The sequence below is a fragment of the Bacteroides sp. MSK.18.37 genome (assembly GCF_019129155.2).
Lineage (GTDB): Bacteria > Bacteroidota > Bacteroidia > Bacteroidales > Bacteroidaceae > Bacteroides > Bacteroides ovatus.
Genome location: NZ_JAHOIB020000001.1, coordinates 7,032,933 through 7,148,275, shown reverse-complemented (window position 1 = coordinate 7,148,275; position 115,343 = coordinate 7,032,933). Strand labels below are relative to the sequence as shown.

General features: G+C 41.8%; 69 protein-coding genes and 2 pseudogenes (2 of these 71 cut by a window edge). 60 read left to right on the top strand and 11 right to left on the bottom strand.

Translation table 11 applies throughout. From position 1 onward, the window contains the following. From KSX81_RS28160 to KSX81_RS28040, 25 genes are all read left to right on the top strand, one after another. Positions 1–557: the 3' portion of a tetratricopeptide repeat protein gene (locus KSX81_RS28160; RefSeq protein WP_009039932.1), read on the top strand. Its footprint begins 1,477 nt before the window's first position; 557 of the gene's 2,034 nt are visible here — the last part of the coding sequence; its start codon lies off the left edge, out of view; its stop codon occupies positions 555–557. Between the two features lie 24 nt (positions 558–581). After that, positions 582–2,948 (top strand): hypothetical protein, encoded by a 2,367-nt coding sequence (locus tag KSX81_RS28155; RefSeq protein ID WP_217725502.1) that lies wholly within the window; start codon positions 582–584, stop codon positions 2,946–2,948. A 194-nt stretch (positions 2,949–3,142) separates the two neighbouring features. Next, positions 3,143–7,252, top strand: coding sequence for a hybrid sensor histidine kinase/response regulator transcription factor (locus KSX81_RS28150; RefSeq protein ID WP_118419240.1), 4,110 nt, complete (start codon positions 3,143–3,145; stop codon positions 7,250–7,252). A 191-nt stretch (positions 7,253–7,443) separates the two neighbouring features. After that, positions 7,444–8,856: a glycosyl hydrolase family 28 protein gene (locus KSX81_RS28145; RefSeq protein ID WP_118419239.1), complete on the top strand. Its 1,413-nt coding sequence runs from the start codon at positions 7,444–7,446 to the stop codon at positions 8,854–8,856. A gap of 409 nt (positions 8,857–9,265) precedes the next feature. After that, the gene (locus KSX81_RS28140) at positions 9,266–9,784 is read left to right on the top strand and encodes a sigma-70 family RNA polymerase sigma factor (RefSeq protein WP_022136962.1); all 519 of its coding nucleotides are present in this window, start codon (positions 9,266–9,268) and stop codon (positions 9,782–9,784) included. Positions 9,785–9,827: 43 nt separating this feature from the next. Continuing rightward, entirely contained in the window at positions 9,828–13,079 is a 3,252-nt protein-coding gene (locus KSX81_RS28135; protein ID WP_118419237.1) for a SusC/RagA family TonB-linked outer membrane protein, read from the top strand. Positions 13,080–13,107: 28 nt separating this feature from the next. Further along, a complete protein-coding gene (locus KSX81_RS28130; protein WP_118419245.1) occupies positions 13,108–14,886 on the top strand; it encodes a RagB/SusD family nutrient uptake outer membrane protein in 1,779 nt (592 codons plus the stop codon). Between the two features lie 24 nt (positions 14,887–14,910). Beyond that, positions 14,911–16,086, top strand: coding sequence for a DUF5013 domain-containing protein (locus tag KSX81_RS28125; RefSeq protein WP_181990096.1), 1,176 nt, complete (start codon positions 14,911–14,913; stop codon positions 16,084–16,086). A 25-nt stretch (positions 16,087–16,111) separates the two neighbouring features. After that, positions 16,112–17,608, top strand: coding sequence for a DUF5013 domain-containing protein (locus tag KSX81_RS28120; protein ID WP_118419235.1), 1,497 nt, complete (start codon positions 16,112–16,114; stop codon positions 17,606–17,608). Between the two features lie 24 nt (positions 17,609–17,632). Continuing rightward, positions 17,633–18,955 carry an alginate lyase family protein gene (locus KSX81_RS28115; RefSeq protein ID WP_118419234.1) on the top strand — a complete coding sequence of 441 codons (1,323 nt, stop codon included), beginning with the start codon at positions 17,633–17,635 and terminating at the stop codon, positions 18,953–18,955. 94 nt (positions 18,956–19,049) lie between these two features. Then, a complete protein-coding gene (locus KSX81_RS28110; protein ID WP_118419244.1) occupies positions 19,050–20,480 on the top strand; it encodes a glycosyl hydrolase family 28 protein in 1,431 nt (476 codons plus the stop codon). Then, on the top strand, positions 20,477–22,057 hold the full coding sequence (locus KSX81_RS28105; RefSeq protein ID WP_118419233.1) for a glycoside hydrolase family protein: 1,581 nt from the start codon (positions 20,477–20,479) through the stop codon (positions 22,055–22,057). Before KSX81_RS28110 ends, KSX81_RS28105 begins: the two co-directional genes overlap by 4 nt. Positions 22,058–22,078: 21 nt before the next feature. Next, a complete protein-coding gene (locus KSX81_RS28100) occupies positions 22,079–23,986 on the top strand; it encodes a glycoside hydrolase family 97 protein (protein WP_181990095.1) in 1,908 nt (635 codons plus the stop codon). 150 nt (positions 23,987–24,136) lie between these two features. Beyond that, on the top strand, positions 24,137–26,062 hold the full coding sequence (locus KSX81_RS28095; RefSeq protein ID WP_118419231.1) for an alginate lyase family protein: 1,926 nt from the start codon (positions 24,137–24,139) through the stop codon (positions 26,060–26,062). A 44-nt stretch (positions 26,063–26,106) separates the two neighbouring features. After that, on the top strand, positions 26,107–30,183 hold the full coding sequence (locus KSX81_RS28090; RefSeq protein WP_217725501.1) for a hybrid sensor histidine kinase/response regulator transcription factor: 4,077 nt from the start codon (positions 26,107–26,109) through the stop codon (positions 30,181–30,183). Between the two features lie 114 nt (positions 30,184–30,297). Next, a complete protein-coding gene (locus KSX81_RS28085) occupies positions 30,298–30,672 on the top strand; it encodes a hypothetical protein (RefSeq protein ID WP_004305864.1) in 375 nt (124 codons plus the stop codon). Positions 30,673–30,909: 237 nt separating this feature from the next. After that, complete coding sequence (locus KSX81_RS28080) at positions 30,910–31,440, top strand: sigma-70 family RNA polymerase sigma factor (protein ID WP_118419230.1); 531 nt, start codon at positions 30,910–30,912, stop codon at positions 31,438–31,440. A 49-nt stretch (positions 31,441–31,489) separates the two neighbouring features. Beyond that, a complete protein-coding gene (locus KSX81_RS28075; protein ID WP_004319648.1) occupies positions 31,490–34,738 on the top strand; it encodes a SusC/RagA family TonB-linked outer membrane protein in 3,249 nt (1,082 codons plus the stop codon). A gap of 33 nt (positions 34,739–34,771) precedes the next feature. Further along, positions 34,772–36,568 (top strand): RagB/SusD family nutrient uptake outer membrane protein, encoded by a 1,797-nt coding sequence (locus KSX81_RS28070; RefSeq protein ID WP_004319647.1) that lies wholly within the window; start codon positions 34,772–34,774, stop codon positions 36,566–36,568. A gap of 36 nt (positions 36,569–36,604) precedes the next feature. Then, positions 36,605–37,798: a DUF5013 domain-containing protein gene (locus tag KSX81_RS28065; protein ID WP_004319645.1), complete on the top strand. Its 1,194-nt coding sequence runs from the start codon at positions 36,605–36,607 to the stop codon at positions 37,796–37,798. Positions 37,799–37,847: 49 nt separating this feature from the next. After that, positions 37,848–39,887 carry an IPT/TIG domain-containing protein gene (locus tag KSX81_RS28060; RefSeq protein ID WP_004319643.1) on the top strand — a complete coding sequence of 680 codons (2,040 nt, stop codon included), beginning with the start codon at positions 37,848–37,850 and terminating at the stop codon, positions 39,885–39,887. A 58-nt stretch (positions 39,888–39,945) separates the two neighbouring features. Next, entirely contained in the window at positions 39,946–41,244 is a 1,299-nt protein-coding gene (locus KSX81_RS28055; RefSeq protein WP_008774957.1) for an alginate lyase family protein, read from the top strand. Between the two features lie 14 nt (positions 41,245–41,258). Continuing rightward, on the top strand, positions 41,259–42,665 hold the full coding sequence (locus KSX81_RS28050) for a glycosyl hydrolase family 28 protein (protein WP_004319640.1): 1,407 nt from the start codon (positions 41,259–41,261) through the stop codon (positions 42,663–42,665). A gap of 331 nt (positions 42,666–42,996) precedes the next feature. Beyond that, complete coding sequence (locus KSX81_RS28045) at positions 42,997–43,377, top strand: transposase (RefSeq protein WP_004322509.1); 381 nt, start codon at positions 42,997–42,999, stop codon at positions 43,375–43,377. A 35-nt stretch (positions 43,378–43,412) separates the two neighbouring features. Beyond that, on the top strand, positions 43,413–44,333 hold the full coding sequence (locus tag KSX81_RS28040) for an IS3 family transposase (RefSeq protein ID WP_149948862.1): 921 nt from the start codon (positions 43,413–43,415) through the stop codon (positions 44,331–44,333). Here the strand turns inward: KSX81_RS28040 and KSX81_RS28035 are convergent. The 3 genes from KSX81_RS28035 to KSX81_RS28025 form a co-directional block, all read right to left on the bottom strand. Beyond that, the gene (locus KSX81_RS28035) at positions 44,315–45,322 is read right to left on the bottom strand and encodes an IS110 family transposase (protein WP_004307071.1); all 1,008 of its coding nucleotides are present in this window, start codon (positions 45,320–45,322) and stop codon (positions 44,315–44,317) included. The two genes, KSX81_RS28040 and KSX81_RS28035, sit on opposite strands and share 19 nt — an antisense overlap. A gap of 628 nt (positions 45,323–45,950) precedes the next feature. Continuing rightward, positions 45,951–47,138 (bottom strand): mannonate dehydratase, encoded by a 1,188-nt coding sequence (gene uxuA, locus KSX81_RS28030; protein ID WP_004297007.1) that lies wholly within the window; start codon positions 47,136–47,138, stop codon positions 45,951–45,953. A gap of 35 nt (positions 47,139–47,173) precedes the next feature. Further along, positions 47,174–47,989 (bottom strand): SDR family oxidoreductase, encoded by an 816-nt coding sequence (locus KSX81_RS28025; RefSeq protein WP_004297005.1) that lies wholly within the window; start codon positions 47,987–47,989, stop codon positions 47,174–47,176. Positions 47,990–48,107: 118 nt separating this feature from the next. Between KSX81_RS28025 and KSX81_RS28020 the strand changes: the two genes are divergently transcribed. Together KSX81_RS28020 and KSX81_RS28015 are read left to right on the top strand one after the other, a co-directional pair. After that, positions 48,108–48,989 (top strand): AraC family transcriptional regulator, encoded by an 882-nt coding sequence (locus KSX81_RS28020; protein ID WP_004319633.1) that lies wholly within the window; start codon positions 48,108–48,110, stop codon positions 48,987–48,989. A gap of 70 nt (positions 48,990–49,059) precedes the next feature. Continuing rightward, a complete protein-coding gene (locus tag KSX81_RS28015) occupies positions 49,060–51,012 on the top strand; it encodes a glycoside hydrolase family 97 protein (protein ID WP_004297004.1) in 1,953 nt (650 codons plus the stop codon). A gap of 208 nt (positions 51,013–51,220) precedes the next feature. Here the strand turns inward: KSX81_RS28015 and KSX81_RS28010 are convergent, their stop codons facing one another. After that, positions 51,221–52,063, bottom strand: a complete 843-nt coding sequence (locus KSX81_RS28010; protein WP_004297003.1) for an aldo/keto reductase — start codon at positions 52,061–52,063, stop codon at positions 51,221–51,223. A gap of 236 nt (positions 52,064–52,299) precedes the next feature. Here KSX81_RS28010 and KSX81_RS28005 point away from each other — a divergent pair, with 236 nt between their 5' ends. Continuing rightward, a complete protein-coding gene (locus KSX81_RS28005; RefSeq protein ID WP_004297002.1) occupies positions 52,300–53,916 on the top strand; it encodes an alpha/beta fold hydrolase in 1,617 nt (538 codons plus the stop codon). A 25-nt stretch (positions 53,917–53,941) separates the two neighbouring features. Here KSX81_RS28005 and KSX81_RS28000 read toward each other — a convergent pair whose 3' ends face one another. Continuing rightward, positions 53,942–54,325 (bottom strand): DUF3037 domain-containing protein, encoded by a 384-nt coding sequence (locus KSX81_RS28000; RefSeq protein ID WP_004297000.1) that lies wholly within the window; start codon positions 54,323–54,325, stop codon positions 53,942–53,944. Then, positions 54,303–55,085 carry a HipA family kinase gene (locus KSX81_RS27995; protein WP_004296999.1) on the bottom strand — a complete coding sequence of 261 codons (783 nt, stop codon included), beginning with the start codon at positions 55,083–55,085 and terminating at the stop codon, positions 54,303–54,305. Before KSX81_RS27995 ends, KSX81_RS28000 begins: the two co-directional genes overlap by 23 nt. A gap of 181 nt (positions 55,086–55,266) precedes the next feature. Here KSX81_RS27995 and KSX81_RS27990 point away from each other — a divergent pair, with 181 nt between their 5' ends. From KSX81_RS27990 to KSX81_RS27845, 30 genes and pseudogenes are all read left to right on the top strand, one after another. After that, a complete protein-coding gene (locus KSX81_RS27990) occupies positions 55,267–58,011 on the top strand; it encodes a two-component regulator propeller domain-containing protein (protein WP_004296998.1) in 2,745 nt (914 codons plus the stop codon). A 228-nt stretch (positions 58,012–58,239) separates the two neighbouring features. Further along, positions 58,240–58,650 (top strand): hypothetical protein, encoded by a 411-nt coding sequence (locus tag KSX81_RS27985; protein ID WP_004296997.1) that lies wholly within the window; start codon positions 58,240–58,242, stop codon positions 58,648–58,650. Between the two features lies 1 nt (position 58,651). After that, complete coding sequence (locus KSX81_RS27980; RefSeq protein ID WP_004296996.1) at positions 58,652–59,182, top strand: sigma-70 family RNA polymerase sigma factor; 531 nt, start codon at positions 58,652–58,654, stop codon at positions 59,180–59,182. Between the two features lie 97 nt (positions 59,183–59,279). Then, positions 59,280–62,438 (top strand): SusC/RagA family TonB-linked outer membrane protein, encoded by a 3,159-nt coding sequence (locus tag KSX81_RS27975; RefSeq protein ID WP_004296995.1) that lies wholly within the window; start codon positions 59,280–59,282, stop codon positions 62,436–62,438. A gap of 13 nt (positions 62,439–62,451) precedes the next feature. After that, positions 62,452–64,206 carry a RagB/SusD family nutrient uptake outer membrane protein gene (locus KSX81_RS27970; protein ID WP_052587867.1) on the top strand — a complete coding sequence of 585 codons (1,755 nt, stop codon included), beginning with the start codon at positions 62,452–62,454 and terminating at the stop codon, positions 64,204–64,206. 18 nt (positions 64,207–64,224) lie between these two features. Then, entirely contained in the window at positions 64,225–65,748 is a 1,524-nt protein-coding gene (locus KSX81_RS27965; protein WP_052587861.1) for an Ig-like domain-containing protein, read from the top strand. Between the two features lie 20 nt (positions 65,749–65,768). Then, positions 65,769–67,127 (top strand): alginate lyase family protein, encoded by a 1,359-nt coding sequence (locus KSX81_RS27960; RefSeq protein ID WP_004296992.1) that lies wholly within the window; start codon positions 65,769–65,771, stop codon positions 67,125–67,127. An 84-nt stretch (positions 67,128–67,211) separates the two neighbouring features. Continuing rightward, entirely contained in the window at positions 67,212–68,639 is a 1,428-nt protein-coding gene (locus KSX81_RS27955) for a glycoside hydrolase family 30 protein (RefSeq protein WP_052587866.1), read from the top strand. Between the two features lie 173 nt (positions 68,640–68,812). After that, the gene (locus KSX81_RS27950) at positions 68,813–70,201 is read left to right on the top strand and encodes a glycosyl hydrolase family 28 protein (protein ID WP_004296989.1); all 1,389 of its coding nucleotides are present in this window, start codon (positions 68,813–68,815) and stop codon (positions 70,199–70,201) included. A 44-nt stretch (positions 70,202–70,245) separates the two neighbouring features. Beyond that, on the top strand, positions 70,246–72,177 hold the full coding sequence (locus KSX81_RS27945; protein WP_004296988.1) for a glycoside hydrolase family 127 protein: 1,932 nt from the start codon (positions 70,246–70,248) through the stop codon (positions 72,175–72,177). A 15-nt stretch (positions 72,178–72,192) separates the two neighbouring features. After that, the gene (locus tag KSX81_RS27940; RefSeq protein ID WP_004296987.1) at positions 72,193–74,118 is read left to right on the top strand and encodes an alpha/beta fold hydrolase; all 1,926 of its coding nucleotides are present in this window, start codon (positions 72,193–72,195) and stop codon (positions 74,116–74,118) included. A 21-nt stretch (positions 74,119–74,139) separates the two neighbouring features. After that, positions 74,140–76,407 carry a heparinase II/III family protein gene (locus KSX81_RS27935; protein ID WP_004296986.1) on the top strand — a complete coding sequence of 756 codons (2,268 nt, stop codon included), beginning with the start codon at positions 74,140–74,142 and terminating at the stop codon, positions 76,405–76,407. A 127-nt stretch (positions 76,408–76,534) separates the two neighbouring features. Further along, positions 76,535–79,312, top strand: a complete 2,778-nt coding sequence (locus KSX81_RS27930; protein ID WP_004325499.1) for a two-component regulator propeller domain-containing protein — start codon at positions 76,535–76,537, stop codon at positions 79,310–79,312. 231 nt (positions 79,313–79,543) lie between these two features. After that, on the top strand, positions 79,544–80,059 hold the full coding sequence (locus tag KSX81_RS27925) for a sigma-70 family RNA polymerase sigma factor (protein ID WP_004296983.1): 516 nt from the start codon (positions 79,544–79,546) through the stop codon (positions 80,057–80,059). A gap of 44 nt (positions 80,060–80,103) precedes the next feature. Then, positions 80,104–83,313: a SusC/RagA family TonB-linked outer membrane protein gene (locus KSX81_RS27920; protein ID WP_200926977.1), complete on the top strand. Its 3,210-nt coding sequence runs from the start codon at positions 80,104–80,106 to the stop codon at positions 83,311–83,313. Positions 83,314–83,340: 27 nt separating this feature from the next. Next, positions 83,341–85,062, top strand: coding sequence for a RagB/SusD family nutrient uptake outer membrane protein (locus KSX81_RS27915; RefSeq protein ID WP_004296981.1), 1,722 nt, complete (start codon positions 83,341–83,343; stop codon positions 85,060–85,062). Between the two features lie 34 nt (positions 85,063–85,096). Next, on the top strand, positions 85,097–86,560 hold the full coding sequence (locus tag KSX81_RS27910; RefSeq protein ID WP_004296980.1) for an Ig-like domain-containing protein: 1,464 nt from the start codon (positions 85,097–85,099) through the stop codon (positions 86,558–86,560). Positions 86,561–86,612: 52 nt separating this feature from the next. After that, complete coding sequence (locus tag KSX81_RS27905; protein ID WP_224440800.1) at positions 86,613–87,878, top strand: alginate lyase family protein; 1,266 nt, start codon at positions 86,613–86,615, stop codon at positions 87,876–87,878. Between the two features lie 93 nt (positions 87,879–87,971). Further along, complete coding sequence (locus tag KSX81_RS27900) at positions 87,972–91,112, top strand: glycoside hydrolase family 2 TIM barrel-domain containing protein (RefSeq protein WP_004296978.1); 3,141 nt, start codon at positions 87,972–87,974, stop codon at positions 91,110–91,112. Positions 91,113–91,334: 222 nt separating this feature from the next. After that, a pseudogene (locus KSX81_RS27895) lies at positions 91,335–91,448 on the top strand (type II toxin-antitoxin system RelE/ParE family toxin); the annotation flags it as partial. Beyond that, positions 91,420–91,722, top strand: coding sequence for a helix-turn-helix domain-containing protein (locus tag KSX81_RS27890; RefSeq protein ID WP_004296976.1), 303 nt, complete (start codon positions 91,420–91,422; stop codon positions 91,720–91,722). The pseudogene KSX81_RS27895 and the gene KSX81_RS27890, both read left to right, overlap by 29 nt. A gap of 221 nt (positions 91,723–91,943) precedes the next feature. After that, entirely contained in the window at positions 91,944–94,775 is a 2,832-nt protein-coding gene (locus KSX81_RS27885; RefSeq protein ID WP_004296975.1) for a two-component regulator propeller domain-containing protein, read from the top strand. Positions 94,776–95,478: 703 nt separating this feature from the next. Next, positions 95,479–95,994 carry an RNA polymerase sigma-70 factor gene (locus KSX81_RS27880; RefSeq protein WP_008021654.1) on the top strand — a complete coding sequence of 172 codons (516 nt, stop codon included), beginning with the start codon at positions 95,479–95,481 and terminating at the stop codon, positions 95,992–95,994. A gap of 69 nt (positions 95,995–96,063) precedes the next feature. Next, positions 96,064–99,363: pseudogene (locus KSX81_RS27875) on the top strand (SusC/RagA family TonB-linked outer membrane protein). A 3-nt stretch (positions 99,364–99,366) separates the two neighbouring features. Continuing rightward, positions 99,367–101,100: a RagB/SusD family nutrient uptake outer membrane protein gene (locus KSX81_RS27870; protein WP_410492453.1), complete on the top strand. Its 1,734-nt coding sequence runs from the start codon at positions 99,367–99,369 to the stop codon at positions 101,098–101,100. Positions 101,101–101,131: 31 nt separating this feature from the next. After that, entirely contained in the window at positions 101,132–102,658 is a 1,527-nt protein-coding gene (locus KSX81_RS27865) for an Ig-like domain-containing protein (RefSeq protein ID WP_217725643.1), read from the top strand. A 5-nt stretch (positions 102,659–102,663) separates the two neighbouring features. Beyond that, positions 102,664–104,067 (top strand): alginate lyase family protein, encoded by a 1,404-nt coding sequence (locus tag KSX81_RS27860; protein ID WP_217725642.1) that lies wholly within the window; start codon positions 102,664–102,666, stop codon positions 104,065–104,067. Between the two features lie 249 nt (positions 104,068–104,316). After that, complete coding sequence (locus KSX81_RS27855) at positions 104,317–105,966, top strand: glycoside hydrolase 43 family protein (RefSeq protein ID WP_217725641.1); 1,650 nt, start codon at positions 104,317–104,319, stop codon at positions 105,964–105,966. Positions 105,967–106,032: 66 nt separating this feature from the next. Then, a complete protein-coding gene (locus KSX81_RS27850; RefSeq protein WP_217725640.1) occupies positions 106,033–107,253 on the top strand; it encodes a glycoside hydrolase family 88 protein in 1,221 nt (406 codons plus the stop codon). Positions 107,254–107,317: 64 nt separating this feature from the next. Beyond that, positions 107,318–107,875 (top strand): TlpA family protein disulfide reductase, encoded by a 558-nt coding sequence (locus tag KSX81_RS27845; protein WP_004296965.1) that lies wholly within the window; start codon positions 107,318–107,320, stop codon positions 107,873–107,875. Between the two features lie 88 nt (positions 107,876–107,963). Here the strand turns inward: KSX81_RS27845 and KSX81_RS27840 are convergent, their stop codons facing one another. The 4 genes from KSX81_RS27840 to KSX81_RS27825 form a co-directional block, all read right to left on the bottom strand. After that, positions 107,964–108,440 carry a copper resistance protein NlpE N-terminal domain-containing protein gene (locus KSX81_RS27840; RefSeq protein ID WP_004296964.1) on the bottom strand — a complete coding sequence of 159 codons (477 nt, stop codon included), beginning with the start codon at positions 108,438–108,440 and terminating at the stop codon, positions 107,964–107,966. Between the two features lie 57 nt (positions 108,441–108,497). Next, a complete protein-coding gene (locus KSX81_RS27835) occupies positions 108,498–109,790 on the bottom strand; it encodes a hemolysin family protein (RefSeq protein ID WP_004305907.1) in 1,293 nt (430 codons plus the stop codon). Positions 109,791–109,975: 185 nt separating this feature from the next. Continuing rightward, positions 109,976–110,758 (bottom strand): M48 family metallopeptidase, encoded by a 783-nt coding sequence (locus KSX81_RS27830; protein WP_008774941.1) that lies wholly within the window; start codon positions 110,756–110,758, stop codon positions 109,976–109,978. A gap of 32 nt (positions 110,759–110,790) precedes the next feature. After that, positions 110,791–113,169: a TonB-dependent receptor gene (locus tag KSX81_RS27825; RefSeq protein WP_149939911.1), complete on the bottom strand. Its 2,379-nt coding sequence runs from the start codon at positions 113,167–113,169 to the stop codon at positions 110,791–110,793. Positions 113,170–113,284: 115 nt separating this feature from the next. Between KSX81_RS27825 and KSX81_RS27820 the strand changes: the two genes are divergently transcribed. Beyond that, a complete protein-coding gene (locus KSX81_RS27820; RefSeq protein WP_122138313.1) occupies positions 113,285–113,719 on the top strand; it encodes a DUF2007 domain-containing protein in 435 nt (144 codons plus the stop codon). A 24-nt stretch (positions 113,720–113,743) separates the two neighbouring features. Next, positions 113,744–114,562 carry an alpha/beta hydrolase gene (locus tag KSX81_RS27815; protein WP_217725639.1) on the top strand — a complete coding sequence of 273 codons (819 nt, stop codon included), beginning with the start codon at positions 113,744–113,746 and terminating at the stop codon, positions 114,560–114,562. 408 nt (positions 114,563–114,970) lie between these two features. On the opposite strand, the gene KSX81_RS27810 is transcribed toward KSX81_RS27815, so the two are convergent. Continuing rightward, on the bottom strand, positions 114,971–115,343 hold the 3' portion of the coding sequence (locus tag KSX81_RS27810; RefSeq protein WP_004305923.1) for a DUF4595 domain-containing protein. 422 nt of this gene lie beyond the right edge of the window; 373 of the gene's 795 nt are visible here — the last part of the coding sequence; the start codon falls outside the window, past its right edge — the gene reads right to left on this strand; it ends in the stop codon at positions 114,971–114,973.

The following is a 115,343-nucleotide window of genomic DNA, read 5'->3' as shown; positions in this document are numbered from 1 at the left end:
AGTATTGTAGGGAAGCTCTTGAACTTTATGATAACTTTACGTATGCAGCCAATGAACTGGCAGTGGCAACGATACAGAAAGATACTCCGGATTCACGTATTCTCGAACCGTTTGTCAGTAAATCGGCACCGGCGGAGTTATTGTCTAATCAGGCTATTGCCTTGCTACACGAAGGGAAATATACAAAAGCGGATTCAGTCTTGACATTAGTTCCCGAAGAAGCGGTTTCTGAAGATTTGCAGGCCATCGTTCAGGCATTGGCCGGTTATTATAATGATGCTTTCGAAAAGGTGGCGGCTACCAGCCCTTTCAATGAGGTGGTGATGCTGCTGGCAATGAAGAAGAATCAGGAAGCATGGGATAAGATTTCTACCATAGATGTAGAGACCGCCCGCGAATATTATATAAAAGCGATTGCCGCCAACCGCCTGGAGAAAATAGGTGATGCGATTATGAGCATTGAGAAGGCCCTTGAACTTGATCCTTCCTTATTGGAAGTAGCGAAGGTGGACGGTGATATTATTGACTTGCTGCCGGAAGAGCAGAAAATTAAATAATGATATATACAACAAGAGTAAACGATGAATATCTTCAGAATCAACAATAAATATGTAGCAGTGGCAATCTTCCTGATGCTTGCTGTTACCTTACAGGCACAGGATTATGGTGCATTGCAATATATGTTACAGAAACGGCCTGCAAATGAAAAGTTCGAGAGCAATAAATTCAATGAACATCTCTTTTTCTCTGCCGGAATAGGGCCATACAGCTTGTTAACAAGTGGAGATAGTCAGGATGGAATGGGAATGACCGCCCATCTCTTTATGGGAAAGTGGATTACTCCGGTTCATGGACTTCGGATAGGGGTGAATTTAGGTTATCTGCCGTCGAGTATCTACGATTCTAAAATAAAAATGGGTGGCGGCAGCCTGGACTATCTGTTGAATATGTCCTCCCTGGCATACGGATACAATGCAAACCGTTGTTTTGAGTTAGTAGGGATTGCAGGTATAGAAGCCGGTTATTCTAAGGTGGGCGACAATAGCGATCGTTCCGAAAAGTATCCGGATTTGAAAGGCGGCGGTCAGCTTTATTACGGCGCTCATCTCGGTTTACAGGGAAATGTACGTCTTTCTTCTACATTGGATTTGTTTGTAGAACCGCGGATCGGATGGTATAATGACGGTTTTGCGTATACGGAAAGTTGGAGAAACTATAAAATGGCTGGTTCGGTTCTGGTAGGTCTGACCTATATGCCTGCTGCTCCGATGGGAACTAAGATTCATTTCGATGATTTCGATAAAAGTTCCTTCCTGAATCATATGTTTATCTCTTTATCCGGTGGTATCAGTACACTGAAAGTTCCGGGAATCAAGAATACGATTAAAGGATTAGGTCCCCAGTTCTCTGCCGGAATCGGTAAATGGTTCAGTCCTTCTTCCGGTCTGCGTTTGTCCGGGACGGTTGGACTTTCAGACACCCCTTCGGGCAGTGCAAGCGGCTACTTTAAACATGTCGATCTGCATGCGGACTATCTGCTGAATATCAATAATGTTCTTTGGGGATATGATGAAGACAGAATATTTAGTCTGATCGGTATTGCCGGAGTTAACCTGGCAGGTACGAAAGGAGTGGATAAAACCGCCAAGTATGCTCCGGGAATAGGAGTCGGTGTGCAAGGAAGTTTCCGTATCAACCGTTCTGTGGATTTATTTATAGAACCTCGCTTCAATGTGTATAATAAGAAATATGCAGGAGGTTGCGGAGTAGGTGGCAATACGGATCAGCTCGGAGAGTTGAATTTTGGTTTGACTTATCATACGATTGACCGTGCGGCACGTCCGAAGAACGGATTCTCAAGCAATCACATCGCAGACAATCTGTTTATGACTTCGGGAATCGGTGTGCAAATGTTCCTGAATAAGACGAATCTTGAAAACCTTGGTTCTTTAGGTCCGCAGGCTTCTGTCTCTATCGGTAAGTGGTTGAGCCCTTATTCCGGTTTGCGCCTGGTGGGTACGGGTGGATTCTTTACGAACTATGTAGTTCCGGGAAGTGTTAAAGCGGGCAAACTTAGACATGTCAGTGTCAGTGGTGGTCTTGATTACTTGTGGAACATAACGTCTACCATGAGTGGATATAATCCCGATCGTATCTTTGATTTAATAGGTTCGGTAGGTGTCAACCTTGCTTATACTTCCAAATCAGACCATAAGTTCCAACCGGGTATTAATGCAGGCATACAGGGATTATGGCATGTGAATGATTTTCTCGGTTTGTACATTGAACCGCAGATTCGCTTGTGTGGAGATAAATTCATTGAAGGTAATCTGGGCTTTATGCAGAAAGACGTAATGGTAGGAGTCAATGCAGGTTTCCACTATCGCTTTGTTCCTTATTCAAAAGCAGCCAATCGTAGCGTGTTTGGTCAGGATGACAAGCGTTACTTCATCTCCGGTGCACTTGGATTGGGTAGCTTGCTCGTAGCCAACAAAGATTTGGTGAAGAATGCAGGTGTAGAAGCAAAAGGAAGCATAGGTAAATGGTACACTCCGTTATCTGCATGGCGGGTAAATGGAACAATTATGTACAAGGCCAAAACGTCGTCGAAGATGAATCTTCATTATGCCGGTTTGGGTATGGATTATATGATGAGTCTGGCCACATTGGCAAAAGGATACAGCCCCGATCATGTGATAGATGTTGTTCCTTTTGTGGGAGTTACGGCCGGACTGGTACGCCGTTACGGTAAGTTCCGAGCAGTGCCGGGAATGGATGCCGGTGTGCAGGTAAAGCTGAAAGTGGCTTCTTCTTTGTATCTGTATGCCGAACCTAAAGTCGGTATCCGTACCGATACATACGATGGCTCCGAACAGGGAAGACCTGACCGCGTAGCTTCCATGGTAGGTGGATTATTGTACAGATTCAGGATGCCTACTTTCCAATAAAAGTAGATAAAAAAATATAGGTGAGGTTGCGCAATCATTGAATCAGTATTGTGCAACCTTTTTGTATTCTATGGCTCCGGGTGGATAAGCAACTTTGTTTAAATAAAGTTAAAACAAAAAGCAGGAAGGGGTATTTTGTACTAGCTTTACGTAGATGATTAAAAAATAAGTTTGTCATCCAACTGTTTATTTGTATGAAAGCACCTCATATCCTGCTTGTTCTTCTGTTTTCTGTCTTGTGTTCGGTGAAACTGAATGCGGAACAATCTCCCTATATCTTTCGTCATATCGGAGTGACGGACGGTTTGCCCGATAATTACGTGAAAAGTGTGTTTGAAATACCCGACGGACGGTTGGGGGTAAGAACTACAGTCTTGTTAAGTTTATATGACGGCAATCAGTTTACCAGCTTTCCTTATAATTCGCGAAGCAGGTATCCGATAGCTTACCATCATGCTGTTCCCGAACAATATATTGATGTGCATAACCGCTTATGGATGAAAGAACGTGGCGGACTTCATGTTTTTGACTTAACAACCGAACGATATATTGCCAATGTCGATTCCTTGTTACAGGACTTTGGATTGACAGCCAAAGTCTCCGATATGTTTATTGATTCGGAACAACATTACTGGTTTGTTACTCCACAGTCTTCTGTCTATATGTATGACGAAAAAAAGAGAAAGTTGGAGCTGATTTGCGCTAGGGATGAGTTTATTGAATATTACGGAACATTGCAGAATGTAGAAAGTAAGGGGAACTGTGTATGGATGATTCATGAAAAAGGCGTCATACGATGTTATGATACAGAATTAGGACGATTCATCCGTCAGGAGGATTTTCTGATAGGAAAAATGAATCCGGGTGACCGTGCTGTCATAAAGATGCTGGATAATGGCGATTACTGGTTAATGTGGGACTGGGGGATAGGATATTACAGCAGTCAGGGAAAGAGATGGCAGGAAGTTTTTACCACTCCGCGGGACAATTATACCATACTGACTTCCATCTGTGTGGACAAGGAAGGCAATGCTTGTGTCGGTGGCGTTTCTCAAGGTATGTATAGGATTATGCGCCATAATCTGTCCGTTACCCGGATGAGGGACATTCCGTTGCATACAGGTGGAACGATACACAACGATATTCATAGCTTGTTCTTTGACTCCGGAAGCGGAGCTTTATGGCTGGGACTTTTCAGTCAGGGGATATGCTATTATCATCCGAGTATGGATAACTTTCCTCTTTACAACCGGACGAATACTTATGGGAAATGGAATAATGAAGATGTCTGTGCCTTTGCGGAAGATGAACAGGGAAATATTCTTTTGGGCACTCTTGGCGGGCTTCATTTATATGACCCTTCTACAAAGAGAGTGACTGTTCCCTATAGGGAATTAGACCATCAGATTTGTTGGGTGCTTTACAAGGATAGCAAACAGCGTATCTGGGTGGGAACTTATCAGGAAAATCTGTATTGCATTGACAAAGGCAAAGTAAGGCTGTATTCATATCCGAGCGGAGGCTATCAGCAAGATCCGGACTTCAGGAATATCCGCGCTATTATTGAAGATAAGAAAGGGCGCATGTGGATCAGTGTTTACGGTGGTGTGGGAAGTCTGGATGTGAATACCGGTAAAATAACCTTGCTGGTCGAAAAACATCCTGAACTGAAAGAATATAAAACGGCTGACGCACTGGCACTGGACAATAGTGGCAGACTGATAGTAGGAGCCTATAATGGTTTATATATCTATGATCAGGAGACGGATCAAGTCTGGATTCCCGAACGGGACGAACCATCCAACAAACTGTTTATCCATGACAGCAACAAATATAATTGTATCCTGAATGACAGTCGCGGCCTGCTGTGGTTCGGCACTCAATATGCGTTGAATATTGTAACTCCTGACAAGCAATTATATACACTTCAGGAAGGGGACGGACTCCCCAATGCTACCATACAAGGTATACAGGAAGACAATAACCATGATATATGGATTTCTACAATAAACTCTATCTGTAAGATAAAGGTTGATAAAAAAGGCGCGGATTATGTTTTCCACGTCGTATCATTTCCTACCGGAACAGGTTCGCAACAAGATGATTTATTTGATTTCCATTCTTTGAAAGCGAGAGACGGGAAAATCTATTTCGGCAGGACAAACGGCTTTAATGCCTTTAATCCGGAGAATGTGTTCTACGATAAATTTGTGAATCATCCGGTTTTCACCTCATTGAAGCTGTTCAATACATCCATTACTCCCGGGACGTACTATAATGGACGTGTCTTGCTCGATAAAGCGGTAAATTACGCTCGCAGTATCGAATTGGAGCATGATGAGAACTTCATAACACTGGATTTCTCAGGCGTAAATTTCTCCAATCCTTCTCATACTTTCTTCCGTTACCAATTGCAGGGATCCGATAAGGAGTGGATAGAAGTTCTTTCCGATAACGGGCAAGGACGGGCTGTTTATAACAATCTCTCTCCAGGTGAATATGTGTTTAGGGTATCAGCAGCCGGAAATGATAAACTCTGGGGGCCGGAGTCTTCATTTTCCATTGTTATCCATCCCCCTTTTTGGGAGACATTGATGGCGCGTATCATCTATTTCGTACTTTTTTGCGCCTTGTTATATGGTCTTGTCATATATATGAATAAGAGGAACCACCGGAAGTTGGTGGCTATGCAACATGAAGAAGCCCAGCGGCAAAAAGAAGAATTGAACCAGATGAAGTTCCGATTCTTTACGAATATCAGCCATGAGTTGCGTACCCCGCTGACACTGATTATTACACCTTTGGAAATCTTGAAACGCAAGATTGCGGACGAGTCGGTCAATAGGCAACTGAACACCATATACCGGAATGCACAGGAACTTCTGACGTTGGTAAATCAGTTGCTTGACTTCCGCAAACTGGAGATGAAAGGCGAGAAATTGCTCCTGATGAATGGAGATTTGGAAGAGTTTGTCACCTCTGTTTATAATAGCTTCTGTCCGGTCGCGGTAGAAAAGAAGTTGGATTTTACATGCCGGATTCCCCATCAATCACTCTATATGTATTTTGATAGGGATAAAGTACATAAGATTATTAATAATCTTCTTTCCAACGCATTTAAGTTTACCCCAGAAAACGGAAAAGTCACCTTGTCGCTTTCCGGGGAAGGGAAAGAAGGCAGACAATATGCAATGATAAGCGTATCGGATACGGGTGTCGGGATACCGGAAGCTGAATTGCCTTATATCTTTGACCGTTTTTATCAAGTGAGAAATTGGGAGGAGGAAAAGCCGGGCAGTGGTATCGGACTTCATCTTGTCAGGGAGTATGCAGTACTGCATGGCGGGAAAGTAACAGTTGAAAGTCATCCGGGACAAGGCTCTACATTTACTGTGTATCTGCCGGTAGATTTAAAACCGGAAGGGGAACAGCTTGAAACAGTGGAATCGAATCCTGCGGAAAGTGAAAGAACGGACGAGACACAGCAAGAAGCCGCTTTCCCGTCACAGGAGAACAGTGATGACCGGAAAAGGCTGTTGATTGTCGAAGACAACAAGGAATTCCGCACCTTCCTGAAAGAGCAATTGGAGGAATTCTATCAGGTGTTGGAGGCAGGTGATGGTGAAGAGGGGGAACAGTGTGCGATTGACAAGAATCCGGATTTGATAATCAGTGACATCATGATGCCTAAGGTCGATGGTATCGAACTGTGCCGGAGAGTCAAGACCAACGTGCAGACATCGCATATCCCTGTTATCCTGTTGACCGCACGAACGGCCGATGATATAAAGATTAATAGTTATGAAGTAGGGGCTGATTCTTATATGTCCAAGCCGTTCAACTTCGATATGTTGATGGTGCGCATTGAGAAACTGATAGAGCAACAGGAGAAAAGGAAGCAGGAATTCAGTAAAAACATAGAAGTCAATCCAAGCTTGATTACTATCACTTCTGTTGACGAGGAACTTATTCAGCGTGCTTTGGAATATATCGAGAAGAACATGGATAATACAGAATATGCAGTGGAAGAATTAAGCCGTGATTTAGGCATGACCCGCATGAATTTATATCGGAAGTTACAATCCATCACCGGAAACACCCCTTCCGACTTTATAAAAAGCATTCGTCTGAAACGGGCGGCGCAGCTTCTTCAGGGAAGTCGGTTGACGATGGCCGAAGTTGCAGACCGCGTCGGATTCAGCTCGGCAAGCTACTTCACAAAATGTTTCAAGGAAATGTTCGGGGTGACGCCCACCCAATATGCAGAGATGCATTCCGGAGACGAAAAGCAGGAATATAAATAGAAGACGGAAATATATTTGAGTAAATCTCCTTTATTGTTCGTAGTGGGCAATAAAGGAGATTTTTTTTGTGCATTTGTTACCAGTTTACCAGCTTCTGTTACCAGTTTACCAACCTTACAGGCATGGAAGGCGTAGCTTTGCAATTGTCTTCAATGAATAAAATAGATTAAAATATTAAATAGTTTAGTGAAATGAATATGACAGGATTTCTATCAGGTAAAAGAAAATGTTTATTGGCGATAGCTGTTGCGTTTTCAACATTTGTGAATGCCCAATTGGCGACTTATCCGGCAGGATTAAACACCGGCATGCCGCATAATGACGATTATACCGTCAAAGTGCGTCAAGTAGGTGGGGAGTGGAAAGATGTATTCGAGTATGAAGTTCATGTGGATATGGATAAAGTACAGTCTGCTTCGATGGTACAGTTTGATATGGGTGAGCCGGTGGAAGTGATGGTGAAAAAGAACAATGGCTTGATTCAGGATGTGAAAATCCGTCCGTTGGCAACAGGAATACAGCATACGGTAAACTCCAACGTTATATATTTCACACTGACAAAACCTCAATATCTCTCCATTGAATTCAACGGTGACCGTTTGCACAACCTGCATTTATTTGCCAATCCTTTGGAAACGGAAACCTACACCGAAAGTCGGGACAATGTGATGTACTTCGGCCCCGGCATTCATCTGCCTAAGGATCTGCCGAATACGGAAATACGGATTCCATCCAACACCACGGTTTATCTGGCTCCCGGAGCCGTCGTGAAAGCCAAGCTCCTGGTTGACAAAGCGGAAAATGTGCGCATCATCGGACGTGGTATTCTCTATCATTCCATTCGTGGAATAGAAGTCACTCATTCTAAAAATGTGTTGATTGATGGCATTACGGTAGTGAATCCCGACCATTATACGGTATTCGGCGGGGAGGCTACCGGACTGACCATTAAGAATCTGAAGTCTTTCAGTTGTAAAGGCTGGAGTGACGGTATAGATTTGATGTGTTGTAATGACGTATTGATAGATAATGTTTTTATGCGCAACAGTGATGACTGCATTGCTATATACGCCCATCGTTGGAATTATTATGGTGGAAGCCGCAATGTAACTTTACAGAACTCCATTCTTTGGGCGGATATCGCCCATCCAATTAATATTGGCGGGCATGGAAACCCGAATGACGCCATAGGTGAAATAGTAGAAAATATAACTGTCCGCAATGTCGATATTCTGGAACAGGATGAGGACGACCTGCCATATCAGGGGTGTATGGCAGTAGATTGTGGCGACAAGAATCTTGTTCGTAAAATCTTGTTTGAAGATATACGTGTGGAAAATATCCAGGAAGGAAGATTGTTTCATATTAATGTCCGTTTCAATCCCACGTATGACAAACAGCCCGGACGTGGCATTGAAGATGTCACTTTCCGCAATATCACCTATAATGGATTGGGTGAAAATCCTTCTTTGATAAAAGGGTTCGATAAAGAGCGTGGCGTGAAGAATGTGACTTTCGACAATGTGATAATCAATGGAGTGAAGATGAAGGATACCGACGGCTTTATCACGAATGAACATATAAAGAATATCAAAGTACGATAACCTGCTGTCTGTCATGCAGAGTATTAACAGATAAGTTCCCCGGCATTAAAGGTAAACTTCCTTTCTTCCGATACCAAACTTTCTTTTGCTTAAGTATAAACTATAAACGCAAGTTTCATTTATAAAATCAAAGCTTGCAATTATATAAATGAAACTTCCGTTTTTATAATCAAAGCTTGCATTTATAGTTTTCTCTTTGATCAGAACAACTTTAGAATTAAGGGAAAAGAAGTTTGTCATAAGGAGCTAATAACTTTTCTGTTAATAGATAAGATGATAGATAAGGGTACTCTTTAGTTTGGTTAATGCCTTATGTTACCCCTTTTACAGGTTTTGTTACTACGTTGCCATCCTAAAATACACTTCAAGCATACTTTTGTGGTATCGTGAAACGGATAAAATGAGTGCTATGAATAATACTACAATTACATTAGAAGATTTCTTCTCGGAATGTTATCTCCAATACTATGACATTATCAAGAGATACATTACTTTTCGTATTGACAACTCTTATGAAGCGGAAGATTTGGTGCAAGATGCTTTTGTACGTTTATGGGAACATAGGGCATTTGTGAATAAGGAAACAGTTCGTCCGTTGCTTTTTACTATTGCACGGAATTTGGTGACAGACAAAGTTCGCCGCTATTATAAAAAAGCGGAACTTCTCTCTTATATATATAAGGTACAAGAGGCAAGCCGGAATACGACGGAAGAAACAGTCTGTTCCAATGAGCTTCAACTATTGCATGGCCGGGCAGTGAACAGGCTTCCCGGCAAACGCCGTCAAATCTATGAACTTAGCTTTCGTGGAATGCCTTCGCCTGTTATTGCTGACAAACTTTCTTTGTCCGTCCGCACTGTTGAAGGACAGTTGCTGCTTGCCCGCAAGTCGGTACGGAATGTGTTAAAACAGCAATTGGCCGGCTGATTTTAAATGAAAATATACTAACTTCAATTATTAAATTAATATTATGAGAATTAAACCCAGTTTCTTATCTAGTAAAAGAGCCGTCATAGTTTTAGCTATGTTGGTAGGCGGTTCATCCGGTACGTTGCTTCTGGCAAATGCCGGTGTAGAAGAAAACTTGATTGTTGCTCAAACGGGGAGAACAGTCAAAGGAGTTGTTACAGACCAGAATGGTGAGCCGTTAATTGGTTGTAATGTCGTTGTCGTAGGTTCGCAAGAAGGAGTGATAACAGATCTTGATGGAAAATTCAGCTTGAAAGTGTCCGATGGGGCAAAACAGTTGAAGGTTACCTATATCGGATATGTAGATCAGGTTGTAACTATCGGCAATAGCCCGGAAATAAGGATCGTGCTGAAAGAAGACAATAATGCATTGGAAGAAGTGGTTGTTGTAGGTTACGGAACGCAGAAGAAAGCTACACTGACCGGTTCTATCGAACAGGTGAGCGGCAAGACGTTGGAAAGCCGTGCGGTGACCAATGTCGGTCTGGCCTTGCAGGGACAAACACCGGGTCTGGCGGTGACGCGTTCGTCCGCCCGTCCGGGAAATGAAGACTTGAAGTTCCAGATTCGTGGTGCCACATCCGTCAATGGGGGCGAACCGTTGGTGATTATCGACGGTGTTCCTGCTTTGAACGGCTATTCCTTTCAGAATATGAACTCGGATGATATTGAAAACATCAGTGTCCTGAAAGACGGTGCCGCCTCTATTTATGGTGCGAAAGCCGCCAATGGTGTAATCCTGGTTACCACCAAAAAAGGTAAGGGGAAAGTGAGCGTTGATTACAACTTCAATATGCGTTTCAATACGAATGGTATCACGGGATTCTCACCTTCCATGTCGGAATATGCCCAGATGTGGCTGGCTGCCAATAAGGAAGAAAAAGTTCCCGAATGGTGGGCATGGGTTTCGCAGGAAAACATGGAGCGGATGGCTCAAGGGATTGAAGGTATTTATCCTACCCAGTATTATGGGGATATATTTATCGGCAATGCCAACCGTCTGGATGAGATGTTTGCCACCCGTTTTTCCTATCAGCACAACTTGAGCATTTCCGGTGCTACGGACAAATCCGATTTCCGTATTTCGGCTGCTTATGCCGATAATCAAGGTAATCTGGCTACAGCGTACGACGGCCAGAAACAGATAAACCTGCGTCTGAACTATGGCTATCAATTAGCCAAATGGATGCGCCTGGAGACAGGAGCTAGCCTGGTAAATACAGAAACCGAGTCTCCTTCAGTGGGATTGGATAATACATTGTATGGCAATGACATGCCTTTCTTTCCCGCAAAGAACCCTTACGGACAGTGGTACGCCAATTTTGGCAATGTGGGCGACCGCCAGTCGGTTGCCGCAACGAGCGACGGCGGCCGGGATAACAAGAAGTCGTTGACGACCCGCATAGACATGAAGGCAATCGTTGATATCTGGAACGGTATCAGCTTTGAAGGTATGGCCTCTTTTCAGAACGAGGAATTTCGGCGTGAGCGTTGGGTGACCCCGGTGCAGACTTACGACTGGTTCGGGAATCCGGCGCAACAACTGGTCAACGCTACCGTAACGGGATTGAATACTACAGACCCTTCAAATCTGGCTCATAATAATCCGGGATACCTGACTGTTGCCGAGAATTATTTCTATCAATATTATTCCGCTTTGTTGAAATACAACAAAACATTTGCTGACGTACATAATATATCCGTGCTGGCGGGTATCAATGCGGAGAAGAAACAAGTGAAGAAATTGGCAGCCGGCCGCAAGGACTTTGAGAATGACGGAGTGTATGACTTGAATTTGGCAGACGGTACGCTTCAGGGAAACAGTGGCGGAAAGTTCCAGAACGGTACTTATTCGTATATTGCCAAAGTGAACTATGATTATGCGGAAAAGTATCTGATTGAACTCGTGGGGCGTCGTGACGGTAACTCCAAATTCGCCGACGGCTATCGTTTCCAGAATTATGGCTCCTTCTCTTTGGGCTGGGTGTTTACACAAGAGAACTTCATCAAACCCGTATCTTCTTTTATCGGTCTGGACTTTGGTAAGGTGCGTTTGAGTTATGGTAGTTCCGGAAATGATGCCGGACTGGGTGATTATGACTATGTGTCAACTGTTAATCAAGGAACTACGATATTGGGCTCGCCAGCCGGATCCTTAATTTCTACTTCATTGAACAATTCCGGTTTGATCAGCCTGACAAGAACATGGGAACGTGTCGAGCAGAAGAATATCGGTGTTGACCTGAATTTCCTGAATAACCGGCTGGTATTCAACTGGGACTATTTTATCAAAGAAAATAAAGGCATGTTGTCCGAGGTTTCATATCCCGCCCTCTTGGGAGGTCGGGCGCCTAAGACGAACAGCGGTCATTTGCGTGTAAGAGGATGGGAAGTATCCTTGACATGGCGTGATCGTATCAAAGATTTCTCCTATTTTGTTACGGCGAACGTAAGCGATACGCGCAGCAAATTGATGGAACTGGAAGGAGCAAATACAATCAAAGCCGGAAAGAATGAAACATTGAATGGCTATCCGCTGAATGCTTACTTCTTGTATAAGACGGACGGTTATTTCCAGTCGCAGGATGAGGTGAACGCTTATTATGCGAAATACGGTGGTACGGGAGCGTTGTCGGCTTTGCCGGCAGGCGGCAGCACGGAACTTCGCCCGGGGGATGTCAAACGTCTGGATATGAGTGGCGACCGTTCTATTTCCGCTGACGGCAGTGCTTCCAGTGACTTGATTTATATGGGAGATGGAAATGCCCATTATCTGTTCGGTATTACGCTTGGCGGTTCGTGGAAAGGTTTTGACTTTAACGCCTTGTTCCAGGGAGTTGGAAAGCAACTGATTATGAGACAGGGCTGGATGGCCTATCCGTTTGCAACCATCTATACCAATCAGAATTCAAAATTCATGGGAAAGACCTGGACGGAAGACAATCCGAATGCAGAGTTCCCGCGTCTGACTGTTTATACAGACCGTTCAAAATGGAATTATGAGAACAATGACTTCATGTTGCAGAACAACCGGTATATCCGTTTGAAATCATTGGTTGTCGGCTACACCTTGCCGCAAGTATGGACGAGAAAGGCGAAACTGGAGAAAGTCCGTGTTTATTTCTCCGGCAATGACTTGTGGGAGGCAACGAGTATCAAGGACGGGTTTGACCCGGAAATGGGAGAGATGTCACAGAACACCGGTTATCCATTCTCCAGAACATGGTCGTTCGGTATAAATGTCGGTTTCTGATTGTGTAACTTTTATAAATTTGATGGATATGAGAAAATTATATATAACAATTCTTTCCGGTTTATTGCTTGGCTTGTCAAGTTGTGCGGATACATTTCTGGATTTGGAACCACAAGACAAGCGAACCAATGTGGTCTATTTCAAAAAGCCGGCGGACTTTAAAGAATACGCCACCGGTTTTTATAACCAGCTCCTGGGGTGGCGCACACCGTATGGCAAATACTCTATTTACGAGTTTATGGATTCCTCTTCGGATCTGGCTGCCAATTTTGTGACTTCGTCCGACGTAGGTCGTGGCACTATTTCTATTTCATCTTCCGACGAACGCTGGGATCAATGTTATACTTACATACGCACGGTGAATATCTTGTTCGAGAAAGCGAAAGATTATCCGGGTAGTCAGTCGGAAATAGCGCCCTATCTGGCAGAAGCTTATTTCTTTCGCGCTTACAATTACTTTACGTTGCTGAAAGCTTTTGGCGGTGTGCCTGTGGTTACTTCCGTGATGGATACAGATTCCCCGGAACTGCGTTCTCCCCGAAACAGCCGTTATGAGGTAATCGACTTGATTCTTTCGGATCTGACGAATGCGATAGCGTCTCTTCCTATCGAACAGAATATCCCGGAAACGGAGAAAGGACGTGTCAGCAAATGGGCTGCCGAAGCCTTTAAGGCGCGTGTACTGCTTTACGAAGCTACCTGGAGAAAATACAACGGAACGTCTACCGACTTTGAAGGTTCGGCAGGCCCCGCCAGAGACCAGGTGAACGAATTTCTGGAGGAAGCTATCTCTTTGTGCGACGATGTAATGAAGAAAGGAGGATATCAAATCTGGAATTATAACAGCAATGACAAGATAAAGAATCAAAGCAACTTATATCTGTTTAACCTTGAAGATGCGGGAAGTAATCCGGCAGGACTGACAAAAAGCAGTAATAAGGAATTTATTCTCTATGGCGTTTACGATATCAATCTAAGAACAGGCGGAGTCAATTTGAGCCATACTGTGTCGCTAATGATTCCGAGCCGCAAGCTGATTGACATGTTCCTTTGCACGGACGGTAAACCTATTGACAAATCCGACCTGTTCCAGGGATATCATAAAACCGGTGACGAATTCAAGAACCGTGATTATCGTCTGATGAATTATATCAATGGCGGAGTAGACCCTGCACCGGGTTCGGTGACATTGGACAAAGGTCTGGCGGGTTATGATTGTGCAAAATTCAAGGCTTACAATTATCCTACCTACCGTAAGGCAAACGATGAATCCGCCAATTATCCGGTATTACGTCTGGCGGAAGTATATCTGAACTATGCGGAAGCCTGTTATGAACGTTACGGTAAAGTGACTGATACACAATTGGACGGAATCAATGAATTGCGTGCTCGTGCGGGTGTGGCCGCCTTGACCAACAAGCTGGTTGAAGATAATGGACTGGATATGCTGGAAGAAATCCGTCGCGAACGTGCCATCGAACTTTATATGGAGGGCGCCCGTTTCGACGATTTGAAACGTTGGGGAATTGCGGAGAATGCACTGAACACTTCGCGTTGTGGTATGGTTGTCGGTGGTGACGGTTATGAAACAGAATTTAAATCGGCGGACGGGACTCCTACAAACCGTTATGCAAAGAATTCTTTCGTCTGGGGAGAGGAAAAAGTACAGACGGGAGACGGAGTCTTGAATTGTGTGGTAATCAGTAGTGCTGCCAACCATTCTTTCATGAAGAAGCATTATTTGTGGCCTATACCCCAGAAACAGATTGATTTGAATCCGAGCTTGGAACAGAATCCGGGATATTGATAAATTATTTAAATGGATAAGATTATGAAACGTTTATTTATAAAAACCATAAGTTACTGTCTGCTGGCTTTGGGAACAGTAGTCTTTACAAATTGCGAAAAAGACAGTAATATCAAACAGTATGTATATCCTGCTCCCGAAGTGTCGGGCTATTCGCCTGCGGCAGGTTATGTGAAGTCACGTGTGGCGATATTGGGACATAATTTCGGTGACCGTACAGAAGCGGTAAAAGTCTCTTTCGGCGGAATACTGGCGGATAAGGTATTGTCCTGCAATAATAATTGTGTGGTAGTGGAAGTGCCTGAAGAGGCGATGAGTGGTGACATTACCTTGCAGGTATGGACTAATTCGGTAACAGTGGGAAGTTATGAGATATGGCCGTCGCCTATTGTTTCCGAAATGCTGACGGAGAGTGGCTCTACTATTATCAGGCCGGGAGAAACGGTGACAATCAAAGGTACAGGTTTCGGTACGGCAAAGGAAGATGTTGTTGTGAAGTTCGGTGGTGTTAATGCGGTAGTGACCAACTGGTCTGAAACAGAAGTCCATGTAGTCGCGCCGGAAGAGTTTCCTACCGGCGAGGTGGTTATCGTTGTGAATGGCTTTGAAGTAGTAGCCGGAACGGCGTTGAATCCGTTAGCCAAAGGAGATGTTTCGATTGCTTATTTGAAGAATTACAGGCAGCCGTTCAAGATTGACCCTAATATGACGGATGCGCAACTGGGTACTTCTCCCGGAACTTACCTTCCGGCTGACTGGATAGTGAACGATGCTGCACGCAGTATGCAGAATGGGGGAGCTTCAGAGAAAGTGGCCGGGTTGAACAGTGATAATCTGCTTTTGCAGGCCGGTTGGGGAGCAAACGACTTTACAAATGGTAAACTTTATCAGACAACGACATTGCCGAAGGGAAAATATCGTCTGACAGTAAACCTGAAAGAGTATGGAGTGAAGAAGAGTACGCTCTATATAACTGTTGCTGAAGGAAATGAGTTGCCTGACGTTACTGATATTAATAAGGAGAATGAAAAGGTGAAAGGTTTTTACTTGTTTAATCAGGTAGAGAACATGAGCCCTTCTTCAGTACAGTTTGAGTTTGAACTTACGGAGGAAAGTACGGATGTTGCTCTCGGATTTGTTTGTTCTATGACCGCCAACGGCTGGTTTAGAGCAACAGAATTGAAATTGGAGTTATTATAAACAGATTCTAAAAACAAAGAAACAGATGAGAAAGATATATTTAATATTACCGTTGTTGTTCTCATTGCTAGTCATTTCTTGTGATGACGATGCGGAAATAGTACAGTTGACAAATGAAGACCCTGTTCTGTCGGTTTCCAATATTTCACCCCAACGTGGCTATGCCGGAGCAGAGGTTACTATTGAAGGGACTAACTTCGGAGCCGCGAAAGAATTGGTGAAAGTATTTTTTGCCGGTATGGAAGAATCTGCGGAACTGCTTACTTGCGAGGATACCAAATTAGTAGTGAAGGTTCCTGAAAATGCAACCAGTGGTGCTTTGACTATCGAAGCGAACAAGATGAAGATTGTAACGTCGGATCAGCTTTTTACGGTTATTCCTGATCCTGAAATGACGGAGATATCTCCGGCAAGAGTAGTAGGCAATGCGGAAGTAACGATTACCGGTGAGAATTTTGGTACGGTGATAGAAGATGTGCAATTATATTGTACGATAGACGGAGAAGAAGTCTCTTTCCCTGTAACTTCATGTACGGATGAGGAAATAAAGGCTACAGCTCCCGAAACTACCGTATTTGGAGAGTTTGACCTTAAACTACGCATTCAGGGAAAAGCTGCAAAGAATACGCTGAAGATTACCTTGTTGGAGAAACCGACTATTACCTCTGTGAAGTCTGACAATGTCTTGAATGAAAGTTTTGCATTCGCTGGGGACAAAGTGACAATTTCCGGTACAGGCTTTGGCACCGAATCTAATGCTGTTACAGTGAAATTCGCAGGTATTGACGCCGCCGCTTCCATTGAATCCTGCGTGAATGATAAGATAGTCGCAATAGTTCCGGATGGTTTTACCGGTGGTACGGTTACCGTGACGAAAGACAGACTTTCTTCTACTTCTACGGATGAACTGAAAATATTGGAAGATGATACGGATATCTCAAGCTATGTTTTGAAGAACTATAAAGCTCCTTTTACTCCGAAGCCTTTTGAAGACGGACAGGGAGGTAATAATAACTCTTGGGCTGTACCTGCTGACTGGACGGTGAATGAGGCGGCGCAGAATATGTTTAACAAACAGGATGGACAGTTCTGTTCAAAGCCTGTCGGAGGATTGAATACGGATGCACAGGTATTGACTATGCAGGCAGGTTGGAATAATGACGCTGTTGAGGCTGCCAAAGTAATGACGAATGGTAAGATGTATCAGAACATTACTTTACCAAAAGGCTCTTATGAAATGGTAGTAACTTATGGGGAAGTGGTAGTGAATGGTGGACATCCTTATATGGCGGTTTGTAAGAATAAGACCGAATTACCGAATTACGGAGAATTATCAGAAGTAAATGGCGATGTGTATTGGAAATTTGAAGGTCATAACAGTAGTCTTACTACTCACACTCTCAATTTTGAATTGACGGAGACGACGGACGTTTGCCTTGGCTTTACGGCAAGTATGCCTCAAAACTCTTGCTTTAAGGTTAAAGAACTCCAACTGGTTTATAAAAGTAATGCTGTGCAATAGTTCTAATTTATAAAAAGAATAGGTATGAAAAAAATATATTATTTGATGTTCACAAGCTTGTTATCATTGTCGGCAGCTTGTGGTGATGATATTGACCCGATAGAAAGAGATTGGGTGACAGATAACGGTGAAGAGGATATTCCTCACAGCATTGTAATCAAGGATGAAAGTGAACCGATGATTCATCCGGGCGGATTGCATAGTGCGGAAGACCTTGCACGTGTGAAAGCTAAGGTAGCAAGCGGCACATCTCCCTGGATTGATGGATGGAATAAACTGTTTACTAATGACCATTTTGCGGCATCTTCTTCGCCTGTGTCGGTTGCTGACGAATCTACTCATCCTGATGTTGCGGTAACTCCCAATCCTACAGTAAAGATAGTCAGGGGAGGAAACACAATTTGGGAATCTGATGGAGATAATTATACGAATGCATCCAATCAGGCTCATGCCGCTTACCATTATTCTTTGGCCTGGAAGATTACGAACAATGTGAAATATGCGCAGGCTTCTATCAATATTCTGAATGCGTGGGCTACCACCTGCAAGTCAATCAATGGAGACTCCAACATGTCATTGGCCGCAGGACTGTATGGCTATCAGTTTGCTAATGCCGGAGAATTGATGCGCGACTATTCCGGTTGGACTTCTGATGAGTTCAAGGCATTCCAGCAGTGGATGATAGATGTCTTTTATGTGGCCAATCATGATTTCATTGTCAGGCATCATGGCACTCATACGTTGAACTATTGGGCAAACTGGCCGTTGTGTAATTTGGCGTCTATGCTGTCTATCGGTATCCTCTCGGATCGTCGGGATATTTACAACGAAGCCGTCGAGCATTTATTGAATGGCGATAGCAATGGCTGTCTGAAAAAGACGATTGTTCATGTATTTGACGGAGAAAATGCCAGTCTGGCGCAGATTCAGGAAAGTGGACGCGACCAGGGACATGCCACATTGGTCATCGGACTGTTGGGAATGATTGCCCAGATGACATACAATCAGGGAGACGATTTCTATGGTTACAATAATAATGTCATTTTAAAGGCTGCGGAATATGTAGCCAAATACAACGTGGCTATGCTGGATGTTCCTTTCGTGCAATATAACGGATATAATGTAGTACATACGGAAATCAGTGCGGATGCCCGGGGAACATCGCGTCCGATGCATGAAGTGCTCTACTGGCATTATGCAAGAGTCAAGAATCTGGAACCCCAATGGATGAAATATACATTGATGGGCGTAAATCAGATGCGTCCGGAATGGGGAGCGCAATCGAAAGATGGCGGAGGTGCGTATGACTTGTTAGGATGTGGTACATTGATGTATCCGAGAGATTAATTATTGATAAATACAGGCTGGATTCTTTGGAATATCAGCCTGTATACTTTATTTTCACAGGAATTTAATGGAATATATTATAAAATATGACATGATGAAGAGGTTACGGATTTTATTATTGGTAGTACTAAGTAGCGTATCTCTTTTCGCAAAAGAGTCTTTAATGACTTATCCCGCTCCTCAAGGAGCTGCGTTAAATGATGATTTTACCGTCCGGGTTCGTCAGAAAGGAGGGGAATGGAGAGCATTGTCCACTTATTTGGTCAAGGTTGATGAAGTGAAGAATACAAGACATCATGTAGAAAATGCTTCAATGGCGACTTTTGATTTTTCCGGTACGGTAGAAGTTGCTGTTACTTATAACAAGGGAAAGGTGAATACGGCAAGAATCCGTCCTCTTTCGCATAACATATCTTCTCAAATAGAGGATCAAACAGTTGTTTTTTCATTGAGCCGTCCTTGCAACTTGTCAATAGAAGTGAATGGGGATATTTTTCATAACCTGCATTTGTTTGCCAATCCTCTCGAAGAATCAGTGCCGGATAAGAATGACCCGGATGTACTTTATTACGCTCCGGGCATACATACTTTTGAGAACGGAGAATTGAGAGTCCCTTCAGGAAAAACTGTCTATCTGGCAGGTGGAGCTCTTTTGATGGGGCGTGTAGTGATTGAGAATGTACATGACGTCAAGCTGACTGGCAGAGGAATTATTGACCACACGGTGAAAGGAGGCATTAAGATAGCAAATTCACAGAATGTATACGTAGAAGGTATCGCTACTACGCAGTGCTCGACCGGTGGGTCGGATAATGTGACCATCCGTAATGTGAAAAGCATAAGCTATTATTCATGGGGCGACGGTATGAATGTGTTTGCCAGTAACAATGTGCTGTTCGATGGTGTGTTCTGTCGTAATTCAGACGACTGTACTACGGTTTACGGAACCCGTCTCGGTTTCGTGGGAGGATGCAAAAACATAACGATGAGGAATTCTACCCTTTGGGCTGACGTGGCTCATCCCATTTTTATAGGCATTCACGGGAATACAAAAGAACCCGAAGTACTTGAAAATTTGAATTATATCAATATTGACATATTAGACCATAAGGAAAAGCAGGTGGATTATCAAGGTTGCCTTGCTATCAATGGGGGTGATAACAACCTGATTCGTAAAGTGCGTTTTGAGAATATCCGGATTGAGAATTTCAGAGAAGGACAGATTGTCAATTTGCGTATCTTTTATAATGAGAAATATTGTACGGCTCCCGGTAGAGGAATTGAAGATGTATTATTTAAGAACGTGTCATATACGGGAGAGAATGCTGGATTGTCCATAATAGAAGGATATAATGAGGAACGTCAAGTGAAAAATATCCGTTTTGAGAATCTCTCTATTAATGGAGAGTTGATTTATGATGAAATGCCGGATAAACCGAAGTGGTATAAAACAGCGGATATGGCTTGTTTTTATATTGGGCCGCATGCAAAAGGCATAACTTTTACAAAAACAGATATAAGATGAGAAAGAATTTGTTCTTGTTGATCGGACTGTACGTTTTCATTGCCGGTATGAACGCGCAAGTCACGGAACGCGAGCGACCGAAGGAATGGCAATCTTTGATTAAAGGAGGGCGTTTTATGGACCGTTTCTTGCCAATGCAGGGGAACATTACTTCAAAAGACGTATGGGGAGCCGACAGCGTGCGTCTCCGGTACGTGGACAATGGTATCGAACTTCCGGCAACTTCTTTCTGGGGTGGAAATATAGTGCAGACGCCTGATAGTTGTTATCATTTATTCGTTTGCGGATGGCCTGAAAACTCTCCCAAGGGTCATATGTTCTGGCCGAATTCGACTGTTTATCATGCTACCGGTAAACATTTGCATGGACCATTCACTGTGCAAAACTCCATTGGCAAAGGGCACAATCCCGAAGCTTTTGTCATGAAAGACGGGCGTATTGTGGTTTACGTAATTGATGGTTATTATATTTCGGACAGCATGGATGGCCCTTGGACGTATGGCAAATTTGATTTTGATGCCCGTGACCGGAAAGTCATAGAGGGATTGTCTAATCTGACTTTTGCCCGTCGTCAGGATGATTCTTATCTGATGATCTGTCGTGGTGGTGGCGTGTGGGTTAGCCGTGACGGGCTTTCTACTTACAACCAGTTGACGGATAAAAGGATATATCCGGATGTGGACGGACGGTTTGAGGATCCTGTCGTATGGCGGGATTCCCTTCAATACCATTTAATTGTAAATGATTGGCTGGGACGAATCGCCTATTACCAACGTTCAAAAGACGGGGTACACTGGGTGACCGAGCAGGGAGAAGCATACGTGCCCGGTATATCGTTTCATGAGGATGGATATGTAGAACACTGGTTCAAATATGAACGTCCGAAAGTCTTTCAGGATAGGCAAGGGCGTGCTGTACAGATGAATTTTGCCGTTATTGATACCATCAAGTGGGAGGATCTTCCTAATGACAATCATAGTTCGAAGAATATTTGTATCCCGCTGAACAAGGGACTGTTACTTTCTGTCCTGAATCAGGAACCGATAAAGCCGACAACACGTACCATTGGAGTCAAGATAGCGGCAGAGGAGGATTTTAATCCGCAGACAGAAGTTGATATCGAGTCTTTGCGCTTTGGTTCGTATACGGAAGTGAATTTCGGACGAGGCTGTAAGCCTCTCCGGACACGGAAATCCGGTAAAGACCTGATTGTCGTTTTTAACGGGAAGGGCAGTGGCATTACAGAAGAAGAGTTTGCTCCCAAGATGATAGGAAAGGATAAGAAGGGTAATTTGATATACGGATATGCCCGTTTGCCTTATGTTTGTTATACGCCGCCATTACTTTCGGCACGTCGTCCTGTTGTGGACGATGCCGGGACAGAACTTGCAGTTGAGATACAGAACTTTGGCTTGTCCGCTTCTCAAAGGACGGGAGTAAAAGTATTCTGCGACGGCAAACTTCTGACGCAGGGGACGGTTGAACCGTTGAAACCTTATGAACAGGTGGTGTTGACCTTGAAAATAGAAAATAAGGTTGTCTCCGGACAGCCCTCTTATGAAGTAGTCTTTTTTTAATTATAAATAATAGATTGAACAATGAAAGATTTTAAGTATATAATGGCTTTGTCGGTTCTGACGCTGGCAGGCAGTGTGTCATGTTATTCAGAAGAATCCCGTGGTGTATCTTCTCCGGATGGAAAACTTCATCTGATAGTTCCGACAACCGGAGAGAATGACGGAAAGGCTTGTTTCACGGTAGAATACAATAACCGTTGCATACTTTCACAGGCACGTTTGGGAATGAATACAGACCAGCAAAGTTTTGCGGGAGATTTAAAGTTGAAGTCTGTATCGGAGGCAAAGTCGGTAAAGGATGATTATGAAATGCTGACGGGAAAAAGAAGCCATTGTACAAACGAGGCTTTTGAAAGGACTTATAATTTCGCCAATTCCCGAGGGCAGGAACTGGCGGTTACTTTCAGAGTCTACAATGACGGAATTGCTTTTAAATATGGGATAAAAGCAGTTTCTGCTGATGAACGTCTTCTTAATGAAGTTACTACTTACCCGATACCCGCAGGGAATAAGAGATGGTTTCAGCAATATAGCAAAGATTATGAAGGTTTTTATCCTTTAGCCGTGGATGGGACATCAACTGTAGAAAAGAAGAGAACATATTGTTGGGGATATCCGGCTCTTGTTGAGTTCCGGGATTCAGTATTTATGTTGATTACCGAAGCCGATATACTGCGTGGACATTGTGCTTCTTTTTTATATAATGGAATCGACCCGAATGAATATCAAGTACGTCCGGCTACCGATAATCTGCCTTTGAAAGAGACATGGGAGTCTCCCTGGCGTCTGCTTGTTATCGGTTCTTTGGCTGATATTGTAGAATCTACGTTAGTTACCGATGTGTCCGAACCTTGTAAGTTGGCAGATACGGATTGGATAAAACCGGGAGCTGTATCATGGGGGTATTGGGCGTATAATAACGGCTCCAAAGACTTTAAAATAGTGAAGGATTATATTGATTTGGCTGTGAAGATGCAATGGCCGTATAGTCTGATTGATTGGAAATGGAATGAAATGGAGAATGGCGGAGACGTGCATGATGCATTGCAATATGCCTTGAAGAAAGGAATAAAACCTCTTTTATGGTATAATTCGTGTACTGCGTGGGTTGGAAACGGAGCTCCGGGGCCTATGGACAGGTTAAACAAGAAAGAAAATAGGGAAAAAGAATATCAATGGCTTGCGGAGCAAGGGGTAACCGGTGTTAAAATCGACTTCTTTGCTGGTGACAAGGTGGAAACAATGGATTATTATCTGGATTTGCTGGAAGATGCGGCTAAATATAAATTGATGGTGAATCTCCATGGAGCCACCATTCCCCGTGGATGGCAACGGACGTATCCGCATTTGATGACGATGGAAGCAGTGTATGGGGCGGAGTGGTACAATAATACTCCGAGATTGACCCCGCTGGCGGCGAGACATAATGCCACATTGCCTTTTACGAGAAATGTGGTCGGTTCGATGGATTATACGCCCGGAACTTTTTCCGATTCCCAGCATCCTCATATTACATCGCATGGTCATGAATTGGCATTACCGGTTATCTTCGAGTCAGGATGGCAACATATGCCGGACCGGCCTTCCGTTTACGAAGCATTGCCGAAGGAAGCCGGAAAGTTACTTTCCCAATTACCGGCAGCCTGGGATGATACAAAGCTTTTGAGTGGATATCCCGGAGAATCGGTGGTTTTGGCCCGTCGTAAAGGCAACGTCTGGTATATTGGGGGCATTAACGGAACCGATGATAAACAGACATTGACTTTTACTTTGAATGCTTTGCCTGGTTTGGGAAAGAAAATAGTCATATTCAGAGACGGCAGTGAGGAAAGGCAATTAGATATAAAACGCTCCCGATTGTCAAAAGGTCGGACATCAATGAGTATAGATTGCCTTCCCAGAGGTGGTTTTGTAGTTGTGATCGAATAGCATTTTCCTTCATTTGCAAGGAAAGACAGTATATAGTAGTTCATTCTCATATAGGGAATGAACTATTTTATTATTCAGGGGTATCTTGATTTTATCTGCTAAATGCTATCTTTGCTTATTATTTGTAATCTACAGAAATTAAGTCAGACTATGATTGACAGGATTATTTGCTTTATTATTCTTGTATGGATAGGGAATGGCCATATTCCGGTGCAGGCACAAAGAAGCTTTGTTCATCCGGGCATCACTTATACCCAAGGTGATCTTGACCGGATGAAAGCAATGGTCGCAGCAAGGCAGGAACCTTATTATTCAACTTTTCTAAAATTGAAAGAATCTCCTTATTCTTCATTAACGGCTGTAGCAGCTAATCGGGGAAAACAAATCAAAGAAGGGCGTTTCAACGCTACTATCGGAATAGATGGCAGGCGTGCCCATGATTTGGCATTGCTTTGGCATTTAACCGATGATGAAGCCTATGCCCGTAAAGCTGTGGAGTATTTGAATGTTAATTCTTATTATACGAATACCAGTGCCCGTGGAACGGGACCATTGGATAATGGAAAGATTTATCTGCTGATAGATGCTGCGGAACTGATGCGTGATTATCCGGGATGGGAGGAAGCGGATCAGCAGAGATTCAAAGATATGCTGGTTTATCCGGGATACAGTTCGATGGAGGATTTCTGTGCCAAATATGCGGATTATTGGGACGATTCTAAAAATGGAATAACTTTCTATTGGAACATCTATAATTTTGATGCGGCGCGTTTTGGAAATCAGGGATTGTTTGCTGCCCGCAGTATGATGGCTATGGGGATTTATCTAGATAACGAGAAAATGTATGAACGCGCCTATCGTTATTTGTTAGGGATGGAGCATCGTGAAGATGATTTGCCTTATCCGCCTGGTCCATCGGTTGCGAGTGAAGAACCGATTCGGAAATCACCGACAATTATTGATTATAAGTTGGTGGGAAGAGAAAACAAAATTCCTGATTATGGTTATGATGAGCAACTGCAATACTATATCTATCCGAACGGGCAATGTCAGGAATCCAGTCGCGATCAGGGACATGTGTTGGCGGGAGTCCATAATTATGTAGCAATAGCGGAAATGGCATGGAATCAGGGAGATTCCTTGTATAGCTGTCTGAATAATCGTCTTTTGACCGGACTGGAATGGAACTATCGGTATAACCTGTCGAAAGTCCGTTCTTATGAAGAGCAGAAAGAACCATGGGAACCGGCAGGATATAGCAGGAATCCGGACGAGGTCACTTTTGAGAACGGGAAGTTTCTGCAAATAAGGAGTCGTAGCGGACGTTGGGAATCCATAGCCGTATCTCCTCACGGACGTGGAGACGTAGCAGGTAGTGGCGGAACCCGTGAAATGGCATTGGCGCATTATGCAGTACGTGCCGGACTGCCTGCAAACGACTATACCTGGCTGAAACGTTACCGTGATTATATGATAGAACATCACGGTTGCGAAAACTGGGGGATAGCACCCAACTGGTTTTATGAATGGACAGGATGGGGAACATTAACCAAGCGACTGACTCCCTGGATGGCAGGTGATCCCGTTTCCTTTTCTGCAGGAAAGCGCGTATCGGGAATCCATTCGTTACCTTGTGAGATATTGGCTGCCGATTATGATTATTATTGTCTTGCGGAAGATCCCGAAGGGCATACCTATCACAATGTAGGAAAGAAACGTGGCAACGAATACAGACCAGACGGAGCAGTAGAGCTACGAAAAGAAGAAGATAACTACGTCATTACCCAAATAGAAGATGGAGAATGGATGAATTATACTGTAAGTATTCCTACCGATGGAGATTATACCGTTTATCTTGTTTATCAATCAAAAGGAAATTCTTTATTGTCCGTAGCTTCTGATTCGGAAGTAAAGACAGAACCCATGCAATTACCCAGCTCCGTACAATGGACGGAAAGAGAAATAGGTAAACTCACTCTTCCCGCAGGAGCTTGTGTACTTCGTTTACAGATAGAGCAAGCCGGAGATAAACTTGAAATTCAGAAAATAATAGTAAAGCAGGATAAGGGGATTTGATTTTTCGTTCGTACTTAATAATAGTACTACAAAAAAAGATGGCCATGAAAATTCGAATATGTTTGTTAATCATACTAATGGGATTATTGTATCCGGGTTATATTAGCTCGCAAGAATCCCCTTATGTATTCCGCCAGATTGGAGTTGTCGAAGGATTACCGGATAACTATGTAAAAAGCGTTTTCCCCATTCCCGACGGACGTATCGGTGTGCGAAGTACTGTGTTATTAAGCCTGTATGATGGTGCGAACTATTCAAATTTCCCTTTCAATATTCATGGCGAATATTCGATAGCATATAACCATATTATTCCCGAACAATATATTGATGCCGACAAACGTTTGTGGATGAAAGAACGCAAGAGCCTGCGTGTCTTCGATTTGACTACCGAACAGTACATCTATAACGTAGATTCTTTATTTCAACAATTCGGCTTAAAGGATAAAGTGGCGGACCTGATTATTGATTCAGAGAAACATTGTTGGTTTCTGACGCCGGGTTCCTCTGTCTATATGTACGATGCAGAGACAAAGTTAATCGAACAGGTTTGCAGGAATGATGAGTTTATGGAATACTATGGAGGATTACTCGGAGTAGAAAGTTATGGAAAATACAGTTGGATGGTTCATCAGAAAGGGGCTATCCGTTGCTACGATTTAGAAAAGAAACGTTTCGTGCATCAACTTGATTTCCTGAAAGACCAACTGAAACCGGATGACCGTGTGGTTTTGAAGATACTCGATAATGGTGACTTTTGGTTGATGTGGGATCGTGGAGTAGGCTATTATGATGTCTATAATAAAAAATGGAACCAAATTTCAGGTATCCAACTCGGACACTATTCATGGTTTACTTCTATGGACGTGGATAAAGGCGGAAATGCATGGGTAGGAACCGTTATCGATGGATTCTATGTCATTGATATGCACAATTTCTCTGTAACCCGGACACTGGATATTCCTTTATTATCAGGTAATACAGTACGAAACGGTATTCAAAGCATCTATTGCGACCGGGAAAATAATTCCGTTTGGATAGGACTTTATAATCAGGGAATGTGTTATTATCATCCCAGCATGAATAAAATAGTGCTGTACAATAAGAAGATGATAAATGGCGACTGGAAAGGAGAGGAAATCCGCTGTATGCTCGAAACATCTAAAGGAGAAATTCTGATGGGTACTACGCAGGGTGTCTATCGCTATGAACCGGAGACTAAAAGCATGAACAGATTCTATCATGAATTCAGTCAGAAGAATTGCCGTGTACTTTATGAGGACAGCAAGAAGCGTGTTTGGGTCGGAACATACCACGATGGACTCTACTGCATAGATCATGGAAAGGTACAATCTTACGATTATCCCGATACGGATTATCAGAATGAATTGGATTTCAGTAATATCCGTGTCATGGTCGAAGATTCTTCCGGTCGATTGTGGGTAAGTATATATGGTGGTGTAGGATTATTCAATCCTGAAAACGGGCAAATAAACTTATTGTCCGAACAGTTTCCCGAACTCAAAAAATATAAAGTAGCGAATGCATTGGCCATAGATAATCAATCCCGGTTGGTCGTAGGCAGTGATAACGGACTCTACATTTACGATCCTGTAACGAATAAAATATGGATACCGGAGGAAGACGGCCAGGCTAATTCTATTTTCAATCAGGGAAGTATCAAGTATAATCAGATACTCAAAGACCATGAGGGAACTTTATGGTTTGCTACACAATATGGCTTGAGCGTTTTGACTTACAATGGGCAAAGCTACACATTAGGGAAAGAAGAAGGTCTGTCTAAAGCTATCCTGAACGTAGTGGAAGATAAGAACCATGATATATGGATTTCGACAGTCACTTCTATTTATAAGATAAAAGTAGACAGAAGAGCAGATAAATACAGCTTTCATGTAATCAGCTGTCTGTCGGAAGATGAAATCCGTCAGGATGATTTATATAGTTTCCCTTCGTTAATGACCAGGGACAATCAGCTTTTCCTGGGGCTGATGAACGGCTTTATTGCTTTCTCACCAGAAAACATGATAGATAATCAGTGCCTCAATCGTCCTCTGTTTACTTCATTCCGCTTGTTTAATGTTCCGGTTGTTTCGGGCGAAGCATATAACGGACGTGTCTTATTTGATAAAGCATTAAGTTATTCGGACGAAGTACAATTAAAATATGATGAGAACTATATCACACTTGAGTTTTCTGGTCTGAACTTCCCTAATCCTTCTCAAACCTCTTTCCGTTACCAACTGGAAGGATTTGACAAAGAATGGACGGAAACCCTTTTTGAGAATGGACAAGGACGTGTGGTCTATAATAATCTCCCTTCGGACGAATACATCTTCCGTGTGTCCGCTGCCGGAAACGACCGGATATGGGGACCGGAGTCTGCATTCAAAATTGTCATTCATCCCCCGTTCTGGGATACACTGGGCGCTCGTATTTTCTATGCAATTTTAGTTATTCTCTTAATCTTCGGGCTGATTTACGTAATAAACCGCCGCAACCGGCAGAAGATGATTCGTATGCAAGAAGAGGAAGCGTTGAAGCAGAAAGAAGAACTGGATCAGATGAAATTCCGTTTCTTCACAAATATAAGCCATGAACTCCGTACTCCGCTGACGCTGATTATCACACCATTGGATATGATGATACGTCGATTGACAGACGATGCGATGAAAAAACAACTGAATACCATCTATAAGAATGCTCAAAACCTATTGTCATTGGTGAATCAGCTACTCGATTTCCGCAAACTGGAAATGAAAGGAGAGAGGTTGCATCTGATGAACGGCGATATGGAGGAGTTTATTGTTTCGGCCTATAACAACTTCATGCCAATGGCAGTAGAGAAGCACCTTAACTTTGTGAACCAATCGGAACATAGAGCGCTTTATATGTTCTTCGACCGGGATAAGGTATATAAGATTGTGAATAATCTCTTGTCCAACGCCTTCAAATATACACCGCAGGGAGGCACAGTGAACTTACAGCTCGCGACAGAAGAGATAGAAGAAAGAAACTACGTGAGAATATCCGTATCTGATACTGGAATCGGAATATCCGAATCAGACCTTCCTTATATCTTCGACCGTTTCTATCAGGTAGGAAATGAAGGAGACGAAAAAATAGGTAGTGGCATCGGACTTCATTTGGTAAGGGAATATGTAAATATACATGGTGGCCGTATTAAAGTGGACAGCCGGATAGATCGTGGATCAGTATTCACTGTTTGGTTGCCGATGGACCTGAAACCGGAACCGGACGAACTGCCGGAAGAAATCATCGGAACGGAAGCATCAGATGTTAAAGAGAAAGAAACCACTACATCTACAGTTGATGATAACCTGAAGAAACTGTTGTTAGTGGAGGACAATCAGGAGTTCCGTACTTTCCTGAAAGAACAGTTGGAAGATTTCTATCAGATCATTGAAGCGGCAGACGGTGAGGAAGGAGAGCGAAAAGCAATAGAGGAAAATCCAAACCTGATTATCAGCGACATTATGATGCCGAAAGTTGACGGTATCGAACTTTGCCGTCGGATCAAGACGAACGTGCAGACTTCCCATATACCTGTGATATTGTTGACGGCCCGCACTGCCGATGATATCAAGATTAACAGCTATGAAGTAGGAGCAGACTCTTATATGTCGAAACCTTTCAACTTTGATATGCTGATGGTACGCATTGAAAAGCTGATAGAGCAGCAGGAAAAGAGAAAACAAGAATTCCGTAAGAACATAGAAGTAAATCCGAGCGCTATCACTATTACTTCAGTAGACGAACAACTCATACAGAAGTGTCTGGAATACATAGAGAAGAACATGGATAATCCTGAATATGGTGTAGAAGAGTTGAGTGGTGATTTGGGTATGGTGCGTATGAGTCTTTACCGTAAGTTACAATCCATCACCGGACACACACCGACGGACTTTATTCGCAGCATCCGTTTGAAACGGGCGGCACAGTTATTACAAGGAAGTCAGTTGCCGATTGTTGAAATAGCGAACCGGGTAGGATTCAGTTCACCCAGCTATTTCTCGAAGTGTTTTAGAGAAATGTTCGGGATGCTTCCCAAGCAATATGCCGAGGAATCGGGAAGAAAAGAATGACATTGTGTTTGTGTTTGTAGTTTAATTATTACATTTGCGCTCAATAAGTGAGATAATTTTAAGTTCTTGTTCACATTGGGGCAGAAGAAGTTTTATTTTATAATATATGTTGATATGAAAGTATTAGTTTTAATTTCATTGGTAGGAGGTTTGATGTTATCCTCTTGCGGAGGTAGCAGTTCAAAAAATAATGCAAATGTTAAGGAGGTAAATCCTGCAGATACCATCTATTTGGGAGACTTACGTGAAAAATTTGCAAATGATAGTGTTTTCTTTAAAATAGTGGCACCGGATTTGATGTTGATGGATTATCAGTATCTTTGGGCAGTAACAGAATCGGAAGCAGTAGAGAAAGGACTGACAAAAGAATACTATAAACGTGTGAAGAAAGAAATCACCGATACGAATGAAGCGATCAAAAGAGGTGTGATGAAAGGTGCGAACGTAAAACGTATACCGGATTTCCAGGCATCACAGGAAAATAAATAATGAATCCTTCCGGATGAAAGCTTTCATCCATGCAAATATAAGAACAGGGGAGTCGTCAAATGTAACGACATCCCCTTTTTTATTGGTGTGACGGTTAGATTTATCCCGATGAAATGGGAAGTTTTTGCAAAAATACACGCTTGTTACGATAGTTTTGTTATCTGTTACTTTTGTGATATTTGAATTTGAAACTTGTTCCTACTTTTGTATCATCGTTAAACGGATAAATTTAATGCCATGAATAAACAGCAAGCTACATTTGACGACTTCTTCTCTGAATGCTATCTTAAATATAAGGAGTATATCAAGAACTATATCGCTATCCGCATTTGCCATCCGCATGAAGCGGAAGATTTGGCACAGGATGTCTTTGTCCGCTTATGGGAACACAGGGTATTTGTGAACAAAGATACAGTCTGGTCTTTGCTTTTTACCATCGCTCGCAATATAGTAACCGATAAAATCCGTCGTTATTATAAACAGGAAGATTTCGTCGCCTACATATATAATAGGATGGAAGACGCCAGTCGGAATACCACAGAAGATACCATTCATTTTCGTGAACTAAAGAAGATGCATGACCAGGTTATGGAAGCTCTTCCTGTCAAACGCCGTCAGATTTATGAACTTAGTTTCAATCATGAACTCTCTTGTCCTGCCATTGCAGGAAAGCTGTCCTTATCTCCCCGTACAGTAGAATGTCAACTATTACTGGCTCGTAAAACGGTTCGCACCTATTTGAAAAATGAATTCTCCAAAGTCGGTTAAATACCAGATTCGGAAAAACACATATTAACTTTAACAATTTAATAGTATTATGGAAATTAAATCCAAATTCTTATGTTCAAAAGGAGTCGCATTGGCTTTCGCCATGCTACTGGGTGGTTCGCCCGGTGTATTGCTCTATGCAAATGATTCTGTAGAAGAGAGTTTGATGGTAGTCCAGACGGGCCGCACCATCAAAGGACTTGTGACAGATGCGAATGGTGAACCACTAATTGGTTGTAATGTAGTGGTCGTAGGAAGTAATGCAGGAGTAATTACCGATATTGACGGTCGGTTTACGCTGAATATTCCTGCTGATGCCAAACAGATAAAAGTTAGCTATATCGGATATGTAGATCAGATTATTAACCTTCATGACCGCTCTGATTTTAAAGTGGTATTAAAGGAAGATAATAATGCACTGGACGAGGTTGTTGTAGTGGGTTATGGCACGCAGAAAAAAGCGACGTTGACAGGGGCGGTAGAACAAATTGGTAGCCAGGTATTGGAAAGTCGTGCCATTACCAATGTCGGTGCTGCTCTGCAAGGAGCCACTCCGGGTTTGGTAGTCACTCGTTCTTCCTCACGTCCGGGTAATGAAGGTTTAAATTTCCAGATTCGTGGTCTGACATCTGTCAATGGAGGTAGTCCGTTGATTATTGTAGATGGGGTACCCGTATTGAATTCAGAGTCATTCCAAAATCTAAACTCGGATGATATTGAGAATATTAGTGTATTGAAAGACGGTTCAGCTTCCATTTATGGGGCGAAAGCAGCTAATGGCGTTATCTTGGTAACTACCAAAAAAGGTAAAGGCAAGACAACGGTTGATTATGGCTTCAATATGCGTTTCACTACCAATGGTATTATGGCTTTCTCTCCCAGTATGCAGGAATATGCTTCCATGTGGCTGGAAGCCAATAAAGAAATGCCGGAACATGACTGGTGGGGCTGGGGAGAAGAAAACCTGAAGAAGATGGCTCAAGGCATTGAAGGTATTTATGAGTCGACTGTAGCCGATTGGGGTACGATGTTCGTTGGTAATGCCAATCGCCTGGATGAATTGTTTGCCCGCCGTTATTCTTACCAGCATAACTTGAGTGTAGCAGGTTCTACGGATAAATCCGATTACCGCATCTCATTAGCTTATGCTGATAACCAGGCTAATCTGGCTACAGCCTATGACGGACAGAAACAGTTGAATTTGCGCTTGAACTACGGAATCAAATTGACTGATTGGTTCAAACTGGAGACTTCAGCCAGTATGATTAAAACAAATACCGAAACACCCACGCATGGTATCGACCGTACACTTTACGGAAACGATGCTCCGTTTTTCCCGGCAAAAAATCCCTATGGACAATGGTACGCTAACTTCGGTAATGTAGGTGATCGCAATGCGGCAGCAGCTACAACGGATGGTGGACGTGACGAGAGAGAGAAGTTGACTACTCGTGTCGATTTTAAAGCATTGGTGGATATTTGGAAAGGAATCACTTTCGAGGGTACTGCTTCATTTCAAAATGAGGAATATCGCAGAGAACGCTATTCGCTTCCGGTACAGTGTTACAATTGGTTCGGCGAGCAGACGGCGAAGTTAGTATATGAAACAACACAAACCCTTAGTACTCCACAAGATGTGATGAATTTTAAAGACTCCCATCAGCCGGGATATTTGGTACAGGCAAATAATGCCCGGTATCAGTACTATTCAGGGTTATTGAAATATAAGCGTACATTTGCCGAAGTACATAATATAGATGCTATGTTCGGCATCAATGCCGAGAAATGGGTGACTAAGAAAGTTGTTACCGCCCGTGAGAAGTTTGAGGATGCCGGAATTTACGATTTGAATTTGGCTACGGGTACACAGGGTAACGGTGGAGGAAAGACTCATAATGGTACCTATTCATATATTGCCCGTTTGAATTATAACTATGCGGAAAAATATATGGTTGAATTGATGGGGCGTCGTGACGGAAATTCCAAGTTTGCTCCCGGTTATCGTTTTAAGAGCTTCGGTTCCGTTTCTTTGGGCTGGGCGTTCTCGGAAGAACAATTTGTAGAATTTTTAAAACCTGTTCTTTCTTTTGGTAAGTTGCGTTTAAGTTACGGTAGTTCGGGTAATGATGTCGGGCTGGGTGATTACGATTATGTGTCTACTGTCTCTCTTGGAACAGCCGGTTTTGGAACTATACCTGCCAATCAGGTATCTTCAGGTTTTGGCGGTTTAATTTCTTATGACCGTACTTGGGAGAAAGTTTCACAGAAAAACTTTGGTATCGATCTTAACTTTTTCGATAATCGTTTGAAAGCTACATTCGATTATTTTATAAAAGATAATACCGGTATGTTGGTAAATGTCACATATCCGGGTGTATTAGGAGGTAAAGCTCCTAAAACGAATAGTGGTCATTTGAATGTAAAAGGTTGGGAATTCACTATTGGATGGCGCGATCAGATTAAAGACTTTTCTTACTATGCCAACTTTAATATTGGTGATACAAAGAGTCTGTTGAAAGAGATGGAAGGAGCAGATTCTTATGGGGCTGGTTGGAATGCAGCCGTGAATGGGTATCCGTTGAATTCGTACTTTCTTTATCGCACAGATGGTTACTTTAAAGATCAGGCAGAAGTAGACCGCTATTATGCACTCTATGGAGAGGGTAAAGAAGATTTGACTGGTGTAGGAGCAGGAAGTGCAAGCCGGTTGCGTCCAGGTGATACCAAACGTTTGGATTTGAATGGTGATTATAAGATTTCCGGTGCAGGGAATGAGAATAGCGATTTGCAATATCTCGGTGACTCCAATCCACATTTTGTTTTCGGTTTCACACTGGGAGGATCATGGAAAGGTATTGATGTGAACGCAATGTTCCAAGGTGTCGGCAAGCAGTATGTTATCCGTAATGACTGGATGGCTTATCCTTTTCAGACACGTACTGCCAATCAGAACCCGACATATTTGGGAAAGACATGGACAGAGAGCAATCCGAATGCTGAATTCCCTCGCTTGACTACCAATGCGAATCTCGCACGCTGGAATTATCAGAATAACGACTTTATGATGCAGAATAACCGCTATATCCGTTTGAAAACATTAATAGTCGGCTACACATTGCCGCAGATATGGACTCGCAAGGTGAAACTGGAAAAAGTACGTGTTTACTTCTCTGGTAATGATTTATGGGAAGCTACCAGTATTCGAGACGGTTTCGACCCGGAAATGGGAGCAGCCTCCAACAACAGTGGATACCCGTTTGCACGTACTTGGTCGTTCGGTCTGAACATCACTTTATAGTAGCTATGGAAAATTAAATACAGAATAGAAGATATGAAAAAGATAACGAACTATATATTAATTTGCACCTGCGCATTGGGATTTTCTTCATGCGTGAATACGTTCCTTGACTTGGAACCACTGGATGCCAAGACAGATGTGATTTATTTCAAAACTCCGGAGCATTTCCGTGAATATGCTAACGGGCTTTACGGGCAATTATTGGGATGGCAGTCTTCCTATGGAAGTATATTCGATCACATGGATGCGGCATCCGATCTTTCTACTTGTTTCAGATATTCGTATGGTGTGGGGACCGGTGTGATGGGAGTTCCTAATGACGATAGCCGTTGGGGTAATTGCTATGGTAATATTCGTGCCACTAATCACATGTTTGAAAGAGCAGTTTCTTCCTATACAGGTAATTTAGCGGATATTAAAAAAGAATTAGCCGAAGGTCATTTTTTCCGTGCCTATAACTATTTTTACTTATTGAAGTTTTTTGGTGGAGTGCCTGTCGTTACGAAAGTTCTCGACGTGACTTCACCGGAGTTATATGGAAAACGTAACAGCCGTTATGAGGTTGTCAACTTGATTCTTTCCGATTTGGATGAGGCTATCGCAGGGTTGCCGTTGGAACAGAATATAACCTCTGCCGACAAAGGTAAAATCAGCAAACAGGCTGCACAGGCATTTAAGGCTCGCGTGTTACTTTATGAAGCTACCTGGCGTAAGTACAATGGTACTTCTACTGATTTTGAAGGTTCTGCCGGTCCGGCTTCCGATCAGGTAAATGCTTTTCTGGAAGAATCCGTTCAATTATCCGAAACAGTGATGGGAGATGCTGCTTATTCCCTTTGGAATTATAACAATGTTGCAGCTATGAGAAATATGAGCAATCGTTACCTGTTTAATATTGAAGAAGAAGCCAGTAATCCTGCCGGTGCCGGAAGAGCGACGAACAAGGAATTTATCATCGCTTCTGTATATAGTCAGGAAACGCGTAAAGGACAGGTAGATTTGAATCAGGTGATTTATACGGATATGCGTCCCAGCCGGAAATTGATTGATATGTTTTTATGCACTGACGGGCTTCCGGTCAGCATGTCTGATAAGTTCCAGGGATATAAGAATCCGGGGGACGAGTTTCAGAATCGGGATTTCCGTTTGACTTCTTATATAGGTTCATATGCTACGAGCCTGACAGTTGAGAACTGTGGGTATGGTGTTTCCAAGTTTGCTATTACCGATATTCAACGCCAAAGTAAAGATGAATCGGCCAATTATCCGGTACTTCGGTTGGCAGAAGTATACTTGAACTATGCCGAAGCTGTGATGGAACGCTATGGTGAAATATCAGATGACCAGTTGAATAAGTCGATAAATAAAATCCGTGCCCGTGCGGGAATTGCTAACCTAACAAATGCATTGGCAAAGCGAATTCAGGAAGGAGTGCCGGCAAATGCGAGTAAGACAGTCAATCAGGTAATGTTGGATGAGATCCGCCGTGAACGTGCTTTGGAACTCTATATGGAAGGTTTTCGTTGTGACGACCTGAAACGTTGGGGCATTGCGGAAGAGAATCTGAATGAGTCTCGTTGCGGTGCGGTAGTAGGTAATGCCAGCTATCCGACGGCATTTATAGACGAAAACGGGAACGCTACCAGTGCTTTCAATCCGGCTATTTTTACGAAGGGGACGGAAGAAGTGGAAACAGGTAAAGGCAAATTACCTTGTGTAGTGCTTCTCAAATCATCCGACTGCGCATTTACTAAGGGAGATTATTTGTGGGCGATTCCAAGAAATCAAATCAACCTGAATTCAAATCTGGTACAAAATCCAGGATATTAATCATTCAATCGTTTAACGTATAATACCATAGATTATATGAAGTTTTTATTCAAATATACATTTCACTTGGCAATACTTGCTTGTGTTTCCGCACTTTTCTCCGGTTGTGAGCAAGACCCCAAGTATAGAGTTTATGATTATCCTGTACCAGTAGTGGAGAGCATTTATCCTACGGACGGATATGTCACTACACAGGTAGTTATTACGGGAACCAATTTTGGTGACCGTGCTGAAGCAGTGAAAGTTTTCTTCGGTGAAGCCCAATCCAATAAAGTGCTCGATTGCAAAAATAACCGTTTGGTAGTGGAAGTGCCGGAAACTGCAGTAACAGGCAATCTGTCTTTACAGATTTATAATAAAAAGGTGGAGAATATCGGTCATTATACAGTACTGCCTACACCACGTGTCATTACAGTGACTTCTGATAGTGAAGACGGTGAAGGGGTAGCCGATACGGGAGACAAGGTTACTATAACAGGTGAAAACTTTGGTACGGATCCATCCGATATTTCTGTTAGTTTCAATGGAACGCCGGCCGAATTTGAGCTGGTGGATGAGTCTACTATTGTTGCGACAACTCCTGCAGATTATAAGACAGGTAATGTGACTGTAACTATTCATGGATATACAATGACAGGTAGTGCAATGTTTAATCCTAACTCAAAGGGTGATGTGACAGTGCTTTACCTTCAAAACTACAAGCAGCCGTTTGCCAAGGCAAATGATGAAAATTGGAAGAATGGTGAATGGTGGACTCCGGCAGTGTGGAATCAAAATGCAGCATCGTTCAATGCAAAAGGCAATACGACTGTTTCCGGAATGCAATATAAATCAGAAGAAGGCTTAACGTTAGCATTCCAGAATGGATGGGATAAAGAAGCTTATACGAATGGGAAAATGTGGCAGGTTGCTACGCTCCGTCCTGGTAAATACAGACTGGAAGTCACTTATGCATATACATTGGTAGTTACTGATGCGGGGAACTTTATTTCCGTATTGATAGCTAAAGGAGATAGTGAAAGTGATATACCGAATGTCGCTGATCTTGAGCAACTAAATGGAGTTTATGTGGTCTATGATAAAATGGGAACAGCGAATGATTCGGGTACGTTGGTTACACCTTCATTTGAAGTGACGGAGACAACGGATGTTGTCATTGGATTCCTGACTTCTCTGGCTAAAGGTAATTCATACTTTAAGGTGACAGAATTGAAATTGATTCTTGAATGATGTGGAAAAAGAAAAAAGAGTAATTCATCGTGATAATATAATTAAGATTATGAAGAAAATATATAACTATCTGTTTCCCGTTTTTCTCTCGCTTTTCGCATTAGCTGCTTGTGACGAGGATAATGAAGAAATTGTTCCAATGAGTTACACTGATCCTGTGGCGACTGTAACAAAGATAGATCCCGTAGAAGGATATGTTGGGAATGAGTTTACCGTTAGTGGCAGTGATTTTGGTATCATAACAGAAGATGTGAAAGTATTTATCGGTTCCCAGGAGGCAGTAGTAGTCTCTTGCGCCGATGATGCTATCCTTGCGAAAGTGCCGGAATCGGCAACAAACGGAAAGATAACCGTTGAGGTTTTCGGGCAACGTGTGGAGACTGATCTAGTTTATCGTGTACTTGGTAAGCCGGGTGTCAGCGTAGTGAAACCTTCTTATGGTTTTCCGGGTGCCAGTATCGTTTTCGAAGGACAAGAATTTGTTTCTTCTAAAACACTGTATACTTTGACTTTCGGGACTTCCACAGACAAGGCAGAGATTGTGGGTACACCTACTGATACCGAATTTACGGCCAAAGTTCCCGAGACAGCTGTCAGTGGAGTTATGACACTTATTATGGCAGAACAAACGATTGATTTGGCTTCTTATCCTTTCACTGTGTTGAAGCATGCAACGCTTGATACTCCTAAGGAAGACGAACCGGTTCCATCAGGTTTTGCTGGCAGTAAATTTGCAATAACAGGAACCAATCTTGTGCAAGAATTGCTGGATAAGTCTGTTGAAGGGTTGGAGCCTTTGAAAGTAACTTTCTCTAAAGCTGGCGGAGAACCTGTAGAAGCTGCAATAGATACAGATAATTTGACGGATAAGAGTATTCCACTCACTGTACCTGCTTCGTTGGAAGCCGGAGATTATACAATTACTGTCATTACTCCGTTTGAAACTATCGGGACACAGTTGAAATATACGGTATTACCGATGCCGACAGTAACAGGCATTTCAACGAAAGCCGGATATATTAATGCGGAAGTAACGATCATTGGTCAGAACTTTGGTACGAAAGCTGAAAATATTCAGGTCTTTTTCGGAGAAACAGTTTGTGATAAAGTGACACTGAATGATAAAGGTAATATTGTAGTGAATGTTCCCAAAGGAGTTTCATCAGAAGCTCCGGTGAAGATTAAACTGATAATTCAGGGTAAGGAAATAGAGATGGGCGAATCGGGCACATTTGAGGTTTGGGAAACTCCGGAAATCACTTCTGTTGAAACACCGTATATTTATCCTAATGGCACATTAGTAAAAGCCGGACAGGAAATAACATTTACAGGAAAAGGTTTTGGAACGGATAAGAATTCTGTTACAGTTACTTTTGAGGGAATATCCGTACCCGTTACGGTTAAAGAGATTACTACGACTTCTATTACTGTAACGGTTCCGCAAGGTTTCAATGGTGGAAAAGTAACAATGGTGTTTGAAGGTATTGCACAACCCGTAGAGAGTGATATGTTACAACCTCTGCCGGTGGATGGAGATATTTCTCAATATGTACTCATGAACTATGAACAGCCTTTTGAATATGTAAAAGAAGGTGGGGATAAAGGATTCCATAAAAAAGGAGAGTGGGCAAAAGCTGCTTATTGGATAGTTCAGAACTCTAACTTGACTGCTGGTGAAGGAGGTGCTGCTGTTGATTTGGCATTTAAAACGAAATATGGTGATGGAAGTGATGCAGGTTTGGCTTTACAAACAGATTGGGGATTTGACAATCCTAAAAATGATGGTAAGGTATATCAGACTTCTCATCTTCAAAAAGGAAAATATAAGTTGACGGCACACGTTTATGAATATGACGGCAGAGGTTTTACCGGTTATGTTGCGGTTTGTAAAGGTAACGAGATGGCAAATACGAGTGATATACCAAGTAAGAGTCTGGCAAACGCTTCTATTTCGGGTACGGGTGATGTAGTAGTTGATATTCTTGTTGAAGAGCCTACCGATGTTGTCATTGGTTTTGTATGTACGATTACAGTAAAACAAGGACGGGCTAAGATAGATAATTTCAAATTAGAGTTAGTAGAGCAATAAACTATAATTGGGTGCACCGTAATCAATGGTAGATATGGTGTACCATTAAACCAAAAATATGATGAAAAAGATATATTATATAACCGCAGTATTTGCTACCCTGTTTTTGGTAGGATGTGGGGACGGCATTGACCTTCCGGGTGTCAATGTGGAAACTGATTTGAATAAAATTCCTCTTCCTGATAATAATGTAAATTTGGAACAGGTTGAACTTAAACCGTCAACGGAACCCATGCTGCATGAAGGGTTGCATACGGAGGAAGACTTCCAGCGTATCCGGGATAAAAAAGCTGCCGGAGAAGAGCCTTGGATAAGTGCTTATCAATTATTAGTAGAAAGTCAGTTTTCGCAGAAGACGGCAGATACTTATCCTACGGAATGGATTAAACGTGGAGTTTCCGGTGATGAAAATTATATGAATGCAGCCAGAGGGGCCACTATTGCATATCAGCAGGCGCTTCGTTGGAAGATTGAACAAGATGATGAATATGCGGCAAAAGCGGTGGAGAATCTGAATAAGTGGGTACAGACTTGTGTAGGTGTAACAGGTAATACGAATTTATCGCTTGCTGCAGGACTTTATGGTTATGAATTTGCTATTGCCGGTGAATTATTGAGGGATTATGGAGGATGGGATCGTGCGGACTTCGCAGCGTTCCAGAATTGGTTGCTTAAAGTGTTCTATCCTGCTAATGATGATTTCCTGAAACGTCATCACGATACGAATGCGTTACATTATTGGGCTAACTGGTGTCTTTGTAATATAGCGGCTAAAATGGCTATCGGCATTGTAACCGATCGTCGTGATATTTATAATGAAGGTATTGCCCATTTGCAGACAGGTGATACAAACGGACGTTTACGTCGTGCTATCTATCACGATTATGCACCGGACTATAACTTTGCTCAATGGCAGGAAAGTGGCCGTGACCAGGGACATACATTGATGTGTGTTGGATTGATGGGAATTATCTGTCAGTTGGCATGGAGCCAGGGAGACGATTTCTTTGCTTATGATGATAATCTCTTCCTACGGGCCTGCGAATATGCCGCTTGTTGTAATTACACTAATGAGACTGTACCATATACTACTTATATATGGCAAAAACAGAGTCAATGGGGATATCCGATTCCGGAAGAACAAACAACACTTGGTGGTGGTAAATGGATCAAACGTGCGATATGGGCGTTGCCTTACTATCATTACAAAGGGATAAAAAACATCTCGGATGATAATCTCAAATATACTAAGATTGCTACCGAATATGTAGGAATAGAAGGCGGCGGCGGTTATTATGATGCTAACTCTGGTGGGTATGATGTACTTGGACTCGGTACATTGATGTATGCACAATAAATGAATAATTCAAAATGAATAGATTGATACGAATAGCGCTTACATTTTTACTTGTAATGACTTCAGGAGTTATACAGGCAGAAATTGTCATCTATCCGGTGCCACAAGGCATCTACTATGCCCGCCACAATGACGATTATACAGTAAAAGTACGGCAAGTGGGTGAAAAAGATTGGGTAGACCTTTATGAATATAATGTAAAGGTGGATATGGATACCAAGTCGGATGCAACCATGGTACAGTTTGATTTTTCCGGTAAAGTGGAAGTGCTGGTGCAAAAGAATAACGGGGAACTCCGTTCAGCAGTAGTGCGTCCACTATCTAAAGGTATTCATCCGGAGATAGACGGAAATTTTCTGCTGTTCACATTGGATAAACCACAAAAACTCTCTGTAGAGTTCAACGGTGACCGTTTGAATAATCTGCATGTGTTTGCCAATCCGATCATTGAGAATGTGCCTGATAAGAATGATCCGAATGTGATGTATTTTGAGTCCGGTATACACGAACCCACAGATGTGGCAGGCAAATGCTTCCGTATTCCTTCCAACACGACTGTCTATCTGGAAGGTGGAGCGGTGCTGAAAGGTTGCCTGACTTGCGACAGTGTAGAGAATGTAAAGATTCTCGGACACGGTATGTTGCTTGAACCGCAGCAGGGAATATCGGTGGCATACTCCAAGAATGTACTGATTGATGGAATTACAGTTGTCAACTCCCGTCACTATACAGTTTCCGGTGGACAATCACAGGGAATTACTATCAAGAATTTGAAATCATTCAGTTATCAGGGTTGGAGTGATGGATTGGATTTTATGTCTTGCTCGGATGTAGTGATTGATGATGTTTTTCTTCGTAATTCAGACGACTGTATAGCCATCTATACGCATCGTTGGAATTATTATGGAGATTCTCGTAATATCCGTGTACTTAATTCTACACTATGGGCGGATATTGCTCACCCTATCAATATCGGTACGCATGGAAATACGAAAACAGGAGATGAGGTTTTAGAAGATATATTGTTCAAGAATATCGATATCTTGGAACATGATGAGGACGATCGTGATTACCAAGGCTGCATGACTATTAATGTAGGAGATCACAATCTGGCACAAAACATCACTTTTGAGGATATTCGTGTGGAACATATCCAGGAAGGACAGTTATTTCATCTTCGGGTGATGTATAACCAAAAATATAACACAGGTCCCGGCAGAGGTGTCAGAAACATAACGTTCCGTAACATTTCATGTACCGGAAAATATATCAATCCTTCTTTGATGGAAGGTTATGATAAGAATAGGAAGGTTGAGAATATTTTGTTTGAGAACATAATGTTGAACGGCAAACGGATCGCCTCTTTGGAAGAACTGAATATAGATAAAAAAGATTTTGTAGGGAAGATACAGATAAAGTAGCTAACAAATAAAAGATTGTGTTGATTTTACCCTCACACTCTCACCCGGCTCTCAATCCCTTTATCCATCGTACTTTCGTGGGTGAGGGTAAAGGTGAGGGTAGTGTGAGGGTAAAACTTACTCTCACACTGTCGACGCTTACCAAATGATATAAGTATGCATTGGCATTGAAAGGTTTAGCTATTGAGAGAACAGTCCGTTGTATTTATTGTATCGGAATTATATGATTATAACTAAAAGCCTAGAGACAGAATGGTTGTTTCTTGTCTTTGAGACAGAATCTTCCTGTAGTGTACTGAATAAGTTGACACTTCTCAAATTCGAAATTCACATGGAAGAATTAAAAAAGAAGTACACTCCTTACACAGAATCTGAACGAATGTCTTATATTCGTGAGTATTTATCGACTTCCGAAACGAAGTATCAGTTTGCCAAGCGTACGGGTATTTGCCGACGTCTGCTGATTCTTTGGCTCGAAAAGTATCATATAAATGATAAAGTTATGAATACAGAACAGCCCTCTTTAAGCAAAGCCTCTGATGAGTCTCTCAATGAACTGGAAAAAGAACTCGCTGCATTGCGTGCCGAAAACCGCAAACTTCAGCGTGCCCTTCAGGAGGAAAGTCTTCGTCATGAAGCTTGTGAGGAATTGATTAATCTTGCGGAGTCCACCTATCACATCAAGGTTCGAAAAAACTCCGATGCCAAGTAATCGACACCTTGTCACAGGGGAACTCTGCCCGTCATATGCGCGGCAGTCTGCAGTTCCTCTGTGATTACTTCGGCATAACCAGACAAGGTTATTATAAGCATGTCAACAGAAAAAAGGAAATAGACATCCTCACATCAAGCATTGTGCTGTATTGTAATGAGTTACGTAAACTTATGCCTAAGGCTGGTATGCGTGAACTCTATGCATGCTGCCTCCGCAAGTTTGGTGTCAGGATGGTCATTGGGCGTGATCAATGCTATAATATTTTTCGTGCCAATGGCCTGTGTCAACGTGTCAGGCATGTGAGACCAAAGACAACAAATTCCAATCATAATTATTACATTTATCCGGACTTGCTGAATGTCACTCCTAAATTTGTAGCTGACACATTCGGTTCAATGGTTGTAGCGGACATAACCTATGTTGCCACGTGCCAGGGATGGGCTTACCTGTCCCTTCTTACCGATGCGGGCAGTCGGGCCATAGTCGGATATGCCCTGTGCAAAACACTCGAAGCGGAAGGTCCTTTAAAGGCACTGAGGATGGCTATGGACTTTTACAACAGATACAATGTTGATTTGAATAATCTGATACACCATTCTGACCGGGGAGTGCAATACTGCTCAAACCTGTATGTAGGTATGCTCAAGAAACATCATATTAATATCAGTATGACTCCGTGTGGGGATCCGCTACATAATGCTCTGGCTGAACGGATGAATAACACGATCAAGAATGGGTGGCTTTTTGACTGTACAGATGACAGCTTTGAACAATTGGATAAACGTATAGCCGATGCCATATATGCATACAATTATGTTAGACCGCATCAAGGCATACAAATGAGAACTCCGATGGAATATATTCGTAAATGCAGTGGAAAGGTAGCTGAAGTCCCGCTCGTCGGGACGGGTGCTCCCGCCCCTATTCTTATGGATTACGCAAGCGAATTTTGATAATTTCTCGAAAAAAAAGCATCCGTCCTAATTACAGCGAACATAATCGTAACTAATTTCGCTCTAACTGCATTCAGAACCGACATCTTATTTTTTCCCTCTTCGACCTTTCTGTCATAATATTTCTTCAATGGACTATTTTTCACTTGTGAAACAGATAGTGCCGCCATATGTAGCAAATGCTTGATGCTCTTGTCAGCCCTATTAGATACTCTATTTTTAGAACGTTGGCTACTTCCTGACACATAGACGAACGGAACAACTCCTGCATGACAGCAAAACTTCCTGGGATCAGTAAAAGAAGTGAAAGCATCTGTTTCCATGATCATCTTCAGTGCAACACGTTCCCCAACTCCATCCACAGACATGAGTAAATCCATTTGATGAGCAATGACAGGTGCCTGATTTATAAGTTCTTTTATTTCAAGGTCTATTTGTGCTATGTAATCCGTAAATGTATTGATAATCCCTTCAACTCTATTGCATTTAGCAATATATATTGAGTGTTCCATATAGTCTACCTGATCTTTTAGCTGGGATTGATATTTAGCCCTATCTGCAACAAGCATACTGCGTTCTGTTGATAAGTTTTTGAGTTTTTGTATTATAAGCTCTGATGCGGTATACGGTTGTAGGCAATCATTATATCTTTCTGCATACATTGCTATTCGGCAGGCATCTATTTTATCATTTTTGCCACGAGGTATTCCATGACAATATTTTATTTTAGCTGCATCTTCCAAACATAAGTAGACTCCTATACTTTTTGTTGCACAGACCAAAGGATAGGTATATTGCCCTGTATGTTCCGCACAGACAACCAAACTGTCCTCAGAGAGGAAAAATTTCTCAAACGTTCTTGTTAACCAAGATTTAATAGAGGATAGATCATTAGGAATAACATCATAAAGGATGTCCTTACCGTTACTCCTTAAACATAAATCCAATTTTTTCTTACTCACATCAACTCCTAAATAAAAAACTTTCATACTTTTGTTTTTGAACATTAAACAAAAAAGAAAGGACCTGAACTTGACCTAATAACCTTAAACAGGTTTACTGAAATTCTTATATGGGTTTGAGTTCAAGGAAGGAGCAAAAGGACCGAATAGGGACTTAGACTTGACTTCTATTGCCGCTGATGGTTTTCCTTTTGCTTTCCTTTCAATATCAATTCAAAGATAAATATTTTGATGCTGCAAATCTAAGGTTGCCGCTAGGGCGATCCCCGAGCGAAGAGTTTTTGTTATTTAATGAAAGTTTACAGCCCGAAGTCTTGCACTTATAAGAGAAGATACATAATTTTGCAAAATATCTAAAATGACAACTTATACAGGAATTACAAAGGGACAAGTAAACTTATTTAGGTTTTAAAAAATATTGAGTAAACTAACTTAGGTATAACAAGCGAAGTTGTCAACTAAATCCAGTACAGTACATCCTGCTTTAGAAACTATAGTTTCCCGCCTTTGGAACTGGAGTTTCGAGCCTTTGGAACTAAAGTTTCAAGACGGGAAACCATCAGTTTCAACGCTTGAAACAAAATGTTTCCCGCCTTGAAACAAATAACGAGGTTATTGCTCTGACGAAGCTCTGACTATATCAGTACTGTAATGATTATAATATTATCTGTCGTCTTTTCTCATCATCTACTACAGCCATCATTCCCTCTACTTGTGCAAGAGCCAGCATACGTCCGTGGAAGGAATATCCCGGATTATAACCTTTATCTTCATCTCCCAGCATCATTCGTCCGTGGTCTACACGCATTGGTAATCCCGGATTCTCATTTTCGAAGATACGGATAAGATCAATCAGATGTCCTCTTCCCGTAAGATGGGAGCTTTCAATGAAGTTTCCACCTTGCATGGCAGCTGTGCTGCGCAGATGTACGAAATGAGTTCTTTTTGCAAATTTCTTAGCCAACTCACGTGTATCGTTATGTTCGTCTGCACTCAAAGAGCCTGCACAGAAAGTCAATCCATTATGAGGATTATCTACGGCATTCAGGAACCATTCAATATCATTTTCATTGGTAACGATACGTGGTAAACCTAATACCTGGAATGGAGGGTCATCCGGATGTACGCACATATTAACTCCATATTCTTCGCATACAGGCATGATTGCAGATAAGAAATAACGCATATTTTCACGCAAAGCATCCCGGTTTATATCTTTGTACAAAGCAAGTAACCGCTTGAAGATGGAAACCGGATTTTTATCTCCTTCTTTGATATTGCCATTAACAAAACCTTGAGTCTTGACAATGATCGTATCAATCAAAGCGTCTTTTTCTGCTTCTGTGATAACCTTATCCAACTCGGCAACTTTCTGAAGTTCTTCTTCAGTGTAATCTTTTTCAGCTCCTTCACGTTCCAAGATTCGGATATCGAAATAAGCAAAGCGAATACGGTCGTAATAAAGTGAACTGGTTCCGTCCGGCCAGGGGTGTTGCAAGTCTGTACGTATCCAGTCGATAACGGGCATGAAATTATAACACACTGTCTTTATGCCGCATTTACCCAAATTGGCAAGGCTTACTTTGTAGTTCTCAATCAACTGTTCACGTTCCGCTCCTGCGTATTTGATTGCTTCACATACAGGAAGACTTTCCACTACCGACCAACGTAAACCATAAGATTCGATGTATGATTTCAAATCGTTAATAGCTTCTACTGTCCATATTTCACCATTCGGTACATCATGCAGGGCAGTGACAATCCCTTCTACCCCTATTTGTCGGAGCATCGGCAAGGTTATCTTATCCTTTTTGCCGAACCATCTCCAAGTCTTTTCCATCATAGTCTTTCTCTTTATAACAGGCTATTATTTATTGCTTAAACTCCGCTGAATGCACTGAAACCACCATCAATAGGTAACATTGCTCCGGTTACGAAGCTAGCGGCTTCACTACACAGGAAATGCACTGCACCATTCAACTCTTTGATGTCACCGAAACGTTTCATTGGAGTTTTAGCCAATACTTTCTTGCTTCTATCTGTCAGTGTACCATCTGGGTTGATAAGCACACGACGATTTTGATCGCCGATGAAGAAACCCGGTGCAATAGCATTTACACGGATACCATCACCGTATTTAAGTGCCATTTCGCTTGCCAGCCATTGAGTGAAATTGGCTACGGCAGTTTTTGCAGCCGAATATCCCGGTACACGGGTGATAGCGCTGTATGCTGCCATTGAGGATACATTAATGATACATCCTTTGCCTTGTTTTGCCATTACTTTACCGAATATCATAGACGGATAGACTGTCCCATTCATATTCAGATTAGTCACTTTTTCCCAGCAAGAGATATCCATATCATAGAAGTGCTGATCTGGCTCAAGAGTAGCTCCCGGCATATTGCCACCGGCAATGTTCAATAGAATATCGATCTGTCCCCATTTGGCTACGACTTCTTCGGCTACTTTCTCCAGGCTGGCGATGTCAAGTACATTACCAATGATACCGATTACATCGTCACCGTATTGCTTAAGTTCAGCCACGCGGTTGTCCAGTTGCTCCTGACGAATGTCAATAGCTACTACTTTTGCTCCTTGCTGTACAAAGTGTTGGGCAATATTTCCACCCAGTACACCACCTGCTCCGGTAATAACAGCGACTTTACCGGCAATACTAAATAATTCGTTCATGGTTCTATCAAATGTTTTTATGATGGATGCAAAAATAGCGGGTTTTTACACATGCTATGATGCGTATCTTTGCAAGATATTTACTTATCTTTGCAAAAGTAGTTTAGAAAGGAGATTTATGAGGAAGATAATGAATGAGAAGTTGACTATTACGACTTCTAATCCCGTCCGTGCCCGCTTTTATGAATATCCGCGTTTCACGTATCCGTGGCATTTTCATAGTGAGTATGAAATTATTTATGTGGAGAAGGGAGAAGGGGATTGTCTGGTGGGTGACAGCATTATCTCCTATTCAAAAGGTGATTTGATTCTTTTCGGTTCCGAACTGCCTCATAGTATGCAAAGTCCACCGGACGACGGGGAAGAATCTGATAACGAAGAAAAATCCGAACTGAAAGTAAGAGGAGTCAATATTCAGTTTGAAAAAGACTTTATGCATTATTCTATATCTCAATACTCCCAGTTTATTCCTATCAGGAATTTATTGGAGGATGCTTGCAGAGGAATTAAATTCACAATTACCCGTTCGGGGAAAATCATTAAGCTATTAAAACAAATACCTTCTGCCAAAGGAGTAGATCAAATCATCCTGTTGCTTTCACTCCTACAAATGATGGCTACCAGTAATCACAGGAAGTATCTGACTACTTCTCATTATACTCCGTCTCCTTCGATTATGCGTAATGAAAGAATGGAAAAAGTGATTGCCTATTTGAATAAACATTATACCGAGTCTATCGGTCTGGATGAAATTGCTTCTTATACAGCGATGAACCCTACTGCTTTCTGCCGATACTTTAAAGAAAACACAGGAAAAACATTCAAAGAGTATGTACTTGATATGCGTATCGGATATGCTTGTAAACTATTGAATAGTAGTATGATGAATATATCTCAAATCAGTGCTACTTGCGGATTTGAATCACCTGTACATTTTAACCGCATTTTTAAAAGGGTGACAGGAATGACACCTACTTTATATAGAGAGCAGATGGAATAAGCTTTTCAGGCAATAAACATTTGAGTATAATTTCTTCCTCGTTCGTATATAATAGAAAAGATGAATAAACATGAACGTAAATAGAATGAAGAAAAGAATTTTGCTTTTGTTGTTGGTGATACCGGCATTGGTAAAAGCGCAAGATGTGATGACAGAAACCCGTCAGGAACTGACGTCTCCTGATGGAGCTTATCGTTTTACCTTTTATCAACGTGCGGTGGGAGAGGATAATGCACAAATGTATTATACCTTGACTTATAAGAATCGTCCGGTGATTGAAGAAAGTAAACTGGGTGTTCTGATTGAAAATCAGTTATTTGAATCGGCGTTGGGTATACCGAATGATACTTGTCATTTTTGGTGTGAGAATCTGAAGTTGACAGGGACTGAACATCAAAAAACGGACGAAATATGGAAACCTGTATATGGCGAGCGTGCGGAGGTTCGTGATTGCTATAATGAGATGACTTTGAAGTTCAAGAAAGGGGAAGGAAAAGGCAATCAGGACGGTGGTTATGATAAGCGTAAGAACTACTTTATGAATATCATAGTTCGCGCCTATAATGAAGGAGTTGCTTTCCGCTATCATTTTCCGGAAATGACAAACGGGCTTTTCTTGCATATTGTCGGTGAGCAGACTAGCTTCACAATGCCTGAAGGAACGATGGCGTATTACGAACGTTGGGCGCAAGGACCTTATGAACTTCGTCCGTTGAAAGGATGGGGTAAAGAGGAGAGTGAGCGTCCATTGACATTGAAACTTCCTGATGGATTATCAGTAGCTTTGTTGGAAGCAGAAATGGTGGATTATGTTCGTGGTAAATTCCGTTTATCGGCAGAGAAACCTTCCACTTTGGAGACAAGCCTGTATAGTAGCGTCGATATTATTTCTCCTTACAGTACTCCGTGGCGTGTAATCATGGTTGGCGAACGTCCGGTCGATTTAATTAATAATAATGATCTTGTCTTGAATCTGAATCCGGCTTGCAAACTGGCTGATACTTCTTGGATCAAACCCGGGAAAGTATTCCGTTCGGGCGACTTGAAACAAGATAGAGTAAAAGCAGCCATTGACTTTGCGGCAGAACGTGGTATTCAGTATGTGCACATGGATGCAGGATGGTACGGACCGGAAATGAAAATGAGTTCGGACGCTACTACTGTTTCTCCTGATAAAGACCTTGATATACCTGCTTTGTGTAAATATGCCGAATCGAAAGGAATCGGACTTATGGTGTATGTCAATCAGCGCGCATTAGTGCAGCAGTTGGATATTCTGTTGCCTTTGTATAAAAAATGGGGATTGAAAGGTATCAAGTTCGGTTTTGTACAGATAGGTAATCAGCGTTGGAGTACCTGGCTGCATGATGCAGTTCGTCAATGTGGAGAATATGATCTGATGGTAGATATTCATGACGAATATCGTCCGACAGGTTTCAGCCGTACTTATCCTAACCTGATGACGCAGGAAGGTATTCGTGGAAATGAAGAAATGCCGGATGCCACACACAATACGACTCTTCCTTTCACCCGCTATCTGGCAGGTGCAGGAGACTATACGCTTTGCTATTTCAATAACCGGGTGAAGAATACGAAGGCACATCAGTTGGCGATGGCAGCTGTGTATTACAGTCCTTTGCAATTTATGTTTTGGTATGACAGACCGGAATTCTACCAGGGAGAAGAAGAACTGGAATTTTGGAAAGCAATTCCGAGTGTATGGGATGACAGCCGCGCGTTAGATGGAGAGATTGGTGAATATATCGTTCAGGCACGTCGTTCGGGGAATGACTGGTTTGTAGGAGCAATGACGAATACGGAAGCCCGCACAATTACATTGACTACGGATTTTCTGGAACCGGGTAAGAAGTATATGCTTCACCTGTACGAAGATGATGACAAGCTGAATACACGAACGAAAGTACGTAGTACTCATAAGAAGATAAAAGCCGGAGATAAGCTTGTTTTGAAGCTAAAAGCGAATGGCGGAGCCGCATTGCATTTTACTCCGCTGAAAAAATGACTCAAATTATTTTGATGGTCATTGAGTATGTGAAAATGATAAGTAAATGATAATTTATTTTCAGACAGAAGAACATAAGAACAAAAAATAAAACAGCAGTTCAACAAGCAACAGAAATAATTTTCTAAGCGCAGCCTTTATGTTCTTTTGTTCTTCTGTCTGAATTCAATTCCCATTTGTAGTCTTTATTGGGATTTACTACTTACCACTATTTACCATAATTAATCAACCACTTCACCATCTCCGGATCATAGTGGGAGAAAAAGAGCGTTTTAGCTGTATCAAGCGCAGCGATAGCCGCCATATCATCCGGTGTTAACGAAAAATCGAAAACATTGAAATTCTCAATCATACGTTCTTTATGAGTCGATTTAGGAATCACGATAATATCGCGTTGAATCAGATAACGCAGTGCGACCTGTGCCACTGATTTGCCATATTCTTTACCGATTTCCTGGAGAGTCGGGTTGGTGAAGAAGTCGTTTCGTCCTTCAGCAAACGGTCCCCATGACATAATTTTAGTACCATATTCTTTCATTACTTCCTGCAACTTTATCTGTTGGTTGAAAACGTGTGTCTCTACCTGATTGACGGCAGGAGTAATTTCACAGAATTCTGCCAAGTCTATAAAGCGGTCAGGATAGAAGTTGCTGACACCGATTGCACGGAGTTTACCAGCCTTATATGCTTCCTCCATAGCCCGGTAAGTTCCATAATAATCACCGAATGGCTGATGAATGAGCAGTAAGTCTATATAATCACTTTTTAATTTGTGAAGTGATTCATCAATAGAAGCTTTAGCTTTTTCGTAACCGGCATTTGAAATCCATACTTTTGTAGTGATGAACAGTTCCTCGCGTGGCACACCGCATTTGCTGATTGCATTTCCTACACCTTCTTCATTATGATAGGCTTGTGCCGTATCAATAGAACGATAACCCACACTGATTGCATCTGATACGCAACGTTCACATTCTTCAGGCGTAACCTGATAAACACCATAACCTAAAATAGGCATTTCAATGCCATTGTTCAATTTTACTTTTTCCATAATCAAGTATATTATTAAAATAAAAGCGTATTCTAATGTTTTTATTATCTTTATTTCCTCTATACAAAGTTAGTCTGTAAAAGGTAATCTGTTTTTATATAGATTACGGGTTTTGCTACCTTTTTTACGGATAACTCTATCTTTGCATTTAATATCTACTATTATATAGTCGTTTTTTGAGTATTTTGTTCTTCATATTCGTAGTATAGGAAGTTAAATCAATTAAAAGAAGCATTATGAATAAATATTTTCTTGTTGTATTGTTGTCATTATTCATGCAGGTTGCTAAGGTGGCAGCAGCCCCCTGGCAGTGGTCCGTAGAAATAAAAGAGCTGATTTCAGAAGAGACAAACGCCCACCCTTCTGCCTATCTATGGATACCGGAAAACTGTAAACAAGTCCGTGCCGTCATCATCGGGCAACACAATATGACCGAAGAAACAATTTTCGAGCATCCTGAATTTCGGAAGAATATGGGCAAACTGGGAATTGCAGAGATATGGATCACTCCCGGAATAGACCAACGCTGGGACGTGACAAAAGGTACCCAACAAATCTTTGAAACAATGATGAAGAACTTGTCTGAAATAAGCGGATATACAGAGCTGGAGTTTGCCCCGGTTATACCTATCGGACACTCGGCAATGGCTACTTATCCGTGGAACTTTGCCGCCTGGAATCCTGAACGTACATTGGCCGTACTCTCTATTCACGGTGATTCTCCCAGAACTCATTTGACGGGTTACGGGCGTGCGAATTTGGATTGGGGAACCCGTACGATTGAAGGTATCCCCTCATTAATGGTAATGGGAGAGGACGAATGGTGGGAAGACCGGTTGATAACCTCTTTCGATTATCGTCGTGAATATCCGAATGCTCCCCTTTCATTTCTTGCTGATGCAGGACACGGACATTTCGACATATCCGATGAATTGATTGATTATCTTTCCCTCTTTCTGAAAAAGACAGTGGAATATCGGTTGCCGGAGCATTCGTCATTGGATGCTCCGATTCAGTTAATTCCGGTAGAAGCAAAGAATGGCTGGCTGGCAGACCGTTGGCGAAAGAATGAAAAGCCTACAGCCGAAGCCGCTTCCTATGATAAGTATAAAGGAGACAAGAACCATGCGTTTTGGTATTTTGATAAGGAAATGGCAGATGCCACAGAAAAATATTACGCCAATGAGCGTGGAAAGACAGAGCAGTATATCGGCTTTGAGCAAAAAGGAAAACTGATAACTTTCAATCCGAAATCCCATGTACGTATGTCTCCTTCTTTTCAACCCGAAGCGGACGGAGTCACTTTCCACCTGAAAGCAGTGTACACAGATACGTTAAGGAACGAATATTCAAAAGAACACAGTACGCATCCCATTCGAATGTCGAGAATTTGCGGTCCGGTGGAAGTGGTGAATGATACAACTTTTACTGTTCGTTTCTATCGGATGGGATTGGAGAATCCTAAACGTACAGGAGGCATCTGCCTGATGGCTTCCGTAAAACAGGATCATAAATACCGGAGTGCCGTTCAGCAGGTAGAGATTCGTATTCCTTACCGGAATAAGGAAGGGATACCCCAACGTATAATTTTCCCGAAACTATCCGATGTAAAAGCTTCAGTGAAAGAAATAAGTTTAAATGGAACTGCTGACTCCGGTCTTCCGGTTTACTATTATGTAAAAGAAGGTCCGGCAGAGATAAAGGGAGATAAACTGGTATTGACTAAAATTCCCCCACGTGCAAAATTTCCGGTAAAGGTGACAGTGGTAGCCTGGCAATATGGGCGTAGCGGAGAACCTAAAGTGCAGACTGCTGAAGCAGTAGAACAGAGCTTTTATATTACTGCCCGTTAGTTTGACAAAGAGATTGTCCAAGGAATCAGAGTACTAATTCCTTGAACAATCTTTCCAAAGTCTTATCTAAATCAGTAGAAAATCCCGGATGTGGGCGAGATACTTGTATGCAGGAACTTTTTACTGCAGTCAGCCAACGAAACCTGTCAGGAATATCCATATTGGCTATGGCTCCTCCCTCTTTATTTCCCATGCATATCTTGTCAAAGACCTGTAACCCTTCTTTCAGGCAATTAATATCCAGTTCGGAAGAAAACAGTTTTAGTTTGTTCTCATCTATCGTATAGAGGGATTTCAGGTATTTGGCTTGTTTGGAAAACAACACAATCCCCATATTGATAAACTCCTCCCGTTCTACTTTAGGAACGAAACGGATGACTGCGTATTCATATAAGTGCCTTTCTTGCATTATGCGCTTCATTTACAAATGTTTCGGAATGTTTCATCCTTTCTTCTAAGAATCGAATATAAATGTCTCTCAAATCCTGTGGAGTTTCTGTGCCTTCTGTCCAGTTCAACCAGTCGTCGGGAATAGCATTGACTATCTCACGGATTTTATCAGAAGTCAATATCTGCTTGAATTCAATATCTACCTCTTCCAGTTTATCGGCAAACGGCAATAATACATGGTCTTTTATCTGTACAAAAGGAACCAGTGCCTGTTTTTGCCAGTTAGTCCAGGAATGGTGGAAATAAAGGGACGCCCCATGATCTATCAGCCATAGTTCTTTGTGCCATATCAACATATTGGTATTTTTAATGGTACGGTCTACGTTAGTCAGCAAGGCATCCAGCCATACTACTTGCGAAGCCGTTTTTCCATCTACTTGATGTACTATCGGATCAAAAGTCAACGAACCGGAAAGGAAATGCAATCCCATATTCAGTCCTCGACTCCATTGAAGTAAATCCTGTATCTCTTCGTCTGCTTCCGTTCGTCCGAAGGCCTCGTCCAGATTCAGAAAAACTATTTCGGGGACTCTGAAACCCAGTGCACGGGCTATCTCCCCACCAATCAGTTCGGCAATCAGCGCTTTTGTTCCGTGTCCTGCCCCTCTGAATTTGACTACATACTTAAATTCATCGTCAGCTTCGGCCAAAGCAGGCAATGAGCCCCCCTCACGCAGAGGAAGAATATATCTTGTAACATTTGCCGTACGTAAATCCATGTAGCTCCTTTCTTTGATTCGGGCAATAAAGATAGGACGTTTTTGTGGAATAGTAGGTGAAATGCTTTTGATTATAATAGTTTTTTATGTTTTTCGGTTGAGTATACGTTAGTGTCTTTGCGAATATCTTTCATTTTTTACTATCTTTGTCCTTGAAGTTTGAGAAGAACGGCATCTGCTTATGAAAAAATATATTCTGCAATTAATCATAGTACTGGTTTTTATACTACTTAAAGTTGAAGGAGTTTATTCTTCTTCTCCTATGAATTATTATAATATAACGACTTTTGAGGGACTGCCAAGTAATACAGTAAACGCAATAAAGAAAGATGTATCCGGGTTTATCTGGATTGGAACGAAGGTGGGGTTATGCCGTTTCGACGGATGTGAGGTGAAAACTTATCCCTTACTGTCAGAAGATGATATTTGGTCGATAGAAGAATTGGATAGCGATACATTGCTGCTTGGTACAGTTTCCGGACTGAAATACTTTAGTCGTAAGACTAATGTAACGGTAAAACTGGACATTCCATCTGCAATAGTCAAATCAATCTGGAAGATTGCAGACAGCCAATTTCTTGTGGGAACGGAAGCTGGTCTTTATTTTATAAATAATCATACTCCTCGCCAGATATTTTTAGAAACCGGGCTTTCACCGTGCAATCATATCACGTCTATTATTTGTGAGGATAAGAATATATATTGGTTTTCTACCGCCGACGGGTTGGGTAGAATAGATATCCGGACGATGCAACCGGAGATTTACCGGATGCCGGAAGAGATATCAAACAGCAATTTCTTCATTTGTCTCACGCGTATGGGCAACCATATCTATTTGGGTAGTTTCAATAAAGGAATATTCAGCTTTGATATGTCCGGAAAGAAATTTGCCAAAGTGAACGGTTTTGAACATAATCTGATAATGACAATAGACGGACAGGATAACCAATTGTTTGTCGGTACAAATGGACAGGGATTGAAAGTGTTGTCTTTGGAAGATGGAAGTATCGAAGTTATTTCACATAAGGAGAAGGCACGGAATTCTATCAGTTCCAATACAATCACTGCATTTTTATATGATAATGGCATTCGTTGGATTGGAACCCAGTTTGGGGGAATCAGTTATACACCTCGTATTGGTGCCAAGTTCTCTTATTACAGTAAAAATGATTTTTACTCAACTGATTATCGGGTTCGTAGTTTTTATATGTTTCCTAATGGAGACAAGCTGATTGGTACAAGGACAGGGCTTTTCTTTATTTGTGAAAAAACAGGGGAAATAAGAAGTTATAGTTTGGAGAAAAACTTTTCTAATTTGCGGTCGGACATAGTAGTGTTTATAAATCGGATACAGGACAAAATATTGATAGGTACTTACGGTGGAGGGGTGCATGTTTTTGATGAAAAAACATGGTCTTTAAGGGACTTCTCCCATGAAGAGTTGTTTCTGTATGGTTGCATTCTTAATATTGTAGACGATGCGAAGGGGAATTTATGGTTTGCTTCTCAAAGTGGACTTTATCAGAGTACCCCTGAAGGACATGTGCTGAAGAAATATGATACGATGAACTCCGTCCTGACAACAAATGCCATATTATGTTTGTGTGTTGATTCGATGAATCGTCTATGGGTAGGTAGCAAATTCGGTCTGTTTTTATTGGATATTGCTACGGGGAAGATGCGTGCGGACTGTTTTAGTGTTCCGATAAAGGCTGAAATTAAGTATATTATGGAGGACTTGCGGAAAGATATGTGGGTTTGTACGGATAATGGTTTGTATAAGATAGGGAAGGATTTGGTTGTTCATGAACATTTTACTACTGATAATCTGCTTCCGGATAATCAAGTGCCTTGTATCCTGGAAGATAGTCATGGAATTTACTGGATCGCTACACAAAAAGAGATTGTACGTTACAATCCGATAGAAGAACAGCATTATACATATCAGAGACAGGATGGGTTGAGCGGTCTGGAATTTAATAATAGTGTCTTTGTTTCCAATGACAGTATTATCTGGTGGGCCAATGAAGGCGGGTTAGTCTATACCACAACCGGGAATATTAATACAGAACGTCGTATTATAAGTACCCCTATAATAACATCGTATGCTATTTCTAATATAGAATATGACTTTCCGTATATGGACATGTCGAAAGGAATTGAATTGCCTTCTTCTGAAAATACTCTTCGTTTTAAATTTTCTAATATGGATTATGCGTTGCCTTATGCCAATTTCTATGAGTATAAGTTGGAAGGGTATGATAAGGAATGGTTGAAACAGACAGGGATTAATGAAGTTTCTTATAAGGACCTACCAGGAGGACATTATGTCTTCAAGTTGCGTGTCCCGGGCGGTGAAAAACAGATGCAGACTGTGGATATCTATGTCCGGAAATCATATACTTTTATGGCAGGCATATTATTGATGGTTCTAATAATAAGTATTCTAGTAATATATTTCTGTTACCGGATATGGAAACTTAAAAAGCGGATGACGGATGAGCGGATGATATTAAGTAAGGTTCAGGAGAGAAGTAAAGATAAAAAGGCGGCATTGCCCGAAATGAAAGTGAATGGTATCTTGGATAATTTGCTTTCCTATTTGGAACATGAAAAGCCTTATCTGAATCCAAAATTAAGTATTGGGGACGTTGCTGCAAAATTGGACTGTACCGAGACAGAGCTTTCTCAATTGCTCAATAACCACATGAATGTGAACTTCTCTAATTTCATTAATGTATATCGTGTCAATGAGATTAAAAAACGTTTAAATCAGGAAAACCTCTCAAAATATACTTTGAAAGCTTTGTCAGAACAATGTGGCTTTAGTTCTAAGGCTACTTTCTATAGAGTATTCAAGAATGTAACTGGCATGACACCACTAGAATATTGTAAGAAACAGAACCTTGTGATAAAAGAAAATTGAGTAAAACCTATATTCTCATTTTTTTTGAGACAAGTTTTATGACGCTTATCTGCTTGTATAACAATACTTTATGCTGAAAATGTAATTCTCATTTTAGTTGAGATAAAACAGCGCTTCTATTGTTTGGAAATAGGGTGAGATTGTGTGTAGTTTTGCATCAGACAGGGACAGAAAGCCTTTCGAATAAGGCACGAATCCTTGCTGATGTTTAACTAAATAATCAATATTATGAAGAGCATTTTGGAAGTTATAATCCTTTTACTTCTTTCCTTTCTGATAGGAAGTAATAAGTCGGTTGATACTGCTTGTTCATTGCCCGACACCTCTCAATGGAGTGTGGCTAATAGTGATATTTGTTTAAAGGTGAATGGAGATTCGATTTTTTGGACTATGAAATCTGATAAAAAGGATATTCCTGCTATCACGGCATCTGCCAGATACAATTTGCTTACTTCCGGAAGAATCAGTCTGACGTACAGCTTACCTTTATTATCTCAAGATTTGTCCTATATCTATGGAGAAAGGAATGAGATACTGCATCGTCATATTATCCATGCATTCTTATGTAAGCAGGAAGATGATAAATTGGTATTTTATTCATCTGCGGGTGATTCTATTGTTTTTTGTCGTAAAAACTAAAATGGAGACGGAAGATATGCAGACAATGAATTCTACTACAAATCAATTATTGACTGAAACTTACACATCCTTATGTCCCATAATCATTCATTATATAAATCGTAAAATCAATGATTATGAATCTGCCAGAGACATGGCGCAGGATGTATTTCTTCGTCTCATGGAATATAAGCAAATACTTCGTAAAGAGACAGTGAGAAGTATGGCGTTCTTCATAGCTCACAATCTGGTGGTTGATTATTTGCGACGTTATTACAAGAAGCAGGAAATGTCTGCCTATTTCTATGAATATGGCGTGAACATTACTGATGATACAGAGAGCGGGGTGATAGCCAATGACCTGTCGGCACAAGAAAATCTGAAACTACTTCTACTTTCTCCGCAGCGTCGGACAGTTTATATAATGAGTCGTTTCCAGGGTAAGACAGCACCTGAAATCTCTGAAGAATTGTGCCTTTCGCGACGTACCATAGAGAATCATTTACTGGCTAGCCGTAAAGAGATTCGTGAATATATCAAGTCATGTATTTGAGAGTTATACTATATCAACAAAATTGTTAATTTTAAATTTTAAAAATGTGAATAAGAAGTTATTGAAATTTTCATCGAAAAGAATATTATATTCTGCGATGATGGCTTCCGCTCTATTGGCAGGAAGCCCGTGGACTGCTTTTGCAGACACGGATAATATACTGGAAGTGTTGCAAAACAGTACCGTACGAGGTAAAGTTGTCGATGCTAGCGGTGAACCCGTTATCGGTGCCAGTGTTGTGGTGAAAGGCACAACAACAGGAGTGATTACAGACTTGGATGGAAACTTTATATTGAATAATGTTTCTGAAAAATCAATTCTGGTTATATCTTATGTGGGGTATAAGTCACAGGAGATTGCTGTAAGCGGAAAGTCCGCCATAAACGTCACGATGCAGGAAGATAGTGAGATGTTGGACGAAGTCGTTGTTGTGGGGTATGGTGCTATGAAGAAATCTTCATTGACCGGTTCCGTAACAGTTGTTGATAGCAAAATATTCGAAAATAAAGGAAGTATGTCCAATCCTCTTCAGGCATTGCAAGGACAGGCTCCCGGTGTTCGGATTACACGTTCATCATCAGCTCCGGGTGAAGAAGGTTGGGGAGTATCCCTTCGTGGTGCAGTTTCCAAAAACACAACAGAACCGTTGCTTATTATAGACGGTGTTCCTTCAGACGCAGTTTCAGACCTGCAATATCTGAACCCTTCGGATATCGAGACTATGAACTTCTTGAAAGATGCTTCGGCAGCTATCTATGGAGCAAAAGCTGCGGGTGGTGTGATTATTGTAACAACCAAAAGACCGCAGGCCGGTAAACTTAAGATAGAGTATAATGGCTCATATACCCGTAAGATGCCGGGACTTCAAGCTGAATTGATGAGCCTGGATGAGTGGGCTGGTTCATTTCTGCAAGCAATGGAGAATGACGGCCTTGACGATACTTATACATGGTATCGATATGTCAAGTTGATGCAGGCAAACAAAGGTGGTTTCATTAATGTACATGACGGGAGCAATCCCAACCCGATTCCAGGTATGGGTGTGAACGATTACGTTTTTCATGATGTCAACTGGACGGACGTGATGTGGGGGCCTGCCAATTCTACGCAACACGACTTGAGCTTTTCAGGAGGTAACGAAAAGGTCACTTACCGTTTGTCGGCCGGTTATTTGTTTGATGACTCCAACCTGCGTTGGGGGGAAAATAACAATCAACAGTATACTTTCCGTTCGAGTAATGTAATTAAGGCCACTGACCGTTTGACTATCGAGTCTGTCATATCAGCAGTCCGTAAAGAGCAAGTTACTCCTACGCAAATCGGAAGGGCGTTGAATGTTACGACTCCGTTGCCAGGTCGGCCTGTTTCAACTATTGATGGCAAGCCTTATTTGTGGGGTACCGACTATACAGCCAATTGGTTACTCGAATTAGGTGGTGAGAATAAATTGGTGGTGACAACTTTCAATTTGAATGAAACATTAAAGTATCAGTTTACAAAAGAACTGACTGCTTCTGCAACATTCGGATATTCAACGAACAGTGCTATACGTGACGAGAAAATGAAATCTATCCAATGGTATCATTATGATGGAACAGTGAATACCTCTACAGCAAATCCCTATCCTACTCAAGCGGAATCAAAATATACTAAACGTGCTTCCCGTACGGATAATTACTCTGTATCAGGTTATTTGAACTATGCGAAAACGATAGGTAAAAATCACAATATCAATGTAATGGCCGGTATGCAATACGATCGTAGAGATTATGAAATCACCGGAACGTCTGCCACTGATATCCAGTCGGAACTAGGTATCATTAATGGTAACGGAGTCATTTCTATTGCCGAAGCCAAAAAGAACAGCTATGCGCTCCTTTCCTATTTCGGACGTTTGAATTATAACTACAACCAAAAGTATCTGATAGAATTTAACGCGCGCTATGATGGTTCTTCAAAGTTTCAACCGGAAAACAGATGGAAAGGTTTCTATGGTGTTTCAGCAGGTTGGAGAATTACCGAAGAAGCGTTTATGGTGAATATTAAAAAGTATATTGAAGAATTGAAAATTAGGGCTTCTTATGGTGAGGTCGGCAACCAAAGCGGTATAGGGCTTTACGACGGGGTGCAACTCTATAACTTCAATACAGCTTCGGGCGCCTATATTGGCGACGGAAAAGTTTCATATATTGCTGCGGCTAAAGAACTGGTGACAACCAATAGAACTTGGGAAAGAATCAAAAATTATAACGTCGGTTTTGATTTTACAGTACTGAACAGCCGTTTGACTGGTAGCGTAGACCTCTATATGAAGAAAAACGACAATATGTTGATCGGGTTGCTGTATCCCGGCACCTTGGGTGGCAATGCTCCGGCAAGTAACAACGGAAAATTCGAAAGTAAAGGATATGAAGGTATGCTTCGTTGGAGTGACAAAATAGGAGAAGTGAGCTATCATATTGGCGGAACATATACTTACATGGAAAATAAGTTGTTGTCAGGAGGTAATGATGTTATCTCTGCCGGTTTCAACAGCACGATAAACGGTTATCCGTTAAACTCTGTTTTCGGTTACCGATATGCAGGAAAAATACAGAATGAGGAAGATTTACAGGCATATAAGAACCTGTATTATGGAAACAATACGCTTTCAATGCCCTCGAATTTACGCGTGGGTGACCACATGTATGAAGATGTGAATAAGGATGGTAAGCTTACACAGGACGATTTGGTCTTTCTCGGAACAGATGACCCCAAAGTAACTTTTGCCTTTGACCTTGGATTGGAATGGAGAGGTTTTGATGTGTCTGCTATTTTTCAAGGTGCGGCACAAAGAACGGTTTGTCGCGATGCAGACTCTTGGAAAGTTCCTTTCAAAGCAGTGTGGATGAATACGTCAAACCATACGATTGGAAAAGTCTGGAGTCCGGAAAACCCTAATGGCAGATACCCTGCCTATTCAACTAAATCAGAAATCAATAACTGGAATTATATGCCTTCTTCATGGTTTATAGAAGATGGTACATATCTCCGGTTGAAGAATCTGACAGTGGGATATACTATACCAAAAGCCATATTGACAAAGATAACCAAGGGTGTACTTGAAAATTTCAGGGTATATGTTACCGGTACGGATATTTGGGAAAACTCAAAAATTAATGATGGCTGGGATCCGGAAGCAACCCGCAAGGTAAGTGACAGACAGCGTTATCCATTCACAAGAACATATACTGTTGGTTTAAATGCAACATTCTAATACTATATATAATATGAAACTATCGAATTTATATACTACCTTACTTTTTAGTTTGTGTTTGTTGTTCCAGTCATGTCTGGACATGAATCCCGAGGAGCAACTCTCGGATGGCGACATGTGGCAGAATCGCGGGCAATTCGAAGCTTTTGCCAAGAATTTCTATGGTTGGACACGCGATTTCGGTGGCTTGGGGGATGCTCACGGTGATGTACAAGCAGACCTGTTTAGTACAAATCCCAGGAATCTTTTCAGTAATGGAACATCTACCATTCCACTTACCGACAAAAGCTATACAGATGCTTATGCCAATCTTCGTCAAGTAAATCTGTTGTTACAAAAGGCAGAATCTTATGCTCTTCCCGAAGAAATTAAGATACCTGTTGGTGAGGCATATTTTTTCAGGGCTTATATCTATTTTGACCTGCTTCAACGTTTTGGAGGAGTCATTAAGGTGGAAGAACCGTTAGATATCACTTCTCCGGAGCTTTATCGCACTCAAAATACAAGAGAAGAAATTAACGAATTCATTATCTCCGATTTGAACGAAGCGATAGCGCTTTTGCCGAAGTTTAAGGATATCACTGCTGCAAACGCAGGCACTATTTCACTTGAGGGTGCACAAGCCTTTTTATCCCGTGTGGGACTTTATGCGGGGACATGGGAAAAATTCCATAATGGTAATGGAAGCAATACGGAATTGTCAAAGAAATGGTTGAAAATAGCATACGAAGCTGCTGATGCAGTTATTGAGTCGAAAACATTCGAACTCTTCAAACCGTCTGATTTGGTTATTGAAGGGGATGAAGGGGCTGCTTACCGTTATTTGTTTATACTGGAAAATGAGAAATCGAATCCGGCCGGTTTGAACAAAAGTGCAAATAAAGAATATATATTTTCCAGAAGACATGATACGACATTGGCACCTATTGGTATCAATATTACCGAAGGTCGTTTTAATAATGCGTTATATGTAACACGTAAATTGGCCAATATGTATCTTCAAAAGAGCACCGGATTGCCGATTGATATATCGAAGTGGAATTACGCTACTAAAAATTCGGAGTATTTCGACCGTGACAACCGCATGACAAGCATAATGATGGTAGACGGAGGTTTTTACTTCAGTAGCAACGGTGGACGTTATCGTAGAACGTGGTTGGGAGATGCAGCTGAAATTAAGGAAGCCGGAGTGACTGCTCACAATGCAGCAGGTGGTACCGGGTACCGTTGTCGCAAATGGTGTTCGGAAAGAGAAGTGGAAAACCGGAAGGAAGGATACGACTATCCTATTATTCGTTATGCGGAGGTGCTTTTAAACTATGCAGAAGCAAAATTTGAATACGATGACAATATCTTGGATCCTGATTTGGACAAATCGTTGAATCTGGTACGTTTGAGAGTTAATCCTACTATGCCTAAATTGTCTAACGGACTGCTTCGGGGTACAGGTACAAACATGAGAACGGAAATTCGTCGTGAACGTACGGTGGAATTGATTGATGAATGTTTCAGACTGGATGACTTGAAACGTTGGAAAACAGCAGAAAACGAAATGCCTGAAGATATGTTGGGAATCAAATATACGGGAACCGCTTTTGAAACTTCCGGTTGGGCAGGGGTTGTGACGAATACGGAAGGATGCTTGATTTGGGAGAGCGGCAGAAAATGGGACAATAAGCAGTATTTGTATCCTTTCCCGCTGGATCAGTTGCAACTGAATACGAACTTGCGGCCCAACTGGCAATCTACAAATCCTTATGTGAAATAATTTTAATGTTATAATTATATGAAAAGAATATATACATTAAGCAAGACGATGGCTTTCCTGTTTTCATGCATGGCACTGATAGGAACTGTAATCTCTTGTGCGGACGATTACAATACCGATCCGCTGACTAAAAATACCATTCTATCATCGATAACGATTGATGAGAAATATGAAGTCTATACACTGGTAAAGGGCGAAAACTATACTTTGCATTTCTCTACTTTGCCGGAAGATGCGACTAATCCCGGGGTGTCTTGGGTATCAGGTAACGAAGAGGTGGCTACGGTAGATGCTAACGGTAAGGTGACGGCTGTTGCTGTCGGAACATCGGTTATTACGGCAAAACCAGCTGTCGGATATGCAGATGGAGTATCGGCTGCCATAACAATTAGTGTAGTTGAAGAACTTGCGCTTACACAATCGGTTGAGATAACCAATTTGCCTGAAGAGCTTACCATGATGGAAACGCAATCGGTTCAGCTCAAAACGAAAACTGTACCGGAGAAACCTAGTTTCTATCTTCTATCGTGGAAAAGTAGCGATGAGAAAGTGGCTACGGTTGATGAAAACGGGCGAGTACTGGCTGTGGGAGAAGGAAAAGCGACAATTACTGCAACAACTACAGATGGCACGGATCTGTCCCATTCAGTTGAGGTAACGGTAAAACCTGTTATTCACGTGGAAACATTCGAGATGAGTTCTATACATAACAAACTTGCCAAAGGTGAAATATCTGTGTTGAAATACACTGTAACACCTGCGGATGCAACTGTATCTGCTTTGGTATGGACTACTTCCGATGCTACAGTCGCTTCCATTGAAAAACGAGTTTTGGGAGAAGAAGAGGTATTCGTCATCTTGGGAGGTGTAAATTCTGGTACAGCAACATTAACGGCAAGTATTACCTATGCTGACGGTTCTCCGGGCTTTGAGAAATCATTTGAAGTTTCTGTGGTAGATGGTAAGATTAATGATGATTTCCTCTTTACGGCAGGATGTTTCGAAGGTGGGGATTATGGAGTATTGGAGAATGGTAGATTAGTGAGGAAGATAGAAAAAGAAGCCAACGCGAAATGTGAAGCACAGTTCCGTGGAACGATGACTTTCTACCCGTCGAAATATCCTATATATGCAGTGAAGACTTTCTTCGAAGATAGTCTCGACCCGGCCAAGACTCCCACATTGTTACTTAATATCTGGAACAATAATCCACGAATCAGTATCGGATTCTATGGTGGTACTGCTGCGGGTAATGCACAAAATTTATATAAAGTAAGCATGACAAGAACCAGTGATGGCGGATATGTAACTTATGCCGACTTAAGCACCCCCAATATTTTCAAGGGAGCAAATGCCGACTTTTTAACAAACGGAGTGCTGAATGACGGAATTACATTAGACCGCTGTGAACACAGGTTCTATGATACTTACTATACTGAAGCTGTAACGGAACCTTTTGCGCTCGATTGGGTTAAGACCTTCGAATCATTGGAAGCATATAAGGCTTATCTGATAGAGAATGAAGGAGTTGTTTTTGAATAATTATTTAAATGAGATGAAATATGAAAAAGAAAATGATAACTCTAGCGATGGTGTTATTTACATTCCTGTCTTGTAGTAATAAGGACTATTTTGATGAGGGGCATGTTGACCTGACACCGGGTTATACAATAGAAGAAGAGGATACTTATAAAGTATACACTTTGAATCATCCCTGTCTGATGCATACCAATGACGATTTCCAATATGTAGTGGGGAAGATAAAAACAGGTGCTCAACCTTGGGGCGCTGCATGGGAGTTCCTGGAACAGAACCAATACACGCAACTTAACGAAAACTGGACAACTGACGCTCCCGAGATTCTTTTGAGAAATTCTTCAGGTGGTAACTTTAAAGTTGCCAGAGAACCGGGATTGGCCGCCTATTATTTGGCCTTGCGCTGGAGAATAGCAGAAGGACTAGGCGAAGAAGATGCATATAAGTATGCGGATAAGGCTGTGAAGATTCTGGATAACTGGTCGACTGTATGTAAAGCAATTCAAGTGGAGAATACGAATGACCATTATGCGTTAGTTACCGGATTTGACGGACATCGGTTTGCACAAGCGGCGGAAGTAATGCGGGATTATCAGCCTTGGGTAGATAATGGAGGATTTTCTAAGTTCCAGACTTGGTTGAAAAATGTAGTTGCAGGTCCTGCAACCTACTTCATCAGTCAAAAAACAGATCCTTACTGGTCTTGGGGCGGATGGGAAGTTCCAAACGTGGCAATCATGCTGGCAATAGGTATTGTATGTGATGACCAGGATATGATTAATGAAGCGATAAACTATTATAAACATGGTCCCAGTTCGGGATGTATCCAGCACTTGGTGGTAGCACTACATCAAGACCCTGCCGGTCTGGGTGAAGGATATTGCCTTGGACAAGCTGATGAATCGGGTCGCGACCAGGATCATGCCGGATTGAGTATGGCTACACTGGCTCCGATGTGTCAGGCTGCGTATAATATCGGAGAAGATTTGTATGGCATCAAAGCAAACGACTCTTTTACGACAGAAGACGGACGTGTATATAATCGTTACCCTAAATATGCTGAATATGGGGATGTAAATCTGACTCTTGCATTCTTTGAATATTATGCAAAGTTCAATTGTGATCCTATTGAAGCTGTAGATATGCCGTTTACCTATTGGGAAACCAGACATGGTCAGCAAAACGAAATTTCATATCAAGGTCGGGGACACTTCTATGCAGGATATGAAATGATTTATAGTCATTATAAGCATGTAAAAGGAGTGAGTGCTCCCTATTCGAAGAAGTTTGCGGAGAAATATCGTCCGGCTACCAGTATTCACCCGTTTGAATATGATAATGATTTTCCCGGAATAGGTACTCTGATGTTCTACAAAGGAGAATGAGTTGAGGTAACAAGTTGATAAGATAAAAATAAGAAACCGTCTGTAAACGGGCGGTTTCTTATCCTGATTAGAATAAAGACAATGATGAAATTAAAGACTATAACTGCATTTTTTGCAATAACATGGGCAGTTTCTACTACTGTTTCTGCCCAGAAGGTTAGTATATATTCCACCACTTCTACCGAACGTTGGGTAGAGAAAAAACAGACATTGGATAAAAATCCTGCCGGACAGGCGGATATCTGTGTTTATCCTGACAGTCTGTTACAGAATGTTGTTGGGTTTGGAGGTACTTTTAATGAACTTAGTTGGGATGCCTTGCAATGCTTGTCTCCGGCAGAACGTGATAAAGTGATGGCAGCCTTGTTCTCGGAAGAGGGTATTCATTTCGCATTAGGACGTACTCCTATTGGTGCCAGTGATTATGCTATGGGATATTATTCTTACAATGACGTAAAGGATGACTATACCATGCGTAACTTTAGTATTGACCGTGATCGCTATATCCTCATTCCTTATATTAAGGAAGCGCTGAAGCTGCGTCCTGATTTGAAGATGTGGGCCTCTCCTTGGACACCGCCTGCATGGATGAAAGTCAATGAACATTATTCGCAGAAGAGTTCCGGTATTGAAGGGACTGAAGTGGGGCACAACCGTCTCGACCCTCATCGCAATCTTATAGGGAATGTTACCGGTTTTAAAATGCAACAGGGGTATCTTCAGGCGTATGCCATTTATTTTTCCAAATACGTACAGGCTTACAAGCAGAACGGCATAAACATTCAGATGATTATGCCGCAAAATGAAATCGCATGGACTCCCTGCTGGCCTTCCTGTACTTGGCGTCCGGAAGACTTGGCTATTTTTGTCAATCAGTATCTTGGGCCCCAGTTTGAAAAAGATTCCATTGATACTGAAATCTGGATGGGAACAGTCAATTATCCGAATCCGGATTATGTACGCACTTTTTTCAAGCAGAAAGATTCTGATAAATATGTAAAAGGTGTTGGCGTGCAATGGACAGGCATGCGGGCTTTGCCGGCTGTACATAAAGAATATCCGGATTATTGCTACATGCAGACAGAGAATATGTGTGGTAATTCGGAGAATGACTGGTCTGCTTTGGAAAATACATGGAATGCTGTAGTTCACTGCTTCAATAATGGTGTTGATTCTTATATTTATTGGAATATGGTATTGAACGAAACCTGTAAGAGTTGGTGGGACTGGGCACAAAACACTCTTATTATTATTGACAGAAAAACAGGGCAGGTACGCTATACGGATGAATATTATTTGATGAAACATCTTTCCCATTTTGTTCAGCCGGGCAGTCGTCTGCTGAAAGTGTCAGATGGTAAGAATACGCTTGCTTTCCGTTCGCATGATGGTAAAGTGGTAGTTGTAGCTTACAATCCGGAAGAACAAGAACGCTCTTGTAGTTTTAAGGTAGGTAGCAAGTATATACGTGTTATATTGAAAGGTAAATCTATTAATACAATTGTCATTTGATTATTTTTAGTACTTTCGGATTGAGTATTTCGGCATATTGCTGCGTATTAAAGAATAAGTACTCATAAAGAATTTACGGTTTTATTTAATAACAATGTTGTTGCACTGTCATTTCATAGCCGGAAGACGTGGCTACGGAATGGCAGTGTTTTATAAAAAATGTGTGATTATATATGAAAAGACAAATTTGCAGTATTTTATTATTCATATTTTGCGTGACATTACAGGCGCAGTTGGTGACTTATCCGGAAGGTTTGAAGGCGAATATGCCACATAATGATGATTATACGGTGCGTGTCCGTATTCCGGGAGGTGAATGGGAAGATTTGTTTGAATATAATGTACAGGTAGATATGGATGCTGTGCAGAATGCTTCAATGGTTCAGTTTGATATGAATGGAACGGTTGAGGTGATGGTGAAAAAGAATAATGGAACCGTACGTGAGGTTGATATACGTCCTCTTAGTTGCAACATCCAATACCGGCAGAACAAGAATGTGATTACTTTTATGTTGGACAAGCCTCAATATCTGTCAGTGGAATTTAATGGGGACAGACTTCATAATCTGCATCTTTTTGCAAATCCGTTGGAAACAGAGGTTTATAAAAAAGCAGAAAAAGGTATCATGTATTTCGGACCGGGTGTTCATGCTCCTTTGGATTTGCCAAATAATCTGATACGTGTTCTTGGCAATACTACCGTATATTTGGCTCCGGGTGCAGTGCTTAAGGCTAAGTTATTAGTTGACGGTGTAGAAAATGTACGTATTATCGGTCGTGGTATATTGGCTCATCCGGTTCGTGGTATCGAAGTGACGAATGCAAAGAATGTACTCATTGATGGAATTACGGTAGTGAATCCGAATCATTATACGGTGTTTGGTGCAGGAACAAAAGGGTTGACGGTGAAGAATCTGAAATCCTTTAGCTGTAAGAGTTGGAGTGACGGAATCGACCTGATGTGCTGTCGTGATGTGCTGATTGACAATGTTTTTATGCGTAACAGTGATGATTGCATTGCACTCTATAATCACCGTTGGAATTGGTGGGGAGGTTCTGGCAATATCACAGTGCAGAATGCTGTTCTTTGGGCGGATATTGCTCATCCGATTAATATCGGTGGACATGGAGACCCGGAATCACCGGTAGGCGAAGTAATGGAAAACCTTACTTTCCGGCAGATAGATATTTTGGAACATGATGAGGACGATGTTCCATATCAAGGGTGTATGGCTATTGATTGCGGTGATAAGAACTTGGTACGTAATGTCTTGTTTGAGGACATTCGTGTAGAGAGTATTCAAGAAGGCAGACTTTTTCATCTCAATGTGCGTTTCAATGAGAAATATGATAAAGCTCCCGGACGGGGAATTGAAAATGTCACTTTCCGTAATATTACTTATGACGGGCTTGGTGAGAATCCGTCTCTAATCAAAGGGTTCGACAACAGTCGGAAAGTGAAGAATGTAATCTTTGATAATGTCGTTATTAATGGTCAGAGGATGACGGATCTGAATGGATTTGTAAAGAACGAATTCGTAGAGGATATACGTGTGCGGTAAAATTAGTTTAAATAGTAGCTTTATAGATATTAAATATATAAACAATGATTATGAGTAAGCAGTTTTTGGTTGCAATCGCATTATTGGCAGTATCGGCTATATCGTCGGCTCAATCCGTGTACCCCGGACAACACCAGGGGAAAATGAAAAAAGAGACAGTAGCTCCTGTACGGGTGGAAAGTTTTGATTTGAAAGACATCCGTTTATTGCCAAGTCGTTTTCGTGACAATATGTTGCGGGATTCCGCATGGATGACTTCCATTGATGTGAATCGCCTGTTGCATAGTTTCCGGACAAATGCCGGAGTCTTTGCCGGTCGTGAAGGCGGGTATATGACAGTGAAGAAACTCGGTGGCTGGGAATCCTTGGACTGTGAGCTTCGCGGACATACTACCGGACATTTGCTTTCGGCTTATGCCTTGATATATGCCGCTACCGGAAGTGAGATTTTCAAGCTGAAAGGGGATAGCCTTGTCAACGGGCTGACTGAAGTTCAGAACGCTTTGAAAGGAGGATATCTAAGTGCTTTTCCCGAAGAATTGATAAACCGTAATATCCGGGGAAAGAGTGTCTGGGCACCTTGGTACACCTTGCATAAGCTTTATTCCGGTCTGATAGACCAATATCTGTATGCAGATAATCTGCAAGCCTTGAAAGTGGTGACTAAAATGGGCGACTGGGCTTATAACAAACTAAAACCGCTCACAGAAGAAACCCGCAAACTTATGATACGTAATGAGTTTGGAGGTATCAATGAGTCATTTTACAATTTGTATGCTATCACAGGAGACGAACGTTATCGCTGGCTGGCGGAATATTTCTACCACAATGACGTAATCGACCCATTGAAAGAACTTCGCGATGACTTGGGGACTAAACATACGAATACCTTTATCCCGAAAGTCATAGCCGAAGCGCGTAACTACGAGTTAACCCGCAACGAGACAAGCAGGAAACTATCGGAATTCTTCTGGCACACCATGATTGACCATCATACTTTTGCTCCGGGATGTAGCAGTGACAAAGAACACTACTTTGATCCGAAGAAGTTATCCCAACATCTGACTGGCTATACCGGAGAAACTTGTTGTACCTATAACATGCTCAAACTTAGCCGCCATCTTTTTTGCTGGACGGGCGATTCATCTATTGCGGATTATTATGAAAGGGCATTGTATAATCACATCTTGGGACAACAAGACCCTGAAACAGGTATGGTAGCTTATTTTCTGCCTTTGCTTTCCGGGGCTCATAAACTGTATAGCACAAAAGAGAACTCTTTTTGGTGTTGTGTCGGCAGCGGATTCGAAAATCATGCTAAATACGGAGAAGCCATCTACTACCATAACAATCAGGGAATATATGTAAATCTATTTATCCCTTCACAGGTAACCTGGAAAGAAAAAGGACTGACAATCCGTCAAGAAACGGAATTCCCACAGGAAGAAACAACGCGTTTCACTCTCCGGACAGAAAATCCTGTTCGTACCACCATTTATCTGCGCTATCCTTCGTGGAGCAAGGATGTAAAAGTGTTGGTAAATGGTAAGAAAATATCTGTGAAACAGAAACCTGGTTCTTATATTGTCATTACCCGTGAATGGAAAGATGGCGACCAAATCTCGGCTACTTATCCGATGCAAATCAAACTGGAGGCTACCCCGGATAACCCGGATAAGGCAGCCCTGTTATATGGCCCGTTGGTATTGGCGGGAGAACGGGGAACTGAAGGTATGCAAGCCCCTGCTCCTTTCTCAAATCCTGCTCTTTATAATGATTATTATACCTATAATTTTCATGTCCCAGCACATTTGCGTACCTCTTTGAAACTAGATAAGAAACACCCTGAACGTGCTTTGCAACGTGTAGGAAGTGATTTGAAGTTTACGACAGAACAAGGAGATGTGATTCGTCCGCTATACGATTTGCATCGTCAGCGCTATGTCGTATATTGGGATTTACAATCAGAAAAATAGATAGTAAACAACGAAATGAAGAATCGTTTATTAATTGCCGCTTTTGTAAGTATCTGCTTTTTGTCCGGTTCTTGCAAAATATCATCCGGTCAGGGAAAACAGTATGACTTCTCTTCTTTGGATTCTGTTATCCAAGGATGGGTAGACAAGGGATATTACCCCGGAGCATCCATTTGTGTAGTGAAGAATGATACCGTCATTTTTCAGAAGAACTATCGGGATTATACACCCGATACAAAAGTATATGTCGCTTCTGCCGGAAAATGGGTAGCGGCTGCTGTCATAGGCGCGGTGGTAGACCGTACTGATTTGGGATGGGATGATCCGGTAGAAAAATGGTTGCCGGAATTTAAAGACGATGCTAAAGGTAAGATTCTTCTCCGGCAATTATTATCCCATACATCAGGAGTACGTCCATATCTTCCCGAGCCTCGTGTAGATAACTATAATCATTTGGATTCGGCAGTCACTGAAATTCTTCCTTTGGATACAGTCTTTACTCCCGGCACTCGTTTTGAATATGGTGGACTTGCCATGCAAATTGCCGGAAGAATGGCAGAAGTGGCGATGGGAAAGGAGTTTGAAACGCTTTTTCAGGAACTGCTGGCACAACCTTTGGAAATGAAGAACTCTCATTTTACCCCAATCAACACGGACGGCGGACATGCACCCATGTTAGGGGGCGGACTGTGTACTACAATGAATGATTATCTTCACTTCCTGTCCATGATTTATCACGATGGAATGTATAATGGCAAGCAAATTATATCAGCAGAAACTGTGAAAGAAATGCAGGCCGACCAAGTGAAAGGCGCCATAATCCCTTCAAATAACTCGGATAATTATGTAGCGAAAGGACTGGGACAATCCCACAATGGAATCTATGGATTAGGAGAATGGCGTGAATTAATAGATAAAAAGACAGGCGAAGCTTATCAGATTAGTTCACCGGGATGGGCCGGTGCTTATCCGTGGATAAATAAACACGATAAAGTTTACGGGTTCTTCATTTCTCATGTAACAGGTTCTTCTGCTAAAGAAGACGGTTTCTCTTCTTTCTTTGGCAGCCCTGTCATTTCACGGACCGTTTCGGAAATACTGAAAGGGAAGCCATTGGTTGTCAAACAAGGACGTATCAATGTAGGAAATGGCTCTCTATACTATGAGGAAGCCGGTCAGGGTGAACCGATCATCTTTGTACACGGTCATTCGCTTGACCATCGTATGTGGGATGAGCAATTTTCTGTGTTTGCGAAAAAGTATCATGTCATTCGCTATGATTTAAGAGGATACGGCACTTCTTCTTCCCAAACAGAAGATTATCAATTTATGCATGTTGAAGATCTGGTTACTTTAATGGACTCTTTGCACATCAAGAAAGCGCATATTGTCGGGCTTTCTTTGGGCGGGTTCATTACTGCTGATATGTTGGCGTATTTCCCAGACCGGATGTTATCGGCTTTTTTAGCCAGTGGAAACATCCGGAAATCGAAGGGTCCTAGTGAGCCGATGACTAAAGAAGAAGCAAAGGTGCGTGATGAAGAAATAGCTGCCCTGAAACAGAAAGGAGTGGAAGTGATGAAGAAAGAGTGGTTTGAAGGATTAATGAAATCCGGTGGTAGCCAGCGTGAACGGATGCGTGTGCCTTTGTGGCAGATGATTGACGAATGGGATGCATGGCAACCGCTGCACAAAGAAGTACGGGTAGTAGCAGGGCTGGATGCTATTGAAGAATTGAAGAAGAGTCACCCTGCCGTACCTGCTTTAATTGTAGAAGGTCATTCTTCTGATAACAAATTTTCAAAAAATCCTCCCATATTGGAATATCTACCTAATGGAAAGCTGAAAATCATAGAGGATTGCGGGCACATGATGAATATGGAGCGACCGGAGGAATTCAATGCAGCTTTAGAAGAATTTTTAATCAATATTGAACAGTAAAATGAAAAAGCAATAAATATCATGAAACAAATAGTTCTATGCCTGATCGGAATATTATTTGCATCGTTTGTATCTGCACAAAAGATAAATCATCCTTCCCTTTTGTACACCCCTCAACGTATTCAGCAGGTAAAACAACGTATGCAGAATGAACCGAAATTGCGGGAAGCCTGGGAGGATATTCAGAAAACCGCCGATGAAGCCTTACAAAAGAAAGATTTCAATCGGTTGGATTATTTGTCGTTGGCCTATCTGATGACGGATAATAAAGAGTATGCAAATATAATCAAAGAGATTCTTTTGAAAGCTGTGGAAGCCGAATCCTGGGGAGATATGGAAATGATGGCACGTATTCCAGTCTGGCGTTCGCAACTGGGCATGGCGCATAAGAGCTTCCTTTCTGCCATAGGATATGATGCGGCTTATAACATAATGTCTTCTTCGGAAAGAAAAAAGATTGCTGAAGGATTGAAACGATTGGCTGTAGAGCCAGCCTTGGGCGACTGGCTGTTGGAACCTGCCCGAATCCATTCTTTGAACTCTATGGGACACAACTGGTGGACTTCCTGTGTATGCCAGGGTGGAATATTAGCATTAAGCCTGCAGAATGAACTTCCCGAAGTAAAAGATTGGGTGGAGCAACTTCATGAATCACTTCCCGAATGGTTTGACTTTGCAGGCGATGCCTTGCAACAGAAAGCAAAGAGTTTTGATGAGGCCGGAGGAATGTATGAAAGTCTGAATTATGCAAACTTTGGTATTCAGGAAGCTCTATTGTTTCGAATCGCTTGGATAAACACTCATCCGGGACAAAATCCCGGCGATATACCCCAATTAGCAAAACTTCCGAACTACTTTTCTCAAGTATGCTATCCTCGTACAGGTATGCTGTATAGTTTGAATTTTGGTGATAGTCATAAGAACGTATCAGCAGAATCCAGTATGATGTTATTGTATGCTTTGGGACTGAAAGACCCGACTATTCTGTGGTATATAGCCCAAGTAGAGCAAGGACAGCATCGCGATGGATTCTTCCTGAATCGTCCGATGGGCTTTCTCTATACCCCTGATTTGAGTAAAGCTCCCGTAACTCCCGATTTGAAAACCTCACAGCTATTCTCGGATTTCGGTTGGGCCACCATGCGTACTTCTTGGGAGAAGGATGCTACGATGCTTGCTGTGAAAAGCGGTCATACGTGGAATCATTCCCATGCGGATGCCAACTCCTTTATTGTATTTCATAAAGGCGTTGATATTATCAAGGATGGAGGAAACTGCTGGTATCCCAATCCTGCCTATCGCAACTATTTTTTTCAAAGCCAGGCACATAATGTAGTCCTGTTCAACGGGGAGGGGCAACCTCGTGAACAACAGTATAGCGGCTCTACTTTGCGAGGAAATCTTTATCATCTCTTGGATGCGGGTAATGTGAAATATGTTTTGGCCAATGGAACAGGTCCTGTCTCTAATAATTTCAGCCGTAACTTCCGTCATTTCCTGTGGATGGATAATGTGATTTATATGATCGATGATTTGAAGACACATAAGGTAGGACAGTTCGAATGGTTATGGCATACCAATGGAACTTATAAGAAATCGGGCATTGACGTGAATGTGATAAACGGAAATTCTTCAGTAGTCATCCGTCCTTTATATCCCCGCATGCTGGCTAAGTCCGATTTTGTGCACGACTATCCCGAAGATTTATATTGGGAAGAAATAGAAGCTCCTACGGAAGATTTGAAAGGAACCGAAAAATATTATTCATTCCATTTACCAGCCGAGGTGAACCGTGTGAAAGGACTTACAGCTATTATTCTGAAAGACGCTCCCGATGAAAAAGACCTGCCTCAAATGGAAAGACGTGAAGGGCAGGACTGGATAGGGCTTCGTATCCGTCATAAAGGTAAAATTACCGATTTATATATCAACCAACTGGCGGACGGAAGATTAATGCACAGTAATTCATGGATTATGCCCGACGGCTGGATGACAGATGCTTATATGTTTGCAGTTTCTTACCCAGAAGGTACTGAAGCAAAGAACGCTAAGGACTTCTTTATTGCTTATGGAAGTGCATTGAGACGGGGTAATGAAACTTACTTTTCATCATTGGCTAAGCTGTTCGTTATTCAGAAAGCAGAAGATAAGAAACTTGATCTTTGGATAAACGGACAGCCGAAGATAAATACCACCTTTAGAAGCACAAAGAAGCCTGTGTCTGTAGAAGTGAATGATAAGAAAATCCCGGTAGTTTATCAGAAATCACAGATAAAGGTGAAACTGTAAATTATGTATATCCAGGATAGATTCTATCTTTTTAAAGAGAGTAAGTTCCTTGTTTTTTGTGCAAACCTATATAAAATCCGAGATATTTTATGTAGGTTTGCATTGTTTCATTAAATATGAATCCTCTATGCATAATCTAATACGACATATAGTAAAGGCTTTGACTACTCTTTGTCTGCTACTCATAAATATACCTATTTATCCGATTTCTTACTCTTTCCGCAGCATTTCCGAAACAGACGGACTTTCCGACCTGATGGTCAGTTCTTTTTATAAAGATTCATTAGGCTATATTTGGATTGGCACGGCAAGTTCTGTTGAACGTTTTGACGGAGTCCATTTGAAACATTATCCCATATTAGGGAATAATGAAAAACTAAAATGGGTGAATGTAATAACAGAGACGACTGGTAATAGGATATGGATAGGGAATGATATGGGATTGTGGACGGTTCATAAGGAAACAGAAAAACTGGAACCCTTTAGTCCGGAGACTATTAATTGTGGTGTTCGTGCCCTTTTACCAACTCGGGATGGAGGATTGTATATAGGTAGTGAAAAAGGATTATTTATCTATCGAAATAATCAATTGGAGCGACTGGCAGTAAGTTCCGACATCTTATCGGCAGAAAATTTCATCGTTGCATTGAATTTGGATGAAAATGGAGCTTTATGGATTCTTACCAAAGGTGGATTACATTCCATGAATATTTCAAACCGGAAAATAACCTCTTATCCATACAAGCAGGGATTCTCCTATAGAAATATGACACGTATCGGCAAAAAGCTTTATTTAGGAACAATGGATCATGGGTTGCTATGTTTTGATATCTCGACGGGTGAATTTAAAGAAAATATTATTGACTTGGGTTGTAATGTTATCATGTCTCTCTCCAGTGATGAAAAGAATTTGTTGTATATAGGCACTGATGGAAACGGGGTACATTTTGTTTCTGCGAATAATATGAAGATTGTTCGTTCCTTTTGTTACGAATCGGGAAATAAACAGGCGATCCGTTCCAATTCTGTCTATGCATTATTGGTTGATAGGGAAGGAGTGATTTGGATTGGTTTTTATCAGTTAGGCTTGGATTATACACTATATCAGAGCGGGTTATTTTCTACCTATGCCTATCTTCCTTATTTCGACTCAAAAGAGATGCCTGTTCGTGCAATAGCTGTTTCGAAAGACGAGAAACTGATAGGTTCGCGCAATGGACTTTTCTATATAGATGAAAAGAAACAGCGGTTTAAAAGTTTTAAGGTTCCCGAATTACGTTCCAATATGATTTTGTGTATTTATGCTTTTGAAGGAAAGTATTACATAGGTACTTATGGTGGCGGTATATATATCCTCAATCCTTCCACGTTGACTTTATCTGATTTTGAAACAGCAGACTTAAAATCAACTCCATTCCTGAAAGGACATGTGTTTTGCATAAAATCGGATGATGAAGGAAGTTTGTGGATGGCGACGTCTATGGGACTTTACTGTTATAGAGATGGAAAGCAAATCCGGCATTATACTACTGAAAATTCGAAATTACCGGGAGAGAATGTCTATGATATATGTTTTGATTCCACTCGTAAAGGATGGATTTGTACAGAGAACGGTTTATGCATTTGGGATCCATCAACCAATAGTTTGAAGTCGGATATGTTTCCTGAAGGGTTTATTCATAAAGATAAAATCCGGACAGTATACGAAGATTCTAATCATGAGCTTTATTTCCTTCCGGATAAAGGTGCAATTTTTATATCTGATTTGTCGATGAATCATTTTCGGAGAATGCAGTCGGGCACTCCTTTGGATGGAAAGGATGCAATGTTTATTATAGAAGATCATGAAGGTTGGTTGTGGATTGGTACTAATTTGGGCTTATATCGTTATGATAAGAAAGGTAATTTTATTCCCTATAATTTCGTAGATGGCTTGCCCAGTTCTATATTTATTACTTGTTTCCCTGTGATAGATGAAGAGGGTACGATGTGGTTCGGCAATTCGAAAGGTATGATTTATCTGACCTCGGAACAAAATGGCAGAAAAGCAAAATGGCATTATCCGGTTGCTATTACCGATGTATTAGTGAATGGAAAGCAATCGGTTTATGCTAAGATGAGTAGAGAAAATAACGTGTATAAAATAAAATTGGAAGCAGATCAGCGTAATTTGACAATCCGTTTCTCTGGGTTCACTTATTCGGAGCCTGCATATATGTCTTATAAATGTAAGATGGAAGGAATAGATAGCGACTGGCAATTATTGAGTGGACAATCTGAAATAACGTATTATGACTTATTATCCGGCAATTATCAGTTTAGAATTCATCGGGTGGATGATCCGGAGTCGGAAATTTGCCTGATGGTGACTATTGCTCCTCGTTTCAATGCTGTTATGTGGAGTGTGACTGTTTTAGTGATATTGATAATAACCTTGGCTTATATATATTATCGCCGGAGAATGAAACGAAACAACCTAATTCAGTCGAAGGAAAAACAGCAACCGGTAATAGAAGAAAAATATAGAAAGAGTAATGTGACTGAAGAAGAATGTAGGCGCTTGGCTGGCGAACTGGAACTTCTGATGCAAAGGGATCGACTATATGTTAATCCCAATCTGAAAATAGCAGACTTGGCTGCAATATTGAATGTTTCCACTTATACATTATCCTATTTATTCAATCAATATTTGGATAAAAACTATTATGACTATTTGAATGACTATCGCATAGAGGAGTTTAAGCGTTTGGTTGATAAAGATGAATATTCTAAATATACGTTGACAGCTTTAGCCGAACTATGTGGTTTTAGTTCGCGTACTTCCTTCTTTCGTTATTTTAAAAAGGTTATTGGAATTACTCCGAATGAATATATTCGAAGTATCGGAAAGACCAATGAAGAATAATATACTTATGTACCTTTCATTTTAAACTTTAGATTGATAAATACCTCTTTAGAGTCTCAAATAATAAATTGAGACTCTATGAAATTGAGAGTTAACTGTCTGATAATTAGAATGTGTGTTGATCGCTTGCTCTCCGCCAATAGGACGGAATTTATCTCTTTCTTTTTGAATATCCGTTTTCATATTTACCTTCTATATTTGCCAACGTAATGATAAACAAAAATCTAAGCAATGGAAAATATAGATATGTCATCCGTACAGTTGATTACTGATTCTTATCAGAATTATCATCGTTCCGTTTACTTGTATATCTTATATAAGATAGGAAAAGATGAAGACGCGAAAGATCTGGCTCAAGATGTATTTTTACGTTTGATGGATTATAAGCAAATGTTGCGACCGGAAACAATAAAGTACTTTATTTTCTCTATTTGCCGGAATTTGGTTATTGATTATTTGCGTCGTCATTATAAAATGCAGGAAATTACATCCTATTTTTTAGATCAGCTTCCTACCTTTATTAATGAGGTAGAGAGCCAGATAATCGCTAATGATTTATCTGTGTGTGAGCAGAAGAGAGTTCTCCGGCTGCCTGCGCAACGAAGAAAGATTTATGTAATGAGTCGCTTCAAGCATATATCGTCAGCGGATATTTCCGCTTGTCTCGGATTATCTGTCCGTACTGTAGAAAATCATTTGTTTATCAGTCGGAAAGAAATCCGTGAATATATCCAACAGTGTATCTAATATTAGAATAAATAGTATAAATGTTAGTTTTAAATTTTATGTATATGAAAAAAAGTCTCTTCAGATTTTCATCGAGAAGGATTCTATTCTCCACGGTGATAGCCTCTGCTCTTATAGCAGGTGGCTCGCAGGCTGTCTTTGCAGATGCCGGGGAAGTGCAAGTCGTATTGCAGACTGGTACAATTAAAGGTAAAATCGTGGATTCCAATGGCGAGCCCGTTATCGGTGCTAATGTTATGGTAAAAGGCACCACCAATGGCTGTATGACTGACATTGACGGAAACTTCTCATTGAAAGATGCCAAAGGAACTTTGGTTATCTCATATATCGGTTACAAAACGGAAGAAGTTCAAGTGAAAGGCCATGAAACCAGTTTGAAGATTGTATTGAAAGAAGACTCTGAACTACTCCTGGAAGTTGTAGTGGTGGGATACGGCAGTATGAAGAAAGAGTCGTTGACAGGCTCGGTAACAGTGGTCGACCAAAAACTTTTTAAAGACAAAGGTACGGTATCCAATCCGCTTTCGGCCATGCAAGGTCAGGTGCCGGGTTTACGCATCACCCGCTCGTCGGCTGCTCCCGGTGAAGAGGGATGGGGTGTCTCAATCCGTGGTTCTGTATCGAAGAACAAGGTAGAACCTCTCTTGATTATTGACGGTGTACCTGCCAGTGGTGTGAGTGAGATAGCTCAACTCAATGCCGATGACATCGAAACCATTAACTTCCTGAAAGATGCTTCGGCTGCCATTTATGGTGCAAAAGCGGCAGGTGGTGTGATTTTGGTAACTACCAAACGTCCCGATGCCGGCAGAACCAAGGTGGAATATAGTGGTTCGGTTACACGTAAAATTGTGGGTTTGCAGCCCCGCATGATGAGTATGGACGAATGGACGGATGGTGTGCTCCAAGCCCGCTTGAATGACGGCTATGGCGAAGACGACAACTGGGTGCGCTATGCCCGTTTGGCTAAAGCGATGAAGGGGAGTTGGATTAATCTGCATGGTGGAAATAATCCCGATGAAGATCCCATTCCGGGAGGATTCCGCGGTGTGGCCGACTTTGTGTTTCATGATATGAACTGGACTGATGTGCTGTGGGGGAACGCTACTTCTACCCAACATAACCTCAGCATAAGCGGAGGTTCGGAGAAATCGACCTACCGGCTCTCGCTTGGTTATTTGAATGACCAAGGGACGCTGCAATGGGGGAACAACTCGAACGAACGCTATAACGTACGTTTATTCAACAGCTTCAAGATAAACGACCGTATCAGCTTGGAAAGCAATATGTCAGCCAGTCGTCAGCATCAGGTGGCTCCTACACAGATTGGTAGTATATTAGGCAGTAGCATACCGCAGCCAGGGTTACCGGTTTCGACCATCGATGGCAAACCGTATGCGTGGGGAGGCATTCATACTCCCAACTGGTCGGCCGAGTTGGGAGGTGACAACAAACTTGTAGTGACCACTATGAATGTGAACGAGATTTTGAAAGTGAACATATTGGATGGCCTTGATTTTCAAGGTACTTTGGGGTACTCAACGAACAATGCGGCCCGTGACGAACAGTATCTTTCAATTGATTGGTATCAATACGATGGCACACCGATTCAAAACGAGAACTCTCCCTATCCTGCAAAAGAAAAATCATCGTATACTAAAAGCTCTGCACGTACCGATAATTACACGGCATCAGCTTTTCTCACTTATAAGAAATTATTTGATGAGGCTCACGACATATCGCTTATGGGAGGTGTGCAATATGACTATGCCGCTTACGATTATAGCGGTACCAAAGCAATGGACGTGGAAGCGGCAATCGAATCGCTTAACGGTAAAGGACAAATCTACATAGACAAGGTAGACCGTTGGGAGGAAGCTATTCTCTCTTATTTCGGTCGCTTGAATTACAACTATAAGTCAAGATATATGGTAGAAGTGAATGCTCGCTACGACGGCTCTTCGAAATTCTTGCCCAAGAATCGCTGGAACTTCTTCTGGGGCGCATCAGCCGGATGGCGTATCACTGAAGAGAAATTCATGGAGAACTTGCGTGACTATGTGAATGAACTGAAACTACGTGCCTCATATGGTGAGGTAGGTAACCAAAATGGTATCGGACGCTATGACGGCATCCAACTTTACAACTACAAATCGAACAGCGGTGCTTTGTTGGGCAACTCGAAAGGAACCTATGTGGAATCTGCCGGACTGGTGAGCACTGTGCGTACTTGGGAACGTATTTACAACTATAACTTGGGTATTGACTTCGGATTCTTCAACAATCGCTTTACGGGTACGTTCGAGATCTTTAAAAAGAAAAACGATAATATGTTGGTTTCGCGTCTGCATCCCGGTGTTCTGGGCGGAACTGCTCCCAGTACGAATAGTGGTAAGTTTGAAGCCAATGGTTACGATGTTAGTTTGACTTGGCATGATAAGATAGGCAGTTTCAACTACCATGTTGGCGGTACGTTAACCTATATGACCAATAAACTCGTTGATGGAGGTAACATCGTGGTGAGCGCAGGTTATAACGAAGCTGTGAATGGCTATCCGCTCAATTCGGTATTTGGCTACCGCTATGTGGGCAAGGTACAAAACCAAGACCAACTGGACTATTACGTGGACAAATATGTGGGCAGCAACTCTATCGCCCTGCCTGCCAACTTGCGTTTGGGCGACCACATGTATGAAGATGTGAACAAAGACGGTAAACTGACACAAGATGACCTTGTATTTCTCGGTTCCGACGACCCCAAATATTCGTTCTCGTTTAATTTCGGATGCGAGTGGAAAGGATTCGATTTCAATACCGTATTCCAAGGTGTGGGCAAGCGTACCATCTATCGTGAAATCGACTCTTGGAAAGTGCCTTTCAAGGCTATTTGGCTGAACACTACCAACCAGTCGGTGGGTAATGTATGGAGTCCTGAAACTCCCAATAACCATTTTCCTACTTATTCAAACAGTAATGACATCAATAATTACAACTACATTCCCTCTACCTGGTCGGCCGATAACGGAGCTTACCTGCGTCTCAAAGAGATTGTACTTGGTTACACATTGCCAAAGGCATGGATGAATAAGAGCGGTTTCATCAGCAACTTGCGTATTTATGTATCGGGCGCCGATTTATGGGAAAAATCGTATATCACCGATGGTTGGGATCCCGAAGCCACCCGTAAGGTGGAAAACAAGCAACGCTATCCGTTTAACCGCACCGTGACTTTCGGTGTGAATGCCACATTCTAATTTTTATTCTTAATATTGAAGATAACAATGAAAAAAATAGTATATATTTTAGGAATTATTTGCGCCATGACCATGCAGTCGTGTTTAGACCTTGAGCCCAAGACGCAATTGGCGGATACCAACTATTGGAAGTCGCCCGAACACTTCAAACTTTTTGCCACCCAGTTCTATGGCTGGTCGGCCGACTTTCGATGGCTCGACGACAGTCAGCACGCCGATATTCGCTCGGATTTGTTTGCCGGCAGCACGGTGAACATCTATAGTAACGGAACGAACAGCATTCCGTCATCCGACAAGCATTATGCCGACAATTACAATCGTATTCGCCAAGTCAACACCTTGTTGCAACAGGCTGATGCGTATGAACAACAAGCCGACATTGCCATTTCAGTGGGGGAAGCCCGTTTCTTCCGTGCTTATTGTTACTTCGAGTTATTGCAGGCTTACGGTGACCTTATCATAGCCCGCACGCCGCTCGACATCGACTCGCCTGAGATGCAGAAGGCTCGCAATCCGCGTACCGAGGTGGCTGACTTCATCATTGACGACTTGAAAGAAGCCGCTAAACTATTGCCCGTTGATAAGGCTATCAGCAGCAGCGATGAAGGTCGCCTTTCCAGCGAAGCCGCTTTGGCGTTTCTTTCGCGTGTAGCCCTTTACGAAGGTACATGGGAGAAATTTCATAATGGCGGTCAAAATACCGAACGTACAAAAGATTTGCTCAATACCGCAGCACAGGCGGCTCATGATGTAATGGCGGGCGGAGCATTCGAGCTTTTTGCTCCTCAAGAATTGGGAACGGAAGCCTACAAGTATCTCTTTATCTTGGAGAATGAAAAGTCAAACCCTGCCAATATCAATAAAACAGGTAATAAAGAGTATATCTTTACCCGCCGCCACGACCCTGTTATCAATTCTATTGGTTTCAACATTACACAAGGGCGTTTGGGCAATGCCTTGTACGTTACTCGCAAAATGGCTAATATGTATCTGCAAAGCAATGGGTTACCCATCAATCCCCAAACGTGGAATTACACGAAAGTGGATGATGAATATAAAAATCGCGACAACCGCATGAACAATCAGCTTATGGTGCCCGGACAGACTTATTGGGGTACAAATGGCGGACGCATTGATTGGAGCGGCGATGCTGCCGAAATAGCCAATGCCTCGCATAGGAACTTCATGCCTCAAACCGGTACGGGCTACTTTCCCCACAAGTGGTGCAGCGAACGTGACGGAGTGCCCACCGGTATGGAAGCTTACGACTTCCCCGTCATCCGCTATGCCGAGGTGCTGCTGAACTATGCCGAAGCTGTGTTTGAACGCGATGGACAAATATCAGATGAAGACTTGGCTATCAGCTTGAACTTGACACGTAAACGCATTAACCCCGAAATGCCTGACTTGACTAACGACTTTGTCACGGCAAATAATTTGGATATGCGCACAGAGATTCGTCGTGAGCGTACCATCGAGTTTTTCGATGAGAATTTCCGCATTGATGATCTGAAACGTTGGAAGACGGCCGAAGACGAAATGCCGATGAATCTCACCGGTGTGAAGTGGAAAGATACTGATTTTGAAAGCAGATGGCCCGATGCTTCTTTTAAAGACAAAGATGGTGAAGGCTGCATTATTCACGAAAAAGGACGCAACTGGCACGAAAAGCATTACTTGTTGCCGCTGCCCACTGACCAACTCAAGCTGAACTCCAACTTGAAACAAAATCCGGGTTGGAACCAATAATCCATTCATTATTCATTTATAAAGTAATCGAATTATGACATACAAAAACATACTTCAAAAGGGTGCATTTGCAACACTGTTGGCGGGTGCCTTGGTGGTGACCGTTTCGTGCAACGATGACGATGTATCCCCCGTTTTAGAAGAGAGAGTGCTCGTTAAGGAAATCAACCTTGAGGTGACTCCCGAACTGCCTCTGCTGATAGGCACTGATACTTTGATAAAATATACCGTAGGCCCGGATGAGGCTTTCAACAAAGAGGTGGTATGGAAATCGACTGTGCCCGATGTGGCTACCGTAGATGCCGAAGGACGCATCACTGCAGTGAAGGCCGGTAATACGGTCATTTCGGCCAAACCGGTTGTAGGCTATTCTGCCACTTCGACCATCAATGTGAAGGTGGTAAACGAAATCATTCACATCACTGATATCAGTCTTACTAATGAAGAGCTTGAAGTGTTTGTTACCTCGACTCTGCCGCTCATTTGGCAGACTACTCCGGTCGATCCCACTTACCCCGGAGTGATTTGGAAAAGCCTTACTCCCGATAAAGCCACCGTCAATGAAAAAGGCGAGGTGAAAGGTGTGGCCGAAGGAACGGCACGCATACAAGTCACCGCTACTGACGACAAACATTTCACAAAAGTGTTTGAGATTAAGGTGAAGCCTATTATTTATATCGAAAGTATGGAATTCGTGAAGGATACCGATAAGCTGGCTTTAGGCGAAACCTATACTCCGCAGATGAATGTAACGCCGGCAGACGCTACGCTGTCGTACATCGCATGGGAAAGCAGCAAGCCCGATGTTGTAGAGATTGACGAAAAAGGCCGGTTTGTGGCGAAGGCTTACGGCAATGCCGTGATTACTGCTTTGGCAGACTATGGCGACGGTAAACCTATCAAAGCTACGATGAGTATCAATGTGAGTGAGGGATTGATGAACGACCAATTTACCATTGAGAACATCTGGCAACCATTCGGCAATTTCAATCATCGAGAATTTGAATGGATGGAGAACGACGGAGTACTTCGCATATTACCCGGTGACGATAAGGCTTACAAGGCTGTGCGCATTTGTCGTACCGGAGGATTTGGGTTCAACGTAACCAACTATCCCATCTTGGCCTTTAAAGTGAAATTCCCCGAAAATGTGTTCGAAGCATCAACAAGCATAGAGTGGTATCTCGACATTTGGGGTGGAAGCGGCATTACCGTAGCCGGTAAATATGGCGAAGATACCGATAAAGGAAAAAACGCCATGACTGTGGCAGATTGTGGCGAATACAAAGTATTCTACGCCGACTTTACGAAGAAATTCCTCGGCAAGAATCAACAGTATATGCCTACTGCATTGACGAAGTACGACACGGTGGAACTTCAATTTTGGAAAATATGGTATGAAGCCAGCGAAACTGGCAGTATCTATGTGGATTGGGTGAAGACCTTCGAATCGGAACAGGAACTGAAAGATTTGATTAAAGCTGAAAAAGCCGAATAATGGTAGCCGACTTCTCAGAAACTGATTGAATAACAAAATGAATATTGAATATATGAAAAATTTGATTTATACCTTCGTGGGCAGCATGGCACTTGTGTTGCTGACCGGCTGTAGTGCTGAGTTCGAGAACGGAACTCCCGAACCATGGCAACGCGAAATCAACCCCAATGAAAATTATGAGTACACCATCAAGCACCCTTGTCTGGTGAACACCGAAGCCGATTTTGAACGTGCACGCCGTAAAGTGAATGAAGGCGCCGAACCTTGGATTAGTGGTTGGCAAAAATTGTGCGACAGCCGATTTGCCCAACTGAATTATAACTCAAATCCGCAAGAAGAAATTGTGCGCCACTCAAAAGGCGGAAACTTCAATACGGCTGCTTTTGATGCCGGTGCCGCTTATCAGTTGGCTTTACGCTGGAAAATTTCGGGAGATGAAGATTATGCGAAAGCGGCTATTAAAATTCTGAACGGATGGGCTAAAACTTGTAAAGGGGTGAACTATAAAACGTGGCCTGACGACAGCCATCGCCTGCTTGCTGCCGGATTTATCGGTTACCAGTTTGCTGCTCCCGCTGAACTGATGCGCGACTACGAAGGCTGGAAAACCGAGGATTTCGAAATCTTCAAGAAATGGATAGATAAAACTTTCTATCCTATCTGCGACGATTTCTTAGATAACCACTTTAACTCTTCAGCCATTGCAGGTTGGATGAGTTGGGATCTGCCCGCCATGCTCACCATTCTTTCTATCGGCGTGCTGAATGATGACGATGCTAAGATTAAACAAGCCCTGGAGTTTTTCTACCACGGAAAAGGTATGGGCTGTATCGAGTGGTCGGTGAGAGGTATGCACGAAGACCCGGAAGGAAAAGTGAAAGGCAGACATTTGGCACAGAGCCAGGAGATGGGACGCGACCAGGGGCACGCCACTCTCAATGTCGGTTTGCACGCTTACTTCTGCCGTACGGCTTATAACATGGGTATCGACCTTTTTGCCTACAACGACAACATTGTTCTCGACCTCTGCGAATATACGGCTAAGTATAACTTGACTTCGGCTGAAGATGTAGAAATGCCTTTCGAACCTTACTATCACCCCAAATATGGTTGGCACGAGAAGGTGTCGGCCGAGGCTAAGGGGCGTGCCCGTCCGGGATGGGAACTCCTCTACAACCATTATGCCAAGGTGAAAGGTATGAATGCACCCTATTCTCAAGCCTTTGCCGAAAAGGAACGCCCCGAAGGATATGGTGAGCGTGGAACTGCTGAAGCCGGCGATTTGGGATTTGGGACATTATTATATACTGAAGAATAACTTTTGAGTTTTCCGGCTGATTTCAAGGAGTTAAGAGGTTAGACTTCTTAACTCCTTGATACTACTCTGTGAAACCTTCACAACTCTTTCCTTATGATAAATAGATTATTTCCTACCTTATTATTCTTTATCTGCTTCTTTTATAGTTTGCCTCAAACGGCAAAGGCGCAAAACAACGAGTGGGAAAATCCCGCCAAATATGAGTGGAACAAAGAGAGGCCACATGCTGACTTTCGTCTCTACGAACAGGCAGAGGATGCAGTGAACGACAAACCCCGAAAATCGTCTTGGCAACATTCGTTGAATGGTGTGTGGAAGTTTATCTATGCCCCTACTATAGCAGCGAGCATAAAAGATTTTTATCGGATAGATTTACCCGACAGTAATTGGGATACAATAACAGTTCCTTCTAACTGGGAAATCCAAGGATTCGGTGAACCGATAATCCGCAACATTCAGTATGTATTTTCATCCAATCCACCTTATATTGACGTAGACAATCCTGTGGGTACCTATCGGCGCACATTTACGGTTCCTCGAAACTGGCAGGAGCGCGAAGTATTTCTGCACTTCGGCTCCATTAGCGGCTATGCCCGCATTTATGTGAACGGGCAGCAAGTCGGAATGACCAAAGCTTCCAAAACACCGGCTGAATTTAATGTGACGAACTATCTGAAAGAAGGAGAAAATTTACTGGCAGTACAGATTTATCGCTGGCATGATGGCAGCTATATGGAAGACCAGGATTTTTGGCGACTGACCGGGATTGAACGTGATGTATTCTTGCAAGCTTACCCTAAACTGACTATTTGGGATTTTTTCTTAAAATCAAGTTTGGATAGTACATATAAGAATGGTATATTCAATGCTACCGTAGATTTGCGTGAATTTACAGGTAATAATGTAAAAAAAGGAACACTCAAACTGGAATTATTGGATAAAACCGGCAAAATAGTTTTGTCACAACAAAAGAAATTTGACATAGAAGATGAGTTTACCCAATTAGCTTTTTCGGGCGTCATTAAGAATGTATCCAAATGGAATGCTGAAAAGCCATCTCTTTATGATTGTGTCATCACACTTTGGGATGATAAAAACAAGCAGCTTGCAGTTACTGCCTGTAAGACCGGTTTCAGAAAGATAGAAATAAAGAATGCTCGATTATTGGTGAATGGTGTTCCGACTTATATAAAAGGCGTGAACCGTCATGAGCATAATGACAGCTTGGGGCACGTCCAAACTCGCGAAATTATGATGAATGACCTGAAATTGATAAAACAACTGAATATGAATGCTGTTCGTACCAGTCATTATCCCAATCATCCGTTGTTTTATAAATTATGTGACCAATATGGCATTTACATTATAGATGAAGCCAATATTGAAACCCACGGAATGGGCTCAGTTCCTTATTTCAAAGATACCATTCCGCATCCTGCTTATCGTTCCGAATGGTATGCGGCTCATGTAGACCGTATCACCCGTATGGTGGAAAGAGATAAAAATCATCCGTGCGTCATAGGCTGGTCGTTAGGGAATGAATGTGGTAATGGAATCGTATTCCATGATGAATATAAACGTCTGAAAGAATATGACCCAAGTCGTTTTGTGCAATTCGAACAGGCTTGGGAGGACTGGAATACAGATATTGTATGTCCGATGTATCCCAATATGTGGAAAATAACGGAATATGCCAAGTCCGGTAAACAGCGCCCCTTTATCATGTGTGAGTATGCCCATGCCCAGGGGAATAGTAATGGTAACTTCAAAGACCTTTGGGATGTTATTTATGACAGTCCAAATTTGCAAGGTGGTTTTATTTGGGACTTTATGGATCAAGGGTTTAAAATGAAGACAGAACCGGGAGACGGACGCATCTACTGGACGTACAATGGAAAAATGGGAAGTTATAAATGGCTGGAAGATAGGAAAGGGGAATTAAATACAGGAACCGACGGCTTAATTTCTGCTAATGGCATTCCCAAACCACAAGCGTATGAAGTAAAGAAAGTCTATCAGTACATTCAGTTTAACGCGAAAGATTTGAGTAAAGGGATTGTTTCAATCAGGAATCGTTATGATTTTACCAATCTGAATGAATATGCTTTTACTTGGGAAGTATATAAGAACGGAGAGAAATTCTCTACAGGAAATTTCAATGTTGAATTAAAACCTCATGCGGAAAAAGAGGTACGATTGAATCTTCCAGTCATTCCGGAAGATGGAAATGAATATTTTCTCAACCTCTATGCCTATACAAAGGTTGCTACCGATTTAATTCCTGTACATTATGAAGTGGCTAAGGAACAGATAAAGCTAAATAGAGGCAGTTTCTTTGCTTCTCTTTCGGCTTGTTCGGGTAAGTTGTCTTATGAAACGAAAGACAATGTTTTATCTTTTCAGTCGGATGCCGTCTCCGGTAAGATTGATTTGAAAAAAGGAGTGCTGTTTAATTATAGCATAAACGGCAAACAACCCATTAAGCAATATCCGGAACCGGCTTTTTGGCGTGCTCCGGTTGATAATGATTTCGGGAATAAAATGCCCTGGTTGGCAGGTGTCTGGCGGACAGCGCATGTGAACCGTTATGTGAAGAACGTGGTTATAGAGGAAAAGAACGAAAAAGAATTGTCCATAAAAATTGATTGGATATTAAGTGACATTCAAGTTCCTTACACGATAGAATATTTGATACGTAATAATGCATCTATTATTGTGACAGGAAGTATTGACTTGACAGGAACGAGACTTCCTGAACTTCCTCGCTTCGGTATGCGGATGGAATTGCAACAACCCTATGAAAATCTGACTTATTATGGTAGGGGACCTTTTGAAAACTACATCGACCGTTATTCAAGCTCGTTCATCGGGCGATATGAGGATAAAGTCGACAATCAGTTCTATTGGTATATACGTCCACAGGAAACCGGAAATAAAACGGATGTTCGTTGGCTGGCTTTATTGAATAGTGAAGGAGAGGGAGTGAAGATTACAGGTCTGCAACCTATCGCATTTTCCGCTCTGCATTTCTCACCGGAAGACCTTGACCCCGGTTTGACCCGCAAATTGCAGCATACCATTGATATTGTTCCGCAAAAGAATATTTTCCTGCATGTTGATTTGAAGCAATGCGGATTAGGCGGTGATAATAGTTGGGGGATGTATCCACACAATAAATATCGTTTGCTTGATAAAAAATATGTTTATAGCTATATGATTGAATTGATAGACTGATAAATAATTAGAATAGCATAGAGATAATGGAAATGTGATTGATAAGTATTGCGCTATGGGTTCTCCACATTCTCCTAATCGGGAAGAGACAGAACTACTGAAACGGGAAGGATGGAGTACGGCAAAAGAAATGATTATAGTCTTTTTTACTGTTAAAATCTAACGCCAGGTTGCATAATTGTACAACTTGGCGTATATTTGTAATATGAAACGTAAGATTATGTCTTATTCAATGGCTTTCAGAAAAAGAGTCAGAAGACACCATCAGGAGAGATAGAAAAGGCGTTAAAAATAAAGGAGGCTTATTATGGAGACAAACAATCATCAAATCGTTGATTACAGTGCTGTGTTAGAAGCACAGTATGGAGCACTGGGCACTCCTGAACGTGCGAAGTTTGACGAAGAAGCTTATGCTTTTTATACGAGTCAAATACTTTTGGATGCGCGAAAGAATGCCAGATTGACGCAGGAAGAGCTTGCAAAACGTATCGGTGCCAACAAATCATACATCTCACGCATTGAGAAAGGCATTACAGTTCCGAGTGTTGCTACTTTCTATCGTATCATAAATGCTTTAGGATTAACGATTGAGCTTAAACCTGCTTTATGATTTAGGTTATTTTGCAATAATAAAAAGTCCCATTCCATTTATTTGGTTCGGGACTTTTGTTTTTATTTGGATTGTATTGAGTAAATTATTTACCCCCTTCGTATTTAGTTATGTACATATAGAGAATACGAAGGGGCTACTTTTTTAAAAAAGGAATGTGCTCTTTTGGAGATTTTTATGTATGTTTGTCACATGTTTAATATGAAAGGAAGCAGTTGTAAGTGAAGAACACGATTAAATATCTGATTCTTATATTAATATATTTGGCTTGTGGGGGTAATCTACAAGCCCAAAACTATACATTCCGTAATGTCGTCATGTCCGACGGGCTATCCGGACTGTTGGTGAATGCCATTTATAAAGATTCCGAAGGTTTTGTATGGTTGGGGACGGATAATTGCCTCGACCGTTTTGATGGTGTGAAAGTGCGCCATTTTGAATTCCGTGGCATTGAGTCGGGAAGAAAGAAACGGGTAAACAGTGTTACGGAAACATCCAATAAACAACTTTGGGTGGGAAACGGAATCGGGCTTTGGCGGTTGAATCGCCCAAACAGCCAATTGGAAAGGATTGTCCCCGAAAAGATAGACTTTGCCGTCAATACGTTACTGGCCGATGGAGATATTCTTTATATCGGCACAGAGAAAGGCTTATTCATTCATAAAGACGGTCAGTTGCTTCAAGTCTTGACAGACCGGAATATGCTTGCCGCCTGTAACAGAATCATGGATATTTGTCTGAATGAAGATAAAACGGTATTATGGTTGGCCACGGTACAGGGATTGTTCTCTTATTCACTGAAAGACGGCAAGATTGATTCCTGGCATTTTCAGGAGAATGTGCCCGAAGCCGATTATTTCCGTTGCCTTACTCGTATCGGCGAAACGCTCTATCTCGGTACAATGAGCCAAGGTGTAGTACGTTTCGATATAAAGAAGGAATCATTCTCTCATGCGGTATCTTTGGGGTGCGATGTCATTTCCGATATTTCCAGCGATGGTAAAGGGACTGTGTATATAGCTACTGACGGCAATGGCGTACACTTCCTTTCACACAAAGACCAACAAGTGACACGTCGTTTTTACCATGATGTCAATGATAAGGAAGGAATTCGCAGTAATTCTATTTATTCCTTACTTATAGATGATAGAGGTGCCGTCTGGGTGGGGCATTTTCAGGCAGGACTGGATTATTCACTCTATCAGAACGGCCTTTTCCGTACGTATGATTATCCACCTTTGTTTAATTCGGCCAATCTTTCCATCCGTTCTTTTGTAAACAAAGGGCAAGAGAAGGTCATCGGTTCGCGTGACGGCTTGTTTTATATAAACGAAGCTACCGGAGTAGTGAAGAGTTTTGTAAAACCCGTCTTGACCTCGGATTTGATACTGACAATCTGCTTCTATCAAGGAGAATATTACATCGGTACGTATGGTGGCGGTATGATGGTATTGAATCCGGAAACGCTGTCTCTGAAATATTTTGCCCAAGGTGATACGGAGCTTTTCCAGAAAGGACATATCTTCTGTGTGAAACCGGATGCCAAAGGAAATCTTTGGATAGGTACTTCGCAAGGGCTGTTCAGCTATAACGGACAGACAAAGCAGATAAAGAGCTTCACCAGTGCCAACTCCCAACTGCCGGAAGGCAATGTGTATGAAGTCAGTTTTGACTCTACCGGCAAAGGATGGATTGCTACCGAAACCGGTATGTGTATTTACGACCCGGCTTCCCAAAGTTTGCGTTCCAATGTCTTTCCCGAAGGATTCGTGAATAAAGATAAGGTTCGTACTATCTACGAAGATGCTGAACACAACCTCTATTTTATCCGTGAGAAAGGAAGCCTGTTTACATCCACTTTAACGATGGACCGTTTCCAGAACCGCTCTATCTTTTCTACTCTTCCGGACAACTCGCTAATGTCTGTTATAGAAGATAACCAAGGCTGGTTGTGGGTGGCTTGCAATGACGGGTTATTGCGTATCAAAGAAGAGGGAGAGGAATATGATGCTTTCACTTTCAATGATGGAGTGCCGGGACCAACTTTTACGAATGGAGCTGCTTATAAAGATGAAAAAGGACTATTGTGGTTTGGTAACACTAAAGGACTGATTTATGTCGATCCGAAACGTGTGGACGAGGTGCGTGGCAAGGTCCGTTCGATCGTATTTACTGACATATTAGCTAATGGTGTCCCTTTTACCAGCTCCTCTTTGAAATACAATCAGAATAATTTGACTTTCTGTTTCACAGACTTTGCTTATGGTCTCCCATCTGCCTTACTATATGAATATCGACTGGAAGGAGTGGACAAGGACTGGAAATTATTGGCTGCACAGAACGAAGTTTCTTATTACGGACTTTCTTCCGGGACTTATACTTTTCGTGTACGTCTTCCGGGAAATGAGCAATCCGAAGCTAGCTGTCAAGTGACGGTATGCCCTATGATACCTTGGTGGGGATGGGGACTTTCCGTTTTATTAATCGTAGGAATTATAGCCTTTATACGGTATTATGTCTGGAAACGTATGCGTCGTTTGCTTGTTTCTTCTGCTTCGCCGGTTGTGGTATCATCAGCAGAGGAGGAGATACAACAAAGAGAACAGTCTGTAGAACAACATCCGGAAGTAAATTCAGAACAACAACCTTCCGTTGTTGAAGAGAAATATAAGACCAATAGACTGACCGAAGAGGAATGTAAAGAACTTCATAAAAAACTGGTGGCTTATGTGGAGAAAGAAAGGCCATATATCAATCCCGATTTGAAGATGGGTGACCTGGCTTCTGCATTGGATACTTCTTCACATTCATTATCGTATCTTTTGAACCAGTATCTTAATCAGTCCTACTATGATTTTATCAACGAATATCGCGTTACCCAATTCAAAAAGATGGTAGCGGATAGCCAATATTCCCGCTATACTTTGACTGCACTGGCAGAACTTTGTGGATTCAGTTCGCGTGCCTCCTTCTTCCGCTCATTCAAAAAGAGTACGGGAGTTACTCCGAATGAATACATCCGTAGTATCGGCGGAACAGCCAAAGAAGAGTAACTTTCCGACTTATTATCCCTGAAATCTATTTTGCATCCATATTACCTTCACCCTTCACTTCTCCCTGTTCATCGGGGTTAGAGGGTGAACCCTGCCCTTTCACTTGGTGAACCCCTTCTCTTTTATTCTTTTCCTATTTCCAATCTGTTATTAGATAAGTTCTTCTTCTCCCTATCTAAACTTCCTTTTCCTTAATTGCAAAGTTGTTTTTTATAGGAAGCAAACTTTAAATGCAAGTTTTGTTTTTATAATCAAAGCTTGCATTTATAAAAACAAAACTTGCATTTATATAATCAGAACTTTCATTTATAGTTTATCATTAACCAAAAGCAACTTTGCAACAAGGGCAAAACAAGTTTATCATTAATGAAAAGGAACTTATCTCTTAATGTCCTGCATCATCATTAGCCTGAATGTAAGATGAAGGAAAGGCCAAAATGGTGAAGAAAGGGAGTAAAGAGGTGAAGGGGGTGAAAGCAAATGGGTATAAGGAGAGCGAAAATACATTGTTTTTTAGTAAATAGAGTATCAAATTATAAAATGAGACTCTGTTTGTTGTGAATGTAACTTCTTGATATATAATGATATATATGCAAATAAGTCTATCTGGATTCTTGGAGATTACTCTGTCCTGTTTTCGAGCTGTTATATCCAAAATCACCTCTATATTTGCATCGTGATCAAAACCGAAAAAGATAGTATTATGGAGACAACAGCTAACACTTCCGACAACATTATCACCCGTTCTTATGAAGAATATTATCAGGTGATTCTTACCTATATTACTTATCGTATCACTCATCGCTACGAAGCGGAGGATCTAACCCAGGATGTATTTGTACGTCTGCTGGACTACAAGCAAATGCTCCGTCCGGACACAGTGAAATATTTCTTGTTCACCATTGCCCGCAATATCGTAATCGACTATATCCGTCGTTATTATAAGAAACAGGAGATAGACAGCTACATCTATGATACTATGTCCACTTCTACCAATGAAACCGAAGAAAAAATTATCGGTGATGATTTAATGACAATGGAACGGACCCGCTTGGCTGCTATGCCCGAACAACGTCGGTTAATTTATACATTGAACCGCTTCGAAAATAAAACGTCTCCGGAAATCGCAAATGAACTGAATTTAAGCTGCAGGACGGTGGAAAACCATCTGTTTCTGGGACGTCGTGAAATGCGCGAGTTTTTCCGGAATTGTATATAATCTTATTCATTAATAAATAACCCTTTGTGCTTATGGAAAAGGAGTCAGAATTTACAAAGAGGTACTTGTATGCCTCACCTTATTTTAGAGAACAAAAATTTAATACTATTTTTAAACCTCAAATTTAATTTTATGAAACGAAGAGGATTAATATTTAATTCGCGACCTAACAAAACAGCGGTGTTTGCGTTAGGATTAATGCTGGGACTTTGTCCTGTTTCAAAGGCGTGGGCCGATACAAACATGAAAGATAGTCAAGTAGTGGCATAGGCTCAAAAGAAAGTGAAAGGTCAAGTCGTTGATGCAACAGGCGAACCATTGATTGGTGTGAATATTACTGTAATAGGAGGAACAGAAGGAACTATTACGGATATTGACGGAAATTATACGATTGGTGTACCTGCTGGAGCTAAGTTGAAATTCAGCTATATTGGTTATAAGGATCAAATTATAGATGTGGCTGCGCAAACTGTGATAAATGTAAAATTGCAGGAAGATAGCGAAGTGTTGGACGAAGTTGTGGTAGTGGGATACGGTTCACAAAAAAAGGAGACATTGACTGGTGCTGTAACAGTGGTATCTGATAAAATGTTGAAGAATAAAGGAACGATGTCAAGTCCGTTACAGGCAATGCAAGGTCAGGTTCCGGGTGTTACGATCACTCGCAATTCGGCAGCTCCGGGAGATGAGAGCTGGGGCTTGAAATTGCGTGGTTCTGTTTCTGCAAATAATGCGGAGCCATTGATCGTTATTGACGGAGTTGCTTATGATGGTGTAAATGCACTGCGTAATATCAACCCTTCTGATATTCAGTCTATCAATTTTCTGAAAGATGCATCGGCTGCTATTTATGGTTCCCGGGCTGCAGGTGGTGTGGTATTGGTAACCACTAAGCAGGCAAAGGAAGGAAAAGCGAGAATAGAATATAGCGGTTCATACACTTACAAGATGGTGGGATTGCAGCCGGAGTTGATGACTATGAACGAGTGGGCAAATGCAGTGTTACAGACTTGTCAGAACGATGGTCAGCCGGATTCTTACTCATGGGTGAAATATGCGAAAATGGCATTGGCTAATGAAGGTAAATACATTGATTTGGATCACAGTGCAAATCCTTTCGCTCCCAGCTATTCAGATGTAATGGATTTCGTGTTCATGGATACCAACTGGCAAGACGTGTTGTTCGGCAATTCTTATTCTACGCAACATGACTTAGCTGTTTCCGGAGGTACAGAAAAGAATTTATATCGCTTGTCCGTAGGGTATATGTATGATGACAGTAACTTGAAGTGGGGAAATAATAACAATCAGCGTTTCAATCTTCGTTTGACTAATAAACTGAAAGTCTTTGATAACTTTTCTATTGAATCTGTGATAGCCTATAACCGCCAGGATCAGGTGGCTCCTTCACAACTGAATAGAACATTGACTTCCAGTTATCCGCAACCGGGACTTCCGGCTTCTACGATTGATGGAAAACCTTATTCGTGGGGAACTTGGTTGTCACCGATTTGGTTTGCCGAACTGGGTGGAGATAATAAACTGAAAGTATCTGAAATTAATATCAGTGAGAAATTCACTTACAATATTAATAAACATCTGGATGTAGTAGCAAATCTCGGTTATAACTCCGGAGTAGCTTCACGTGATATAAAGAAGATGGCTATTACTTCTTATAATTATGCGGGAACCAAGATAAACACCAAGGCCGACGGTTACAAACAGGAAGAGTCGTCTTACGAGAAAACAAGTTCACGTACAGACTTCTATTCTATGGCAGGTTATGTTGATTATCACAATACATTTGCGCAGCATCATAATGTAAGTGCAATGGTTGGTACTCAATATGAATTGAAAGAATATGATTATTTTGGTGTATCGGTGAAAGATATACAGAACTCGTTGGAAACTGTAAATGGGGCAGGTCTGGTAAATCTGACAGATAAACATGGTACGAAGTGGCATGAGGCTGTGATGTCCTACTATTCTCGTTTAAATTATAACTATAAGTCAAAATACTTATTGGAAGTAAATATGCGTTATGATGGTTCTTCCAAGTTTAAACCGGAAAATCGCTGGGACTTCTTTTATGGAATATCCGGTGGATGGCGTATTACGGAAGAGGCGTTTATGAAGAACATCAAATGGTTGAATGATTTGAAAATCCGTCTTTCTTATGGTGAAGTTGGTAACCAGAGTGGTATTGATCGATATGATGGTACACAATTCTATAAATTTGAATCTCAAAGCGGAGCCTATATCGGTCCTAACAAAGGCACTATCATAGATACGAATGGTAAAATCGCTTCTCTGGGACGTGAATGGGAACGCATTAAGAATTATAACTTAGGATTGGATTTTTCCTTGTTCAATTCCCGTCTGACAGGTACTGCCGAAGTATACATGAAATGTAATGATAATATGTTGATTAATGTTTCTTATCCGGGAGTTCTGGGTGATAACGCAGGTATGTCAAACAATGGAAAATTTAGATCACATGGATGGGAAGTCATGGTAAACTGGTCTGATAAGATTGGAAAAGACTTCACTTATCATGTAGGAGGTACTTATTCTTTTAATACGAATAAACTGACGGATATTGGTGCAGTTTCAGTTCTGAAATCCGGTTTTGTTGATAAACAGCAAGGTTATCCGTTGAATAGTATTTTTGGTTTGCGTTATGCCGGCAAAGCACAGACAGAAGAAGAACGTCAAAAATATCTATATCGCTTCCTGACTGGTAATACTATCGGACTGACAGAACAAAACTTCCGTTTGGGAGATAATATGTACGCTGACGTAAATAATGACGGCAAACTGGATCAGAATGATATTGTTTATTTAGGTACAGATGATCCGAAAATCTCTTTCTCTTTTAATGTAGGAGCAGAATGGAAGGGATTTGATTTATCATTGGTTTTCCAGGGTGCTGCTCAACGTACAATCTTCCGTACGGGAGATAATAATGGTAATGAGATTTGGCGTATACCGATGAAAGCATTATATCTGAACACTTCGAATCAATCGGTAGGTAACACGTGGAGTCCCGAAAACCGAGGTGCTTATTATCCGACATATAGTAATAAGAATGAAATCAATGACTACAACTATCAGGCTTCTTCCTGGTCAGTGGAAGATGGTTCTTACATTCGTCTGAAAAATGTGACATTGGGATATAATGTACCTTCTGCCTTTTTAGCTAAAACGAAAGCAATTAGTTCTTGTCGTGTATATGTAGCAGGTGCTGATCTTTGGGAATATTCTAAAATTAACGACGGATGGGATCCGGAGGCTAGCCGTAAGGTATCAGCAGCAGGACGTTTCCCCTTTGTCCGTACAGTGACTTTCGGATTAAATCTAACTTTTTAATGTATGAAGAATATGAAACTATATAAGAAAGCTCTTTTAATTTTATCGCTTGGTCTGACACTGAATTCGTGTCTGGATCTTGATCCGCAGGACCAACTGGCAGATGGCAACTTATGGGGGGCAGCAGATGATTTTAAATATTTTGCAACTAATTTCTATGGTTGGACTCGTGATTTTACATCGGTAATTTCTGATGGTGCACATTCTGACTGGCGTTCGGACTTGATGACTTCCAGTTCTGTAAATATGTACAGCAATGGTAGTAATCCGATTCCTACTTCAGACGGTAACTATACCAGCAATTATGCCCATATCCGCCGTTGCAATTTGTTGCTGCAAAAAGCGGCGTCTTTTTCCGGTAACGGTGATATTAGTCGCTATGTAGCAGAAGCGAAGTTCTTCCGTGCTTATTCTTATTTTGATTTGGTGCAATTGTTTGGCAATGTGATTATCACTAAAGAACCGTTGGATATTACTTCACCCGAGTTACGCATGAGCCGCAATGACCGTAGCGAAGTGATTGACTTCGTGATTCAGGATTTGAAGGATGCGGCTGAAGTATTACCGGAAACAATTACGACAGACGATGAAGGGCGTATTTCAAAATGGGGAGCTTATGCATTCCTTTCACGTGTTGCTTTATATGAAGGCACATGGCAACAAAACCGCAATAATGAAGAACGTGGCAAAGCATTGTTGAGTATTGCAGCGGATGCGGCGAAAAAAGTTATCGACAGTAAGCAATTCGAGCTATTCAAACCAGCAGCATTGGGAGAGATGGCTTATAAATACCTGTTCATTTTAGAGAATGTACAGTCTAATCCTGCGAATCTGACTAAGAGTGCCAATAAAGAATATATATTCTATCGTCGTCATGATGAAACGATTGCTCCGATCGGGACTAATATCACACATGGTTGTGTAGCGAACGTGCAATATATTAATCGTAAATTTGTGAATATGTATCTTTGTAGCAATGGGCTACCTATTGACCATGCCAAGAGTGCTGACGTCTTTAAAGGTTATGGAGGTCTGACTACGGAATTTGAAAATCGTGATAATCGCATGAAGAACTGTCTTCTGGCTCATGGCACTAAATATTGGGATAACGACAAACCGCGTATTGACTGGAAAGGTATGGATGGGGAAGATGCGACCAATGCCATTACATGTAATGTATTCCAAGGTTCCGGTTATCAAAACCAAAAATGGGGTACGGAACGTAAGGTGGCTGATACATTTGAAGGTTACGACTTTCCGATTATTCGTTATGCAGAAGTTTTATTGAATTATGCAGAAGCTATGTATGAGTTGGGAACCACTGGCAAAGCTTTGGATGATGCTTTGAATATCTCGTTGAATTTGGTTCGTCTCCGTGTAAACCCGGATATGCCTAAACTGACTACGTCTTTTGCTTCAGAAAACAGTTTGAATATGCGAGAGGAAATCCGTCGTGAACGTACCATCGAATTGTACAATGAAGGTTTCCGAATTGATGATTTAAAGCGTTGGAATACTGCTATTGTAGAGATGCCTAAACCTATTCTAGGAGTGAAATGGACAGGAACTGATTTTGCGACTTCATGGGCTGGCGCTTCTAATATGGCAAAAGACTCCGATGGCTGTTTGATCTTGGAAAATAGTCGGCGCTGGGGTGGTAAAAATGACCTGTATCCGCTTCCGGTAGATCAGTGTCAGTTGAATCCGAACTTGGGACAGAATCCGGGATGGCAATAATCAAGTCTGAATAACTTAAAGAATAAGAATCATGAAAAGAGATTATATAAAATATTTTGTTGGACTGGCGGCTTGTTCGTTTTTAGGTCTGACTTCATGTGATGATGATAAGGATTTAGGAGAAAAGATGGACGAAATGATTACAGTGTCCACCATTACTCTTAACGAAACTCAATATGATGCAGGGAATAAAACAATTTGTCTGCTGAAGAACAAAGAACTGCAACTCTCTTGGAGTATTGCACCTGAAAATGCAACCGATGCTAATGTGCAATGGACTTCGTCGGATGAATCTATTGTTGCTGTTACACGGGAAGGTAAGGTCGTGACTAAGGATAAAGCAGGAAAAGCTATTATTACATTAACGCCGGAAATCGGTTTCGGTCCGGAAGCTACGATCGTAACCAGAACTGTTGAGGTCTTGGAGGAATATACCTACATGTCATCTATTAATATAAAGAACGAACCAGTGGAAGAGATTGCAGCTGGGGATGAATATCAGTTGGAAGTTGTGTCAGAACCGTCAAATGTTACATTTAAACGATATAAGTGGGCAAGCAGTAATCCGGAGGTAGCTATCGTAGATGAAAAGACGGGATTGGTAACTGGAATCAGTAAAGGTAATGCAACTATTACGGTGACTGCTGATGATTTTAGTTCGACTCCTGTATTTGCAAGTTGCAACATAGGAGTTAAAATAGTGACTCCAATTACTGGAATGACATTTACTGAAGATAAAGAACTCAATCAATTAGGATACGGACAGGAATACCAGATCAAATATACATTAGATCCTGTAGATGCTACTGCATCTTTACTGACTTGGACAAGTGATAACCCTGATATGATTAGTGTAGATAAAACAGGAAAATTGAAAGTACATACTACTAAGGCCGCTTCTGCTGTGATAACAGCTTCTTATGGCCCTGTTGTACAAAATGTAACTGTCACAGTTGCCGATGGACGTTTCTGGTATTCATTAGGTAATGGTTTGGGTAATGGACTGGATAATAATTGGTATTTGGATGGCAACAATGCGTCTGTTGTTTCATCTGATGGAAATAAGACCACTGTTCAGATGGGCTCCGGATACCGTGGTGACTTATGGCTTGCAAGAAGTGGTAAAGGAAAAATTGTAAATGTAACTCCTGCTGATTATAGATATTTTGCCATTAAGGTAGGATTTAAATCTCAATTGGTTCCAGGAAAGAACAAACCCAATGGTTGTATTAAATTAGAGATCTTTGATGATGGTATTAAGAAAATCGGTCCTGAATATTTTGGAACAGGCGGAGATGCTAATAATAGATACGAGATTCTGGGTGCAAGTGAGATTTCGACTACGGAGCCAAATGTCTTGTATTACGACTTACAGTCAAAATATAAAACTGTGACTCCTACAGATTGGAATCAGGTCTTTGATTTGTCGCAATGTAAGTTTGTAATTGCTGATTTCCCGGAAACAGCTCAGACTTATGATCTTTACTGGATTCGTTCTTTCAAATCCATAGAGGAACTTCAAGCTTTTGTAGATAGTGAAAACAATACTAACGAATAACTACCATGAATAAGATGAAATTATATACAATAATAGGAGCAGGGCTTCTTGCCCTGACTTCTACCACGCTTTTAGCATGTAGCGAAATAGAAGACGGCTCTAATGATATGAGTAGTTGGCCGGAAGTGAAGGATTATGTTACGACTTTGGAGCATCCTTGTATGCTTCATACAGAAACGGATTTTGAGTTTGTAAAAGGAAAAGTGCAAGCCGGTGCGCAACCTTGGAAAAATGCGTTCGATCATTTAAGTCGTGGTGGGAATAGCTTGTCACAATCAAATTATAAGGCTTCTCCGGTGAAATTATTGGCGCGTCTCGATCAAAATAATTGGGCAGGCAAATATCCCAATGACTGGAATAACTACACGAAGTTGATGAAGGACGCTGCCGCAGCCTATCAATTGGCCCTTCGATGGAAATTGTCGGAGACTGACGGTGCACAGTATGCAGATGCTGCTGTAGCTATTTTGAATGACTGGGCTAAAACATGTACAGGATTTATCGTGAATGATAAAGGTGAATTTATAGATCCGAACGAGTTCTTGATTTTTATTCAGGTACATCAAATAGCAAATGCAGCGGAGATTATGCGTTCTTATCCAGGATGGCAGGAAGCTGATTTCATTAAGTTTAAAGCATGGATTGCAGATGTCTTTTATCCTCATATCACAAAATTCCTGTCTACGCACAATGGAAATGAATGTGCACTTCATTATTGGCTCAACTGGGATTTATCTGCGATGACAGCTTTACTTTCTATCGGTATTTTGGCGGATGATAACTTTAAAATCAATGAAGCTATTCAATATTTCAAATTCGGTATTGGTTCGGGAAATATAGGAAATGGCGTTCCTTTCATACATTTAGATCCGGATAGTAATGAAATGCTGGGACAATGTCAGGAATCAGGTCGTGACCAGGGACATGCTACCTTGTGTGTCAGTCTGTTGGGTGCTTTCTGTCAGATGGCAAAGAATGTAGGTGAAGACCTTTTCATCTTTGATGACGGACGGGCATTGGCTATGTGTGAGTATGTGGCTAAATACAATATCGGTGGTGCTGAAACGGGTAGTTCAAGTGCCAGTTGGAAGATGACCGGTTTCAGATATACAGATAATGATCTGCCTTATACTACTTATACAAATTGTAGTGGAAGCTGGGATACCATTTCTGCACAGGAAAGAAGAGAGGGAAAGGATTCACGTGGTGAAGTGCGTCCTGCGTGGGAGCTGGTGAATCGTTTGGCGCAGGATTATGGTAAATCAAGCATCTATGCTAAGATGTGGGTTGATAAAATGCGTGAAAATGCATCACGCGGAAATTCCGATGGTGGGGCAGGTGATTATGGACCTAATAGCGGCGGTTATGACCAATTAGGTTTCGGAACCCTGATGTTTGCAAAAGAGTAAAGAAAAAGCTGTTGGTAATATAACATGATTGTTTTACAATAATCTTGGATAAATAGAAAAAAGTTGGAAAGGGATTAGGTATTTACCTAATCCCTTTCGTATATATAAGTAAATAGGTCAGTAAATAGATTGTTTTGAAATCAGAGATAGGATTCAGTTTTAAAAGTGCTTGGTTTTTATATAAGGTAGAAAGAACCTGTTTTTAGGAGTAACGAATCTAGTTTTGAATGAAATTGATTAGTAAGGTATATGCGTAAAAAGATTCTGTTTTTAGCAGGAATGATGGCTTGCTGTTCATTGGCAGGTGCACAAGAAATTTCTAAGACCTGGGTGGCTGATAAGGGGAATGGAACTTATCAGAACCCGGTTCTTCATGCAGACTATTCGGATCCGGATGTATGTGCAGCCGGAGATGATTTCTATATGACAGCGTCCAGTTTTAATTGTATTCCCGGAATTCCTATTCTTCATTCTAATGATTTGGTGAATTGGTCGTTAGTAAACTGTGCTTTACCGGTTCAGGAGTCGGAAGAATTCTTCGATAAGGCACAGCATGGTAAAGGCGTATGGGCACCGGCTATTCGTTTTCATAACGGAGAGTTCTACATTTACTGGGGTGATCCGGATTATGGAATCTATATGATTAAAGCCAAAGACCCGAAAGGAAGATGGAGCAAGCCTGTATTGGTGAAAGCCGGGAAAGGAATGATTGACCCGACACCACTTTGGGATGAAGATGGAAAAGTTTATCTTGTACATGCATACGCTGGTAGTCGTAGCGGAGTGAATAGCATCGTAGTTATTTGCGAACTGAATGCTGAGGGAACAGAAGTTATTTCCGATCCGGTGATGGTGTTCGACGGAAATGATGGAAAGAATCATACCGTAGAAGGACCGAAGCTCTATAAACGCAACGGATACTATTATATTTTTGCTCCGGCAGGAGGGGTAGCAACCGGTTGGCAATTGGTACTTCGCTCAAAGAACATCTATGGCCCTTACGAATCGAAAATCGTGATGGCACAAGGAAAGACAACGATAAACGGACCTCATCAGGGTGGTTGGGTAGATACCAACACAGGAGAATCCTGGTTCGTCCATTTTCAAGATAAAGGCGCTTACGGACGTGTGATTCATCTGAATCCGATGATGTGGGTAAATGACTGGCCTGTAATCGGAGTGGACAAGGATAAAGACGGTTGCGGTGAACCTGTAACGACTTATAAGAAACCGAATGTGGGAAAGACCTATCCGATCGTTACTCCGCCGGAGAGTGACGAATTCAATACCCGGCATTTGGGATTACAATGGCAATGGCATGCCAATAAAAAAGACACTTACGGGTTTACTACCGATTTGGGATTTATCCGTCTTTATGCAGGCAGCCTTTCGAAAGAGTTTGTGAACTTCTGGGAAGTTCCTAATCTGTTGATGCAAAAGTTCCCGGCTGAAGAGTTTACAGCTACGACCAAGCTGACATTTACTGCCAAGCAGGATGGAGAACAAACCGGAATTATTGTGATGGGATGGGATTATAGTTATCTTTCTATTCGCAAGGCGGGGGATCAGTTTATTCTGCAACAGGCAGTTTGTAAGGATGCGGAACAGCAAAATCCCGAACAGATAAAAGAATTGGCAAACATTCCGGTAAAATATCTAAAGATGCCGGGAGTAGCAGATAATGAATGGCAAACAGTTTATTTACAGGTAAAGGTTCGGAAAGGAGCCATTTGTACATTTGCTTATAGTCTGGACGGGAAGAAATATACGACAGTGGGAGAGTCTTTCACAGCCCGTCAAGGCAAATGGATTGGAGCCAAAGTCGGACTATTCTGTGTGACTCCGAATGAAGGCAATCGGGGATGGGCAGATGTCGATTGGTTTCGGATGGATAAGTAATTGACCAATCAATAATTGACAAAGAGAAATAAAGATTAAGAATTAACTCGAAGATATCAGATTAAGATGAAAAAGATTGTAGTAGGTTTGGCTGTAATGTTAGGTTTCTGTACGTGTGCTCATCAGCCGTCCGGTACATTGGATGTGAATAAGGCATTGGACTATTGTGTAGAGCAGACACAACGTACGCTTGCGGAACTGAAAACAGACTCCGGCATCGACTATACAATGATGCCACGTAATATCATGACTGACGAACATCATTGGAATTGTCGGAAAGCGACGAAGGAAGAATGGTGTGCCGGTTTCTGGCCCGGAGTATTGTGGTATGATTACGAATATACGAAAGATAAACAGATTCAGGAAGAAGCGGAGAAGTTCACGAACTCTCTGGAGTTCCTTTCCAAGACTCCGGCTTTCGACCATGATTTGGGCTTCCTCGTGTTCTGTAGCTACGGAAATGGTTACCGCCTGACCAAGAATCCGGCTTACAAACAAGTGATTCTTGATACAGCCGATACGTTGGCTACTCTGTTCAATCCCATCGTAGGAACCATCCTTTCATGGCCTCGTGAAGTGGAACCTCGCAACTGGCCGCACAACACCATCATGGATAACATGATTAACCTCGAAATGCTTTTCTGGGCAGCGAAGAATGGTGGAAATCCTTATTTATATGATATTGCCGTTTCTCATGCCGATAAAACGATGAAATGCCAGTTCCGTCCCGACTATACATCTTACCATGTAGCGGTATACGACACCATTACAGGTAATCTGATAAAAGGAGTAACCCACCAAGGTTATGCTGACAGCACCATGTGGGCGCGTGGTCAGGCATGGGCAATCTATGGATACACGGTAGTTTATCGTGAAACGAAAGATCCTAAGTATCTTGATTTCGCGCAGAAAGTGACAGATGTCTATCTCGAACGTCTGCCGGAAGACAAGGTTCCTTATTGGGACTTCAGTGCCCCGGGAATACCGGATGCTCCGCGTGACGCTTCTGCTGCGGCAGTGGTGGCCTCTGCTTTGCTTGAATTATCCACTTACCTCCCGAATGGAACAGGAAAACGTTATAAAGATGCAGCTATTGAAATGCTGGCAAGCCTGAACTCTGACAGTTATCAGAGTGGCAAAAGCAAACCGTCATTCCTGTTGCATAGTGTAGGACATTGGCCGGCTCATTCCGAGATAGATGCTTCTATTATTTATGCAGATTATTACTACATTGAAGCATTGCTTCGGTTGAAACGTCTGCAAGAAGGAAAGAATGTAATTAAATAAAGAAGATTTATATCGAATAAAACACTATCTTTATCACAGTTATTTAACAATAAATCTATGTTGTATGAAACAGTGCATTAAAACAAATGGAGTTTTATTCTTTTTTTGTTTGATATCATTAATCATTACTGCACAGGAGCAATCAGTGCAGTCTAATATCAAATGCTTGAATTATCCTAGTTCGTTTGAGTTATTGCTTCGGCATTTTAAAGGAAAAATTGTATATATTGATGTAATGGCATCTTGGTGTAAACCCTGTCTGGCAGAACTCAAAGAATATGAAAAAACAGATGATTTTTTCAAAAAGAATGATATTGTAAGACTTTTTATTTCAATAGATGAACCCAAGGATTGGAATGCCTGTTTGAAAAGATTGGATGAAAGATTATTAAATGGGTATTTTGTCACCTATCATCGACCAGAGAATAGTGTTGAGAATAATAAATTTTCTGTTGAAGTGGAGAAGTTGTTTGTCACTTATGATGAGAAAGGTAATTTCGCCGGGCTTTCAGTTCCTCAGTTTATTATTGTTAATAGGGAGGGAACTATTGTAGAATATAAGGCACAAAGACCAAGCAATCCGGAGGAATTGAAGAATCAGTTGAAACAATACTTGGAATAATATGAGGAAAGACTCCCAAAAACGAAAAGCTCTGCAAGAACGAAGGTTCCGTGCAGAGCTTTTTTTACTGGTTAGGGTTAGGTTTATTTTATTGTTTTACCTTGATGATGTCATAATTCAGATCGCTGACAGCTTCTTGCAAGCTATCGTTCACCAGACGAAGAGTGGTGTCATTTACAATCACGAAATACATCGGAGCTTCACCATCCTTCGGAGTTAACTTAACAGCAGTAACAGGTTTTTTGTTCACAACCTTGTGTACTGTTTGTTGTTTTCCTTTTGAAGTGAAAGTCTTGTTTTGTCCTTGACCTTCAGCATCGAGGTAAGTCATATCCAGTGTATACGCAGTATCCACACCGTCAGTTGCAGCGTTCAGGGTCAGTACATAGTCAATACCCGGACCGTCGGCAGCAGGAAGAGTACCTTCATAAACTTCAGTCAATTCGGTAATCGGAGTCATAGCAAGAGCTAGACTGTCTGCTTGAGCCTCTGCGGCTTTGTTTGCTTTTGATTGGCATGATGCCAAAGCAGCTACGACTGCTGCTAACATAATTACTTTTTTCATCGTTAAGTGCTTTAAGTTAATATAAATATAGTGAGCTATTGCTCGTTTTTTGCTATCCTATTCCTGCTCTTCGTCCCGTTTGATGACAAGCAGTTTGTCTACTCGTCCGCGGTCCATGTCCACCACTTCGAATTGCAGATTCTTGTAGGTGAAGATGTCTCCCGCTTTCGGGATACGGCCAATCAGGAACATGGCTAATCCCCCCAGAGTGGTGAAGTCTTCCGATTCCAGATCTTCATAGGATAAAATCCCCATTTCCTCCATGAAGTCGTCGATGTTCATTGAAGCTTCCACCAGCATCGAACCATCCTGCCTTGTGACGATTTCTTCTTCTTCCGTTTCATCCTCTTCAAGGATGTCTCCGAAGATACTTTCGGTCAGGTCGTGCAGTGTGATAATGCCTTCTGTGCTGCCATACTCGTTAACAACAACTCCGAACTTGTTTTTGTTCTTCTTAAATAGCTCTAAAACTTTATTTGCATATAAACTTTCCGGAATAAAGAGGGGAGGACGGGCTATTTCGCGTAAGTTAAACAGCTTTTTACTGCCTATCATCAGGATAATATCCTTTACGGAAACTACACCGATAATCTCATCTTTCCGTTCGTCCACCAACAGATATTTGCTATAATGTTCTTCTTCGATTGTCTTCATCACCTTTTCCTGCGTATCATCAGGGTGAAGGATAATGAGATCTCTGCGATGCGTCATCAGTTCGTTAGCCCGTTTGTCGGAGAAGCGGAACACATCACGTATCATTTCCGTTTCCTCTTTGTCAATCACACCCTGTTCCGAACTTTGATGGAGAATCATTTTGATTTCCTCCTGCGTCATGGGGCGTTCTTCGCTTTTCAAACCGATGAGTTTATTCAGTAGCCGGGTAGAGACACTCAGCAACCATACAAAAGGATAAGAAACCTTTGTCAGGAGAATCATGACCGGGCTGAACAAAGTGGCGTATCGCTCCGGATTACTAAGAGCGATAGATTTGGGTACTAGCTCTCCGATAATCAGAGAAAGATAGGTAATGATTGCTACGGTAGTAATCATTGCCAGGTTGCGTGCATAAGCTTCTGCGCCCGGAATGAGGGAAAAGAAAGGAACGAGGTCGTCGGCAATAGCCACACCACCATACGCACCGGATACGATACCGATCAGCGTAATACCGATCTGAATGGTAGATAAGAATTTTTCCGGTTCTTCCAATTGTTTTAAAACTCCACGGGCTGATTTGTTACCTTTTGCGACAAGTGTTTCAAGACGTGCTTTGCTGGATGATACCAGCGCAATTTCATACATGGCAAAAATGCCATTCAGTACAAGTAAGAGAAGTATGATAAGAAATTCCATAAATGGATTAAAATGGTTATAGGGTCGAAATTACAAGAAATCAGGGCACTATGCAAATCTATGTTATAGATTAATGATTTTTTAATAATAGTGTGTCCTTTTTTATCAAAAACAGAGGAGGAGATACATTGGTTTGTCAACCGCAGTATCTCCTCCTTTATTTGATTTAGGAACGATGTCCGTTATTATTTAGCGTAGGTTGCTGCTTTTGCTTTCGCACGTTCGATACGTTTCATGGTATCCGGGTGTGACGAGAACATCTTTTGCAGGTAAGAAGCTTGTGGAGCATCTTTCGACAGTTCGGACAACTTAGTCAGTGAGTTAGCCATTGCATACGGGTCGATACCGTTCTTTACACAGAACTCTACTCCGTAATCATCCGCTTCGCTTTCCTGCTTCTGTGAATATTGTGCGCCTGCCAGAGCTTCAGCCATAGCTCCCAGCTCGGAGTCGGTCAGTTTGGCTACTTTATCGCTGCTGGCACCTGCTGCATTCTTCACGGCTGAACGGAGATAAGCATTCTTCATGGCATCTTTAGAATCTGTGTGAACTACGTGGCCAATCTCATGTCCTACCACTGCCATCACTTCTTCATCCGTCATCACATCCATCAGACCGGCGCAAATACGTACACTACCGTCGCCACAAGCGAAAGCATTTACGTCTACCACTTCATATACACCAAAGTTAAGTTTCAGTCCATCCACTTCTTTGATATGTCCCGTCAATTTCTCCAGACGTTTGCCATATTCAGTATCAGGTTTGGTCAATGGATTATGAGCATCCATCCATACCATATACTCCTTACTCATGTTGGCGATGTCCGCATCAGATAAAGTAACGGCTGATACTACGTCTTTACCGGCTTGTAACGCTTTTCCCAAATTAATCTTCTTGCCGAATTGTGCAGAAGCTGTCATACCCATGCCTAACAATACGAAGGCAATCATAGCGATTTCTCTTTTCATACTCTTTTCTAGTTTACAGTTTTATGCATAAATTAATACTCAAATGTTATTCCTAATGTGGGGAGCAATGTCCCGCTCGATTGTTTGAGGCGTTTCATTTTATAGTGTTGGCTGTCGGCAGGGGCTTCCGGATTTTCGATGATACCGGTGCTCATCAGTACATCTTGCTGTTTCAGTTTGCTTACCGTGATATTTTGCAAATCAAGATAGAATCCCAGCATACAATGTTTCAGATAAAATGTCTTGTCGATACGGAGGTCTACCTGTGCAAAAGCCGGAAGACGTTCTTTATTATATTTAGAATAGTCGTAATATGCTTTACCTTGTGCATCCCAGGCAGATACCAGGGATGACTTTTCTTCATCATAAGGCGTATAAGGAGCACCGCCGATGCAACTGACTTTCATCCCGACACTCCATTGGCGTGGCAGATTGTAGGTTCCCCGTAAGTTGAAGATATACCGGTTGTCCCATGCGGATGCAATGTATTCACTCTCTTTGTCGTTGCGGTATTCGCTTTTAAATAAGGTAAAGGAAGAAGCCAGATTCAGTTTCTTGGCGATCAGCCATTTCACCAAAATCTCCGCACCATACGAACGTCCCTGGGCGGTGGAGGTCAGCAATTCGTTGCCAATCACCCCGTAGTCATTTCCTTTGCAGGTAAGAGGAATGCCATCCACAACGGAGAGCGGAATTTTATCATAATCTTTGTAGAATCCTTCCACGGAAACTTCGAAAGTATCTCCTTTGCGCCAACTGATACCCAAGCTTTCCTGGCTGACTTTCATATAGCGGAGATTGTATTTGTTGACATACGTTCCGTTATTATCCTTAAAACCGAGAGCCGTGTAAGGAGGCAACTGGTAATAAAGTCCTGCATTTCCACTTAAAAACCAGTGATCGGCAAGTTGATAGGAAAGCGATATGCGCGGTGAAAGCTGGTCGGAGAGTGATTTCATCGCCGATGAATAATTGTTGGCATCCGCTCTCAATCCCAAAGAAGCAGTGAAGCGTTCGTCCATCGAAGAGTAGCTGATAGTGCCGAAAAGTCCCCAGCGCATCATCCCCAAATAAGTATGGTAATCAAACGTTTGTGCCTGATTGGTATATGCCTTTTGAAAGGTGGTGTTGGTATATTGGCTGTAATCCAGGTTCAATCCGAGGTTGACCTTCCAGTTGCGGAAAGAAGAATTGTTTTCGAAACGGAATTTTGTCTCTTGTTCGGTAGAACGGAGGCGGAGCATCAGATTCTCCGGAATACTTTCATCATTCTGACGGTATTTGGTGTTGCGGTTGTTCAGATAGCTGTGACTGACTACCACTGACTGCACATGTGCGCCTGCATAATGACGATAAACGGCTCCCAATGTAAATGTCTCCTGCTTGATTTTCGGCAGGTAACTAAGAATATATTCGTTGTCTTCGCTATCCGCTTTCGTGTTCAATCGCATATTGTCGATTCCTCCGAGTCCCAGCACTGTCAACTCGTTCTGTTCGTTAAACCGGGTTTTCAATTTGAACTGCGCATCGGTGAAAGTCGGCAGGAAAGGGAGGTCGAGCATATCAAACAGGAATTGCAGATAAGATTGACGTATAGATACCAGATAAGAGGTCTTTTTCCCGATATGCCCGTTGGAGGCGAGCGAGACTTCGGATGCTCCGAGGGTAGCCTTTACAGAGTTGTGCTCCATATCTCCGTCGCGCAACTTGAAATCAAGAACGGAACTAAGTGCGTTTCCTCTATCAGTGGGGAAAGCACCGGTGTAGAAATTGACTTCACGTATCAGGTCGGCATTGAGGATTCCCACCGGACCACCGGAGGCTCCTTGCGTACTGAAGTGATTGATATTGGGAATTTCCACTCCATCCAGGTAGAAACGGTTTTCAGAAGGAGAACCACCGCGCACAATCAAGTCGTTGCGGTATCCAATCGGTGAGAAGGCAACTCCCGGATAAGACTGAACAATACGTGAAATGTCCCGATTAGCTCCCGGACTTTTTTCTATTTCCTGCAATCCGATAATGCGCAGGCTGACGGGGCTTTCCAAATCACGTCGGAAAGGAGAAGCGGTGACGGTTACTCCTGCGAGTTCGGTCAGGTTCTCTTCCATCTCTATTGAGATGTTCAAATCTTTGGTAGATACAATATATTCGGGAGTGGTGACACTTTTGTAGCCGATGGCAGTTGCTTGCAGGCGGTAGATGCCGGGAGGCACTTGTTCGATGGTGAAATGGCCTTCTGCATTGGTGACGCCACCTTTGTTCAGTCCGAGAACCATTACGTTAATGAACTCTAATGGCTGACGGCTGTTTTTCTCAATAACCGTTCCCCTGATTTGATGTACAGGTTGTGCCTGTAGCAGGGAAAGTAGAAGGTTTGAAAATAGTAGCAGAGTCAACAGTCTTTTCATGTGATTGCGAATTATTGCTGCGAAAGTACAAAAAAAGTATTAAAGAATGATACCTTCCGTGAATAAAAACAGAATATGTCTTATATTTGTAGGACATATTAAAAACAGATTCCTTATGAAGACTGTAAAACTGATAACTTGTAATGATGCGATGAAAGCACATATCCTTCAAGGGGCATTGGAGAATGAAGGTATCGAGTCTATTCTGCACAATGAGAACTTCTCTACTTTGTATAAAAGCTGTGTGAGCAGTATAGCGGGGGTGGATATACTGGTGGCAGATGAAGACTATGATAAGGCTGTTCAAGTATTGAGAGATAACGATAGTTGGCCGGAAGAGTTGACGCTTTGTCCGTATTGCGGCTCGTCGGATATCCGGTTGGTTTTGAGGAAGGGAAAGCGATGGCGTGCGATGGGTGCTGCCGTACTTTCGGCATTGATGGTCATTCCTCCGGGAGACAACCACTGGAATTATATTTGTAAGCAATGTCATAAAACCTTTGAAATGCCGGTTTCTAAATTTGATCCTTCCGCAGTAGCAGAGGAATAACTATATCTAACTATATAACACACAATGAAAAAGAAAAAACTTCTATTAATTGCTCTTTTTTTAGTATGGGTGGCTCCGTCTTTTGCTGCCAAAGTAGATACCTTATTAATTAAAAGTCCTTCCATGAATAAGGATGTGCAAGTGGTGGTGGTAACGCCGGATGCTGCGCTGGGGAAGAAAGCGGTAGCTTGTCCCGCCATTTATTTGTTGCACGGTTACGGTGGAAATGCTAAAACATGGATTGGAATTAAACCGAATCTTCCTCAAATTGCGGATGAAAAAGGAATTATATTCGTTTGTCCGGACGGAAAGAATAGCTGGTACTGGGATAGTCCGCTCAATCCGTCTTATCGTTATGAAACTTTTATTTCATCGGAACTGGTGAAGTATATCGACGAACATTACAAGACGATTGCCGACAGAAAAGGACGTGCCATCACCGGATTAAGTATGGGTGGACACGGAGCGATGTGGAATGCAATCCGTCATAAAGATACGTTTGGTGCCAGTGGAAGTACAAGCGGAGGGATGGATATTCGCCCGTTCCCGAAAAACTGGGACATGTCCAAGCAGTTGGGAGAATATGAATCTAACAAGGAAGTATGGGATAATCATACCGTTATCAATCAGATTGATAAGATAGAGAATGGCGATTTGGCTATCATTGTCGATTGTGGAGAAGGAGATTTCTTCTTGAATGTGAACAAGGATTTGCATAACCGCCTGTTAGAAAAAAAGATCGATCATGATTTTATTACCCGTCCGGGAGGACATACAGGGCAGTATTGGAATAACTCCATTGATTATCAGATTCTGTTCTTTGATAAGTTTTTCAAGAAATAAAACCGGGAATACTTGACTTTGGCTTTTCAATGTTGTATCTTTGGTACAGAATCATAAAATAGATTGAGGTTAAACTACGATAGAAGGAGGGAGCGGAAGCTTTCTCCTTTTTTGTTGTATACTTGGGAGGCGTGAGCTTTATCCCGGCTTATAAAAGGGATGAAACCAGAGATTAACGTGTTTTATACCGCAGCTTTATAAAAATTAGACGGTGCGTTACGACTCATTAAACGCTGCGTTAGGAGAAGTTGAAGCCTTTGTTAGGTAAAATCAGAGCCTTTGTTTCGGAATAAACAAAGTTGAGGTATGAAAAGGGGCTTTATAGGTTAAGAATCTATAATTCTGCTCTTGACAGAAATAGAGTGATTGTGCTACTTTAAAAGAGAATTCGATGTTCGGAATGAAAGATTATTCGAAAGAAACCGAAATGTTGCGTGTGTATGGATAATAGCTGGCCTGTCCTCCGGCATAGGTCGTTTGACAAATCATCCTGGATGGATTCCCTTTTTTATCAAACTCATACGAATAGATTGTCTTTTCATCGTTACTTCCTGCAGGACAACTGCGTATGGTGAAATGGCGCGGGTCCTTACCCAATAACCCAGCGTAAAGAGCTTCAATATGGAATGTCAGAGGGTGTATTTCTAATAAACCGAGGCAGGGCAAATGGTATGTCGAACTTTCTTCTCCCGGTTCATAAATGAACTTGTTTTCAAGGCCGTTCATCTTGGAACTGATAGAGGTTATATCTCCGTTCTCGTATGTAAGTGATGTTGATGAG

Coding starts and splice junctions, on each gene's coding strand:
- KSX81_RS28020 (WP_004319633.1), top strand. CDS start 48,108: ATGAGGAAGATAATGAATGAGAAGTTGACTATTACGACTTCTAATCCC.
- KSX81_RS27860 (WP_217725642.1), top strand. CDS start 102,664: ATGAATAAGATGAAATTATATACAATAATAGGAGCAGGGCTTCTTGCC.
- KSX81_RS27985 (WP_004296997.1), top strand. CDS start 58,240: ATGAAGAGCATTTTGGAAGTTATAATCCTTTTACTTCTTTCCTTTCTG.
- KSX81_RS27975 (WP_004296995.1), top strand. CDS start 59,280: ATGATGGCTTCCGCTCTATTGGCAGGAAGCCCGTGGACTGCTTTTGCA.
- KSX81_RS27955 (WP_052587866.1), top strand. CDS start 67,212: ATGAAATTAAAGACTATAACTGCATTTTTTGCAATAACATGGGCAGTT.
- KSX81_RS28000 (WP_004297000.1), bottom strand. CDS start 54,325: ATGCAAGAAAGGCACTTATATGAATACGCAGTCATCCGTTTCGTTCCT.
- KSX81_RS28055 (WP_008774957.1), top strand. CDS start 39,946: ATGATGAAAAAGATATATTATATAACCGCAGTATTTGCTACCCTGTTT.
- KSX81_RS27870 (WP_410492453.1), top strand. CDS start 99,367: ATGAAGAATATGAAACTATATAAGAAAGCTCTTTTAATTTTATCGCTT.
- KSX81_RS28110 (WP_118419244.1), top strand. CDS start 19,050: ATGAAGAGGTTACGGATTTTATTATTGGTAGTACTAAGTAGCGTATCT.
- KSX81_RS27950 (WP_004296989.1), top strand. CDS start 68,813: ATGAAAAGACAAATTTGCAGTATTTTATTATTCATATTTTGCGTGACA.
- KSX81_RS27840 (WP_004296964.1), bottom strand. CDS start 108,440: ATGAAAAAAGTAATTATGTTAGCAGCAGTCGTAGCTGCTTTGGCATCA.
- KSX81_RS27880 (WP_008021654.1), top strand. CDS start 95,479: ATGGAGACAACAGCTAACACTTCCGACAACATTATCACCCGTTCTTAT.
- KSX81_RS28100 (WP_181990095.1), top strand. CDS start 22,079: ATGAAAGATTTTAAGTATATAATGGCTTTGTCGGTTCTGACGCTGGCA.
- KSX81_RS27815 (WP_217725639.1), top strand. CDS start 113,744: ATGAAAAAGAAAAAACTTCTATTAATTGCTCTTTTTTTAGTATGGGTG.
- KSX81_RS28035 (WP_004307071.1), bottom strand. CDS start 45,322: ATGAAAGTTTTTTATTTAGGAGTTGATGTGAGTAAGAAAAAATTGGAT.
- KSX81_RS27960 (WP_004296992.1), top strand. CDS start 65,769: ATGAAAAAGAAAATGATAACTCTAGCGATGGTGTTATTTACATTCCTG.
- KSX81_RS28060 (WP_004319643.1), top strand. CDS start 37,848: ATGAAGAAAATATATAACTATCTGTTTCCCGTTTTTCTCTCGCTTTTC.
- KSX81_RS28135 (WP_118419237.1), top strand. CDS start 9,828: ATGAGAATTAAACCCAGTTTCTTATCTAGTAAAAGAGCCGTCATAGTT.
- KSX81_RS28005 (WP_004297002.1), top strand. CDS start 52,300: ATGAATAAATATTTTCTTGTTGTATTGTTGTCATTATTCATGCAGGTT.
- KSX81_RS27935 (WP_004296986.1), top strand. CDS start 74,140: ATGAAACAAATAGTTCTATGCCTGATCGGAATATTATTTGCATCGTTT.
- KSX81_RS28085 (WP_004305864.1), top strand. CDS start 30,298: ATGAAAGTATTAGTTTTAATTTCATTGGTAGGAGGTTTGATGTTATCC.
- KSX81_RS28040 (WP_149948862.1), top strand. CDS start 43,413: ATGCGCGGCAGTCTGCAGTTCCTCTGTGATTACTTCGGCATAACCAGA.
- KSX81_RS27855 (WP_217725641.1), top strand. CDS start 104,317: ATGCGTAAAAAGATTCTGTTTTTAGCAGGAATGATGGCTTGCTGTTCA.
- KSX81_RS28095 (WP_118419231.1), top strand. CDS start 24,137: ATGATTGACAGGATTATTTGCTTTATTATTCTTGTATGGATAGGGAAT.
- KSX81_RS27850 (WP_217725640.1), top strand. CDS start 106,033: ATGAAAAAGATTGTAGTAGGTTTGGCTGTAATGTTAGGTTTCTGTACG.
- KSX81_RS27925 (WP_004296983.1), top strand. CDS start 79,544: ATGGAAAATATAGATATGTCATCCGTACAGTTGATTACTGATTCTTAT.
- KSX81_RS28150 (WP_118419240.1), top strand. CDS start 3,143: ATGAAAGCACCTCATATCCTGCTTGTTCTTCTGTTTTCTGTCTTGTGT.
- KSX81_RS28120 (WP_118419235.1), top strand. CDS start 16,112: ATGAGAAAGATATATTTAATATTACCGTTGTTGTTCTCATTGCTAGTC.
- KSX81_RS28130 (WP_118419245.1), top strand. CDS start 13,108: ATGAGAAAATTATATATAACAATTCTTTCCGGTTTATTGCTTGGCTTG.
- KSX81_RS28105 (WP_118419233.1), top strand. CDS start 20,477: ATGAGAAAGAATTTGTTCTTGTTGATCGGACTGTACGTTTTCATTGCC.
- KSX81_RS27920 (WP_200926977.1), top strand. CDS start 80,104: ATGAAAAAAAGTCTCTTCAGATTTTCATCGAGAAGGATTCTATTCTCC.
- KSX81_RS27965 (WP_052587861.1), top strand. CDS start 64,225: ATGAAAAGAATATATACATTAAGCAAGACGATGGCTTTCCTGTTTTCA.
- KSX81_RS28045 (WP_004322509.1), top strand. CDS start 42,997: ATGGAAGAATTAAAAAAGAAGTACACTCCTTACACAGAATCTGAACGA.
- KSX81_RS28125 (WP_181990096.1), top strand. CDS start 14,911: ATGAAACGTTTATTTATAAAAACCATAAGTTACTGTCTGCTGGCTTTG.
- KSX81_RS28065 (WP_004319645.1), top strand. CDS start 36,605: ATGAAGTTTTTATTCAAATATACATTTCACTTGGCAATACTTGCTTGT.
- KSX81_RS27845 (WP_004296965.1), top strand. CDS start 107,318: ATGAAACAGTGCATTAAAACAAATGGAGTTTTATTCTTTTTTTGTTTG.
- uxuA (WP_004297007.1), bottom strand. CDS start 47,138: ATGATGGAAAAGACTTGGAGATGGTTCGGCAAAAAGGATAAGATAACC.
- KSX81_RS27945 (WP_004296988.1), top strand. CDS start 70,246: ATGATTATGAGTAAGCAGTTTTTGGTTGCAATCGCATTATTGGCAGTA.
- KSX81_RS28145 (WP_118419239.1), top strand. CDS start 7,444: ATGAATATGACAGGATTTCTATCAGGTAAAAGAAAATGTTTATTGGCG.
- KSX81_RS27915 (WP_004296981.1), top strand. CDS start 83,341: ATGAAAAAAATAGTATATATTTTAGGAATTATTTGCGCCATGACCATG.
- KSX81_RS28025 (WP_004297005.1), bottom strand. CDS start 47,989: ATGAACGAATTATTTAGTATTGCCGGTAAAGTCGCTGTTATTACCGGA.
- KSX81_RS27995 (WP_004296999.1), bottom strand. CDS start 55,085: ATGGATTTACGTACGGCAAATGTTACAAGATATATTCTTCCTCTGCGT.
- KSX81_RS28075 (WP_004319648.1), top strand. CDS start 31,490: ATGGAAATTAAATCCAAATTCTTATGTTCAAAAGGAGTCGCATTGGCT.
- KSX81_RS28140 (WP_022136962.1), top strand. CDS start 9,266: ATGAATAATACTACAATTACATTAGAAGATTTCTTCTCGGAATGTTAT.
- KSX81_RS27940 (WP_004296987.1), top strand. CDS start 72,193: ATGAAGAATCGTTTATTAATTGCCGCTTTTGTAAGTATCTGCTTTTTG.
- KSX81_RS28010 (WP_004297003.1), bottom strand. CDS start 52,063: ATGGAAAAAGTAAAATTGAACAATGGCATTGAAATGCCTATTTTAGGT.
- KSX81_RS27980 (WP_004296996.1), top strand. CDS start 58,652: ATGGAGACGGAAGATATGCAGACAATGAATTCTACTACAAATCAATTA.
- KSX81_RS28070 (WP_004319647.1), top strand. CDS start 34,772: ATGAAAAAGATAACGAACTATATATTAATTTGCACCTGCGCATTGGGA.
- KSX81_RS27820 (WP_122138313.1), top strand. CDS start 113,285: ATGAAGACTGTAAAACTGATAACTTGTAATGATGCGATGAAAGCACAT.
- KSX81_RS27905 (WP_224440800.1), top strand. CDS start 86,613: ATGAAAAATTTGATTTATACCTTCGTGGGCAGCATGGCACTTGTGTTG.
- KSX81_RS27835 (WP_004305907.1), bottom strand. CDS start 109,790: ATGGAATTTCTTATCATACTTCTCTTACTTGTACTGAATGGCATTTTT.
- KSX81_RS27910 (WP_004296980.1), top strand. CDS start 85,097: ATGACATACAAAAACATACTTCAAAAGGGTGCATTTGCAACACTGTTG.
- KSX81_RS27865 (WP_217725643.1), top strand. CDS start 101,132: ATGAAAAGAGATTATATAAAATATTTTGTTGGACTGGCGGCTTGTTCG.
- KSX81_RS27890 (WP_004296976.1), top strand. CDS start 91,420: ATGGAGACAAACAATCATCAAATCGTTGATTACAGTGCTGTGTTAGAA.
- KSX81_RS28155 (WP_217725502.1), top strand. CDS start 582: ATGAATATCTTCAGAATCAACAATAAATATGTAGCAGTGGCAATCTTC.
- KSX81_RS28080 (WP_118419230.1), top strand. CDS start 30,910: ATGAATAAACAGCAAGCTACATTTGACGACTTCTTCTCTGAATGCTAT.
- KSX81_RS28090 (WP_217725501.1), top strand. CDS start 26,107: ATGAAAATTCGAATATGTTTGTTAATCATACTAATGGGATTATTGTAT.
- KSX81_RS28115 (WP_118419234.1), top strand. CDS start 17,633: ATGAAAAAAATATATTATTTGATGTTCACAAGCTTGTTATCATTGTCG.
- KSX81_RS28050 (WP_004319640.1), top strand. CDS start 41,259: ATGAATAGATTGATACGAATAGCGCTTACATTTTTACTTGTAATGACT.
- KSX81_RS28015 (WP_004297004.1), top strand. CDS start 49,060: ATGAACGTAAATAGAATGAAGAAAAGAATTTTGCTTTTGTTGTTGGTG.
- KSX81_RS27970 (WP_052587867.1), top strand. CDS start 62,452: ATGAAACTATCGAATTTATATACTACCTTACTTTTTAGTTTGTGTTTG.
- KSX81_RS27930 (WP_004325499.1), top strand. CDS start 76,535: ATGCATAATCTAATACGACATATAGTAAAGGCTTTGACTACTCTTTGT.
- KSX81_RS27990 (WP_004296998.1), top strand. CDS start 55,267: ATGAAAAAATATATTCTGCAATTAATCATAGTACTGGTTTTTATACTA.
- KSX81_RS27900 (WP_004296978.1), top strand. CDS start 87,972: ATGATAAATAGATTATTTCCTACCTTATTATTCTTTATCTGCTTCTTT.
- KSX81_RS27830 (WP_008774941.1), bottom strand. CDS start 110,758: ATGAAAAGAGAAATCGCTATGATTGCCTTCGTATTGTTAGGCATGGGT.
- KSX81_RS27825 (WP_149939911.1), bottom strand. CDS start 113,169: ATGAAAAGACTGTTGACTCTGCTACTATTTTCAAACCTTCTACTTTCC.